Origin of the sequence: Tardiphaga sp. 839_C3_N1_4, assembly GCF_051811045.1 — a bacterium.
Lineage (GTDB): Bacteria > Pseudomonadota > Alphaproteobacteria > Rhizobiales > Xanthobacteraceae > Tardiphaga.
On sequence record NZ_JBPWQD010000001.1, the window covers coordinates 52,916 to 163,281 of the forward strand.

The 110,366-nt window shown below is 61.2% G+C and carries 113 protein-coding genes and 4 tRNA genes (2 of these 117 running past the window's edge); 83 read left to right on the forward strand and 34 right to left on the reverse strand.

The genetic code is table 11. The features are described 5' to 3' along the window. Positions 1 to 149: the end of an outer membrane protein gene (locus tag AB8A38_RS00325; RefSeq protein ID WP_089264886.1), read on the forward strand. Its footprint begins 571 nt before the window's first position; only the last 149 of its 720 coding nucleotides appear in the window; its start codon lies beyond the left edge, outside the window; its stop codon occupies positions 147 to 149. Positions 150 to 1,431: 1,282 nt separating this feature from the next. Continuing rightward, positions 1,432 to 1,506, forward strand: a tRNA-Thr gene (locus tag AB8A38_RS00330). Positions 1,507 to 1,567: 61 nt separating this feature from the next. Here AB8A38_RS00330 and AB8A38_RS00335 read toward each other — a convergent pair. Further along, positions 1,568 to 1,879, reverse strand: a complete 312-nt coding sequence (locus tag AB8A38_RS00335) for a hypothetical protein (protein WP_184518050.1) — start codon at positions 1,877 to 1,879, stop codon at positions 1,568 to 1,570. Between the two features lie 469 nt (positions 1,880 to 2,348). Between AB8A38_RS00335 and AB8A38_RS00340 the strand changes: the two genes are divergently transcribed. Continuing rightward, the gene (locus tag AB8A38_RS00340; protein WP_184518048.1) at positions 2,349 to 2,570 is read left to right on the forward strand and encodes a hypothetical protein; all 222 of its coding nucleotides are present in this window, start codon (positions 2,349 to 2,351) and stop codon (positions 2,568 to 2,570) included. 9 nt (positions 2,571 to 2,579) lie between these two features. Here AB8A38_RS00340 and AB8A38_RS00345 read toward each other — a convergent pair whose 3' ends face one another. Together AB8A38_RS00345 and AB8A38_RS00350 are read right to left on the reverse strand one after the other, a co-directional pair. After that, positions 2,580 to 2,783 (reverse strand): hypothetical protein, encoded by a 204-nt coding sequence (locus AB8A38_RS00345; protein WP_439084550.1) that lies wholly within the window; start codon positions 2,781 to 2,783, stop codon positions 2,580 to 2,582. Between the two features lie 93 nt (positions 2,784 to 2,876). Beyond that, the gene (locus tag AB8A38_RS00350; RefSeq protein WP_093762074.1) at positions 2,877 to 3,140 is read right to left on the reverse strand and encodes a hypothetical protein; all 264 of its coding nucleotides are present in this window, start codon (positions 3,138 to 3,140) and stop codon (positions 2,877 to 2,879) included. A 284-nt stretch (positions 3,141 to 3,424) separates the two neighbouring features. Between AB8A38_RS00350 and AB8A38_RS00355 the strand changes: the two genes are divergently transcribed. Next, positions 3,425 to 3,850 (forward strand): hypothetical protein, encoded by a 426-nt coding sequence (locus tag AB8A38_RS00355; RefSeq protein WP_439084551.1) that lies wholly within the window; start codon positions 3,425 to 3,427, stop codon positions 3,848 to 3,850. Between the two features lie 50 nt (positions 3,851 to 3,900). After that, positions 3,901 to 4,521, forward strand: coding sequence for a hypothetical protein (locus AB8A38_RS00360; protein WP_439084552.1), 621 nt, complete (start codon positions 3,901 to 3,903; stop codon positions 4,519 to 4,521). A gap of 90 nt (positions 4,522 to 4,611) precedes the next feature. Here AB8A38_RS00360 and rlmB read toward each other — a convergent pair whose 3' ends face one another. Next, entirely contained in the window at positions 4,612 to 5,478 is an 867-nt protein-coding gene (gene rlmB, locus AB8A38_RS00365) for a 23S rRNA (guanosine(2251)-2'-O)-methyltransferase RlmB (protein WP_315842791.1), read from the reverse strand. Between the two features lie 244 nt (positions 5,479 to 5,722). On the opposite strand from rlmB, the gene AB8A38_RS00370 reads away from it, so the two are divergent. Next, positions 5,723 to 5,808, forward strand: a tRNA-Tyr gene (locus AB8A38_RS00370). A gap of 11 nt (positions 5,809 to 5,819) precedes the next feature. Here AB8A38_RS00370 and AB8A38_RS00375 read toward each other — a convergent pair. The 4 genes from AB8A38_RS00375 to AB8A38_RS00390 all read right to left on the reverse strand — a co-directional run bounded on the left by AB8A38_RS00375 (position 5,820) and on the right by AB8A38_RS00390 (position 9,089). Further along, positions 5,820 to 6,314: a hypothetical protein gene (locus AB8A38_RS00375; protein ID WP_439084553.1), complete on the reverse strand. Its 495-nt coding sequence runs from the start codon at positions 6,312 to 6,314 to the stop codon at positions 5,820 to 5,822. Positions 6,315 to 6,353: 39 nt separating this feature from the next. After that, the gene (locus tag AB8A38_RS00380) at positions 6,354 to 6,731 is read right to left on the reverse strand and encodes a hypothetical protein (protein ID WP_439084554.1); all 378 of its coding nucleotides are present in this window, start codon (positions 6,729 to 6,731) and stop codon (positions 6,354 to 6,356) included. Between the two features lie 1,492 nt (positions 6,732 to 8,223). Further along, complete coding sequence (locus AB8A38_RS00385) at positions 8,224 to 8,793, reverse strand: TMEM175 family protein (protein WP_315844177.1); 570 nt, start codon at positions 8,791 to 8,793, stop codon at positions 8,224 to 8,226. 101 nt (positions 8,794 to 8,894) lie between these two features. Continuing rightward, positions 8,895 to 9,089 carry a hypothetical protein gene (locus tag AB8A38_RS00390; protein WP_315842788.1) on the reverse strand — a complete coding sequence of 65 codons (195 nt, stop codon included), beginning with the start codon at positions 9,087 to 9,089 and terminating at the stop codon, positions 8,895 to 8,897. A 4-nt stretch (positions 9,090 to 9,093) separates the two neighbouring features. On the opposite strand from AB8A38_RS00390, the gene AB8A38_RS00395 reads away from it, so the two are divergent. Continuing rightward, complete coding sequence (locus AB8A38_RS00395; protein WP_439084555.1) at positions 9,094 to 9,531, forward strand: hypothetical protein; 438 nt, start codon at positions 9,094 to 9,096, stop codon at positions 9,529 to 9,531. Between the two features lie 573 nt (positions 9,532 to 10,104). Here AB8A38_RS00395 and AB8A38_RS00400 read toward each other — a convergent pair. Continuing rightward, the gene (locus AB8A38_RS00400; protein WP_439084556.1) at positions 10,105 to 10,470 is read right to left on the reverse strand and encodes a hypothetical protein; all 366 of its coding nucleotides are present in this window, start codon (positions 10,468 to 10,470) and stop codon (positions 10,105 to 10,107) included. A gap of 1,093 nt (positions 10,471 to 11,563) precedes the next feature. Between AB8A38_RS00400 and AB8A38_RS00405 the strand changes: the two genes are divergently transcribed. The 3 genes from AB8A38_RS00405 (at position 11,564) to AB8A38_RS00415 (ending at position 13,657) form a co-directional block, all read left to right on the forward strand. Further along, positions 11,564 to 12,613: a YeeE/YedE family protein gene (locus AB8A38_RS00405; RefSeq protein ID WP_439084557.1), complete on the forward strand. Its 1,050-nt coding sequence runs from the start codon at positions 11,564 to 11,566 to the stop codon at positions 12,611 to 12,613. An 87-nt stretch (positions 12,614 to 12,700) separates the two neighbouring features. Beyond that, positions 12,701 to 13,174, forward strand: a complete 474-nt coding sequence (locus AB8A38_RS00410) for a DsrE family protein (protein WP_315842784.1) — start codon at positions 12,701 to 12,703, stop codon at positions 13,172 to 13,174. 30 nt (positions 13,175 to 13,204) lie between these two features. Next, on the forward strand, positions 13,205 to 13,657 hold the full coding sequence (locus tag AB8A38_RS00415) for a DsrE family protein (protein ID WP_439084558.1): 453 nt from the start codon (positions 13,205 to 13,207) through the stop codon (positions 13,655 to 13,657). Between the two features lie 6 nt (positions 13,658 to 13,663). Here AB8A38_RS00415 and AB8A38_RS00420 read toward each other — a convergent pair whose 3' ends face one another. The 3 genes from AB8A38_RS00420 to AB8A38_RS00430 form a co-directional block, all read right to left on the reverse strand. After that, complete coding sequence (locus AB8A38_RS00420; RefSeq protein WP_439084559.1) at positions 13,664 to 14,773, reverse strand: YeeE/YedE family protein; 1,110 nt, start codon at positions 14,771 to 14,773, stop codon at positions 13,664 to 13,666. Positions 14,774 to 14,842: 69 nt separating this feature from the next. Continuing rightward, positions 14,843 to 15,220: an ArsR/SmtB family transcription factor gene (locus tag AB8A38_RS00425; RefSeq protein WP_068731992.1), complete on the reverse strand. Its 378-nt coding sequence runs from the start codon at positions 15,218 to 15,220 to the stop codon at positions 14,843 to 14,845. A gap of 35 nt (positions 15,221 to 15,255) precedes the next feature. Further along, positions 15,256 to 15,654: a thioredoxin fold domain-containing protein gene (locus tag AB8A38_RS00430; RefSeq protein ID WP_439084560.1), complete on the reverse strand. Its 399-nt coding sequence runs from the start codon at positions 15,652 to 15,654 to the stop codon at positions 15,256 to 15,258. A 49-nt stretch (positions 15,655 to 15,703) separates the two neighbouring features. On the opposite strand from AB8A38_RS00430, the gene AB8A38_RS00435 reads away from it, so the two are divergent. Next, the gene (locus AB8A38_RS00435; RefSeq protein ID WP_439084561.1) at positions 15,704 to 16,447 is read left to right on the forward strand and encodes a cytochrome c biogenesis CcdA family protein; all 744 of its coding nucleotides are present in this window, start codon (positions 15,704 to 15,706) and stop codon (positions 16,445 to 16,447) included. 20 nt (positions 16,448 to 16,467) lie between these two features. Then, complete coding sequence (locus AB8A38_RS00440) at positions 16,468 to 17,055, forward strand: SoxW family protein (RefSeq protein ID WP_439084562.1); 588 nt, start codon at positions 16,468 to 16,470, stop codon at positions 17,053 to 17,055. Between the two features lie 8 nt (positions 17,056 to 17,063). Here AB8A38_RS00440 and AB8A38_RS00445 read toward each other — a convergent pair whose 3' ends face one another. From AB8A38_RS00445 to soxA, 3 genes are read right to left on the reverse strand one after another with little or no spacing between them, the layout of a single operon-like run. Further along, positions 17,064 to 17,564: a GlcG/HbpS family heme-binding protein gene (locus tag AB8A38_RS00445; protein WP_439084563.1), complete on the reverse strand. Its 501-nt coding sequence runs from the start codon at positions 17,562 to 17,564 to the stop codon at positions 17,064 to 17,066. Between the two features lie 22 nt (positions 17,565 to 17,586). Beyond that, positions 17,587 to 18,210: a sulfur oxidation c-type cytochrome SoxX gene (soxX, locus tag AB8A38_RS00450; protein WP_315842778.1), complete on the reverse strand. Its 624-nt coding sequence runs from the start codon at positions 18,208 to 18,210 to the stop codon at positions 17,587 to 17,589. 11 nt (positions 18,211 to 18,221) lie between these two features. Beyond that, on the reverse strand, positions 18,222 to 19,046 hold the full coding sequence (gene soxA, locus AB8A38_RS00455; RefSeq protein WP_315842777.1) for a sulfur oxidation c-type cytochrome SoxA: 825 nt from the start codon (positions 19,044 to 19,046) through the stop codon (positions 18,222 to 18,224). Between the two features lie 165 nt (positions 19,047 to 19,211). Between soxA and soxY the strand changes: the two genes are divergently transcribed. From soxY to AB8A38_RS00495, 8 genes are all read left to right on the forward strand, one after another. Continuing rightward, a complete protein-coding gene (gene soxY, locus AB8A38_RS00460; protein WP_231080235.1) occupies positions 19,212 to 19,676 on the forward strand; it encodes a thiosulfate oxidation carrier protein SoxY in 465 nt (154 codons plus the stop codon). Between the two features lie 48 nt (positions 19,677 to 19,724). Continuing rightward, positions 19,725 to 20,054, forward strand: coding sequence for a thiosulfate oxidation carrier complex protein SoxZ (soxZ, locus tag AB8A38_RS00465; RefSeq protein WP_089264796.1), 330 nt, complete (start codon positions 19,725 to 19,727; stop codon positions 20,052 to 20,054). Between the two features lie 51 nt (positions 20,055 to 20,105). After that, positions 20,106 to 21,803, forward strand: coding sequence for a thiosulfohydrolase SoxB (gene soxB / locus AB8A38_RS00470; protein WP_439084564.1), 1,698 nt, complete (start codon positions 20,106 to 20,108; stop codon positions 21,801 to 21,803). Positions 21,804 to 21,841: 38 nt separating this feature from the next. Beyond that, on the forward strand, positions 21,842 to 23,122 hold the full coding sequence (gene soxC / locus AB8A38_RS00475) for a sulfite dehydrogenase (RefSeq protein WP_439084565.1): 1,281 nt from the start codon (positions 21,842 to 21,844) through the stop codon (positions 23,120 to 23,122). Next, a complete protein-coding gene (locus AB8A38_RS00480) occupies positions 23,106 to 23,807 on the forward strand; it encodes a c-type cytochrome (protein ID WP_315842774.1) in 702 nt (233 codons plus the stop codon). The genes soxC and AB8A38_RS00480 overlap by 17 nt, the downstream gene beginning before the upstream one ends. A 73-nt stretch (positions 23,808 to 23,880) precedes the next feature. After that, entirely contained in the window at positions 23,881 to 24,270 is a 390-nt protein-coding gene (locus tag AB8A38_RS00485; protein WP_439084566.1) for a c-type cytochrome, read from the forward strand. 729 nt (positions 24,271 to 24,999) lie between these two features. Continuing rightward, positions 25,000 to 25,455, forward strand: coding sequence for a type II 3-dehydroquinate dehydratase (locus AB8A38_RS00490; protein ID WP_439084567.1), 456 nt, complete (start codon positions 25,000 to 25,002; stop codon positions 25,453 to 25,455). Continuing rightward, a complete protein-coding gene (locus AB8A38_RS00495) occupies positions 25,452 to 26,381 on the forward strand; it encodes a 2-hydroxyacid dehydrogenase (RefSeq protein ID WP_439084568.1) in 930 nt (309 codons plus the stop codon). Before AB8A38_RS00490 ends, AB8A38_RS00495 begins: the two co-directional genes overlap by 4 nt. On the opposite strand, the gene AB8A38_RS00500 is transcribed toward AB8A38_RS00495, so the two are convergent. Continuing rightward, complete coding sequence (locus AB8A38_RS00500; RefSeq protein ID WP_439084569.1) at positions 26,349 to 27,296, reverse strand: LysR family transcriptional regulator; 948 nt, start codon at positions 27,294 to 27,296, stop codon at positions 26,349 to 26,351. The genes AB8A38_RS00495 and AB8A38_RS00500 overlap by 33 nt on opposite strands. Before the next feature lie 91 nt (positions 27,297 to 27,387). Between AB8A38_RS00500 and AB8A38_RS00505 the strand changes: the two genes are divergently transcribed. The 7 genes from AB8A38_RS00505 to AB8A38_RS00535 all read left to right on the forward strand — a co-directional run bounded on the left by AB8A38_RS00505 (position 27,388) and on the right by AB8A38_RS00535 (position 33,859). Continuing rightward, positions 27,388 to 28,848, forward strand: a complete 1,461-nt coding sequence (locus AB8A38_RS00505) for a 4-hydroxyphenylacetate 3-hydroxylase family protein (RefSeq protein ID WP_092151747.1) — start codon at positions 27,388 to 27,390, stop codon at positions 28,846 to 28,848. Continuing rightward, the gene (locus AB8A38_RS00510) at positions 28,845 to 29,348 is read left to right on the forward strand and encodes a flavin reductase family protein (protein ID WP_439084570.1); all 504 of its coding nucleotides are present in this window, start codon (positions 28,845 to 28,847) and stop codon (positions 29,346 to 29,348) included. The genes AB8A38_RS00505 and AB8A38_RS00510 overlap by 4 nt, the downstream gene beginning before the upstream one ends. Positions 29,349 to 29,359: 11 nt before the next feature. Further along, positions 29,360 to 29,770 carry a RidA family protein gene (locus AB8A38_RS00515; RefSeq protein ID WP_089264770.1) on the forward strand — a complete coding sequence of 137 codons (411 nt, stop codon included), beginning with the start codon at positions 29,360 to 29,362 and terminating at the stop codon, positions 29,768 to 29,770. A gap of 175 nt (positions 29,771 to 29,945) precedes the next feature. Further along, positions 29,946 to 30,983: an ABC transporter substrate-binding protein gene (locus tag AB8A38_RS00520; RefSeq protein ID WP_089264769.1), complete on the forward strand. Its 1,038-nt coding sequence runs from the start codon at positions 29,946 to 29,948 to the stop codon at positions 30,981 to 30,983. Between the two features lie 77 nt (positions 30,984 to 31,060). After that, complete coding sequence (locus tag AB8A38_RS00525) at positions 31,061 to 31,915, forward strand: ABC transporter permease (protein WP_093762116.1); 855 nt, start codon at positions 31,061 to 31,063, stop codon at positions 31,913 to 31,915. Then, the gene (locus tag AB8A38_RS00530; protein WP_439084571.1) at positions 31,912 to 32,727 is read left to right on the forward strand and encodes an ABC transporter permease; all 816 of its coding nucleotides are present in this window, start codon (positions 31,912 to 31,914) and stop codon (positions 32,725 to 32,727) included. Before AB8A38_RS00525 ends, AB8A38_RS00530 begins: the two co-directional genes overlap by 4 nt. Continuing rightward, positions 32,711 to 33,859, forward strand: coding sequence for an ABC transporter ATP-binding protein (locus AB8A38_RS00535; RefSeq protein WP_315842766.1), 1,149 nt, complete (start codon positions 32,711 to 32,713; stop codon positions 33,857 to 33,859). Before AB8A38_RS00530 ends, AB8A38_RS00535 begins: the two co-directional genes overlap by 17 nt. Before the next feature lie 11 nt (positions 33,860 to 33,870). Here AB8A38_RS00535 and AB8A38_RS00540 read toward each other — a convergent pair whose 3' ends face one another. Next, complete coding sequence (locus AB8A38_RS00540) at positions 33,871 to 34,524, reverse strand: DUF1028 domain-containing protein (protein WP_315842765.1); 654 nt, start codon at positions 34,522 to 34,524, stop codon at positions 33,871 to 33,873. A gap of 39 nt (positions 34,525 to 34,563) precedes the next feature. On the opposite strand from AB8A38_RS00540, the gene argE reads away from it, so the two are divergent. Genes argE through AB8A38_RS00560 form a run of 4 tightly spaced genes read left to right on the forward strand, consistent with a single transcriptional unit; the run spans position 34,564 to position 37,840 of the window. After that, positions 34,564 to 35,742 (forward strand): acetylornithine deacetylase, encoded by a 1,179-nt coding sequence (gene argE / locus AB8A38_RS00545; RefSeq protein ID WP_439084572.1) that lies wholly within the window; start codon positions 34,564 to 34,566, stop codon positions 35,740 to 35,742. After that, positions 35,739 to 36,749, forward strand: a complete 1,011-nt coding sequence (locus AB8A38_RS00550) for an NAD(P)H-quinone oxidoreductase (RefSeq protein WP_439084573.1) — start codon at positions 35,739 to 35,741, stop codon at positions 36,747 to 36,749. The genes argE and AB8A38_RS00550 overlap by 4 nt, the downstream gene beginning before the upstream one ends. Positions 36,750 to 36,797: 48 nt before the next feature. Continuing rightward, the gene (locus tag AB8A38_RS00555; protein WP_439084574.1) at positions 36,798 to 37,223 is read left to right on the forward strand and encodes a GlcG/HbpS family heme-binding protein; all 426 of its coding nucleotides are present in this window, start codon (positions 36,798 to 36,800) and stop codon (positions 37,221 to 37,223) included. 8 nt (positions 37,224 to 37,231) lie between these two features. Beyond that, positions 37,232 to 37,840, forward strand: coding sequence for a glutathione S-transferase (locus tag AB8A38_RS00560; protein WP_439088440.1), 609 nt, complete (start codon positions 37,232 to 37,234; stop codon positions 37,838 to 37,840). A gap of 8 nt (positions 37,841 to 37,848) precedes the next feature. On the opposite strand, the gene AB8A38_RS00565 is transcribed toward AB8A38_RS00560, so the two are convergent. Beyond that, positions 37,849 to 38,121, reverse strand: coding sequence for a hypothetical protein (locus AB8A38_RS00565; protein WP_439084575.1), 273 nt, complete (start codon positions 38,119 to 38,121; stop codon positions 37,849 to 37,851). Positions 38,122 to 38,194: 73 nt separating this feature from the next. After that, the gene (locus tag AB8A38_RS00570) at positions 38,195 to 39,340 is read right to left on the reverse strand and encodes a diguanylate cyclase (protein ID WP_439084576.1); all 1,146 of its coding nucleotides are present in this window, start codon (positions 39,338 to 39,340) and stop codon (positions 38,195 to 38,197) included. 219 nt (positions 39,341 to 39,559) lie between these two features. Here AB8A38_RS00570 and AB8A38_RS00575 point away from each other — a divergent pair, with 219 nt between their 5' ends. Both AB8A38_RS00575 and AB8A38_RS00580 read left to right on the forward strand, forming a co-directional pair. Further along, positions 39,560 to 39,808 (forward strand): hypothetical protein, encoded by a 249-nt coding sequence (locus AB8A38_RS00575; RefSeq protein WP_439084577.1) that lies wholly within the window; start codon positions 39,560 to 39,562, stop codon positions 39,806 to 39,808. A 171-nt stretch (positions 39,809 to 39,979) separates the two neighbouring features. After that, a complete protein-coding gene (locus tag AB8A38_RS00580) occupies positions 39,980 to 40,249 on the forward strand; it encodes a hypothetical protein (protein ID WP_231080251.1) in 270 nt (89 codons plus the stop codon). Between the two features lie 9 nt (positions 40,250 to 40,258). Here AB8A38_RS00580 and AB8A38_RS00585 read toward each other — a convergent pair whose 3' ends face one another. Next, positions 40,259 to 40,672 carry a hypothetical protein gene (locus tag AB8A38_RS00585; protein WP_120293092.1) on the reverse strand — a complete coding sequence of 138 codons (414 nt, stop codon included), beginning with the start codon at positions 40,670 to 40,672 and terminating at the stop codon, positions 40,259 to 40,261. A 211-nt stretch (positions 40,673 to 40,883) separates the two neighbouring features. Here AB8A38_RS00585 and AB8A38_RS00590 point away from each other — a divergent pair, with 211 nt between their 5' ends. The 5 genes from AB8A38_RS00590 to AB8A38_RS00610 all read left to right on the forward strand — a co-directional run bounded on the left by AB8A38_RS00590 (position 40,884) and on the right by AB8A38_RS00610 (position 45,536). Then, positions 40,884 to 41,891, forward strand: coding sequence for an ABC transporter substrate-binding protein (locus tag AB8A38_RS00590; protein WP_068732120.1), 1,008 nt, complete (start codon positions 40,884 to 40,886; stop codon positions 41,889 to 41,891). Between the two features lie 136 nt (positions 41,892 to 42,027). Beyond that, positions 42,028 to 42,843 carry an ABC transporter permease gene (locus AB8A38_RS00595; protein ID WP_439084578.1) on the forward strand — a complete coding sequence of 272 codons (816 nt, stop codon included), beginning with the start codon at positions 42,028 to 42,030 and terminating at the stop codon, positions 42,841 to 42,843. 4 nt (positions 42,844 to 42,847) lie between these two features. Further along, the gene (locus AB8A38_RS00600; protein ID WP_439084579.1) at positions 42,848 to 43,633 is read left to right on the forward strand and encodes an ABC transporter permease; all 786 of its coding nucleotides are present in this window, start codon (positions 42,848 to 42,850) and stop codon (positions 43,631 to 43,633) included. Next, a complete protein-coding gene (locus tag AB8A38_RS00605; RefSeq protein ID WP_439084580.1) occupies positions 43,630 to 44,691 on the forward strand; it encodes an ABC transporter ATP-binding protein in 1,062 nt (353 codons plus the stop codon). The genes AB8A38_RS00600 and AB8A38_RS00605 overlap by 4 nt, the downstream gene beginning before the upstream one ends. Continuing rightward, positions 44,691 to 45,536: a phosphodiesterase gene (locus AB8A38_RS00610; protein WP_439084581.1), complete on the forward strand. Its 846-nt coding sequence runs from the start codon at positions 44,691 to 44,693 to the stop codon at positions 45,534 to 45,536. The genes AB8A38_RS00605 and AB8A38_RS00610 overlap by 1 nt, the downstream gene beginning before the upstream one ends. A gap of 135 nt (positions 45,537 to 45,671) precedes the next feature. Here AB8A38_RS00610 and AB8A38_RS00615 read toward each other — a convergent pair whose 3' ends face one another. Further along, a complete protein-coding gene (locus tag AB8A38_RS00615; protein WP_439084582.1) occupies positions 45,672 to 47,150 on the reverse strand; it encodes a GH1 family beta-glucosidase in 1,479 nt (492 codons plus the stop codon). 30 nt (positions 47,151 to 47,180) lie between these two features. Then, the gene (locus AB8A38_RS00620) at positions 47,181 to 48,017 is read right to left on the reverse strand and encodes a siderophore-interacting protein (protein ID WP_439084583.1); all 837 of its coding nucleotides are present in this window, start codon (positions 48,015 to 48,017) and stop codon (positions 47,181 to 47,183) included. Between the two features lie 314 nt (positions 48,018 to 48,331). On the opposite strand from AB8A38_RS00620, the gene AB8A38_RS00625 reads away from it, so the two are divergent. After that, positions 48,332 to 49,153 (forward strand): aspartate dehydrogenase, encoded by an 822-nt coding sequence (locus AB8A38_RS00625; RefSeq protein ID WP_439084584.1) that lies wholly within the window; start codon positions 48,332 to 48,334, stop codon positions 49,151 to 49,153. Between the two features lie 3 nt (positions 49,154 to 49,156). Here the strand turns inward: AB8A38_RS00625 and AB8A38_RS00630 are convergent, their stop codons facing one another. The 3 genes from AB8A38_RS00630 to AB8A38_RS00640 form a co-directional block, all read right to left on the reverse strand. Continuing rightward, positions 49,157 to 49,831, reverse strand: a complete 675-nt coding sequence (locus tag AB8A38_RS00630) for a peptidoglycan recognition protein family protein (protein WP_315842750.1) — start codon at positions 49,829 to 49,831, stop codon at positions 49,157 to 49,159. A gap of 122 nt (positions 49,832 to 49,953) precedes the next feature. After that, positions 49,954 to 50,766 carry a MetQ/NlpA family ABC transporter substrate-binding protein gene (locus tag AB8A38_RS00635; RefSeq protein WP_439084585.1) on the reverse strand — a complete coding sequence of 271 codons (813 nt, stop codon included), beginning with the start codon at positions 50,764 to 50,766 and terminating at the stop codon, positions 49,954 to 49,956. A gap of 28 nt (positions 50,767 to 50,794) precedes the next feature. Continuing rightward, positions 50,795 to 51,787 carry an aliphatic sulfonate ABC transporter substrate-binding protein gene (locus AB8A38_RS00640; protein WP_439084586.1) on the reverse strand — a complete coding sequence of 331 codons (993 nt, stop codon included), beginning with the start codon at positions 51,785 to 51,787 and terminating at the stop codon, positions 50,795 to 50,797. Positions 51,788 to 52,126: 339 nt separating this feature from the next. On the opposite strand from AB8A38_RS00640, the gene AB8A38_RS00645 reads away from it, so the two are divergent. The 7 genes from AB8A38_RS00645 to AB8A38_RS00675 all read left to right on the forward strand — a co-directional run bounded on the left by AB8A38_RS00645 (position 52,127) and on the right by AB8A38_RS00675 (position 60,173). After that, positions 52,127 to 53,089 carry an aliphatic sulfonate ABC transporter substrate-binding protein gene (locus AB8A38_RS00645; RefSeq protein WP_439084587.1) on the forward strand — a complete coding sequence of 321 codons (963 nt, stop codon included), beginning with the start codon at positions 52,127 to 52,129 and terminating at the stop codon, positions 53,087 to 53,089. Between the two features lie 207 nt (positions 53,090 to 53,296). After that, entirely contained in the window at positions 53,297 to 54,418 is a 1,122-nt protein-coding gene (locus AB8A38_RS00650; protein WP_439084588.1) for a methionine ABC transporter ATP-binding protein, read from the forward strand. After that, positions 54,408 to 55,073 carry a methionine ABC transporter permease gene (locus AB8A38_RS00655; protein ID WP_068732062.1) on the forward strand — a complete coding sequence of 222 codons (666 nt, stop codon included), beginning with the start codon at positions 54,408 to 54,410 and terminating at the stop codon, positions 55,071 to 55,073. Before AB8A38_RS00650 ends, AB8A38_RS00655 begins: the two co-directional genes overlap by 11 nt. Positions 55,074 to 55,118: 45 nt before the next feature. Then, positions 55,119 to 55,913, forward strand: a complete 795-nt coding sequence (locus AB8A38_RS00660) for a MetQ/NlpA family ABC transporter substrate-binding protein (RefSeq protein ID WP_439084589.1) — start codon at positions 55,119 to 55,121, stop codon at positions 55,911 to 55,913. A gap of 1,119 nt (positions 55,914 to 57,032) precedes the next feature. Then, a tRNA-Gly gene (locus AB8A38_RS00665) sits at positions 57,033 to 57,106 on the forward strand. A 399-nt stretch (positions 57,107 to 57,505) separates the two neighbouring features. Then, entirely contained in the window at positions 57,506 to 58,840 is a 1,335-nt protein-coding gene (locus tag AB8A38_RS00670; protein ID WP_439084590.1) for a hypothetical protein, read from the forward strand. Between the two features lie 205 nt (positions 58,841 to 59,045). Beyond that, positions 59,046 to 60,173 (forward strand): serine hydrolase domain-containing protein, encoded by a 1,128-nt coding sequence (locus tag AB8A38_RS00675; RefSeq protein ID WP_439084591.1) that lies wholly within the window; start codon positions 59,046 to 59,048, stop codon positions 60,171 to 60,173. 6 nt (positions 60,174 to 60,179) lie between these two features. Here the strand turns inward: AB8A38_RS00675 and AB8A38_RS00680 are convergent, their stop codons facing one another. Then, positions 60,180 to 60,548, reverse strand: a complete 369-nt coding sequence (locus AB8A38_RS00680) for a hypothetical protein (RefSeq protein WP_439084592.1) — start codon at positions 60,546 to 60,548, stop codon at positions 60,180 to 60,182. A 156-nt stretch (positions 60,549 to 60,704) separates the two neighbouring features. Here AB8A38_RS00680 and AB8A38_RS00685 point away from each other — a divergent pair, with 156 nt between their 5' ends. Beyond that, positions 60,705 to 60,872: a hypothetical protein gene (locus AB8A38_RS00685; RefSeq protein WP_439084593.1), complete on the forward strand. Its 168-nt coding sequence runs from the start codon at positions 60,705 to 60,707 to the stop codon at positions 60,870 to 60,872. Between the two features lie 30 nt (positions 60,873 to 60,902). On the opposite strand, the gene AB8A38_RS00690 is transcribed toward AB8A38_RS00685, so the two are convergent. The 3 genes from AB8A38_RS00690 to AB8A38_RS00700 form a co-directional block, all read right to left on the reverse strand. Further along, positions 60,903 to 61,517 carry a hypothetical protein gene (locus AB8A38_RS00690; RefSeq protein ID WP_439088441.1) on the reverse strand — a complete coding sequence of 205 codons (615 nt, stop codon included), beginning with the start codon at positions 61,515 to 61,517 and terminating at the stop codon, positions 60,903 to 60,905. Positions 61,518 to 62,021: 504 nt separating this feature from the next. After that, positions 62,022 to 62,750 (reverse strand): YkgJ family cysteine cluster protein, encoded by a 729-nt coding sequence (locus AB8A38_RS00695; protein WP_439084594.1) that lies wholly within the window; start codon positions 62,748 to 62,750, stop codon positions 62,022 to 62,024. Between the two features lie 84 nt (positions 62,751 to 62,834). Further along, entirely contained in the window at positions 62,835 to 63,506 is a 672-nt protein-coding gene (locus AB8A38_RS00700; RefSeq protein WP_439084595.1) for a TetR/AcrR family transcriptional regulator, read from the reverse strand. A 270-nt stretch (positions 63,507 to 63,776) separates the two neighbouring features. On the opposite strand from AB8A38_RS00700, the gene AB8A38_RS00705 reads away from it, so the two are divergent. The 4 genes from AB8A38_RS00705 (at position 63,777) to AB8A38_RS00720 (ending at position 68,199) form a co-directional block, all read left to right on the forward strand. Next, positions 63,777 to 65,012: an acyl-CoA dehydrogenase family protein gene (locus tag AB8A38_RS00705; protein ID WP_068731553.1), complete on the forward strand. Its 1,236-nt coding sequence runs from the start codon at positions 63,777 to 63,779 to the stop codon at positions 65,010 to 65,012. Between the two features lie 22 nt (positions 65,013 to 65,034). Beyond that, a complete protein-coding gene (locus tag AB8A38_RS00710) occupies positions 65,035 to 66,096 on the forward strand; it encodes a phosphotransferase family protein (protein WP_315842731.1) in 1,062 nt (353 codons plus the stop codon). A gap of 117 nt (positions 66,097 to 66,213) precedes the next feature. Beyond that, on the forward strand, positions 66,214 to 67,125 hold the full coding sequence (locus AB8A38_RS00715; protein WP_439084596.1) for a DMT family transporter: 912 nt from the start codon (positions 66,214 to 66,216) through the stop codon (positions 67,123 to 67,125). 162 nt (positions 67,126 to 67,287) lie between these two features. After that, complete coding sequence (locus tag AB8A38_RS00720; RefSeq protein ID WP_439084597.1) at positions 67,288 to 68,199, forward strand: DMT family transporter; 912 nt, start codon at positions 67,288 to 67,290, stop codon at positions 68,197 to 68,199. A gap of 33 nt (positions 68,200 to 68,232) precedes the next feature. Here the strand turns inward: AB8A38_RS00720 and AB8A38_RS00725 are convergent, their stop codons facing one another. Beyond that, positions 68,233 to 69,018, reverse strand: coding sequence for an SDR family NAD(P)-dependent oxidoreductase (locus AB8A38_RS00725; RefSeq protein WP_089264739.1), 786 nt, complete (start codon positions 69,016 to 69,018; stop codon positions 68,233 to 68,235). A 135-nt stretch (positions 69,019 to 69,153) separates the two neighbouring features. On the opposite strand from AB8A38_RS00725, the gene AB8A38_RS00730 reads away from it, so the two are divergent. Together AB8A38_RS00730 and AB8A38_RS00735 are read left to right on the forward strand one after the other, a co-directional pair. Then, entirely contained in the window at positions 69,154 to 69,891 is a 738-nt protein-coding gene (locus AB8A38_RS00730; RefSeq protein ID WP_120293136.1) for a histidine phosphatase family protein, read from the forward strand. Positions 69,892 to 69,934: 43 nt separating this feature from the next. Then, on the forward strand, positions 69,935 to 70,702 hold the full coding sequence (locus AB8A38_RS00735; RefSeq protein WP_315842726.1) for an SDR family NAD(P)-dependent oxidoreductase: 768 nt from the start codon (positions 69,935 to 69,937) through the stop codon (positions 70,700 to 70,702). 189 nt (positions 70,703 to 70,891) lie between these two features. On the opposite strand, the gene AB8A38_RS00740 is transcribed toward AB8A38_RS00735, so the two are convergent. After that, positions 70,892 to 72,115, reverse strand: a complete 1,224-nt coding sequence (locus AB8A38_RS00740) for a serine hydrolase domain-containing protein (protein WP_439084598.1) — start codon at positions 72,113 to 72,115, stop codon at positions 70,892 to 70,894. 174 nt (positions 72,116 to 72,289) lie between these two features. Between AB8A38_RS00740 and tuf (AB8A38_RS00745) the strand changes: the two genes are divergently transcribed. Together tuf (AB8A38_RS00745) and AB8A38_RS00750 are read left to right on the forward strand one after the other, a co-directional pair. Further along, positions 72,290 to 73,480, forward strand: a complete 1,191-nt coding sequence (gene tuf / locus AB8A38_RS00745) for an elongation factor Tu (RefSeq protein ID WP_315842708.1) — start codon at positions 72,290 to 72,292, stop codon at positions 73,478 to 73,480. Between the two features lie 150 nt (positions 73,481 to 73,630). After that, positions 73,631 to 73,706: transfer RNA gene (locus tag AB8A38_RS00750), tRNA-Trp, on the forward strand. A 70-nt stretch (positions 73,707 to 73,776) separates the two neighbouring features. Here AB8A38_RS00750 and AB8A38_RS00755 read toward each other — a convergent pair. Next, positions 73,777 to 74,928 (reverse strand): GGDEF domain-containing protein, encoded by a 1,152-nt coding sequence (locus AB8A38_RS00755; protein ID WP_439084599.1) that lies wholly within the window; start codon positions 74,926 to 74,928, stop codon positions 73,777 to 73,779. A gap of 324 nt (positions 74,929 to 75,252) precedes the next feature. Between AB8A38_RS00755 and AB8A38_RS00760 the strand changes: the two genes are divergently transcribed. From AB8A38_RS00760 to AB8A38_RS00785, 6 genes are all read left to right on the forward strand, one after another. Beyond that, positions 75,253 to 77,394 carry a hypothetical protein gene (locus tag AB8A38_RS00760; protein ID WP_439084600.1) on the forward strand — a complete coding sequence of 714 codons (2,142 nt, stop codon included), beginning with the start codon at positions 75,253 to 75,255 and terminating at the stop codon, positions 77,392 to 77,394. A gap of 247 nt (positions 77,395 to 77,641) precedes the next feature. Then, positions 77,642 to 77,833, forward strand: coding sequence for a preprotein translocase subunit SecE (gene secE / locus AB8A38_RS00765; RefSeq protein WP_092151982.1), 192 nt, complete (start codon positions 77,642 to 77,644; stop codon positions 77,831 to 77,833). A gap of 12 nt (positions 77,834 to 77,845) precedes the next feature. Further along, on the forward strand, positions 77,846 to 78,376 hold the full coding sequence (gene nusG, locus AB8A38_RS00770) for a transcription termination/antitermination protein NusG (protein WP_231080282.1): 531 nt from the start codon (positions 77,846 to 77,848) through the stop codon (positions 78,374 to 78,376). Positions 78,377 to 78,505: 129 nt separating this feature from the next. Beyond that, on the forward strand, positions 78,506 to 78,934 hold the full coding sequence (gene rplK / locus AB8A38_RS00775) for a 50S ribosomal protein L11 (RefSeq protein WP_068731528.1): 429 nt from the start codon (positions 78,506 to 78,508) through the stop codon (positions 78,932 to 78,934). Positions 78,935 to 78,940: 6 nt separating this feature from the next. Then, on the forward strand, positions 78,941 to 79,633 hold the full coding sequence (rplA, locus tag AB8A38_RS00780; protein WP_068731526.1) for a 50S ribosomal protein L1: 693 nt from the start codon (positions 78,941 to 78,943) through the stop codon (positions 79,631 to 79,633). Positions 79,634 to 79,729: 96 nt separating this feature from the next. Further along, on the forward strand, positions 79,730 to 80,680 hold the full coding sequence (locus AB8A38_RS00785; RefSeq protein ID WP_439084601.1) for a 2-hydroxyacid dehydrogenase: 951 nt from the start codon (positions 79,730 to 79,732) through the stop codon (positions 80,678 to 80,680). 5 nt (positions 80,681 to 80,685) lie between these two features. On the opposite strand, the gene AB8A38_RS00790 is transcribed toward AB8A38_RS00785, so the two are convergent. Further along, complete coding sequence (locus AB8A38_RS00790) at positions 80,686 to 81,822, reverse strand: FAD-dependent oxidoreductase (protein ID WP_439084602.1); 1,137 nt, start codon at positions 81,820 to 81,822, stop codon at positions 80,686 to 80,688. A 107-nt stretch (positions 81,823 to 81,929) separates the two neighbouring features. Here AB8A38_RS00790 and AB8A38_RS00795 point away from each other — a divergent pair, with 107 nt between their 5' ends. The 10 genes from AB8A38_RS00795 to AB8A38_RS00840 all read left to right on the forward strand — a co-directional run bounded on the left by AB8A38_RS00795 (position 81,930) and on the right by AB8A38_RS00840 (position 100,996). After that, entirely contained in the window at positions 81,930 to 82,610 is a 681-nt protein-coding gene (locus AB8A38_RS00795) for a TetR/AcrR family transcriptional regulator (protein ID WP_439084603.1), read from the forward strand. A gap of 161 nt (positions 82,611 to 82,771) precedes the next feature. Then, positions 82,772 to 83,236, forward strand: coding sequence for a (2Fe-2S)-binding protein (locus AB8A38_RS00800; RefSeq protein WP_439084604.1), 465 nt, complete (start codon positions 82,772 to 82,774; stop codon positions 83,234 to 83,236). 3 nt (positions 83,237 to 83,239) lie between these two features. Then, positions 83,240 to 85,405 carry a molybdopterin cofactor-binding domain-containing protein gene (locus AB8A38_RS00805; RefSeq protein WP_439084605.1) on the forward strand — a complete coding sequence of 722 codons (2,166 nt, stop codon included), beginning with the start codon at positions 83,240 to 83,242 and terminating at the stop codon, positions 85,403 to 85,405. Further along, the gene (locus AB8A38_RS00810; protein WP_439084606.1) at positions 85,402 to 86,043 is read left to right on the forward strand and encodes an Isoquinoline 1-oxidoreductase subunit; all 642 of its coding nucleotides are present in this window, start codon (positions 85,402 to 85,404) and stop codon (positions 86,041 to 86,043) included. Before AB8A38_RS00805 ends, AB8A38_RS00810 begins: the two co-directional genes overlap by 4 nt. A 659-nt stretch (positions 86,044 to 86,702) precedes the next feature. Beyond that, positions 86,703 to 87,221, forward strand: a complete 519-nt coding sequence (rplJ, locus tag AB8A38_RS00815; protein WP_315842716.1) for a 50S ribosomal protein L10 — start codon at positions 86,703 to 86,705, stop codon at positions 87,219 to 87,221. 54 nt (positions 87,222 to 87,275) lie between these two features. Continuing rightward, positions 87,276 to 87,650 (forward strand): 50S ribosomal protein L7/L12, encoded by a 375-nt coding sequence (gene rplL, locus AB8A38_RS00820; RefSeq protein WP_315842715.1) that lies wholly within the window; start codon positions 87,276 to 87,278, stop codon positions 87,648 to 87,650. A gap of 427 nt (positions 87,651 to 88,077) precedes the next feature. Further along, entirely contained in the window at positions 88,078 to 92,193 is a 4,116-nt protein-coding gene (rpoB, locus tag AB8A38_RS00825) for a DNA-directed RNA polymerase subunit beta (protein ID WP_439084607.1), read from the forward strand. Positions 92,194 to 92,318: 125 nt separating this feature from the next. Further along, entirely contained in the window at positions 92,319 to 96,518 is a 4,200-nt protein-coding gene (gene rpoC / locus AB8A38_RS00830; RefSeq protein WP_315842713.1) for a DNA-directed RNA polymerase subunit beta', read from the forward strand. 267 nt (positions 96,519 to 96,785) lie between these two features. Further along, entirely contained in the window at positions 96,786 to 98,840 is a 2,055-nt protein-coding gene (locus AB8A38_RS00835) for an FAD-dependent oxidoreductase (protein WP_439084608.1), read from the forward strand. A gap of 125 nt (positions 98,841 to 98,965) precedes the next feature. Further along, positions 98,966 to 100,996: an ABC transporter ATP-binding protein gene (locus tag AB8A38_RS00840; RefSeq protein WP_439084609.1), complete on the forward strand. Its 2,031-nt coding sequence runs from the start codon at positions 98,966 to 98,968 to the stop codon at positions 100,994 to 100,996. 25 nt (positions 100,997 to 101,021) lie between these two features. Here the strand turns inward: AB8A38_RS00840 and AB8A38_RS00845 are convergent, their stop codons facing one another. Then, on the reverse strand, positions 101,022 to 101,594 hold the full coding sequence (locus tag AB8A38_RS00845; RefSeq protein WP_439088442.1) for a TetR/AcrR family transcriptional regulator: 573 nt from the start codon (positions 101,592 to 101,594) through the stop codon (positions 101,022 to 101,024). Positions 101,595 to 101,729: 135 nt separating this feature from the next. Here AB8A38_RS00845 and AB8A38_RS00850 point away from each other — a divergent pair, with 135 nt between their 5' ends. From AB8A38_RS00850 to rplV, 12 genes are all read left to right on the forward strand, one after another. Further along, positions 101,730 to 102,128: a RidA family protein gene (locus AB8A38_RS00850; RefSeq protein ID WP_175365590.1), complete on the forward strand. Its 399-nt coding sequence runs from the start codon at positions 101,730 to 101,732 to the stop codon at positions 102,126 to 102,128. A gap of 735 nt (positions 102,129 to 102,863) precedes the next feature. Beyond that, positions 102,864 to 103,235 carry a 30S ribosomal protein S12 gene (rpsL, locus tag AB8A38_RS00855; RefSeq protein WP_068731626.1) on the forward strand — a complete coding sequence of 124 codons (372 nt, stop codon included), beginning with the start codon at positions 102,864 to 102,866 and terminating at the stop codon, positions 103,233 to 103,235. A gap of 15 nt (positions 103,236 to 103,250) precedes the next feature. Continuing rightward, on the forward strand, positions 103,251 to 103,721 hold the full coding sequence (gene rpsG / locus AB8A38_RS00860; RefSeq protein ID WP_068731502.1) for a 30S ribosomal protein S7: 471 nt from the start codon (positions 103,251 to 103,253) through the stop codon (positions 103,719 to 103,721). Positions 103,722 to 103,752: 31 nt separating this feature from the next. Continuing rightward, positions 103,753 to 105,825, forward strand: a complete 2,073-nt coding sequence (gene fusA, locus AB8A38_RS00865; protein WP_315842709.1) for an elongation factor G — start codon at positions 103,753 to 103,755, stop codon at positions 105,823 to 105,825. A gap of 39 nt (positions 105,826 to 105,864) precedes the next feature. Continuing rightward, positions 105,865 to 107,055 carry an elongation factor Tu gene (gene tuf, locus AB8A38_RS00870; protein ID WP_315842708.1) on the forward strand — a complete coding sequence of 397 codons (1,191 nt, stop codon included), beginning with the start codon at positions 105,865 to 105,867 and terminating at the stop codon, positions 107,053 to 107,055. Positions 107,056 to 107,138: 83 nt separating this feature from the next. After that, positions 107,139 to 107,447 carry a 30S ribosomal protein S10 gene (gene rpsJ / locus AB8A38_RS00875; protein ID WP_013166261.1) on the forward strand — a complete coding sequence of 103 codons (309 nt, stop codon included), beginning with the start codon at positions 107,139 to 107,141 and terminating at the stop codon, positions 107,445 to 107,447. Positions 107,448 to 107,498: 51 nt separating this feature from the next. Then, a complete protein-coding gene (rplC, locus tag AB8A38_RS00880) occupies positions 107,499 to 108,224 on the forward strand; it encodes a 50S ribosomal protein L3 (protein WP_315842707.1) in 726 nt (241 codons plus the stop codon). A 1-nt stretch (position 108,225) separates the two neighbouring features. Continuing rightward, positions 108,226 to 108,846, forward strand: a complete 621-nt coding sequence (gene rplD / locus AB8A38_RS00885) for a 50S ribosomal protein L4 (RefSeq protein ID WP_120291944.1) — start codon at positions 108,226 to 108,228, stop codon at positions 108,844 to 108,846. Further along, a complete protein-coding gene (locus tag AB8A38_RS00890; RefSeq protein WP_068731492.1) occupies positions 108,843 to 109,142 on the forward strand; it encodes a 50S ribosomal protein L23 in 300 nt (99 codons plus the stop codon). The genes rplD and AB8A38_RS00890 overlap by 4 nt, the downstream gene beginning before the upstream one ends. Before the next feature lie 12 nt (positions 109,143 to 109,154). After that, positions 109,155 to 109,988, forward strand: coding sequence for a 50S ribosomal protein L2 (gene rplB, locus AB8A38_RS00895; protein WP_068731490.1), 834 nt, complete (start codon positions 109,155 to 109,157; stop codon positions 109,986 to 109,988). Positions 109,989 to 110,000: 12 nt separating this feature from the next. Further along, entirely contained in the window at positions 110,001 to 110,279 is a 279-nt protein-coding gene (rpsS, locus tag AB8A38_RS00900) for a 30S ribosomal protein S19 (protein WP_089268170.1), read from the forward strand. 10 nt (positions 110,280 to 110,289) lie between these two features. Next, positions 110,290 to 110,366, forward strand: the 5' end (the start) of a protein-coding gene (gene rplV, locus AB8A38_RS00905) for a 50S ribosomal protein L22 (protein ID WP_068731486.1). It continues 310 nt past the right edge of the window; the window shows 77 of its 387 coding nt (coding positions 1–77); it begins with the start codon at positions 110,290 to 110,292; the stop codon falls past the right edge of the window.

Here is a 110,366-nt window from a genome sequence, read left to right on the forward strand (position 1 = left end):
AATATCAGTACTATAACTTCGGCAACACCACGATCACCTCGACGGCCATTCCTGGCGGCTCGACGAGCTTCAACAACGACGAGCACACCATCAAGGCCGGCCTGAACTATCGCTTCGGCTGGGGTGGCCCGGTAGTCGCCAAGTACTGAGCAACCGATTCAATCTTCGACGGAAAGGCCGGCATCACGCCGGCCTTTTTGTTTGTGGCGTCGTCGTTGTGCCGCTGCGTGTGTGGCGCCGATAGCGCGTAACGTCTTCGCGGATTCAAATGTCAAACATCCACTGCTCTTCAGACATGCGTCATCGCCCCCATTGTTTGCGGCGCGGGGGCGCCGTCGTGGTTTGCATTCCCGCCCCCTGGTGAGAGGGCGTGCGGAACGCCGGGTGCCCGTTGCACCCTTGGGCCTGATGCGATGCGGTCTTCCGCAAGGATAATGCATCAGGACTTTCGGAGGCGCCGAGCAAGTGCCCGACGTTCCGCCTGCGGTGTTTTTTCGGTTGCTTGCACTTTGCCTCAGCGAACGATCCGATCACCGAATCAAAGTCCCAAGGCGATGGGAAGGGAGCCTCAAGCGAATAGGCCGGACACGTTTTGACTTTGGTCGTCCGTCACACTGTCCAGGCTTCTTTCCATCCCAAACTCGGCCGTCTCCTTGCCAGTGGCAGTGCTGGCGCAGATCCGTCCTGCCCGAAGACAGACGTCACCCATGAACCGCGTGACGCCGCATCTCCGGCGTCCACCGCATCCTGCCCCGCGAACGTGACGATCGCGATCGCCCCTCTCGGTGGGGCAGGACGGAAGAGAATATAAACCTGATGGGGATGTTGTCAACGGGATAGGAAAAAATGTTTAAGTGCTGTCTTGCCGCCCCACACCGTCATTCCCAGGCAAACCAATTGGTTTGCCTGGGGCGCGGCCGGCGCCGCAGGCGACGGGACCGAGCCCGGAATCCTGACCTGTTCAGCGCAAAACATACCGGGATTCCCCGCCACTCCAAGTGGAGTGGCTGAGGCTCGCTCTCTCGGCTACGCCGAGACCGCGCCCAGGAATGACGAGCGCGGGGCAGTAGACAGTCGAGCTCTCCGCTGCCCTCGGACCCAGGAATCGAAAGTAAACGAGTCCTGAATCCGGGGAAAAATAAGGTTCGAGACTCCCTTGCCAGAATCGCTTGATGGTTGTCGGGCGATGAGAATGATCGACAATATCCGCAGCGACGGGGTGCAGGTGGCGCTCACGGTCGCCCTGATGGCCGCCTGTGCGGTCAATCTGCTGCTGCTTTACGCGTGGCTGTGAGCGCGTGCGCCGGTTTGGCGCGCGCGGGAGTAGCCCTTGCCGGGCAACTCTGATATCTGACTGCGCGACGCGGGCAGGCGACTGATCCGGACGTCTCATCTCGATCTTGGGTAATCAATTAACCCATTGATCCTGTTGCCGGTTTAGCTCAGCGGTAGAGCAGCGGTTTTGTAAACCGAAGGTCGGGAGTTCAATCCTCTCAACCGGCACCACCATTTCAATAACTTGGCCAAAACGGTCTTTTCGCACCGGCTCGCCATCGGTGGGTTAGACCTATGAACGTTGTTCCAGGGTAGCCCGGACTTTTGCGATGACCTCCTGATAATCGGCCTCCCGCTTGTCCTGCATTTCCTGCTGCCGTGCCTTGAATGATGCCACGCGATTTCGGATGTCTTCCCGGAGATCAGTCAGCTTCATCGGCTGCGCGGGTTCCGGGACGATCTGCTTCGGATTTTCAGCAGCTTTCATCTCGGCATCTACCGCAACGGTCAGTTTCGCGGCCAGCTCGGGTTGGTTGCCCGAGACCTCTTTTACAAATGCCAATGTCTCCGCGATTAAACGATCGCGCTCTTCGACCCAACTCATGTCGTCATCATTTAGATCGAGCGACGTTAGTGCAAGCGTGTCAGCGGGTTAAGCCTAACGGAGACAGTGCAGAATCTGGCTCCGTTGTCGTATCAGCGCCAATGCGTCTCCAAGCGACCTGCTGACGCCTTTGGGCGGCTGGCTGTGGGAGGTTCGCCGAAGGCGAACGGGCGTCAAATAAACAGACAGGCTGCGACCGAGGCCGTCAGGCCGAAGAGTAGGGCGCCTGCGCAGAGGGCGCGCTCCAAAACCTCGCGTGCGTGATGTCGCTCGAAGCACTGCCGGCTGAAATACTGGTGAGTGAAGTGGTCTTCCATCTCCGCCTCCCTGAACGGGGATAGAGAATCCTTCATGTGATTCGCCGTCAAGCGGAGTGTGTGTTAAACTGTTGAATAAGCCCCGCGGCGAATTGAACCATTTTGCCGTTCGCGCGACCTAAGCGCGCTTCTCAATGAGTAAGGGGAATCGCATGACTTTTCGCGAATCCATCAACCGGCTTTTCGGCAGCACCTCAACGCCCGAATCTGAAGAGCGCGCCAGGCGACTGAACGCGTCCATGGATGAGTTTGTGCGGCTACTGCATACCAATGGCTACGACAGCAAAAGCCCCACCACCCTTAGAGAGGTGGCAGGACTTTCGGAACGTCCATCCTGCGCTCAGGACGCTCAGTCTTCCAACCAAAACCTGTGAGAGTCGTTCCTAGGTCACTGCTGGCGGTACCGCGATCGGCTTGCCCGTGTCCTCTTCGGTGCTGCACGGCTGAATAGTGTAGCCGTCCTCCAGCACCGTCTTGCCGTCCACAACATCAACGAGTCCGGCTTCGTCGGCATATTGCCAGACGTCCTCCTGGGTCGGGAATTCCTCGCTGAGCTTCTGGTCGTCTTCGAATAGCGCGTAGGGCATGTGCCACCTCCGACGCTGCAACGCGGCGGAGGTTGAATAGTTCGATCGCAGTGGCCAATCTGCCCACCCGTCAACCGGCCCATGGAACCTCGGTCAGAAGCAGGGATACGCCCGGCCGTCCTGGCCGCGATAGGCCGCGGCCGATTGCTTGCAGCGGGCGGCGAGGGGACCGTCGTAATAGGCGAAGGTGCCCGGCTGCAGACCCGGACCGTAATTGTGCCCGAACTGGATCCGGTAGGGCTGGCCGGGTGCGGCAAAGACGAAGGTCTCGGCGCTGTGATGATGTTTCCAGTGCCGCGCGAAAGCAGGGGTCGCGACCAGCGTCGACAGGATGATGGCTGCACTGAGAAACTTCATCGGGGCTCTCCGGACATGACGATTGCAGATGTCTGCGACGGCTGAAGGGATCAGATCACGTTGCGACGGCGATGCGCAAGATGCGCGCGGCGCGCGCTTGACGCCTTTCTACTGGGATCAGATCGCAAGGCGAGCCCGTTGTGTTAACGAATCCACGCTGCGATCCCGCGCATTTGAACTTCGCCTGATGCTTGCGCGTTAGGCTTACCGGCAGTTTAGACCGCGCCCTTAACCCATCCTGCCAGGCGTTCGAATATCGTACCGCCGAGATGCAGGACATGGCCATGCGAACCCTTTCAGCACTGCTTTTCGTGATCGCGACCACGCTTCCGGCCGCAGCCGCCGATGGTTTCAACATCGTCGTGCCCGGTCGTCCCGGCGTGCCGATCATCATCAACGGCGTCGACGCGTCGTATCGCGTGATCGAAGGCGACTGGGGCCTTGATCGCGGCATTCATATTCAGCCGACCGTTTATGGCGGTCGTTACGTCGATCCGGTGCCGAATGTCGGCCACTACTATCCAAGCCTCGGTCACAAGCCCGGCTACGGGCGTCTCGAGATCGAGCCGCCGGCCAATCGCAAATTGCCACAGCCGGCCGAGAGCTTCCACGAGCACTGGTCGGCGAAATCCGCACCGATGGGGCGGCAAAATGAAGTGCCGTTCAATCCACCTGACGTCATCGTCGCACCGCCGGGATTCCGGCGCTGACCGATCAATCACCAACACCAAAAAAAGACACCCGACAGGAGAGAGTATTCATGCGTAACGTGATTTCGAAATGGGTTGCGGCGTTTGCCGTTGTCACCGCCACTGCCGGCGCTGCGCCTGCCATGGCTTGCGGAGGCGGCCTGTTCACCTCAGGCGGCTGCTCGCCTTGCGGCCAGGCCTATGTCAGCCCTTGCGGCTATGGCGCCGGTTATGAGCGGCTGCCCGATCCGACGCCGGTGACGCGTCAGTATTATTACGCGAACCAGGGCCCGACCTTCAGCGGCCCGGGCATGTTCGCGCCGGTCCCGACCTATCAGGAGACTGCGATCGGCTGGCGCGGCTATGGCCAGGGTTACGGTTACGGCTATCGTCGCGGTTATTACGGCGGTCCCTATGCCAATCCGGTGAATTACTCGTACGGTCCGGCGTATCGCGCGCCGGCGATCTACAGCTATCCGCCGCGCAGCCAGTATCGTGCGCGCCCGAGCTATCGTTACGGCTACAGCATGCAGCCGCGCACGCGTTACGGCACTACGCAGCGCAGCTACGTGTCGCGCACCGGTTATCATCAGGCGCATCGCTATGGCGCGCCGAAGGTGATGTATGCGCCGCGCGCCGCAGGGCCGCAGCGTGGTTATCATCAGCCGCAGCAGCATCGCCGCTCGTACTGATCTGATCGGCACTGATCTGAACGCAAAGAAAAAGCCCGCTCGCAGCGATGCGAGCGGGCTTTTTTGTTGCCTGCTGTGTTGCCTGCAGATCTAGCCCATCAAGCCGAGCTTGCTGGCGCCGACATAGAGCGCAAGCACGGCGGCGTTCGACACGTTGAGGCTCTTGATCTCGCCGGGCATGTCGAGCCGCGCGACGACGCTGCAGGTCTCTCGCGTCAGCCGTCGCAATCCGCTGCCTTCGGCGCCGAGCACCAGCGCCAGCGGCTGTTGCAGCGGGATCGCGCTGATGTTCTCGGTTCCCTCGCTGTCGAGACCGACGGTCATGAAACCGAGGTCGTTCAATTCATTCAGCGCCCGCGCCAGATTGGGCACCGTGATCATCGGCACCAGTTCCAGTGCGCCCGAGGCGGATTTCGCGAGGACACCGGTGGCTTCCGGGCTGTGCCGGGCCGTGGTGATGATCGCCTTGACCGCAAAGGCCGCGGCCGAGCGCAGGATGGCGCCGACATTATGCGGATCGGTGATCTGGTCGAGCACCAGCACGATGCCGTCCTGGGACAGGCTGTCGAGATCCGGCGATTCCAGCGGCTCGACCTCGGCCAGCAGGCCCTGATGCACGGCGTCGGGTCCCAGCCGGCGGTCGATCTCGTCCGGACGGACCAGGATCGGCGCCACGCGGGTGTCGATTTTCTCCTCCCCGAGGCGCCGGGCGGCGTTTTCGGTCAGAATCAGCCTGCGGATGACCCGCTGCGGATTGGCCAGCGCCATGGTGACGGTATGCCAGCCATAAAGGATGGCCGGACCATCGCCACCGCCGGATTCCCGGCCCCGGCGGGGTGGGCGCCTTCCATGATCCCGGCCCTGATCACGGGTTTTGTCGCGGCTTTGGCCGCCGTGGTCGTCGCGCCCCTTGTCAGGGCCGCGCTGGAATCGCTGTTTTCGCTCTCGATCGCTCATGGCACGGCTTGTCTCACGCGGACCGAATAATGGCAATTTGGGGCCCCGGAAAGAGGTTCGGAGAGGGCGGATATTCCTGCCCGGATCGGTTGACTTTGCCCCATGGCTTCCGTCATAAACGCGCCAACCGGGAGCCCGTTTACGGGCGCGCGTTTTAACGTCATCCATGGCCGTCCAGCCACTGATTTGGTGGGACTGCCGTGTTGGGCCAAGGTCTTGTTGGCTTGGTCCGATGGCGTCAGGCGGGGGAGTGTCCCGAGTGGCAAAGGGAGCTGACTGTAAATCAGCCGTCTTATGACTTCGAAGGTTCGAGTCCTTCTTCCCCCACCATTTTCAAATCGCTAGCGAATTTCCCCTGACGGGGTCGAGCTTGTAAGCAATCCTGTAAGCAATTCCATTTTCAGTGTTTGTTCTCGTCGCGCGGCGGGCTTGAAGTCGCGTCCGACCGCTTCCCCCGCCCTAGCGCATTTCTGGCAACGCAAGCGGCTTGAAAGGTCGTGGACGAAGGTGGTCGGCGGACATCGTAGCGCAGCGAGGTCGATATTGTTTGGCGTCTTGCACCGCGAGCATTCAATCTCCAGCCAGGGGAATCCGCCGTTGACGGCCTGATCGACTGTAGGAGAAGGGTCAATCGGTTCGCCATCCGCCCACATCCGTTCGTTCCAGCTTTCGCAGAGAAGTCGGTCGGCTTGCTTGATCAGCGCGTCACCTTTGGACCGCATCTCGTCGGACTGAGTAGCCAGGATGGAAGTCATCCCACGCGCTTTTCGGAGCTCTTTGCTCAGAGCTTTTCGGTCGCCTCCCGATAGGGGCGTAGGGTGATATTTCGGAGCCATATGGGCATCCAGGCGCAGTCAAAATGGAAAATCAAAATGCTAGTTCGTCTCAAATGATGGCCAGCAGGCGTCCTCCTTGAGACGTCCCGTGCGTTCCTGGCAGCCGTTGTCGAGGAGCTTCATGCCGACGTCTTTCCAGACAGCATGTTGGCCATAGATACGCACAGCATCCACGGTCCGAATTTCCACGATGCGGTCGCAGCGGCGGCAGGAGACGCGCAGTACATGCCGCGGAATCTCAGATAGGCGCCGCTGCTGGATAGGGACGCCGGTGCGGATTTGTCCACGCGGATCTCTGATGATGGAATCCCAATAGGCCTCCGGCAGGTCGTCTGCCGGACTAGGCGTGGGGGTCGCAGGCTCGGGCGGGCGGCTCGGCTTGGAGGCCAGCTTTTCCATCTGTTTTGGCGTCGGCATACGCCAGCTCGCGGGTCTGTCACTCATGTCTTCGACTAGAACATATAGAGAACAAATGTCGAGCCCGTTGAGGTTGAATTTTGCGGGGTCTGTTTCCGGGCGGCAGTGGTCCAACGGTGACCCATAGGCTTAAAGGCAGGCGACCTTATTGAGGGTTAACCCTCTAGCCCGTCATGGCGACGTAACGAAGCGTCACAGCGTTACGCACAATAGGGGGAACCTTCATTTCCGGCCAGCCCACCATCGGCGGCCCAAATACGCTGCTACACTCAGCCACATGACGGACGACACTGCCACCATGGCTGACTCGATTTGCGATTTGACCGGCTCGCCGAAAAAGAGCGCGATCAACCACGCCACGGCCATCAGGCCTATGATGTAGGGGATAAGGATCACCGGTCTTCATTCCTGGCAGATTCGTGCCCACACGGCAGGAGTTTGTCGCAAACGCGTATTCACTGGTTCATTGGAAGGCGTTGCGCGGTAATCTTTCGCGACTTCGGCCTAATACGTCATGGTGAGCTCCAACTGTGGTTGCTCACGAGTGGGGAGGGGATGCCCCCTTTCGAATCCAATAAACACGGAGGAGCGTGGCCGCGAAAGTTGGCGGCCCGAACAAGCCGATGTTGAGGCCGTGCACTATGGTAGTCGCTTGCGATGTCGAGACGATAGCTAACGACAGGAGGTAGCTTCCCAGTGCCGCCAGATATGCGGCCAGAAAAACAAGCCAGCCAACGCCCACGAGCAATCTGACGAGCGCATAACCGATTGCGCTGCCCGGTATCCGGCCCGCAACAAACAACATCAACCAGACGATCCAAAGGTCCATTATCGGGTACTAGCCTGTTTCCGGCGTCAGTGGCCTTGTTTGATTTTGGCAGTGGCCTGATTTGGTTTTTGGCACAAAGTGCACAGGACTTTCCCGGGCAAGTTTGCAAAATATTCCCTCATCTGAGAGGCGGGCCATAGCGTCTCCAAGAGACTGGGAACATGACGTGACAGACTACCAAGCACGCTGCCGAAAGGTTCTTGAACTACATCGATCAGGGGTTCTTTCGTCGCTGATCGCAGAACGATTTGGGGTTAAGAGCCCTGCCGTAAACCGGATGATCAGAGACGCGGTTGCCAGTGAGGAGAACGCGCCCCGCGAAGGTGACAGTTTACCCGCGGTGCACGGCCAGACGAGGTGAGCTAACTTTTGATCTGGCTCAAGGAAACGTCCCACGCCGGATCGACTTTGGCTTGATGGCTAAGCGCGACCAATCGAACGAGACTGAGGCGAAGGAGCCCAAGCCGTCCCGGCTGGAGGAGGCGCGACAGATCGTTGAGTAATACGCGAACGACCTTCGTGCGATCATTCGGAGGCTCCGCAAGATGAACTAAGGCCGCCTCAGTGGGCGGCCTGTTTCATTTCAAATAACCCCGTCGGTCGGTCTGGTTGGCATCTGCGATATCGTCGTCATCTTGACACGAGGAGCAGAGATCAAGCTGGCTAATTCGTTCTCGGCGGCCAGCGCCGGGCCGCCAGCCAGCCCACCAGAGGCGCGCCAAAGGCTAGGCACCACATGAATTGTGCAACGAATGGAGCGACGGCGGCCATCACCGTTGCGAGCGCGAGTGCGAAGACCGGAAAGACCGCGATTGCCAGCAACTCAGAATTGCGGCGACCTCGCAGCGCCAGAACCCATAGCAGCGCGTTCAAACCAGCAATAACTGTCAGATGGAAGCCGTAGCTTACTGCGACGACACTATCGAGCCGATACGCGCCGTAAAGTCCATTCGTCACTGGAAGCATGACAATCGATAGCAGGAAGATCAGATTGAGGAAGACTTCGCCGCGGCTACCTTCCGGCGCGAAAGTGAGTCGCCGATGATGGCTGAGCCAAAAGACGCCGGCCACGATAAAACTGATCATCAGCGCGATGACAGGTTGTGCATAGGCACCGACAAGCTCCATCCAGGCCGGCGCGTGTGCGAACCTGCTGGCCTTCGGCAGATCGTAGGCGAGCAACGTCATCGCAACGCCGAAGATGGTGTTGCTCAACGCCTCCAATCGGCGCATTTCGAAAAGGCCGATCTGTTTCAACCTCGCTCCCCCTCAGGAGTCGCCGGACTCGGCGGTCTGATTCCGATGATGCCGCCTGCTGCGTGGAGACCCGCAGCCTAAATCATACGGATAGCCTTCTCGGCATCCGTGTAAGCTTCATCTTCTGATGGGAAATCCTCGGACGTGACAACGCTTTTTAATGCAATGCCATTCATAGTCAGGATGGCCCCATCTTTGCGGGAAATAGCTGCGCGCCAGAATCCTGGGCGCCGCTGGTAAGCGAGAATGGAGAACTGAGCTTTATTTGCCATTGCAATGTTCGGCGCCTCAAAGGCTGCCGAGTCAAGGCCGGTAAGATGGCATGCAACCTATCTCGTTCGAATAATCGACACCCACGATCTCGTCGGGATCTTCTCTGCCGACAATATCGTTCAGCTCATCGACATCGTTGACGAATGCACTGAGCCCGATGAGTGCGAGTATACGCGCATGGGCCCTGGCGGCATCATGTGGGAGAGCCCGGCAATACCGATCCCGATTGCGCTCCCGAAGGATGACGACGGCGGAGAGCCGGATCCTATGCCGTGGGGTGACGCCAGCGTTACTGAAACTTGGTGGGACTATTTCTACGGATACGCTGCCTATCGCTGGAAGCGGTTCTTTCCCGACGATCCGCCGAAGCCCAAACAGCCGGTGCTGCCACAACGGCCGGGACCGGGGCATGTGGTGCCCTTTCGGAAAAAGCGGGAATGAGGAAAATTCGTTACAAAGCTCAACGATTTCAAGAGGTCGGACGAGACTGTAAATCAGCCGTCTTATGACTTCGAAGGTTCGAATCCTTCTCCCCCACCATTTTCAAATCGCTGACGAATTGGCTCTGCGGGGCGGCGGCCTGTAAGCAATCCGATTTTCGGTGTTTGTTCGCTTCAAGCAGCGCGTATTTGCTTGGCTCCGAACGCGCCAGCCTAATTCGATTTGGGGTCCGACGGCGGCTTCCGCAGGTTGGCGGTCTCGGGATCGAAGCCAATAGCGTAGACGTCTAAGACGCCAGCTTCACGCAGCTTCCGTAGCTCGCTCGCCGCCTGATCGAGGGTCTGTACGGTTCCGTAGCAGACCTTCTCCGGCTGCCTGTGAGGGGTCCCGTAGATACTGTAGGCCACGACTGAAGCACACCCCGTGATCGCTGCGAAAGGTTTGCAAACGCTACCGCAGTCATTGGCGTGTTGTCTATAAAAATAGACAACTTGGCGATGGACGGCTGCGTCATCACTTGTGGCCGCCAAGACTTGCGCAGATTGGTCATGACTGTGGTGGTGCTAAGCTTGCTCACGCATGCACGCTTCTCATTGGTTTATCTGACAGCCACGAACACACCGCGGCTGGAACAGCTCCCGCTATCGCAACGGACACATCGAAATATGGCTGGCCCATGTAGCGTGCGACAAGCTCGGCCAGGATAGCCGCCACCGGCATCGTCGCGATGAGGCGCACGTAAAGCGGCTGGCCAGAAAGTGCCCAGTCCACTCCTGCCGTCAACCAAGCAGGAATGACGGCGAGCACATACGCAATTCCCACCAGCCACGCCAGGAACCCGATGTCGGGAAAACCATCGCGCAACAACTGATCGGCTGCGATGTAGACGAACAGCACGAGTGGCGGAAACAGCATCGTGAAAACGAGCAGTCGCTTCATAAAATCATCTCCAAGATCCGTTGGTCAGATTTGGAGGTGTTTCTGTTCAAACTACCAAGTCGCCAAAATTGGTTTCCGTTTCCCGAAACATTGCGGAATGCGCGGTGATCATGCCTCTCATTGGCGGTCGCATTCCTGGTCAGGAACGCGGAGGCGGCTGGGCCACTTTCCGATTCCAGTAGATGCTCACTAGTGTGGCCAGAAGAATTGGTGGCGCAAACAACGTAATGTTGCGAGTGTGAACATCTGTCGTCGCGGCCTCCGCTGGACGACGACCAACGATATTACGTACCCCGAGAGCGCTGCCAAACATGCGGATAGGAGCACTTGCCATCCAAATCCTAAAGGCAGTTTCACGAGCAAGTACCCGAAGATGCTGCCGGGGACGAGCCCGACAATGAAGAATATGACCCAAATGCCTAGAAGCATGTCCATGTTAGAAGCGTTCCTTATTCGTCAGCGGGGGACCGCATTGCGAATATTGTGGCAATGCCTATCTTGGCTGCACGCACGCCGCGACAGGACCCCGACGGCCGAATGGATCAAATCGTAGGAATTTTAATCCACATTGTTCTCGACGTCATCGTTAGGGCAACAGGACGAAATATACTTAGGTTCGTTGGTCTGCATGATCGTTCGGAACGAGCTGAGCGGATTGTCGGGAGCATATTCTGGGCAGCAGCAGCGGTCGCAGCCTTCATTGGCATTAGGCAGTTGACGTAATCTCTCCTATTCTAGGACTGCTGGATTCCGCACGTCCTTACTGCGCGCCAGCCACCACCCAAGAAATGGTTGGCAACAGGAGCGCAAAGCTCACCCCAGTGATCCAGATCGCTTGCTGGTCGAATAGTCCCGGAGCCGGGCAAGATCGAAAATGCCGTTTCGAAAATTGGGTGCGAAACGCCAGTGTGGCGATCTTTATCGCTCATGAGCGATAGTCATTCTGCATCGCATTCCGGGATCTGATGGAATTATGTTCCCTGTTTTTCAGCGTCTGTAGAACTTCTTCCTTAAATCACGGGTCAACTGGACCGCTTCTGAAACTGCCAGTAGTAATCCGTGTTATCACCTCAAATTACGTTCGGATCATGCGATGTTTGCGCTCCCGGTTGTCGCGGGTTTTGCGATTGGCGCCGTTTTCGGCGCGGTCGGTTTGCTGAGCGGTTTTTGCCTCATGAGCGGCCTGCGCGACCGGTGGGCGCATGACGACGGACGAAAGATCCGGAGTTATGCGCTGGCGCTTGCCGTTGCCGTGTTCGGTACGCAGTTCATTGCCGGCATCGGCGTGGTCGAGATCGCGAAGTCGCTTTATCTGCAGCCGTCATTCTCGGCGCCGTTGATCTTCATCGGCGGACTGTTGTTCGGCCTCGGCATGGTGCTGTCGAATGGCTGTGCGTCGCGCGCGCTGGTGTTGCTCGGCAAGGGAAATCTGAGGTCGTTGGTCGTGATTGCAATCATCGGCGTCACGGCGCAGATGACGTTGAAGGGCTTGCTCGCGCCGATGCGGCTGTCGATCCTGCAATGGACGCAGATGACGCCGGGCGCGAATTCGGTGCCGTCGCTGCTCGGGACACTCGGTCTACATGAAGCGACTGCGCGTATCGCGGCAACGCTGATCGTCGGCGGCGCGCTGCTGGTCTTCGCATTGTCGCATCGCGAGCTTCGTCGTTCACCGGGCCAGCTCGTGGCGGGATTGGTGATGGGCCTGCTGGTGGTCGCGGGCTGGCTGGCGACCGGCTGGCTTGGCGCCGATGAGTTCGACCCGATTCCGGTGGCGTCGCTCACCTTCGTGTCGCCGGCTGCCGATACGTTGCAATTCATCATGCTGTCGACCGGCATGACGCTGAATTTCGGAATTGCGCTTGTTGCTGGTGTGTTCGTCGGCAGTCTTTTGACGGCGTTGCTGACAGGCCGGTTTGAATTTGAGGGCTACACCTCCGCGCGTCATACCGGCCGCTCGATGGCCGGCGCGGCACTGATGGGGATCGGCGGCGCAATGGCCTATGGCTGCTCGATCGGGCAGGGGCTGACTGGCCTTTCCACGCTCGCGCTGCCGTCCTTTGTGGCCGTCGCCGGCATCTTTGCGGGCGCTGCAGTTGCGATCCGCGGCCTGGCGCTGCGTCCAGCGTTTGCGGCGCAATAAGAGCTTCCACATAGCTTTGTGAGTTTGATTGCGCCGGCGCAGGGTGATTGCTAATCAATCCTCTGATCGTCAGAGGTTTTGCGCGCGATGACTAAGCGAAGACTGTTTTTCTGTCTGTCGGTTCTTGCGCTGGTCCTATGTGCGACGCCGCCGCTCGCTGCACAGACACGGCCCGCCAAACAAGATGCGGCGCCGGACAAGCCCTTCGCCGAGCATTTCATCGCATTGCAGCTGTCGGATTCCGATCCGAAGAAAGAACGCCTCGTTCTCAGCGTCGCCAGCAATCTCCTGAAGGCCTATGGACCGGACAAGGTCGCGGTCGAGGTGGTCGCTTTCGGCCCCGGCATCGATCTGTTGCGCGACACCAACGAACATCGTGCGCTGGTCAATAGTCTGGTGACCCAGGGCGTGCGCTTCAGCGTCTGCGGCAACACGCTGGATTCGATCGAGCGCGACACCGGCAAACGACCGGCGCTCAATCCGCATGCGGTGGAAGTGCAGGTCGGCGTCGGCCATTTGCTGGATCTGACAGAGCGCGGTTTCACGATCGTGCGTCCCTGAAATTGTACATCCCAGAAAAGGAGTTTTGAGATGCGATCATTGTTGAGATCGATTGCCGGTGCTCTCCTGTTTGCGCTGATCGCCTCGTCCGCTTATGCAGCGGGCGCGAAGCAGCACCGTGTCGCCATTCAGGTCAATCAGAACGATCCCGCCCTGATGAATCTGGCGTTGAACAACGCGACCAACGTCATGGAGTTTTACAAGGCCAAGGGCGAGGACGTTCAAATCGAGATCGTCACTTATGGGCCAGGTTTGCACATGCTGCGCGACGACACCTCGCCGGTCAAGGACCGTATCAAGCAGATCGTCGATGCGAGCTTCCCGTCCAGCGTCAAATTCATCGCCTGCGGAAATACCAAAGAGGGCATGGAGAAGCGTGAGGGCAAGGCGATCAGCGTCGTATCCGAGGCGACGGTGGTGCCATCGGGCGCCGTCAGGCTGATCGAATTGCAGGAAGCCGGCTGGAGCTACCTCAAGCCTTGATGCGACTTATTTGGATGGCGGCGCTTTCCGCGCCAGCAGCATCCAGTTGCGCTGAATGAGGTCGCGCGGCGAGCCATCGACCAGGATCGCAATGCCAATGCGCGCGCCAAGTATCATGCCGCCGACGGCAATCGGCCAGGACAGCGCCAGCATCGATCCCGCGGTGATGCCCTGACCAATGGTGCAGCCGCCGGCCAGGATGCCGCCGATACCCATCAGGCAGGCACCGACGAGATGGCGCCGCATTTCGTGATCGTCGTCGAAGGCTTCCCATCGGAGTTCGGCGGCGAACCACGCTGCAGCCCATGCACCGGCAATGACGCCGAATACGCTGCCGACGCCGAAATCGGCGAAGTTCGCGACATTGAGAACCCCGGCATACAGTGCTTTTCCGATAGTCGATACGAATGTCAGGCTTTGTGGACGCGGCGGGCCAGCGAAGTCGTCGTTCAATCCTACCGTGACGATCCAGCCGGCAATCGTGAGCAATCCGAGTGCGACACCGGCAGTGAGCAGGCGCGGCGCACGGCGCAGGCGTTTGTCGCTGAGTGCCAGCCAACAAAGGCCGCTGCCGACAATGATGGCGAGCGGCACGCGCAGATCGCGGCCGGTTGCTTGCGTCAGTAGCGATGCAAAGTCGGAGCGTATGCCGTCCGGCATCCGGATCGATAGCTGCTCAAGCACGCCAATGCGAAGATCGGCGAACAGTCCGCGCAGAGTGGCATAGGCCGTCGCACCCAGCACGAGGATCACGATCAGGCTCCTGAGATCGCCGGTGCCGAGCCGCACCAGCGAGCCGAATCCGCAAGTGCCGACCATCGCCATGCCGGTACCGAACATGGTGCTGCCGATCACGATCGCAATGAGGGGCAATGCGGTGGGAACGTAAGTGGTGTGTTCGGGCGCGAGAAAGCCGGACAGGATCAGCGCCTGCGTGCCGAGCATGGCGACGCCAAGCGCCAGACCGAAAATCTTGAGGCGACGGTTGTCACCGCCCATCAACGCATCTTCAATAGCGCCAAATGTGCAAAGGCGCGCGCGTCGCACGGCAAATCCCGCAGCAGCGCCGATGGCAAAGCCTGCCAGCGCCGATAACCAGGCAGACATGTTCTGCATGGGTTTCCTCCTGATGTGAGGTGCGCTGGCCTTACGGGCCGCGCGCCTCCGCTTGCCGGTTCGGCGGCGTTATTTTTTCTTGGTCGGCGCCGGTGTAGCGCAGAAAATATCGTAGATGACCGAGATGACGCTTCGCACGTCGTCATTGGCCAGGCTGTAATAGATCGTCTTGCCGTCGCGGCGGGTCTCCACCATGCCGTCGTAGCGCAGACGCGCGAGTTGCTGGGACACCGCGGACTGCCGCAGCGACAGGATGTTCTCAAGCTCGGATACTGATCGCTCCCGCTCCGCCAGCAGACACAACAGCAGCAGGCGGTTTTCGTGCGAGATCGCCTTCAGGAAGTTGCTGGCCTTGCGGGCCTTGCGCATCAGCTGGTCGAGTTCGGGCGAATACTCCGCGCCGTCGCGCAGTTCGTCTTCGAGTTCGGATGGAATGATGGAGGCCATGGCAGCGCGCGTATCCCGCGAATGTTTGAAGAGGATCAGGAACGATTGGCGTTGGGCTGTGAGGTGGTCAGTCTGGCAGCATACTTCCCGAGCAGGCTCCAGAAAGATTCGTCGTTCATGTAGCCGGTGATGCGGCCAATCTCGCGGCCGTTGTCGACGATCAGAAAGGTCGGAGTGAAACGCACCGGCGAGGCCAATGCCACGCCGGGCGATTTGTCGCGATCCATGTCGATGCGGCGCAGCGGAAGAAGCCTGGCTTCATCGGTCTTGTCGTAGACCGGAGCGATTTCGCGATTCCAGCGCGCGCACCAGACGCAGCCATCGCGCTCGAACATCAGTAGTTCAGACGCATCAGCGATGCGCGGCGACAGCGCTGCAGTCATCACCAACAAAGTCGCGATCAACGAGGTTTTCAGAGGCAATTTCCACGTCATGTGTTACACATACACGAATTCGAATATTTATGCCAGAACCGGATCCGCCGTGGTGTCCTCAATCTCGTTCCTTGGTGCGCTGGGCGCAGGGCTGTTGTCGTTCCTGTCGCCATGCGTTCTACCGCTGGTGCCGCCCTATCTCTGCTTTCTGGCAGGTGTCAGCCTGGACGAACTCGACGATCGCGGTAGTCAGGCCGGCTGGCGCCCGAACGGACGCGTGGTCGCATTGTCCTTTGCTTTCGTGCTGGGTTTCGCCACGGTCTTCGTCGCGCTCGGTGCATCGGCATCGCTGATCGGCAAGGCAATCACGGCGCATTTCGAGACACTGGGCATCGTCGCCGGTCTGCTCATCGTCATTCTCGGGCTGCACTTTCTCGGCATCTTCAGGATCGGGCTATTGTTTCGCGAAGCGCGCTTTCAGGCCGTGCGCAAGCCTGCGGGCTTTCTCGGCGCCTATCTGGTCGGGCTCGCTTTTGCTTTCGGATGGACGCCCTGCGTCGGGCCGGTGCTGGCTGCCATTCTGATGGTCGCAGGCGCCGAAGGCGCGCCGGCGCAGGGTGCGCTTCTGCTTGCTGCCTATGCGATGGGGATTGGAATTCCCTTCATGCTGGCTTCGCTGTTTTCGGGACCTTTCATGCGGCTGATGGCGCGGCTGCATCAGCATATGCTGGCTATCGAGAAGGTGATCGGTGCCGGCCTTGTCCTGACTGGCGTTCTGTTTTTGACTGGCGCGATGCCGCGCATTTCAGGTTGGTTGCTGGAGACCTTTCCGGCCTTTGGCACCATCGGATGATGCGGAATCGGGAGGATCGAATGTCTGAGATAACTGGTGTGATCACCAGACGGCATGCGCTTGCCGCGCTCGGTATCGGCATGCTCGGATTGCGAACGGCGCCGGCCTCCGCGAAAGCAACGCTCGGCGACGACGGGCTCTACCAGATGGACTGGTATCTGGAGAGCTTTCTCGATCTCTCCGAGGATCTGGCGGGCGCGACCGCCAAGGGCAAGCGCTTTGCCATCATGTGGGGGCTCAAGGGCTGTCCCGCCTGCAAGCGCATGCATGAAAGCTACATGACCGATCCGAAGATCGAGACCTATATCCGCGACAATTTCGAAATCCTGCATCTCAATCACATCGGCGCACGCGAAGTGACGGATTTCGACGGTCGCAAGCGCGGCGAGAAAGCTTTTGGCGAAGCCTATGGCATTCGCTTCACGCCGACGATCCAGTTCTTTCCGGAGACCGTCGCGGGACTGGCTGCGAAAAGCGGGCAGGCGCGGGAAGTCGCGCGTATGCCCGGGCTGCTGGAGCCCGCGGAATTCCTTGCGATGTTCCGTTACGTGCGCCAGAAGGGCTACGAGACGGCAACGTTTCCGGAGTGGCTGAAAAAGCAGGCGTAGGCGGCCGCTTAGAAATCGAGCTTGTCCTGGATCGCCGCGATGCCGGCCTTGGCGCAGGCCTCATCGGCATCCCCGCCGGGGGCGCCCGAGACGCCGATGGCGCCCAGCATCGCACCGCCGCCTTCAATCATCATACCGCCGCCGATGATCACCACATTCGGGAGGTTGCGCAGCCCGGCCTGCATCATGCCGGGCTGGCTGATCGCATTGAGTTCGGTGGTGCTGCTGCGGAAACTCGCGGAGGTCCATGCCTTGCCAGTCGCCGTCGGCGGCGTGTGCGGGCCGGCATAGCGATCGCGCAGCAGGACTTGCGGCGTGCCGAAACGATCGACCACGGCAACGGCGACTTGATAGCCGCGCTTCTGGCACTCCTTTAGCGCCGCACGCGCGGCGTCGAGCGCCAGTTCAAGCCCGAGGGACTTGTAGCTGACAACAGGTTCCTCGGCTCTCGCTGCAGATGATGCGAGCATCGACAGGACGACGGCAAACCACACGTTTCTCTTCGTCATGTCGATTCACTCCCGGTTCGCGTTATTTGTTCACCGGCGATTCCGGATCGAACAGGAAAGCCACGATATCCTTGATCTGCTGCTCGCTCAGCACCTTGTTGACGCCGAAGCGCGGCATGTTGGAGCAAGCGAACACGGCTTGCGAGTCATAGACCTTGGTGAAGGCGTTCTTGATTTCCTGCGGATCGTATTTGCGATCCTTGCCGTAATTGGTCAGGCTCGGCCCGAGCGTGCCGTAGCTGACTTCCTTCTGCTCCATCTGATGGCAGGCATAGCAGTTGCCGCCGCTGACAGTGTCAGGTGGATCCGAGAACTGGCCGCCGCGACCGTTATTGGCGATCTTGGCGCCTTCCTTCCAGTTGCCGAGGAATTTGCCGTCGGCGGGATACACCACCCGCGCCATTTCGCGCGCGGTGATCTTCTCGGCCTCGGCGCTGGGAACTTCATTGTGATAGGCGTTGCAGGTCTTCAGCGTTTCGTCCGGCTCGATGCGCGCCTGCCATTCTGGCGGCGCTTTACCGAAGGTGGATTTCATATAGGCATCGACGAGAGCTGGATCCGGCGCCTTGGCGGTTTGCGCTGATGCGGCTGACGTGAACGAGCCTGCTGCGAGAACGAGCGCGGCGAGTGTCAAAACGCGTTTCATCTCAAGGCTCCTTATCGCTTGATCGACGGAACGTTGAGTTCGCCGGCCACCGCTTGTTTCTGCAGGAAAGAGGTGAGGGCGGTTATGACGTCCGAGCCGTATTCCGGAACGGGCCAGCGCTGCTGGCGGAAGCAGTCCCACAGGCGATGCTGCATGGTGCGCAGCGCGCCCTGCGAGACGCGGTAGGTCGGCCAGCCGCCCATGGTTTCCTGCGCCGGCTTGCCAGGCTTGGAGAAGTTCGGCAGTCCCTGCAGCCGGATGCGCTTGCCTTCGTCGGCATGGCAGGTGGCGCAGGAGAAATCGTTGACGCCGCCGCGGCGATAGAACAGCGCTTCGCCGACCGCCACCATCTCCTGCTCCTTGGGATTGCTCAGCGGAATGTCGATCTTCATGCCGTTCGATTTGTTGGCGATGTAGGCGACGAGGTCTTCCATGTCGGACGCACGGCCCGGGCCGGAAAAGCGCCGCGCGATGACATCCTTGGTATCAAGTCCCTGAATGTTCTGCATGCACCACAACAGGCGCTGTTCGAGATCCATGACCTTGTCGGCATCGGCGAAGTAGCGCGGCAATTGCGCGAAGGCGCCTTCGAGTTTGCCGGCGCCGAGACCGAGATTGCAGGTTTCGAGCGAGACGTTCTTGGTGCCGCGGGCTTCGCCCCACAGCGCTTCGCCGCGATCGACGGCGAGATAGCCGGGATTGGACATCGGGTCCGAGATCATCTCGCGATAGCGTTCGATCTCTTTTTCGCTGGCGTCCTGCGCATGACTGCCGAAGCTCCCCGCGCAGAGTACCAGAATGGCCGCTGCCGCTGACCGAATGACGGTCTTCCTCATCTGTCCCCTCCCACATCGCCGTCTCTGCGGCACCTGTGCATTTCAGATCTTTACATTCAAGAAAAAGAATATAATGATATGTCCCAGATAAGATAGATCAGACTTGGAATCGTCAAGCGATACTATTGTAAAGGGATTGCTCAAATCCCGCAGGAGGAAGCACTCATGATTTTGAAGTCGGTCGAGAAGACCCGTCGCGAAACGCTGGCCATGGCCGCGATCGCTGGTCTCGCAGCAATCCTTGCTCCCAGACTGTCGCTGGCCGATGAGCAGGCCGTCGCCGCCGAAATCAAGAAGCTGTATGGCGACAAGAAATTCGAAAGCGGCAAGATCAAGCTCGACGTGCCCGAGATCGCCGAGAATGGCCTTGTGGTCCCGGTCAATGTCGATGTCGAAAGCCCGATGACCGACGCCGACTACGTCAAGTCGGTGCATGTGTTCGCCGAAGGCAATCCGCTGCCGGCCGTCGTCAGCTACCGGTTCACGCCAGCTTGCGGCAAGGCCTCGGCCTCGACCCGCATGCGTCTTGCGGAAACCCAGAACATCGTCTGCATCGCCGAAATGTCCAACGGCAAGCTGCACATGGCGAAAGCCAATGTGAAAGTCACGATCGGCGGCTGCGGCGGCTAGTCGCGCGGCTTCGTTCACAGAACAGATTTATCAGGCGAGGACTTTCTCATGGCAACCAAACCAACCCCGCGCGTTCGCGTTCCGACCCAGGCCAAGCCGGGCGAACTGATCGAGATCAAGACGCTGATCTCTCACGAAATGGAATCCGGCCAGCGCAAGGATGCAGCCGGCAAGGTCGTGCCGCGCAAGATCATCAACAAGTTCACCGCCGCCTTCAACGGCAAGACGGTGTTCGAGGCCGACTGGAATCCCGCCATCTCGGCCAATCCCTATCAGTCGTTTTTCTACAAGGCTGCCGAGTCCGGCGAATTCACCTTCACCTGGAAGGATGACGACGGCTCCGACTATGTCGCGACCAACAAGCTGACCGTGGCCTGACGTTCTTCTGAACATTCACCCTTCCATACCGGAAGGGATCATAGGTGGATCATGATATCGAGGCGGGATTTCCTGCAAGCGACCGCGGCTGCGTCTGCGCTGACGATCGGTGGCGGCCTTGGCCCGCTGGGTCGGGCTGCTGCCCAGCAGCGCCTGACACAGGCCGATATCCTGCGGTTCGATCCGCTGGGTACGGTGACGATCCTCTATGTCGCCGATACCCACGCGCAACTGATGCCGCTGCACTTCCGCGAGCCGTCGGTGAATCTCGGCGTCGGCGAAGTGAAGGGCATGCCGCCACATTTCACGGATGCCGAGTTTCGCAACTACTTCAAGATCGCAGCCGGCTCCGCCGATGCCTTCGCGCTGACGGCCGATGACTTCGTCGCGCTTGCAAAGAACTATGGCCGCATGGGCGGCATGGACCGCATTGCCACGCTGATCGGCGCCGTGCGCGCCGAGCGCGGCGATGACAAGGTGCTGCTGCTGGATGGCGGTGATAGCTGGCAGGGCAGCTGGACGTCACTGCAGACCAAGGCGCAGGACATGGTCGATGTGATGTCGGCCCTGAAGCTCGATGCCATGGTTGGCCATTGGGAATTCACCTATGGCGCCGAGCGCGTCAAGCAGATCGCTGACTCCGCGCCCTTCGCATTCCTGGCCCAGAACATTCGCGACAACGAATGGCAGGAGCCGGTGTTCGAAGCGCGCAAGATGTTCGAGCGCGGCGGCGCCACCATCGCCGTGATCGGTCAGGCATTGCCGCGCACGGCCGTCGCCAATCCGCGCTGGATGTTCCCCAACTGGGAATTCGGCATTCGCGAGGAGGACATCCAGAAGCAGGTCGATGAAGCGCGTGCTGCCGGTGCGTCCATCGTCGTCTTGCTGTCGCATAACGGCTTCGATGTCGACCGCAAGCTGGCTGGCCGCGTGAAGGGGCTCGACGTCATTCTGACGGCGCATACTCATGACGCGATGCCCGGCCTGATCAAGGTCGGCAATACCGTGCTCGTCGCCACCGGCTCGCACGGCAAGTTCGTGTCGCGCCTCGATATCGAGGTGAAGGACAAGAAGGTCTCGGATATCCGCTTCAAGCTGATGCCGGTGTTCTCCGATGCCATCAAGCCCGATCCGGCGATGACCGCGCTGGTGGAGAAGGTGAGGGCGCCCTTCGCCAAGGATTTGGCACGCGAGATCGGCAAGACGGATTCGCTGTTGTATCGCCGCGGCAATTTCAACGGCACCTTCGACGATCTGATCTGCAACGCGATGATGGCGGAGCGCGATGCGGAGATCGTGCTGTCGCCCGGCTTCCGCTGGGGCGGCACACTGATCCCCGGCGATGCGATCACCTGGGAACAGATCACCAACGCCACCGCGATCACCTATCCGAACTGCTATCGCAACCAGATGACCGGCACCCAGATCAAGGAAGTGCTGGAGGACGTCGCCGACAACATCTTCCATCCCGATCCGTACTTCCAGGGCGGCGGCGACATGGTCCGCATGGGCGGCATGGGCTACGCGATCGATATTTCCAAGCCGATGGGATCGCGCATTTCCGCGATGACCCATCTGAAGTCCGGCAAGCCGATCGAAGCCAGCAAGACCTACACGGTCTCGGGCTGGGCCAGCGTCAACGAGAATACGCGGGGTCCGCCGATCTGGGACGTGGTCGCGGCGCATGTAGCGAAGGTCTCAACCGTCAGGATCGAACCCAACACCGCGGTCAAGGTGACCGGGGCCTGATCCAGGCGTCGTAGTGCAGAGACAGGAAAGCTTGTCGGATGACTGATCGAACATCAGCGGAAACGCTCAATCGCCGTCGTTTTCTCGGCGCGGCAGGTCTGGCCGGCGCAGGCGCGGCATTGTCGGCAATCCCGGCACTTGCAGGCGAGACGGCGAAATCCGAAGCACTCATCACCGACGTGCAGGACTGGCAGCGCTATCTCGGCGATGGCGTCGACAAACATCCCTACGGCGTTCCCTCGAAATTCGAGAAAAATGTGATCCGCCGCGATGTTCCATGGCTCACCGCGTCGGCGGAGTCCTCGGTCAATTTCACGCCGCTGCACGACCTCGACGGCATCATCACGCCGTCCGGCCTGTGCTTCGAGCGTCATCACGGCGGCGTCGCCGAGATCAATCCGGCGGATCATCGGCTGATGATCAACGGGCTGGTCGACAAGCCGCTGGTCTTCACCATGGACGACATCAAGCGGATGCCGCGCGTCAACAAGGTGTACTTCCTCGAATGCGCCGCCAATTCCGGCATGGAATGGCGCGGCAGCCAGCTCAATGGCTGCCAGTTCACGCACGGCATGATCCACAACGTGATGTATACCGGCGTGCCTTTGAAGGTGTTGCTGGATGAGGCCGGGCTGAAGCCGAATGCCAAATGGCTGATGCTGGAAGGCGCCGATTCCGCCGGCATGAACCGCTCGCTGCCGATCGAGAAGGCGCTGAACGATGTCATGATCGCGTTCGCCATGAATGGTGAGGCACTGCGTCCTGAGCAGGGCTATCCGCTGCGCGCGGTCATTCCCGGCTGGGAAGGCAATCTGTGGGTCAAGTGGCTGCGCCGCATCGAGGCTGGCGACCAGCCGTGGCAGACCCGGGAGGAGACGTCGAAATATACGGATCTGCTGGCCGACGGAAATTCCCGCAAGCATACATTCGTGATGGATGCGAAATCGGTGGTGACCAATCCGTCGCCGCAGGCGCCATTGAAGCACAAGGGCCGCAACGTGCTGAGCGGGCTGGCGTGGTCCGGGCGCGGCACGGTGAAGCGCGTCGATGTATCCCTGGATGGCGGGCGCAACTGGCAGACCGCGCGCATCGATGGCCCGGTCTTCGACAAGTCGGTGGTGCGCTTCTATGTGGATTTCGACTGGAACGGACAGGAGCTGATGATCCAGTCCCGCGCCATCGACTCCACCGGCTATGTGCAGCCGTCGAAGGACGATCTGCGCAAGGTGCGCGGCGTCAATTCGATCTACCACAATAACGGCATTCAGACCTGGCTGGTGCGTTCGGGCGGGGAGACTGAAAATGTCGAAATCGGCTAATGCCCTGACACTGGTGCTGGCGGCATGTCTGCTCGGCAGCATAATTGCGCCAAGCGCTGCCCAGCAGATGGCGGGCCGCGAGGTGGCAAAGCCTGCGGGTAAGCTTGGGCTCGGCCGGGCGGCCACCGCTGAGGAAATCGCGGCCTGGGACACCGATGTCCGGCCGGACGGGCGCGGTCTTCCGGTCGGCAAGGGCACCGTGAAGCAGGGCGACGATCTGTTTCAAGAGAAGTGCGCGTCCTGTCACGGCGAATTCGGACAGGGCGTCGGTCGATGGCCGGTGCTTGCCGGCGGCGCCGGGACATTAAAGGCCGATCGGCCCGACAAGACCGTCGGCTCGTTCTGGCCCGATTTGTCCACCGTGTTCGACTACATCAAGCGCGCGATGCCCTATGGCAATGCGCAGTCGCTGACCAATGACGAGGTCTATGCGCTGACGGCCTACATTCTCAGCATGAACGATATCGTCAAGGACGAGACATTCGAACTCAACGAGAAGAACTTCACGTCGATCAAGATGCCGAATGCTGCAGCATTTTTCGAGGACGACCGCGAGACGTCCGAGAAGCATTTCTGGAACAAGAATCCGTGCATGAAGGATTGCCGGCCGGCGCCGAAGGTGACCGGGCGCGCCATGTCCATCGACGTCACGCCTGACGGCAAGTCCGGCCCCAAGGTCGAGTAGCAGGCGAGGGCATTCGTCTTTGTCGCGATGGCTCGCACGCCATAACAATCACTACATTTGAGGTTTGACCAGGATGACGCTCCGCTTTTCGCTGCTCGCTTTGTCGCTCGCACTGACGACAACCGATGCCATGGCGCAGGATGTTGCAGGCGGGGAGAAGTCCTTCAACAAGTGCCGCGCCTGCCATCAGGTCGGCGAAACCGCGAAGAACACCGTAGGGCCGATCCTGAACGGTCTGTTCGGGCGCAAGTCCGGCACTGTTGCGGGCTATAATTATTCCGACGCCAACAAGAATTCCGGCCTGACCTGGGACGATCAGGTGTTCACCGACTATATCAAGGATCCGAAGGGCAAGATCCCCGGCACCAAGATGAGCTTTGCCGGTATCAAGAACGAGCAGGAGATCAAGGATCTCACCGCGTTCCTGAAGCAGTTCACCGCCGACGGCAAGAAGGGCAGCTAAAGCGCTGTCGTTTTTCAGGTGAGCAGCTCGCTTGATATGATCCGGACGAAATCGTTGTAGTTTTCGCCAGATGCCGCTGATCGGCAGACTGGAGATTGCATCGAAGGTGGCGTCCTGGTCACCCGATAACCATGCTCGGAATGTTGGATGATTGCCCCGCGCACGCAGTGCATCCGATGAGTGGATGATCCAGTATTTCAGTTGTTGGCACGACTCTTGCTAATCGTAAAAGGATATAGGCGATAGCGAGAGTGAATCTTGAGAAACGTGTTGACCCATAGAGCGAGAAACTGGTGTGTGAACATCTGGCGCGAAATCAGGGATTCCTTGAAACACGCGCCAATGCATTAGCCGGATGCCGACCGTGCACCGCATCTGATCCGGACCGATTTTTCGGCCGGTTTCCTTCGATTGGCCGTCTCGCTCATTTTTTACCGGGCGGCAGACGGTGCCGCCTCCGGGCTTTCCACCTACTGCGAGAGCAACCTCTGAACCATACTGAAATCCGTCGAACCGCATAGGTTCTTTTGATTTCTGCGATGAGGCAGGTCTCTCTAAGGTTCAATTTGCGGATGCGCTGCGTCGATGCGTCGGTGCATGCGCCCTGTTGGCCAAGGGTTGAGCACATTCGGGGTCATCCGACGTCACTCGTTCGTTGGTATTTTCTCCCGGCTCGGTCTTGCCTCTCGAGACTACCCGATTGCCCTCCAGACACATGAAAGCGCGGCCATGACGTCTCCAGTTGTCTATTTCCTCAATGGTCCCAATGCCAATCTTTATGGGCTGGACAAAAGCGGCACCTATGGCCGCGAAAGTTTCGTCTCGATCAAGAAGCGCTGCGAAGACCATGCAGCTTCGCTCGGCTTGACGGTCGACTTTCGCCAATCCAACCACGAAGGCGTTCTGGTTGACTGGATTCAGGAGGCGAGGGAGAAGGCCGAGGGGATCGTCATCAATGCCGCCGGTCTCACTTACTCGTCGGTACCGATTCTCGATGCGTTGCTCGCTTTCGAGGGACCGATCATCGAGGCGCATATGAGCAATATCTGGAAGCGCGAGCCGTTTCGCCATCACTCCTATGTATCGCGCGCGGCGACCGGCGTGATCGCCGGGCTCGGCGCACTCGGCTATGAACTGGCGCTGACTGCAGTGTCGCGTCTGATCGCCGAAAAGGCCGCGCAATGACGTCGGAGGTGATGGCGTTCTACAGCGCCTTCGATGACTTCGAGACGTGGCGTGCGGCGCTCGCCGTGGAGGGGATCGATCTGCGTCAGGCGGACGATATCGTCGATCCCGCGCGCGTACGGCAGGCACTTGTCTGGAAGCCGCCGCATGGCTTCTTTGCGCGCTATCCCAATCTCGGGCTCGTCGTCAATCTGGGCGCCGGCGTCGACGCGCTGGTCGGGCGTGACGATCTGCCGGAGGTTCCGATCACGCGCCTGTCCGATCCGAAGATGGCGCGGATGATGGCTGGCTATGTGTTGTTCGCGGTGATGCGTCATGCGCGCGATATTCCAGCCTTCGAGCGCGCTCAGCGCGAGCGCCGCTGGCACTATATTCATCCGCGCGATCCCGAGACCATCACCGTCGGCATTCTGGGTCTTGGCGAACTCGGACTGACGGCGGCGCTCGAATGTGCCCGGCAGGGCTACCGGGTGCGTGGCTGGTCCAACACGCTGAAGTCGGTGGAGGGCATCGAGACATCTGCCGGTCTGTCTGCGTTGCCGGATATCCTGGGCGATAGCGACATTCTCGTCTGCATGTTGCCCCAGACGCCGCAGACGCGCGGGCTGCTGAACGCCGAGCGCTTGGCGCAGATGAAGCCGGGGGCAGTCTTCATCAATGTCTCGCGCGGCAGTATCGTCGATGAGCCGGCGCTGATCGAAGCGCTGCGTTCGGGCCATATCGCAGAAGCGACGCTGGATGTGTTTGCCTCCGAGCCGTTGTCGCCGGAGAGTCCGCTCTGGGCGATGGGCAATGTGCTGATCACGCCGCATCTCGCATCGGTGGCGCTGCCGGGTTCTGCGTCACAGCAGATCGGCGAGAATGTACGGCGGCTGCGTGCGGGGCAGGAGCTGCTAAGCCGCGTCGATCCTCGCCGGGGCTATTGAACCCGGCGCGAACTGGCCGCCAACTGCAAAGGCGTCGCGCGCGTAGTCGGCGAATGTCTGCACCGCCGGTCGCAGCGCGTGGCGCTTCAGACGCAGCGCCGTGACATGCGTTGCCGGCAGTTTTTCGGTGATCGGCACCACGGCGACGCGGCTACCGTCATAGCCGATGGTGGTGCGCGGCACGGCATTGTGGATCGAATATCCCTGGCCATTCCCGATCAGTCCGCGGATCAGCTCGAATGATCGGGTCCGGAAGGAAATACGCGGCTCGATACCGGATGCCGTGAACAGGCTGGCGAAGTAATCGCGCGAATGCGGCAGGTCCAGCAGGATGAACGGCTCGTCGCGCATTTCGGTGAGGCTGATCGACGACCGGTTTGCCAGAGGGTGATCCGCCGACAGCACGATGAAGGGCGGCAGCTCGCAGAATTTCTCACCGACGATCTCGTCCGGCACGGCAAAGGAATAGGACAGCGCGAGTTCAGTCCGTCCGGAGACCAAGCCGTCGATGATTTCCTGCTGGTCGCCTTCCTCCAGCTTCACCGAGATGCCCGGCTGGCGCTCGCGAAAGCCGGACAGCAGCCCTGGCATGAAACGTGTGGCGAGGGTCGAAAAGCTGCCGACCACGATCTCGCCGTGCAGCGTGCTGCCAAGTGACTGGGCGCTCTGGGCAAAATCGCGCGCATGCGCGAGCAGCAGTCTCGCGTCGTTTACCAGCCGCTGGCCGGCGGGGGAGAGGGTCACGCCCTTGGCGAGATGGCGAATGAAGATCTGGACGCCGAGTTCGGCCTCCAGCTGGCTGAGTGCGGCCGAAATCGAGGGCTGCGACACGTTCAGGCGCTTGGCGGCTTCTGTCACGCTGCCCGCATCGGCCGTCTCAACCACATAACGCAGGGCCCGGAGCGAGAACCTCATCGTGTTTTCCTATGCATCTCCAAACATAAAAATATTTTCCTTATGATAGGCCCTTCGGCACCCTGTCGTCCAGTCGAACAGGAGCCGATCAATGATCCGCACGGGTGAAGAATACAAACAGGGCATTCGCGATGGCCGCGAGGTCTGGATCGATGGCGAGCGGGTCAAGGACGTGACCACGCACCCGGCGTTGAAGCCGATCATCGACGTCAAGGCCCGCATGTATGACATGGCGCGTGAAGAGCGTTACGCCGCCGACCTGACTTACGTTGAAGACAACGAGACACATTCGGTCTTCTACAAGCCACCGACGGAACAGAAGGACTGGCACGACAAGATCAAGGCCGTCGATCACGTGATGAAGGACATCGGCGGCGTGGTCACCCGTGTGGGTGACGAGACCATCGGCGAAATGTGGTCGCTGACCGACGGCCGCGATGTGCTGGCCGAGATTGATCCGCGTTTCGCCGCCAATATCGATCATCACATCCGTGCCGTGATCGAGAAGGACATCTTCCACGTCTCGGCCAATACCGATCCGAAGGGCGACCGTTCCCTGCCGCCGCAGCAGCAGGATCCGGATCTCATGGTTCACGTCACGCGTGAGACCGATGCCGGCATCATCATTCGCGGCGCGAAATACGAGACCGCCGCGGCCTATGCCGATCAAGCCTATCTGAAGCCGACCGTCGGCGCCTGGGCCAATGAGAAGCTGTCCGACTATGCGGTGGGCTGCATCGTCAAGATGGGTGCGCCGGGCGTCAAGCATATCTGCCGCGGCGGCTTCGCCAATCGCAGCAGCGCCAACGCCAAGGACTATCCGCTCGCCAATCGCTTCGATGAAGTCGAGGCGCTGGTGGTGTTCGACGACGTGTTGATCCCGTGGGAAGACGTGTTCTTCTATCGCCATACCCGCGCCGCGCAGTTCGTGCGTTCGACGCTGCATCGCTATTCGGCATTCCCCTATGTGCTGCGTCTGCTCTACACCGCCGACATGATGATCGGCGCGGCCATGTGGAACGCCAAGCAGACCGGTCTCGACAAGCTGCAGTCGGTGCGCGAGAAGCTCGCCGATCTCGTCTGCTATCGCGAAGGCATCAACGCACATCTCACGGCGTCGATCGCCATGGCGGAGAAGAGCCCGGGCGGCCTTCTGATGCCGCAGCAGTCGATGCTCTATGCAGGCCGCGTGTTCGCCTGTTCGCAGCTTCCGGCGATGATGCATATCGCCCGCGAACTGTGCGGCGGCCAGATCTGCATCACCCCGAATGCCGATGCCTTCGAGGCCGAGGGATCAGGCAAGTGGCTGAACAAGTTCTATTCGCTGAACGATCAGTGGCAGGCCGACGATCGCCGCAAGCTGCTCGCCTTTGCGCGCGACCTGCTCAATTCGGACTACGCCGGTCATCGCCTGACCTTCGTGCAGTTCGCGCAAGCGCCGCACTTCAATCATTTGGCGGCGGTATATAACAGCTTCGACTTCGCCGGGCCGCTGGATTTCGTCAAGAAGTCGGCCGGATTGTCGGACCGTATCGACGGAGCGAAGTCGTGAGCGCGGCGACGCATCCGCCGGTCGAGGTCGATATCTTCCGCGACGCCATGCGGATGACGGCCTCGGGCGTGGCGGTGGTGACAACGGATGGCGAGGCGGGCCGCGCGGGCGTTACGGTGTCGTCGCTGTGTTCGCTCTCGATGGAGCCGCCATCGGTTGTGTTCAGCGTTCACCGCGACAATCGCCATCTCGAAAAGCTGCTGGCCAATGGCGTGTTCGTCGCCAACATTCTGTCTGATACGCAAGAGCGTGTTGCCAATAGCTTTGCCGGGCTGATCCCTGAACTGCGCGACAATCGCTTTCTCGCCGGCGACTGGTCAGAACTGCTGACCGGCGCGCCGGCGCTCGATGGCGCGCTCTGCAATTTCGATTGCCGCGTCGCCAGCGTGTTCGATTTCGGCTCGCATCGCATCGTCGCGGGCGAGGTGCTGAACGTTCGCAACCAAGCTGCGCTGCCCCTGATCTTCTCCGATCGCACATTCCGTCGTCTCGCCGCCTGAGGATCTGCTTCATGACCACCCATCAGCGTTTTCGTAAGTTCAACACCAAGGAAGCGTATCCCGAGCAGTCGCTCGACAACGATGTCTGCATGGTCGTTCGCGCCAACAACACCGTTTATGTGCGCGGCCAGACGGCCATGGATCTCGATGGCAAGATCGTCGGTATCGGCGATGCCGCTGCGCAAACGGAGAATGCCATGACATGCGCCAAGGTGCTGCTTGAAGAGGCAGGCTCCAAGCTCGAGGACGTGGTGAAGATCGTCATTTACATCACCGATCGCGCCTATCGCGAGCCGGTCTATCGCGTCGTCGGCAAATGGCTGAAGGGCGTCTATCCGGTTTCGACAGGAATTATCGTTCAGGGCCTCGCCAAGCCTGAATACCTGATGGAAATCGACATCATCGCGGAAATTCCGGCGTAACGACGCGTTTTTCGCCGGCACTACAGAGATCAATCGGACGTTTGCGGCTTCATCTTTCGCATGATCGATGAGTGCGATTGCACGCGCCTGTCCGGCGGAAATTCTTGAGGTAAATCAATCGTCTGGCATGATGCTTGCTTTTCTTTCTGGGTCATAATCCTTGTGAGGTTTCGAGATGAAGCGCGCCTTGAAGTTTACTGCATTGATGTTGCTGTCGACGCTCGCGATTGGCGGGCAGGCATCCGCCCAGGAGAAGCTGGTGGTCAGCACCTGGGGTGGAAGTTTCCGCGATCTGATCGATGAAGCGATCGCCAAGAAATTCACTGCCGAGACCGGCGTGAAGGTTGAATACATCACCGGCGGCACGATTGATCGCCTCAATCAGGCCAAGCTCGCTGCTGCGAAGCCGGAGAGCGACGTCACCTTCACGACGGCCCATGTCGGCTGGCTCTATGCCAACGACAATCTGTTCGAGAAGCTCGACATGGCGAAGATCCCGAATGCCAGCCATCTGGTCGAGCAGGCCAAGATCAGCCCGTATCACATCGGCTCCTGGGCCTATGTCTACACGATCGGCTATCTGCCCGATCAACTGCCGAAGGGCGTGAGCTTCGAGAGCTGGGAAGGTCTGTGGAATCCGGCGCTCAAGGGCATGATCTCGTCGCCCGATTTCGATCCGAGCCATGTGATGGTGGTCGCAGCCAAGCTGTCCGGCGGCGACGCATCGAATTGGGAAGTCGGCGAAGCCAAGATGAAAGCGCTGAAGCCGAACTACAAGGCGTTCTACACCAACGATGCCAACAGCCAACAGCTGTTCGCGACGGGTGAGACGCCGGTGCAGGTCGTGCTGTCGATGAACGCCTATTACATGCAGGCCCAGGGCGTGCCGATCAAGCTGGCGATTCCGAAGGAAGGCGCAGTTCTCGGCGTCGATACCATGGGCATCACCAAGGGCTCGACCAAGGCGGAGCTGGCCTACAAGTTCATCAACACCGCGCTCGATCCGGACGTGCAGGCGAAGATCGCCGAACTGAAGAAGGGCAGCCCGGTGGTGGACAACGCCAAGGTCAAGCCCGAGATCGCAGCACTGCCGGGCGTGTTCACGACCGCGGATCAGTGGGCGAAGCAGACGCTGGTGATCGACGCCAAGCTGCGTGCCGAGAAGACCGGCACCTGGCGGAAGTGGTTCACCGAAAACATCATGGCTCCGTAAGAAGTCCGGATAGCGATCCGGCTGATACCGCCGGATCGCTATCCATAACGTCACGTTCGCCCACTTCGAGTTTGTCCATGAACACACGTCCATTTCTGGGATGGTTTGTCTCGCCGGCCGGCCTCGTTGCTGTGGGCCTGATCGCGGCGATGCTGGCTGTGTTCCAGTACAGCGTGCGGGCCTATATTCCCGGAACGCTCGAAGTCGGCGGGTTCACCTGGGCCAATTTCGAAGCCATGCTGCGGCCGCTTTACGCCCTAGCATTCTGGAATACGGTGCTGATCTGTTTTGAAACGGCGGTATTCACGCTGCTGCTTGCCTATCCGCTAGCCTATGCGTTGACGCGCACCAACAGCTCTGCGTTGCGCTCCTTCATCCTGATCGTGTCGGTGACGCCGCTGTTTCTCGGCGAGGTGGTGCGGACCTATTCCTGGATGATCGTGCTCGGCAATAACGGCTTCCTGAACACGCTGCTGCTCAAGCTCGGCCTGGTGGATCGCCCGTTGCGGATGATGTTTACCTCGGGCGGTGTGATAGCGGCCTTGGTGCATGTGACCATGCCGATCATGGTCATCATGCTGGCCGCGGCGCTGTCGCATATCGACCGCAATTACGAGAAGGCGGCCGAAAGTCTCGGCGCGGGTCCGATCCGCATCTTCATGACCATCACGCTGCCTCTGTCGATGCCCGGCATCGTTGCCGGCTTCTCCACCGCCTTCGCGTGGACCTTCAGCGCCTTTGCAACGCCACAGCTGATCGGCGGCGGCCGTGTCGCCACCGTGTCGACGCTGATCTATCAGCTCGGCTTCTCGTCGTTCAATTTCCCCTTCGCCGCCAGTCTCTCCATCATCGGTCTCGCATTGTCGCTGGCCGTGATCGCGCTGCTGAAGAAAGCCGCGAGCCCGCTCGAACGCATGGCGGGCACGACATGAAACGCTCACCTGCAACCCTTGCGCTGCGCTGGTCGGGCCGCGTCCTCGTTGCCGCCATTCTCCTGTTCGTGCTGTTGCCCGGCGTCGTCGTGGCGATCTCGGCTTTCAACGATCGCGCGATCCTGCAGTTTCCGCCGCAGTCATGGTCACTGCGCTGGTTCAATCGCGCCTTCTCCTATGCCGATTTCGCCAAAGGTTTCTGGAATGGCCTGACCGTGACGGTCTGGGCATCCAGCATCGCGGTCGTCGTCGGATCTGCCTTTGCCTTTGCCATTCATCGCTACAAATTCGCGCTCAGGGATTTCCTTGAAGGCATTCTGCTGTCGCCGCTGATCATCCCGCATTACACCGTCGGCCTTGGCATTCTCATTCTCGCCTCGCAGACGGGTGTTGGTCGCGGTTTTCCGCTCGTCATCTTCGCCCACGTGGTGATGGTGCTGCCTTTCGTGATGCGCAGCACTTACATCTCGCTGGAAAATCTCGACACGCGCCTGGAGCTGGCCGCGTCCAGTCTCGGCGCCACGCCGCTGCGGATCCTGTTCACGGTGACGATCCCGCTGCTGATTCCGGGTTTGCTCAGCGGCTGGCTGTTCGCGGCGATCCTGTCCTTCAACGAATTCACGGCGACGTTGTTTGTTAGCAGTCAGGCGACGCAGACGCTGCCGGTCGCCATGTATAATTACGTCCGCGAATTCGCGGATCCCACATTGGCCGCACTCTCGGTCATCTACATCGTCGTGACCGCAACCTTGCTCACGATCGCCAATTCCTTCCTGGGCCTCGGGAAAATCCTGAATGTTGATGCGCACTGATCCAATGACGGCACACACGCCGGAAGCGACCAGCGAAAAAGTTCGTCCGGCGGTGCAGCTCGACGGCGTCACCAAGCGCTTTGGCGAATCCATGGCGCTACATGAAGCCTGGCTGAAGATCCGGCCGAGCGAGTTCATGACCCTGCTGGGCCCATCCGGCTGCGGAAAGACGACGCTGCTCAATCTGGTCGCCGGCTTCCTCGAAGCCGACAATGGCGAGATCTTCATCGACGGCGATCTGGTCACCGAAACGCCCGCGCATATGCGTGAGATTGGCATCGTGTTCCAGAACTACGCGCTGTTCCCGCATATGAGCGTCGCCAAGAACGTCGCTTACGGATTGAAGACCCGCGGCGTCGACAAGAAGGAGATCGCGCGCCGCGTCGACGAAGCGCTGGCGCTGGTCAAGCTCACAGGCTTTGCCGACCGCAAGCCGCGGCAGTTGTCGGGCGGCCAGCAGCAGCGGGTGGCGCTTGCGCGGGCCTTGGTGATCAGGCCGAAGGTGCTGCTGCTCGACGAACCATTCTCGGCGCTCGACAAGAATCTGCGCGGTTCGATGCAGGTCGAGCTCAAGCAGATCCAGCGTGAGCTCGGCGTCACCACGATCTTCGTGACGCATGATCAGGGTGAGGCGCTGTCGATGTCGGACCGCATCGCCGTGATGTCGGCCGGGCGCATCCGCCAGATCGCGGCACCCGACGATATCTATCGCCGTCCGGCGGATCGCTTCGTCGCGTCCTTCGTGGGCGACGCCAATATCCTCAACGGGCGTCTTGTCGAGAAGCGCGGCGATGTCGCGGTGGTTTCGGTCGGCGACATCAGCGCCGAAGTTCCTGCGGCGCCGATTGCCGCGCTTTCGGTTGGCGATGCCTTGGATGTCTTCGTGCGGCCGGAGCATCTCGCCGTCACGTCGCGTGGCGCTTCGGGATCACTGCCCGGCACTGTGATGACACAGGTGTTTCAAGGCGGCCATGTCGATCTATATATCGACGCGCCCGGCAGCGCGCGCGAGCGCATCCTGCTGCGTTCGCCGGGCATTGCGGCGCTGTCGTCCTGTCCGGTCGGAGCCGAGATCGGATTGACCATCGGCTCCGACGATATCGTGGCGTTTCCGCCGGGTGAGGCGGCGTGAGGCGCTCTGCCTTAGAACGACGGCGCAGCGCCCGGATTCATCGCGCGCGCAATGTAGTCCTTCTGCTGCGGCCGATAGCGCTCCCACAGCGCGCGGAGTTCACCGATCGGAGCGTCGTGCCAGTCGACACGCAGATCGACCACCGGCCAATCGAACATGTGGGCAACATGCAGGCCCGCGGCATGTTCGTCGTCGGTCTCGCCGCCCGCATCGAGGCCGGCTTCCAGCGCCGACATCAGCCGCTCCGCCAGCGGTTGCCCGGCCGTCGCCTCGAACCGCGCGACCATCACGCTCGGGACTTTCTCATCGACCAGCAGATTGCCCATAGCGAGACAACCATTGCCCTGCGCAATGCCGATGATCGGCAAGGCCTGTGCGCCGGAATGCCAGGCCACTTGGCCATAGCGATCGATCACACCGACCTGCCGCCACGCCGGCTGCGGCGTGCCTTGCGTCAGATTGTTCAGCACCGCACCAGCGCCAAGGCCCTGACGCAGCAGTGCGAGGCCGGTCGGGCCGAGCGACGGATCAGTGACATTCTGCGACACCACCAGACCCAGAGGTCCCACCCAGGCGCAGCGCGCCGGCACGGCAATGCTGGACGATGTAATGGCAATGCCAAACGCGCCGGTCTCCGGACAGCGTGCCGAGATGGAATAGGTCATCGTGATGCTCCCGCAATCGTAAAAGTATTGAGAGTATAGATGATCGAGAGAATAGCTCAAATACTTTGCGAGCTGATCAGTATTGAAAGTATAAGTTCGAATTCGAACCTCGATATCATCGCATATATCGAGCGGATACTTGCGTCGTCGGGCGTGTCTTCGCGCCGCGTGTCGTCGCCTGATGGCTGCAAGGCCTCGCTGCTCGCGACTATCGGTCCTGTGGATCGTCCCGGTGTGGTCCTGTCAGCGCATACGGATGTCGTGCCGGTGGACGGGCAGGCGTGGACCGTGCCGCCCTTCGCAGGCGTCGTCCGTGATCGGCGTGTCTATGGCCGCGGCGCTACCGACATGAAGGGCTTTCTGGCCGTCGTTCTCGCTGCCGTGCCGCGCCTGAATGAAGCCGCGACAGCTGCGCCCGTGCATCTGGCGTTTTCCTATGATGAGGAAGTCGGATGCCGCGGTGCGCCTGATCTTGTGGACGCGCTCGTGCAGTCCGTTGCAATGCCTGCACTCGCCATTGTTGGTGAGCCCACGACTATGCGCGTCGTTCGCGCGCACAAGGGCAAGGTCGCGCATCGCCTGACAGTAACAGGCCGCACCGGTCATTCGGCGATGCCGCATCGTGCGGCCAATGCGGTCGATGTGGGCGTTGCGATCGCGCATGCGTTGCGCGGTCTGGCCGATGAGGAAATCGCGCGCGGCGGCGATGCGGCGTTCGATCCGCCATACACGACCATTCACGTCGGCTCGCTGCATGGCGGCACCGTGGTCAATCTGGTGCCGGAACGGGCTGTCCTGGAATACGAGATCCGCACCATGCCAGGCCGTGACGCCGGCGAGATTCTCGCGCGGGTCGATGAGGTGGTTGCGCGTGAGCGCGATCGGTTGCGCGCCAATGCACCGGAGGCTGACATCGTTTCCGAGGAATTATCGGCCTATCCGGGGCTCGACACTGCCGCCGACGCAGGCGTGACGCGTCTGGTCGCAGGAATGGCGGGCGATACGCAACCCGCAACCACAGTCGCCTTCGGCACCGAGGCTGGCCTCTATGCAGGGGCGGGGATCCCGACGCTGGTCTGCGGACCCGGCGACATGGCCCGCGGCCACAAGGCTGATGAATGGATTGGTTTCGACGAACTCGCGGCTGCGAACGCGATGATGGACAGGCTGGCGGATTTGCTGCGTCGGCCGAGTGAAGAGTGGATACGCGTATCATGAAGAACGGAGTGTCGACGATCATGGCGACCATGCAGGCGATCATCGCGACGCAAGCAGGCGGTCCTGACGTTCTGACCCAAGTCGAACGACCAGTGCCGGTGCCCGGTCCCGGCGAAGTGCTGATCCAGGTCGCCGCAGCCGGCGTCAATCGCCCGGACCTGATGCAGCGAAGTGGTGCCGTGCCGCTGCCGCCGGGTGTCACTGACGTGCTCGGTCTCGAAGTCGCCGGCCGCGTGGTCGGCGGCGACGCTGCGTTGCAGAGGCAGGCGGCGGTGATGGCCCTCGTGAAGGGCGGCGGTTATGCGCGCTATTGCATCGCTAAGGCCTCGCATTGTCTTCCGGTCCCGGCGGGATTGACGATCGAAGAGGCAGCGGCGCTCCCCGAGGCGCTCTTCACCGTCTGGCACAATCTGTTCGAGCGCGGCCGGCTGTCGAAGGGCGAGACCGTGCTGGTGCATGGCGGTGCCAGTGGTATCGGCACTATTGCGATCCGCATGGCCATCGCCCGCGGCGCGACGGCGATCGCGACCGTGGGCAGCGATGCCAAGAAGAAGGCGGTGGAAGCGCTCGGCGCCATCGCAATCAACTATCGTACCGAGGACTTCGTTGTCGCTGCGCGCGACGCCACAAGCGGGCGGGGCGTCGATGTCGTACTCGACATCGTCGGCGGTTCCTATGTGGCGCGCAATCTCGATGCGCTGGCGCCCGGCGGACGGCATGTCAGCCTGTCCTTCATGGAAGGCGGCGTGGTGCCGATCGATCTCGGTCTGGTGATGCGGAAGGGATTGTATCTGACGTCGTCGACGCTGCGGCCGAAGTCCGACGAGGAGAAGACCGCCATCGCTGCCGCGCTCCGCGCCGAGGTGCTGCCGCTCGTCGCGTCCGGCGCGGTGAGGCCGCTGATCTGGCGCCAGTTGCCTCTCGGAGACGCAGCGCAAGCTCACCGCATTCTGGAAGCCAATGAAAACATCGGCAAAGTGCTGTTGCTGCCCGCAGACGCCGCATGAGCGGCCATGTCGAGCGCAAAGGCCGGATATCGATACAGGAGCAGTCCCATGGCGACGACTAAGCCCTCTCTCAAGCTGACACATGAAGGCGCACTCAAAGCGCTGGCGGGTGCCGTCGCCAAGGCGGAAGAGTTGGGCGTGCCGCAGAACATCACCATCGTCGACGACGGCGGCAATCTTCTGGCGTTTGTCCGGATGGACGGCGCCAAATTGCTGTCGCGGGAAACATCGATGTCCAAGGCCATTACGGCCGCGTCGCACCGGCAGCCGACCTCTCGACTCAATCCCGCCGACGAGATCAAGCTGGCCATCGCAGGCGGCGGCCGCCTGACCAATCTCGAAGGCGGACTGCCCATTGTGATTGCAGGCCAGTGCGTCGGCGCGGTCGGCGTCGGATCGGGCACCGGCGCGCAGGATGTCGAAGTCGCGCGCGCCGCACTGGCGGCCATCGATGCGGAGGACCAGAAGCCATGACTGACAAGATCGAACTGTTCTACGCGCCAACATCGCCCTACGTCCGCAAGGTGATGGCCTGTGCGATCGAGCTCGGGATCGCCGATCGTATCGTGAAGCTGCCCAGCGCCGCGCATCCGCTCAAGCGCGACGCGCGGATCGCAAGTTTTAACCCGCTCGCCAAGGTGCCGGCGGCGAAGCTGGCGGATGGCACGCTGCTGTTCGACAGCCGGGTGATTTGCGAATATCTCGACGACCTCGGACACGGTTCGCTGTTTCCGCGCGGCGCCGAGCGCTGGCAGGTGCTCACCGAACAGGCGCTCGGTGACGGCTTGCTCGATGCTGCGCTGCTGACACGTTACGAGAACACGTGCCGGAGCGACGAGATCAGATCGGCGGAGTGGATCGATGGTCAGATGACCAAGATCGCTGCGGCCCTGGACCAGATGGAAAACGACGTCGCAGTGTTCGGCGCCCGCATCACCGTCGGCAGCCTCACCATTGCCTGCGCGCTCGGCTATCTGGATTTTCGTTTTGCATCATTCGACTGGCGCAGCTCGCGGCCGGCCCTGACCGACTGGTTCGCAACCGTGTCGGAGCGGCCGTCACTGCGAGATACAGTTCCGGCCGAGGGATAATTCTGTCGTCAGCTTTCTGCCTCGACCCAGTTCAGCGTCATTCGCATGGCATGGTTGTGCCGCGCGTCGATCAGCCATTGTTCTTCGCGATAGCAGATCGAGCGTAGCAGGCTTTCGATGGCAAAGGAGGCGAAGAACCGTGGCGTGATTTGCTCGACCTCGATGGGGCCGAGCGGAAATGCGATAATCGACGCCGCCTTGAGGTGGCTGTCGTTCGGGAGAGGTTCTGAGGCGCGCAGCAGATTGAGCGTCTCTATGGCGATGGTTTTCTGACCGGGCATCGGGGCATTCTGCCGAAAAACCTTACGCTGCCAGCCAGTGCTTAATTTTTCGTGGAACCGGGCGTCGCGCGGCTCAGGCGGCCAGATGAAAATCAGAAATCTGCACGCGATTTCGGCCCGCCGCCTTGGCTTGGTAGAGCGCCGCGTCGGCCCGGCTAAGCAAGGCCTGCAGCGTTTCAGGCTCGGTTGACCGGATCGCGATTCCCACGCTGACCGTGGCGTGGATAACACCGGCGGAAGTCGGGAACGTCTTTGTCTCCAGCGTTGATCGGATGCGCTCGGCGACAGCGGCCGCCGCTTTTGGGCTCGACGCGGCTAGGACAATGCAGAATTCCTCGCCGCCCAGACGCGCGGCAACGTCTTCGGCGCGAATGTTCGAGAAGATGACTTCGGCAAAGGCGCGCAGCACGCGGTCGCCGGCGGCGTGGCCGAACTGATCGTTAATCGTTTTGAAGTGATCGAGATCCATCACCAGAATTGCGGTGTTGGATGCTGTCTCCGTTACCTTTTCGCCAAACAGCGCGCGCCGATTGAGCAGGCCGGTCAGAGGATCGGTCATGGCATCGGATTTATGCCGGTTCGACGTCCGGATCTGGTTGATCGTCAGTGACAGCGCACCGATCCCGGTCAGACCGACGATCACCATCAGTGAATTGAACTGTTCCGCCCAATTCATCGGTCGATCGGTCAGCACGAATTGCCCGGTACGCAAGAGTTCGGCACCGCAGGCCACGAACGATGCGGCCGTGATGAGATAAAGCAACGCGTTTGCGACCATCAGCAGCGGTGCTTCGGCGCGCGCGTGCCAATATTGTGCAGCCGAGAGCGCAACGAGAAGGCCCGTGCCAAAATTCGCGGCCATCGTGCCGGTGCCGGTGTAACCAAGCGCAAAGCCGATGATCATCGGAACGAGCCCTGCGGTGGTGACGAGGGCGGCGCGGATCCAATGGGCCTGGTTCGAGCAGAATTGCGTGGTGCCCGCATAGATCACCCCGAAGCCGACAAGCAGCAATATGAATGCAGCGAGCTGTAGCCTCGAATCATACTGCTCGAAGCCTGCATAGATGATGACGGCAACGACCGTGGTCGCGAGACCGATCGACCAAGTCAGCAGATAGGTCTCGGATCGCGCGACGAGCCAGGTTGCGAGCAATGTGAGCGCGAGCGCGGCGCTCGAGAGTCCGATCGCTGCGAAGATGGAGGACTGATCTAGCAACATGATGTCCGAACGCGGTGTAATTTATTTGATGCGCAATAAGCAGCACCCACTTACCACCGATCGCGGTCGGGGCCACCCATTTTGTATGGTGAGCAAAGCGTTACCAGGCTGTGGAGGGGATGTCCGGAGATCGTCGTAAGGCCGTTTTTTGCGACGATTTGTGCCGGAACGAGACGCAGCCACCAGCGTTTTCCTGCAGGGCGTCACAGAGGGTTGAACATGAAAAAGATTCTGGCAACGGCGGCAGCTGCACTGATGATCGCGAGTTTCACGGCGACGGCGGCTTCTGCGAAGAAAGTCCATCGTGGCTACAAGGCGCACCACGGATATTACGGGAGTTATGGCCAGATGCGAGGTCCCGCAATCTTTCGTGGCAATGCCGCGATGAGCGGCAATCACGGCAATTCTGCCTATGGCAGCAACTCGCTCGGCCATATCAAAGGCGGCAATATCGGGGGCGGCAAATAGCGCGGCATTACATTGGGGAAGACGAGATCGATCGTTTCAATGCGACCGATCTGGTTAACGTCTTTCTGATGGGTTGGTGGTAATTGGCTGTACCGCAACTCACAGTTCAGGTTTGTCATGCTCCCGGATGGCCGTTATTCGGCGTGGTTTCGTATTCCCGAGAAGGAAGGCATGGGGATTATCACGCTCGCTGATGGTCGATTGTCGGGCGGCGATACAGTGATCGCCTATAGCGGTTCCTATATCCAGAACGGCGATGCTTTCACGGCGACGATTGCGACCCGCCGGCATGCGGACGGCCAGCCAACGATCTTCGGCATCGACGAGGTCGAGATTGATCTGGTCGGGACATCCAAGACCACGACGGCGTCCTGCAGAGGTGTCGTCAAGCAACGGCCCGGCGTGCCGTTCGAGGTCGTGCTGGTGCGCATGGAAGGCTAGGCCTCCGGTCTATTCGCGCAACTCGTATTGATGTCGCAACAGCTGAACCATGTCCTGGACCCGCTGCCGCCAGGCACGCGCGTCAGGCACCGCTCCGGCGGCTGGCGTGATGCGCAACATGGCGTTCCACGGGCGCGTGCCATAGACGACCACCTCGAAGCCGGCCGTCGGACAGCCATCGATACCCCTTAGCGCGCGCAGGATCACATCCGCGATTTCCGACCGGCCAAGCGTGCGGGTGCTTTCGACCGCAAGTTGCGGCTCCAGCGATGCCGCCGGATTCTCCTCTGCGACGACAGGATCGAAACCGTCTCTGGTATCGGCGTCTGGCTCAGGCCTGATCGGTTCGGGATCGCCTGGCCTCCTCATGAGTCGTTCGACCAGACCGAGCAGGCCTCGATCGCGTTCGGGCGTCTCTTTCACATCAACAGTCCAATATCAGCGGCGACGGGCGATTTCACATCCTCCGCGGGGTGTTGTCGATGGGCTTCACGGTCATTGCGGTGCACAAATGCGCTGCGGGTTGGCTTTGTCGCAAAAGTTTCATCCGCGGCCTATAGTGGGGCGTCACGCATTCCCCCTCAGACTTCTATGCGCCGGCCCTAAAGCCTGCGTCAGGATGGAGACGATCGCCGTGAAACCGTTCCGCTTGGTATTTGCTCTGTCCGCACTGGCGCTCGCCGCCGTATCGCAGCCCGCCCGTGCTGCGGACGTCATCTGCTACAACTGTCCGCCGGAATGGGCCGACTGGGCGTCGATGATCAAGGCGGTGAAGACCGACCTCTCGATCGAGATGCCGCATGACAACAAGAATTCCGGTCAGGCGCTGGCTCAGATCCTCGCCGAGAAGGCCAATCCGGTCGGCGACATCGGCTATTTCGGCGTCACCTTCGGTATGAAGGCCAAGGCGCAGGATGCACTCGAACCCTACAAGCCCGCCGGCTGGGATCAGGTCGATGCCGGCCTGAAGGATTCCGAAGGTTATTGGACCACGATCCATTCCGGCACCCTCGGCTTCTTCGTCAACAAGGATGCCCTCGCTGGCAAGCCGGTGCCGAAGTGCTGGAAGGATCTCGCCAAGCCCGACTACAAGGGCATGGTCGGCTATCTCGATCCGACGTCGGCCGCCGTCGGCTATGTCGGCGCTGTTGCGGTCAATCTCGCGCTCGGCGGCACCGACCAGAATTTCGATCCGGCCATCGCCTTCTTCAAGGAGTTGAAGAAGAACGACGCGATCGTGCCCAAGCAGACGTCCTACGCTCGCGTCGTCTCCGGCGAAATGCCGATCCTGTTGGATTATGATTTCAATGCCTATCGCGCCAAGTATTCCGAGAAGGGCAGTTTCGAATTCGTCATTCCCTGCGAAGGCTCGGTCGTGTTTCCCTATGTGGTCGGTCTGGTGAAGAACGCGCCGCATAAGGACAAGGCCAAGAAGGTCATGGATTATCTCCTGTCCGACAAGGGCCAGGCGATCTGGACCAACGCCTACCTCCGTCCGGCCCGCAAGATCGAACTGCCGGAAGCCGTGAAGGCCAAATTCCTGCCGGATAGCGAATATGCCCGCGCCAAGAGCGTGGACTGGGGCAAGATGGAGCTGGCGCAGAAAGGCTTCAGCGACCGCTATCTCGCCGAAGTCCGTTGATGCACAATGGTGCCTCTGAAGTCTGATCCATCTTCGATGATCAGACTTCAGTTTTTCTTGGTTGAAGCATGATCTTGTCCGAAAACCGGTATCCACTTTTCGGGATCATGCTCTGACGCAGGGGCACCATAATTTCATGTCGCATCGTAATTTCATCTGGATCTGCCTGCTGCCGCTCGTGGTGGTGACAGCAGCCTTCTTCCTCTTGCCGATGGCGCAATTGCTCGCCGTCGGTGCCGGTGGATCGCGCGGCGTGTCCGCCTATCTCGCGATCATTGCAGAACCGCGCTATCGCGCCACGCTGATCAATACGGTCGTACTCGCTGCCGCGACGACCATCGCCACGCTGGTGATTGCCACCATCGCCGGCCTGTTCCTGCAGCGTCATCGCTTCCCCGGCCGCGCCGTGCTGATCGCGATGCTGACGTTTCCGCTGGCATTTCCCGGGGTCGTGGTCGGCTTCCTGATCATTCTGCTGGCCGGACGTCAGGGCCTGATCGGCGCCATCACCGCCGCGGTGACGGGCGAGAAAGTCGTGTTCGCCTATTCGATCTTCGGTCTGTTTCTCGGCTATCTCTATTTCTCGATCCCGCGCGTGATCCTCACGGTGATGGCCGCGGTGCAGAAGCTCGATATCGGGCTGGAGGAGGCGGCGCGTTCGCTCGGTGCGAGCCCGTGGGCTGTCCAGCGCGATGTGGTGCTGCCGGCGCTCGGGCCGGCTTTCGTGGCCTCGGGCGCAATTGCCTTCGCGACGGCGATGGGCGCGTTCGGCACAGCCTTCACGCTTGCGACAAACATCGATGTGCTGCCGATGCTGATCTATACCGAGTTCACATTGGCGGCGAATTTTGCGATCTCGGCGGCGCTGTCGATCGGACTCGGCGTGATCGCCTGGGCAATCCTCGCGCTGGCCCGCTCAATGAGCGGCGGCGCTGTCGCGGCAGCGGGGTGAGCCGATGCGCGACCGCCTGATTTTCGCTGGCCAGCTCGGCTTCACACTGCTCGTTGCGGCGTTTCTCGTCGTGCCGGTGGTGCTGTCGATTTCCGCCGGCGTCACCGTCAATTACTTTCGCGGCATCCAGTCGGGCGTCACGCTGCAATGGGTGGTGCAGGTCTGGAACCTCTATGCCGGTGAAATCGGGCTGTCGTTTCTGATCGCCTTCGCGACCCTGGCGGTGACGCTGGTTGTCGGCGTGCCCGCGGCTTATGGGTTACACGTGAAGGGCGGGAGGTTGTCGCGCGTGATCGAGGAGATCATCACGCTGCCGCTGGCGATCCCCGGCCTCGCCATCGCGCTGGCGCTGCTGCTGACCTATGGCGGCTTCGGTGGCTTCCGGCAGTCGTGGCTGTTCATCCTGACGGGCCATGTGATCTTCACCATGCCCTTCATGGTGCGCTCCGTGATGGCGGTGTTCGCTTCGGTGGACATCAAGACGCTGGACGAGGGGGCTGCCTCGCTCGGTGCGTCGCCATGGACGCGGTTTTGCAATGTCATCGTGCCGAACGCCATGCCCGGCATTCTCGCCGGATCGCTGATGGTGGTGACGCTGTCGCTCGGCGAATTCAACCTGACCTGGATGCTGCACACGCCGCTCACCAAGACGCTGCCGGTCGGTCTCGCCGACAGCTATGCGTCGATGCGGCTGGAAGTGGCGTCAGCGTATACGTTGATCTTTTTCATCATGATTGTGCCCCTTCTGGTGGCGATGCAGATGTTTGCCGAGAAGGGCGAAAAGAAATGAGCGCTATCTCAGGCCACGGTGCGGCCGTTCACATCCAGAATTGCGGCAAGACCTTTCCGGACGGCACGCAGGCGCTGGCGCCGGCTTCACTGGATATCGTGTCAGGCGAGACGCTGGTGCTGCTCGGCCCTTCCGGTTGCGGCAAGACCACCATGCTGCGGATTATCGCCGGTCTGGAGACGCCCGATGCGGGCGGCCGTGTGCTGTTCGACAAGACCGACATGACCGCGGTGCCGATCGAGCAGCGCCATGTCGGCATGGTGTTCCAGTCCTATGCGCTGTTTCCCAACATGACCGTGGCCGAGAACATTGGCTACGGGCTGAAGATTCGCGGTGTCGACAAGGCCGCACGCGCGGCGCGTGTCGCCGAGATGGTGGCGCTGACCAATATAGGCGGGCTCGAAAACCGCCGGATCGATCAATTGTCTGGCGGCCAGCGTCAGCGCGTAGCTTTGGCGCGCGCGGTGGCCGTGCGTCCACGCGTGCTGCTGCTGGATGAGCCGTTGACGGCGCTCGACGCGTCGCTGCGCGACCGGCTGCGCAGTGAACTTAACAGCCTGCTGCGCTCGCTCGGGATCACCGCGATCTATGTGACTCACGATCAGGCCGAAGCGATGGAACTGGGCGATCGTATCGTTGTCATGCGCAAGGGCGCCATCGCCCAGATCGGCACGCCGCGGGAGATCTACTTTGCTCCCCAGAACCGTTTCGTCGCCGAATTCGTCGGTGCGGCCAATATCGTAGAGGGGCCGGTGAGCGGCGGTCGGCTGACGCTGCCCGGCGGCTGGCTGGCGCTCAGTGATGCCGCCGACAACGCTGCGGCAGTGGCGATGATCCGGCCGGAGACCATCGGAATTGTCGCCGAGGCGGACGCCTTCCTGCGCGGCACGGTCGAAAGCGTCGCCTTTATCGGTGATCGCCAGCGCCTCGTGGTGACGGGTGCGGCGAACAAGCCGTTGACGGTGGACGCGCCGAACACCATCAATGTGCGTGCAGGGGAGCGCGTCGGCCTGTCAGTCATGCCCCAAGCGGTTCGCGTGTTGCCGAAAGAAGACTGATGTCGAAGCCAAAGCCCACCATCATCGCGCAGATCTCCGATCTGCATATCAAGGCGCCGGGCGAGCTGGCCTATGGCAAGGTCGATACGGCCGAGGCGCTGGAGCGCTGTGTGGCCGAGTTGAACGCGCTCGATCCGCGGCCCGATCTCGTTGTCATCTCCGGCGACCTCGTTGATACGCCGACGCCCGGCGAATACGAGCATCTGTGGCGACTGCTGGCGCCGCTCAAGATCCCGTTCATCGGTGTTCCCGGCAATCACGATGCCCGCGACATGATGCGCGCGGCATTTCCCGATTGGGCTTACGCCAAGTCGTCGGGCCCGCTCGATCAGGCGCGGACAGTTGGCCCGCTCGATATCATCCTGCTGGACTCGCATGTTCAGGGGAAGCCGCACGGTACGCTGGAAGCGGCAACGCTGGAGTGGCTGGATGCCACGCTGGCATCGTCGCGCGAGCGGCCGGCATTGTTATTCCTGCATCATCCGCCGTTCCGCACCGGCATCACACATATGGACGTGCAGGACTTGTTCAACGCGGATGCGCTCGCTGCCATCATCCGCAAACATCCGCGCGTCCAGATCGTCGCCGCCGGCCACGTCCATCGTGCGACGCTCGCGACATTCGCCGGGACGGTTGCGACCATTTGCCCGGCGCCGAACCATGCGGTCGATCTCGATATCGCCGAATTGCGCCCGCCGTCGTTTCGTGTCGAGCCGCCCGCTTTCCACCTGCATGTCTGGTTTCCAGATGGCGAGGAGGGCGGCCATCTGGTGACCCATCAGGTGCCGATCGGTGACTTCGACGGCCCGCATCCGTTCTTCGGCGCGGATGGGAAGTTGCTGTAAAACTCTGTCATTCCGGGGCGCGCGCATCTTCGCGCGCGAACCCGGAATCTCGAAATGTGAGCTAACCAGCGTTTCAACTATCTCCAGGTTCCGGGTTCGCTCGCTGACACTCGCGCCCCGGAACGACGGTGCAGACTAAACCAGTGCGTTCGCCGCGATCAGGCTGCGATAGAACTCCGCACTGAGCTTCGGCGTACGCTTCTGTGTTTCGAAGTCGACGTGATAAAGGCCGAAGCGCTTTTCATAACCATCCGACCATTCGAAATTATCCATCAGGCTCCAGTGGAAATACCCCCTTACGGGGATGCCTTCCGACGTCGCGCGCTGCAGATGCGTGAGATAGTTCCTGAGATACATGACGCGGTCGAGATCGTGGATCTTGCCGTCACCGGCCGGCCGGTCGGCGGCCGATGTGCCGTTCTCGCTGATATAGATCTGCTTGACGTTCCAGACCTTGGCGACATTGCGCGGCGCCCAATACAGCGCTTCCGGCCCGATCCGCAACCAGTCTGAATCCATGCGCGGAAACGAAGTCGGGAACGGCACCAATGCGAAGCCATGCTGATCACCACTCGCCACCACGTAATGTTGCGGCATGTAGACGTTGAGGCCGAGGAAATCGACGGGCGAAGAGATGGTCTTCAACTCTTCTGCCGTGAAGCTCGGCGCATTCTTGCCCGCATAAGCCAGGAATGCATCGGTATATTTGCCTTCGAGGATGACGGTCATGTAGCCGCCATTCATCTCGCGCGTTGCGATTTCGGATGCGCGGATATTGGCCGGTGTTTCGACGGCCGGGACGCAGGACGCGACATTCTCGGCGAGGCCAACCCTGGTGCCCGTACGCCCATTGGCGCGGATCGCCTGGACGGCCATGCCGTGGCCCAGCGCGACGTGATGGCGGATCTGATTGAGCTGCGCTTGCGACAGCTTCAGGCCGGGCGCGAGCTCGACCGGGCCGCTGCCATAGCCGAAATCGACGAATGTTGCACATTCGTTGATCGTGAAAATGTTCTTCACACGGTCGGTAATACGTTGCGCCACATGGGCGGCATAATCACCGAACGCCTTCGATGTATCCTGCGACGCCCAGCCGCCGACGCGGTCCTGCAGCGGCTGCGGCAGATCCCAGTGATACAGCGTGGCGTATGGTTCGATGCCATTGGCCAATAACTCGTCGATGAGGCGGTTGTAGAAATCGAGCCCTTGCGGATTGGGCGTGCCCATACCGGTCGGAAACACGCGCGACCATGACATGGAGAAGCGATAGGCCTTCGCGCCCAACGCCTTCATCAGCTGGACGTCTTCCTTGTAGCGATGGAAATGATCCACCGCGCGGTCGCCATTGCCGCCGCCGCGGATCTTTTTCGGCGTGTGCGAATAGCTGTCCCATATCGAGGGGCCGCGGCCTTCGGCTGTGACGGCGCCCTCGATCTGATAGGCCGACGTGGCAGTGCCCCAGACGAAGTCGGCAGGAAAACGCCGATCGTTGGCGAGCGCTGCCGGTGTGGCCGAGGCGGTTTGAGCCTCGGCCCTCGCAGTCGGGACGGCGAGGCCGGCGGCGAGCGCGCCGGCCGCCCCAGTGAAATCGCGGCGCGTGAAACGATGGGACACCAGATCTCCTGCTAGTCCGGGACGCGACGGTCAGTCGTCATGCGGCTCATGATAGTTCTCTGCGCCGCCTTTCCAATAGCCCGATGCCTTGACCCATGCTTTGGGATGCTGGCGCTCGTCGACGAGAATCCTGCGGAGGCGCTTGGCCACTTCGGATTCCGCGGCGATGAAGGCATAGCCGTCTCCAACGGGAAGTTTGAGGTTGCGCAAGGCATCCTCCATCAGGGTGGTCGAGCCGGCGCTTTGCAGGCCACGATGCAGCCAGTTGATTGTGACGGATGCCCTGGATGCGAAGGTCTGCTCCTCGGCAGCATCGGCGACTTCTGCGATCACGATGGCCCGTGTGGCAGGACGCAGTTCTTCAAGTCGGCGGCCGATGGCGGGCAGGGCAGTTTCGTCGCCGATCAGCAGGTACCAGTCGAAGTCGTCCGGCACGACGAACGAGCCGCGCGGGCCGCCGATACCGATTTTATCGCCTGGCTTCGCTTGGGTGGCCCAGGTCGTGGCAGGCCCCGCATCGTGAATGGCGAAATCGAGGTCGAGCTCTTTCGCGGCTTCGTCATAGCGCCGCGGCGTGTAGTCGCGCGCGATTGGCCGCGCGCTTTCATCGACCAGCACACGGCCTTCGCTGAAGACCGGCATCAAAGGTTCGACTTCGCCGGGGCGTGGGAAGAACACCTTGACGTGGTTGTCGTAGGACGCGCTGACGAAGCCTTCGAGGTCGTCGCCCGTGAGGGTGACGCGCTTCATGTGCGGCGTGATTGAGGTCACGCGCTTGACGGTGAGCAGACGGCGTTTCAACTCGTGGCGAACGCGCGTGATGCGATGAAGATCGTTGGAAATGGTGTCTGAAGATGTGTCGGTCATGTGGATTCCCGGGGAATCCAGATCGGCCTGTTTGACGCGGAGTCGCGCAGGTCGAGCCTGGATCAGGTTCGATCGGCGCGTTGGTTCACGTTAACGCTTACGTGCAGCCTCGCCGAGACAGCAATCACGGCAGAGGTAGCGAAACGTCCTTTTACGTGCAAGTCCGGGATTGTCGCACGTGCCGCACGATGGCGTGAGGCCGGAAGCCTTCTAAACTGGCCGATGTCACCGCATGGACATTGCGGCCTTTCCGGGGGAGAACCGTTTCCGGATGTGGCGGCGTGCCCCCGAAATCGTTGGACGAGATAGACCTGATGAGCACTGAAGCAAAGTCTGCCACGCGCGTGGCCATTGTTGGCCTCGGCCCGATCGGCCGCAAGGTGGCCGAAGCACTGGACCGCGGCATCGACGGCCTGGTTCTGGCGGCGGTTGCCGTGCAGAATCCGGAGAAGCATCAGGCGTTCCTGTCCGGTCTCGGCAAGGCGCCGCCGGTGCTGCCGATCGCGGATCTCGTGGATGTCGCCGATATCGTGATCGAATGTGCGCCCGCGGCGTTGTTGCCCGAGATCGTCAAGCCGTTCGTCAGCAAGGGCAAGACCGCGATTGTGCTGAGCGCTGGAGCGCTGTTGTTCAACGACGATCTCGTCGCACTTGCTAAGCAGAACGGTGGTCAGATCGTGGTGCCGACCGGCGCGTTGATCGGGCTCGATGCCGTGACTGCTGCCGCCGAGGGCAAGATCTCGTCGGTGAAGATGGTAACGCGCAAGCCGGTGAAGGGCCTCGCCGGCGCGCCCTATATCGTCGAGAACAAGATCGACATCGAGAGCATCACCGAACCGATGAAGATTTTCGAGGGCACGGCGCGCGAGGCCGCCAAGGGCTTCCCCGCCAATCTCAATGTCGCCGTTGCGCTGTCGCTCGCAGGCGCAGGCCCCGACGCCACAACACTGGAAATCTGGGCCGATCCGGCGCTCACCCGCAACGTCCATCGCGTGGAAGTGGATTCGGATTCTGCACGGTTCTCGATGCAGATCGAAAACATCCCGTCGGAGAATCCGAAGACCGGCCGCATCACGGCGCTGTCGGTGATCGCCTATCTGCGCAAACAGCGCGCGGCATTGCGGGTGGGGACGTAAGGCCTATTTGCCGCTTTCGACTTGATGCGCAGGGGCCATCTGCTGCGCAGTCTCGATTCCCTGGGTCCGGGCGATCCTGGCAAGCTCGCAGCCCTCGCAGTAGCGGCGATCCTTGTAGTCGATCCAGTTATGGGCGAAGACGCGCTCATTCGGGATGTCGTAGCGGGCCTGCAACACGCGGACAAGCACGCGCCAGGCTGCGATCTGCGCGTCGGTCGGCGGCTTGCGGACATTGGGGTAGTTGCCGACGAACTCGACCCCGATCGATGAGTCATCGTCGATCTGCTGATAGGTCCCGCTGTTGTCGATATATTTGTTGTCGTTGCGATTGCCGCGGTTGAGATGTTTCGGTACCGCCCATTCGGGCGTCGACCAGTAAGCCGTGCCGTCGGTCTCGATCCAGATGGCGACGCCGCGGCGATCGGGTTTCTGCATCTGCGCGACCGCGTTACGCCAGGCGGATCCGACCGCGCCTTCCGATTGATGCACGACGATGTTGCGCCATTCCCGGGCGTGGCGGAGATCGGTCCATGGTCTCAGCCAGACCATGTTGAGACCGGGAATGTCGGGGGTGCCGCGGGAGCGGGCGGCGATCTCGAAGCTCGAAGGCGTCTGGGCGGTCGCCGGTGTGGCGATCGCACACAAGACCAGCAATAGCCCGGCGACCTGACCTCTCATATCCCTCGTTTCCGAAGGCGTCTCATAACGCCTCCGGAAAGCGTAACCGAGCCGCGCTGGGAGTCAAATCCGCGGCTGGGTATGATCGTCGCGCTAGGGCTGCCTGCGCGCGCAGGTTGTGCTCAGTTGAAGTATTCGGGCAGGGTGAAGCCGGCGTAGAACTTGTCGCTCCGGATAGCGGTCTTGAACGTGTCCGATTGATAGGCGGCAACGATGTCCTTCGCCCACGGCGTCTCGGCATTGCCGCGGCGGACGGCCACGACATTGGTATAGGGCTTGGTCATCTTTTCCAGCGCGAAGGCCTCGGTCAGTTTGAGCCCGCTATAGATCGCGAAATTGCCCTGCACGGCGGCGAAGTCGGCATCGCCGAGGGCGCGCGGCGCCTGCGCGTTCTCCAGCGGGACGATCTTGATGCCCTTTGGATTCTTGATCACGTCGAGCTCGGTGACATCGACGGGGTTGTTGTCCTTGATCTCGATCCAGCCGAGGTCGCGCAGAATCCACAGTGCGCGCTGCAGGTTCACGGGATCATTGGGCACCACCACGGTGGCGCCGGCCTTCACGGCGTCGGATGTCTTGTGCTTGGTCGAATAGAGACCCATCGGCGGCGTCGGCACTGTGATGATGCCGGTGAGGTCGGTCTTCTGGCGCTGGTTATAGCTGTCGAGGAACACCGTGTGCTGCATCACATTGGCGTCGATATCGTTCTTGAACACCGCGGTGTTGGCTTCCAGGCCCGTCGAGAACTCATAGTATTTGACGGTGTAGCCCTTCTTTTTCAGTTCGGGCTCGACGCCCTTCTTGAAGCCGTCGATATAGGGGCCGGGCACGAAGCCGACTTTGAGTTCGGTCTTGGGAGCGGACTGTGCGTTTGCGGTTGCCAGGGGCGCGAGTGTGAGGGCGGCCGCGGTGAGCGCCGAGAGAAGACGTTTCATGAGATGAGCTTTCGGTACGGAGAGGGCGTTACTTCGGCGACCAGATCGTCACGTCGGCGGCGTTGACCTTCACGGGGATGAGCTTTTCGGCGAAGAAGGCGTCGGCGATGATCTGCTGCTCGGACAGGCCGGCTTTGGTCACGGCGCCGACCTTGTAGGAGCGGTGGCTATTGGCTTCCTCGACGGTGGCGGCGTCGATGCCCCACAGGCCGGAGAGAAGTTTTGCGGCATCCTTCGGCTGCGCCTTCACCCATTTGCCGGTTTCGTCGAGCTTCTTGAAGATCACGTTCAGCACGTCGCCGCGCTTGTCCGCATAGGCGGCCGAGGACAGGTAATAGCGCTTGTAGCTGGCAAGACCGTTGCTGCCATCGGCAAGCACGCGCGCATTGGACTGACGCTGCGCGCTGGTGAGGAACGGGTCCCAAGCCACCCAGGCATCGACATTGCCACCGACGAAGGCAATGCGGCCGTCGGCCGGCGGCAGATAGGCCGGCTGGATGTCCTTGAAGGTGAGGCCGGCTTTGCTCAATGCGGCGAGCAGCAGGAAGTGGCTGCCGGCACCCTTGGTCACCGCAACCTTCTTGCCCTTGAGATCGGCGACGGTCTTGAGCGGCGACTCTGCGGGGACCACGATGGCCTGCGCGGCAGGCGAGGCGGCTTCCTCGGCGATGTATGCGAGCTTGGCGCCGGCGGCCTGCGCGAACAGCGGCACGGTGTCGGCGACATCGGCGCCGAAATCGACATTGTTGGTGTTGATGGCCTCCAGCAGCGGCAGGCCGCTGGTGAATTCATGCCAGCTGATCTTCACGCCGAGCGGCGCGAGCGCCTTCTCCAATTCGCCATTGGTCTTCAGCACGGCGATCAGCGTCGACGATTTCTGATAGCCGATGCGCACCGTGTCCGGCGTCTGCGCGCAAGCGAATGAGACCGACAGCATGGAGGCTACGGCAGCCAGTTGCAGCGCCCGGGTGCGCCGGAACACGAAGCGTTCGATGAAGGGGGCGATGTGGATCGGAAGCATGTTGGCACTGCTTTGCTGATGATGTTTCGTGAGCAGCAAAGGTGCGAGAGCGGCGCGTTTCCGTCAATGAAATGGCCAACTGTAGTTCCGGGCGCGGCGATGCAGGCATGCTGCGATGGCCTTGTTGTGCAGCGGAAACGTTCTCCACATGCCTTCCGGGTGGCTCCGGAAGAGCAGGTTATTTCCCTGCGGCGGAGATGAAGCTGCTCCCGGAGCTGACCTGCGGATTGCAAAACTTGCAGACTGCCCGCGACCTTTGAAAGCACAATCTTCGCAATCGCGCGTAGCGTTTCGCCATCACGCCCTTGCATCGCCCGGGCGCAAATGGAGCAACAGCGCATGTCCTATTCCCGACGATCTGTGGTCGCAGGTCTCTCCGCAGCACTGTTGCTGTCCGCCGGGCTCGCCGCATCGCCAGCCACGGCGCAGGAGCTGAAGGAAATCCGCATCGGCTTCCAGAAGGCCGGCATCTTCCCGGCGGTGAAGCAGCGCGCGACGCTGGAGAAGGTGTTCAAGGAAAAGGGCGTCAGCGTCCGATGGGTCGAATTCCAGTTCGGGCCGCCGATCCTCGAAGCCATCAACACCGGCAATGTCGACTTCGGCTATGCCGGCGACGCGCCGCCGATCTTCGCGCAGGCCGCGCGTGCCAATCTCGTCTATATCGCGGCCATCCCGTCGCGGGGCTACAATCAGGGCATCATCGTTCCCGAGAATTCGCCGATCAAGACGCTCGCCGATCTCAAGGGCAAGAAGGTCGGCTTCGGCAAGGGATCGAGCGCGCATAACACCATCATCGCCGCGCTGGAGAAGGCCGGACTGACCTATGCGGATATCACGCCGGTCTATCTCGGCCCCGCCGACGCCGTGGCGGCCTTTGCCAGTGGCAATATCGACGCGTGGTCGATCTGGGATCCGTATCTGGCGCTCGCCGAGGGCAAGCAGGCGCGGGTGGTGTCCTTTTCCAAGGACGTGCAGGATTCCATTTCGTTCTTCCTCGCCAACAAGGATTTCACTACCAGGCATCCGGACATCGTCGCGCTATTCAACAAGACCTTTGCCGATGAAGGAAAGTGGGCCGAAGCCAATCGCGCCGAGGTGGCGACGCGGCTGCAGGAGGCGACCGGTGTCGACAAGACCGCCACCACGCGCGCCGTCGAACGGTCGAACTACACGGTGGTCCCGATCAATGACCGGATCATTGCCACCCAGCAGGAAACGGCGGATCGCTTCCACAAGCTCGGCCTGATCCCCAAGGCGATCAATGTGAAGGACATCGTCTGGACCTGGACCCCGGGCTCCTGATCTCCCGAAAACTCGCCGGGAGACGATTAGCGCTGTCACCAGCCGTCTCCCGGCACTCTTTTCCTCCCGCAGGCCGTTGAAACCGCTCGATTTTCCTCATTTGTGCAGTGCGGTTGAAATGTTGCCCGAAATCAGTAGGTTGCAGCCACGGCGCCCGCGACACGCAGGCCGGCCCCGTGCTTCACAACTGCGCAGAAACGTCATTCAATGAACGCTCCCCTGTCCAAGCCGACCGGAGCGCCCGTGCCAGTTCTCGATCCGCAAGATCCTGGCCAACAAGGGCGTGCCATCATCTCCTTCGATGGCGTCAGCAAGATCTTCCCGTCGCGGAAGGATTCCGCCGAGGTGAAGGCGGTCGACAATATCGATCTCGTCGTGCCCGAAGGCGCCATTGTCGGCGTGATCGGCAAGAGCGGCGCCGGCAAGTCGACGCTCATCCGCCTGATCAACGGGCTCGAGCAGCCGACCCATGGCAAGGTCACCGTCGACGGCCTCGACATCGGATCGCTGGACGAGAAGGCGTTGCGTCAGGCGCGCCGCTCGATCGGCATGATCTTCCAGCATTTCAACCTGCTGTCGTCGCGCACTGCGTTTGACAATATCGCGTTGCCGCTGGAGATCGCCGGTACGCCGCGCAAGGACATCAAGGGAATCGTCGAACCGCTACTCGACATGGTCGGTCTTGCCGACAAGCGTGACCGCTATCCGGCCGAACTCTCCGGCGGCCAGAAGCAGCGCGTCGGCATCGCGCGTGCGCTCGCTACCAAACCCAAGGTGCTGCTGTCGGACGAGGCGACCTCGGCGCTCGATCCCGAGACCACGGCGCAGATCATTGCGCTGCTCAAGCAGATCAATGCCGATCTCAACCTGACGATTCTCTTCATCACCCACGAAATGTCGGTGGTGAAGAAGCTGGCGCAGCGCGTTGCTGTCATGGAAGGCGGCCAGATTATCGAGCAGGGCACGACCTACGAGATTTTCTCGAAGCCGACCCATGCCACCACCAAGCGTTTCGTCGGCGAAGTGACCGGCGGCAATGTGCCGGAATGGCTGCAGGCCAAGCTGCTGGCGGACTACGCGCCGGGCCGTCAGGCCGTCATCCGTATCGCCTTCACCGGCGCCGATGCCGACGAGCCGGTGCTGTCTCGGCTGACCCGCGCCTATAATGTCGATTTCAACATCATGCATGGCCAGATCGAATATGTCGCCGATCATCCGTTCGGCACGCTGATCGCCTCCGTCGCAGCCGAGCCGGAATTGCAGGCCAAGCTGATCGCCGATCTCACCGCGACCCGCAACACCGTGGAGCATCTCGGCTATGTCGCCTGAACTGATCAACATGATCCTGTGGTCGACGCTGGACACGCTCACCATGGTGGCGCTGGCCGGCATTTTCGGCACGCTGGCGGGATTGCCGCTCGGCATCTTCCTGGCGACCAGCCGGGCAGGTGAGCTGTTCCCGGCGCCGAACGTCAATCGGCTGCTTGGCCTCGTCGTCAATGCCACGCGCTCGACGCCCTTCATCATTCTCGTGGTCGCCATCGTGCCGCTGACGCGGCTGATCGCCGGCACCTCCATCGGCACCAGCGCTGCCGTGGTGCCGCTGACCATCGCGGCGACGCCGTTCATCGCCCGGGTCATCGAAGGCGCCATCCGCGAAGTCGATCAGGGTCTCGTCGAGGCCGCGCGTGCCTTTGGCGCCAGCCCGCTGCAGATCGTCTGGAAGGTCTTGTTGCCCGAAGCGATGCCGGCGGTGACGCTGGCGCTCACGCTCGCAACCGTCAGCCTGATCGGCTATTCCGCCATGGTCGGTGCCGTCGGCGGCGGCGGGCTTGGCGATCTCGGCATCCGCTACGGCTATCAGCGCTTCATGCCGGAAGTCATGGCGACGGTCGTCGCCGTGCTGATCTGTCTCGTGCAGGGCGTGCAGAGCCTTGGCGATTTCATCTCGCGCCGCCTCGACAAGCGCACGCGACATTCCTGAGTGGTCACCCGCATCAGCGGGCCCGCTCACACTCGTTTACTCACAATGGAAAACACCATGTCTCTTCGTCGTTACTTTCTCTCTATCCTCGCCTTCGCCGCACTCACCGGCGCTGCTTCCGCCGAGACCATCAAGGTCGGCGTGACCCCGGGTCCGCATGCGCAGGTGCTGGAAGCCGCCAAGGCCGTCGCCGCCAAGAAGGGCCTCGACATCCAGATCGTCGAATTCTCCGATTACGTGGTGCCGAATGCGGCGCTGGAAGCCGGCGACCTGCAGGCCAATTCGTTCCAGCATCAGCCCTATCTCGACAATCAGGTGGCCGATCGCAAATACAAGATCGTCGCTGTCGGCAACACCATCAACTTCCCGATGGGCATCTATTCGAAGAAGGTGAAGACCTGGGACGAGGTGAAGTCAGGCGCCACGCTGGCGATCCCGAACGATCCGACCAATGGCGGCCGCGTGCTGATCCTGCTGCGGGACAAGGGCATCATCAAGCTGAAGGACGGCGTCGGCTTCAAGCCGACCTTGCTCGACATATCAGACAATCCGAAGAAGCTGAAGATCACCGAGGTCGATGCCGCGCAGCTGCCGCGCACGCTGCCTGACGTCGACGTCGCCGGCATCAACACCAATTACGCCACCCAGGCCGGCCTCGATCCCGTCAAGGACGCGATCCTGCGCGAAGATCCGAAGGGCCCGTATGCGAATCTCATCGCCGTGCGTGCGGTGGACAAGGACAAGCCCTGGGTGAAGACACTGGTGGAAAGCTATCAGTCGCCCGAGGTGAAGGACTTCATCGAGAAGACCTTCAAGGGCTCGGTGCTCGCGACCTGGTAAAGGCACGGGGAGCGCTTCGCGCAATAGGCGAGGCGCTTCTAGCGGGAAGAGGCGGTCCCGCTCTCTCTCTACGTCATGGCCGGACTTGTTCCGGCCATCCACGTCTTTCTCCTTCGTGGCCAAGACGTGGATACCCGGCATGCGCCGGGCATGACGATTGTGTGTGGGGCGGCCGCCGTCGCGCCATCGCAAATGTGAATTTCAAACAGCCCCATCATCCCTGAAAACACACGTTCGCAGTCTCGCGGCGCTTGCGCGTCCGAGCTATGAGCATTCCCATCCACCCTCTCCGAAAAGAGGGCGTGCGGAACGCCGGGTGCCCGTTGCACCCTTGGGCCTGATGCCGAATGCGGTCTTCCGCAATTGTGAGTGCATCAGGACTTTCGGAGGCGCAGGGCAAGTGCCCGGCGTTCCGCCTGCGGTGTTTTTTCGGTTGCCTGCACATCTGCCATGGCGAACGGTCCCATCACCAAAATTAATGTCCCAGGGCGGAGGGACAGGGTAGCCGCAAAGCACTTGGCCGGACGCGTTTCGATTTGGTCGTCCGTCACACTGTCCAGAGATCTTTCCATCCGAAGGCCAAACGTCTCCTTGCCAGTGGCAGTGCTGGCGCAGATCCGCCCTGCCCGAAGACAGACGTCACCCGTGAACCGCGTAACGCCGCATCTCCGGCGTCCACCGCATCCAGCCCCGCGAACATGACGATCGCGCTCGCCCCTCTCATCGAGGCCGGACGAGAAGGAACATAATCCATTTAGGTATATTGTCAATTAGGAGTAGGAAAAAATGTTTGGTCGCTGTCTCGCCGCCCCAAACTGTCATTCCGGGGCGCGAGCGCGCCTTCGCGCACGCGAACCCGGAATCCCAGCATGGGAGTCTCTGGTCAGCGCCAAACACACCGGGATTCCGGGTTCGTGCTCTGCCGGCTTCGCCGGCGACGCACGCCCCGGAATGACGAGCGAGGTGGCCCGGCATCCACGGTCGGCCTCAAGCCAAAAATCGCATGTCCACACGCCATCCCCTTGAAATCCAACCGTAATCCGCCGGTCGCAGCGGGCAGGGGATGCGACCTCACATGAGGTTGAGACCCGCCGCGCAACGTGTTACCTGACGCGGCACGCGGGTATAGCTCAATGGTAGAGCAGCAGCCTTCCAAGCTGAATACGAGGGTTCGATTCCCTCTACCCGCTCCATGCACGCCAGTTATGCCCGTGGCAGTGCAAGTTGTTGATGGATAGCGTAACTGATGGCTGCTTGACGCTGGGGCCGCGAGTTTCGTTTGCCGCTCTCCACCTCAACGTACTTCCCCACCAGCTTCCATTAGTCGCCATTGAGAAACCGGGTAACCGCCTCACGTTGTACCGCTAGGCCTAGGCCGCTCTTACCCCGCTCGTCTCAAGTAAGATACGAACTTGCTAATCGTCGCGTCGAGGTCCTGCTTCAAATCGTCGTAACGAGCGCTAGGCCTATTCGTCGCAGCAGCACAGGCGATTCAGAAACCCTGTGATTCCGAGTTGCGGACGCTCTTTGGCGCGATCCTTGTCCTTGCTGTCATCCCCAAGTTGCGGGAAGGTGAGACGGGGAGAGCGAGCATGGCATTTGACGTCCACGGAAACTTCCATGTCAAAAATTTCCTTGAAGCGATTAGTCCTTGGGAGTCGGGATATCGTGAGAATTCGTTTGCGTATCTCGCCACTCGCTCGGGTGCGGATTTCGTGCTGGTTCAAGGCATGCTGTGGCTCAGCTCCTTTCCATCGAAAATGCCCTTCACTCATTTTCAGTCTGAAAACCTGAGGGCCGGTCACTTTCGTCTCTCAGACGTAGGTAAAACGTTTCAAGAAGTAATCAGCAGGCTTAGTGAAGGTGCGTTGGACACGCCACACGGGCCGCTGATATTTCCACAAACGCCCCCCTCCCACCGAACAGCTTTCACGCCGCTTCATCCCGCGGCACTACAGGCCCAATCACGGCTGAATGTCTTGAAGATCACGGGGGCTGCGCAGCTACTATCTGCGGGACCGAGCGTCTTGGATTGGGAACTGCGAAGCTCGCCTATCCCGTTCGACTCTATCCAAGAGCTTCTCTCTGAATATCGCCTAGGCGGCTTATTTACGGACTTCATAACAGTCGAAGTCATTGCTACCGACGTCATGGGTTTCGATGGCGATTCATGTCGAATTGTTGAAGACAAGGCGCAGATCACAATTCGACTAGCCGACACCCTAGACACTAGTAAAGCCTCGGTTGGCTATCGGGAGATCGCGCCCGGCGAAGTCAAGCGCGGATCACTTGTCGGCGCACAATTTGCGTGGACGCAGGAGGCGGGAAGACAAGTTGGGAAGTTCGAGCTTGACGTAAAGAAGGCGGCAATCTTGCATTGCTATGCAATATACAATGGCGTTGCACAGACTCACTGGTTCATCACTGATCCCACAACATCGCAAAACTCAAGGCGCGTTGTAGTCGAGACATTTGATCCGGGTCTTGCCATTCTTACCGAATTTATGGCGCGGTCCCGTGGCAAAAGTTACGACGCTCGGGATTTGGAGGTCGCCATTGCTTGGATGTTTTGGATGCTAGGCTTTGGAACTATTCAGTTAGGGACAACGGCGCGCACACAAGATTTCTCCGACATCGTTCTTGTTACGCCGCAGGGACACCTAGCGATTGTAGAGTGCACCACTGGCTTGCTCAAGACTGAGAACAAACTAGCGAAGTTGGTGTCGCGCCACGCCGCCCTGCGGTCCCGTCTCGATCAATCTAATAGTGGTCATCTCAAGCTACTCCCGATCATGGTCTCGACGCTGGCTCGTGCGGAACTGCAAGCAGACCTTGAAAATGCTGAGCGTTTGGGCGTGCTCGTTCTGGCGCGTGAGCAGCTCGATCAAATCGGTCCCTCGGTCGGTGGTGGCGAGCAACGCGGATGACTTGTTTCAAGAGGCAGAAAAACGCGTTCAGAGCGCACAACAGGCGTTCAATGCGAAGGCGGTTGCGGACACTGAGCCTGAGCTGCCCTTCAAGCCGGACGAGGTGACTCAGCGGCCGGTCAATGCGGATGGCGGCTAGGGTTGCCCCCGCATCCCATCCGGTCAATAACCGTGGCGCGTCATCCAAAGCGAGCCTGATATCTCCATGACTGATTCACGTTATTTTCCCACAAGCGCAAACGCCTGGGACAAAATCGATCCGCGCGCGGCCGGCTATGCGCCGGACAGACTCGCTGCTGCCGTTGCGTTTGCGCAGGCCAATGAAACGCCGTGGCCGCGCGGCTTCTATTACGACGACGGCCGCTACGCGCCGAATGTGGACTGGAATGAGACCGGGCCATGGAGCGCGGTGCTCGGGCCGGTGCGCGAGCGCGGCGGGTCGGCGGGCATGGTGCTGCAAAATGGTCGCGTGCTGGCGGCGTGGGGTGAGATCGCGCGGGCGGATATGACCTTCTCCATCGCCAAGAGCTATCTCGCCGTGCTGACGGGCCTCGCGCTGGATGACGGGCTGATCGGGGATATCGACGAGCCCGTGGCCACGCGCGTGCCTGGGCCGCTGTTTGCGGATGCGCATAATGCTGACATCACCTGGCGGCATCTGCTGCAACAGACCAGCGAATGGCGCGGCGAGCTGTTCGGCAAGCCGGACCAGATCGATCACAACCGTCTGGTCGCGCCGAATGCCGACAACAGCCGCAAGGGCGAGCTGCGGGAGTGGCAAACGCCGGGCAGCTTCTACGAATATAACGATGTCCGCGTGAACCTGCTGTCGCTCTGCCTGCTGAATCTGTTCAAGCGGCCGCTGCCGGATGTGCTGCGTGCGCGCATCATGGATCCGATCGGCGCGTCCAAGGACTGGGAGTGGGTTGGCTACGAGAATTCCTTTGTCGAGATCGACGGCCAGCGGATGCAGTCGGTGCCGGGCGGCGGACATTGGGGCGGCGGGATGTTCATCGGCGCGGAGGACCATGCGCGCTTCGGCCTCTTGATGGCGCGCGGCGGCGACTGGAATGGCCAGCGGCTGCTCTCGCAAAGCTGGGTCGATGCCATGTGGGCGCAGTCGTCGCAGCAGCCGAATTACGGTTTCCTGTGGTGGCTGAACCGCGGGCCGCATGCCAACAAGGCCGCGCCGGAGACGGCGGTCTATGCGCTCGGCGCCGGCGGCAACATGATCTGGATCGATTGCGACGCCGACATGATCGCGGTGACGCGGTGGCTCCCCAGCGCGAAGGCGCCGGAATTCATCCGGCAGTTGATCGCGGCGCGGATCTAGGACGCATCATGCCGGCGACGACGCCTGCGCCGCGTCGTCGCTACGGCCCGACAGCCACGAACACAAGCCGGCCGGAATGGCACCAATGAGGCCGAGCGCCAGGGTCTGTTTGCTCCATCCGAGCAGCAAGCCCATCACCAGCACCGTTGCCCCGTAGGTCAGAAGCGTCGTGATGATGACGGCAGGAATGGATGATCTGGCGGCCAGCCAGTCGAGCAGGGCGACGAGCAGCCCGGGCACGATGAAGACGAGATAGATGAGAACCGGCCCTGTGCCGCTGTCCTGCGCCGCGCCCGTCAAGATGTAGGTCACGACGTAGAACGCCGCCGTGGCAATGGCGGGAAACAGCACAAGGAAGATCAGAAACCGCTTCATGACATCGTCTCCAGGACCGTTCGGTCGGTACTGGGTCAGTCCTGAACAGGTTTTCGTTCAACGGACCGAGCGATATCGGTCATCGTCCCCATCGGGACATGCGCCCATGCAACGGATTGCGCGTGGTGGCGTTGGCCCGCAAAGGGAGACATCAAGATGAATGGACGCAAGCCGGCAGAGCAGGGGTCCAAAGATCCGGGCGAAAAGCCGGATCCGCTCACGATCCCTGGCGACCATCCGCCTCCGGAGGATCAGTTCGGCGGCGGCGACATCTGCTCGCCGGAAGCGGAGCCTCCGACCGAAGACGACAAGCCGCTCGACTGATCCTCCTGGCGCAATGCGCGCTTCGCGGGGCTACATCGGCGGCACGACGCCATTGGTGCCGGCGACCACGTTGCCGGTGGAGAGCGTTCCGTCATCCGCCTTCTGTGACGGCACGAACACGGCCGTGCCCGGCTTGAGGTCACCCTGCGCGGCAGCGGCAAAGGTGACGACCGTGGTGTCATCCGCGACCGAGATGGTCTTTTCCTTGCCGTGGAAGGTCACCGTGATGTTGCGGCCGTCGACGTCCTTGACGGCGTTGGTGACGGTGGCGTTGGTCATGGTGCTGTTCGGCTTCAGATCCCAGGGATAGCTGCCTTCGCCGGTGCCCTTCATGCCCGCCGGGAAGATCAGGACTTCGAGGGCGCCGTCGCCGCCGCGCGATTTCGGAAGCGAGGCGATGCCGACAAAGTCGCCGGGCTTGATGTCGTTGAGCGAGGCCTTGGCGACGCCGGTGACTTTCCAGTTGTCGTTCAGCTTGATCGCGGTCGAATTGCCCTCGCGGGTTTTGACCGTCAGCTTCGCGCCGTCGACGCTCTCGACGGTGCCGCGCACGCGAACCGTCTCGGCTGCGCTTGCGGCGGAAATGGTGGCTGCACTCAGCAGGGCAATGCCCAGCCCGGCGATTACAGCAGAAAACGCTCTCATATTTCGTCCTTTCACGTGACGCTCTGGCTTGGTGCCGACAGAGTTACGTTCGGGGATCGCGATGATTACGTGGGTGAGGATCACGACGCAGTGATCGGGAACGCGGCTGCGCGGTTGCAGCCTCATTTCAGCTGCCAGGTGATTATCGGAACGATTTTGCCTTGCGCTGCTTGCTCAGGTCGGAGAGGTTCGAACTATGACCATCATGTCAAAGAGAGCTGCGCTACTCATCCTGGCTGCCGTTGCTGAACTCGCGCTCGCTGATGCTGCATCTGCCCGAGGCGGTGCCAGTAACATTATGAACTCGCCGGGCTACCAGCGCCGACTGCAGGAATCCCGCGGCTACGTCACAAACCAATCGGGCTCGATCTTTCCAAAGCCAACTGCCTCTGCGCCAGTCCACCACGCACGGAAATGGCGGCGCCGATAGCCGGTGGCAGAGCGGGCGTCAGCCCCTGGACGATGTCGGGTGAACTGGTCGTGAGCGAGGTCGCGCATTCGCCATCACGAGCCGGTATGGCGCTTCGCTTCCAGTGCAGGCCCAGCGATGGCGCCCATTTCATCCAGCAGCGCCTGCGCCAATCCCTTCTGCGCATCCGGCAGGCCGCGATTTCGCGCTGCTTGCTCCAGCGCGAAGGTCGCTTCCATGTGAATGCGGAAATGCGCGGCGTTCTGTTCGACACCGGTGCCTTCAGGCACGTCGCCGAACACCACGTCGTGGCAGCGCGCCACCGAGCGCGACGTAAAGGCACGGCAGGTCAGCGGGCGGACCTCGTAGACCGTGCAGCGGTTGTCGGCGCCGAGCAGCGCGCAGCGCATGCGGAGTTTCATGACGTCGGCGGCGTCGCGTGCGGCAGCCGCGGCGACTTCGAGGCGGGCGCGCAGTGCCGCCTGTTCGTCCGGCGCGAAATGCGCGGCGATATGCTGCGCCATCACCGTCGCAGTGCCGGGCGGCACCTGGACATAGAGATGACAGCAGGCGGCGCAGCCGCCGGTGCAGGCATTGCCGGGCTGGTTCGGGATGTTGTCGCGAATGGCTGCGGTGGCGGCGTCCGCGATGGCGGTCGCGTCGCGCGCGGCATCCGCGATGCTGTCCGCCTGTTCGAAGGCGACGCCATAGGCAGCGCGCAGATTGCCGAAAATGCCCTCATAGCGGCCGGACAGCGAGCGCATCAGCGTGCCCACTTCCGCGATATTGTCCGACACGAAGTCGATGGCGTCCTGTGCGCTCATGCTGGGGTCCCGATCCGCTCCCGGAATACGCTGCGAATCGGCGGGACGTCACCAGCAATCTGAAGCGGGAACCGGGCTTATGGTTCAGGCGCGCGCTTTCGCCTTGGCCGGTTCCTTCAGCGGGGCTTTGGCCGGTTTCCCCATCAGCGCCATGACTGCGACCGCAACCACGCGGTCGGTGATCGCCTGCACATCGTTGAGGTCGCACAGCCCGTCCGACATGCGCGTCAGGCGTTCGCTGTCGCGGATGGTCTGGTGCGCCATGGCCAGCGCGAAATGCAGCGCCCAGAAGATATCGGCGGGATCCTGATCGGGCAGGGACCGGCGCATCGCCGCGGCGAAGCGCTTGAGGTGATCGACCTCGCGGTTCTTGATCTTGCGGATCGGCGGCACGGATTCGATCGAGGCGCGGATCATGAAGCGCGCGGCATCCGAGCGCTGCTTCTCGGGGCCGAGGCAGCCGCGCAGCGTCGGACCGACGAGGGCGGCAAAGATCGCATGGATGTCAGCACGGCCGTCGCCGGCTTCTTCCGCCGCCTTCAATTCGCGTAGGCGCTCGCGATTGGTGGCGAGGCTGCGCGTCACGAACAGTTCGGCGATCAGTTCGTCCTTGCTGCCGAAATGATAATTCACCGCCGCGAGATTGACGTCCGCTGCGGCCACGATGTCGCGCATGGTCACATCCGCAAAACCGCGTTCGGCATAGAGCCGTTCGGCTGCGGTGATGATCGCCGTCCGTGTGTGGTCTGCTGCCATGCGATCGTCCTGATCAAAACCGGTCCTTTTGCAACATGGCCCCATGCAAGCGGCGCGGATCGGGGTCATTGCATTTCAAACGCGTGTATGAAACTATCGTTTGAGCGTCGGGAAATGTCAATGTGCGCCTGATGGCATATTGCATCTGCTCAACGCCATCGCCCCCGCGCGGATCTGTGCCGCATCAGCAGAGACAAATTTGCTCTTGCGGTGATCCAGCGACGGGACAACAGTGCCGCCAACAATTCTAAAAAACGCGAGGATCGCCCCATGGATTTCAATATGTCGGACCGCCAGCGCGAATGGCTCGAGCGCGTGTCCTCCTTCATGACCAAGCATGTCCGCCCCGCCGTGCCGATCTATCGTCAGCAGGACGAAGCGGGCGAGCGCTGGAAGGTGATCCCGATTGTCGAGGAATTGAAGAAGAAGGCGAAGGCCGAAGGCCTGTGGAACATGTTCATGCCGCCGTCGTCGCATGAAGACGACGAATTCCACGGTGCGGGACTGAGCAATCTGGAATATGCGCTGCTCGCCGAACAGATGGGCCATATCGGTTGGGCGTCGGAAGTGTTCAACTGCTCCGCGCCGGACACCGGCAATATGGAAGTGTTCATGCGCTATGGCTCGAAAGAGCATAAGCAGAAGTGGCTGAAGCCGCTGATGAACGGCGAGATCCGCTCCGCCTTCCTGATGACCGAGCCGGATGTCGCGTCGTCGGACGCAACCAATATCGAGACCTCGATCAAGCGCGATGGCGACGAATACGTCATCAACGGCACCAAGTGGTGGTCGTCGGGCATGGGCGATCCGCGCTGCGCCGTGATGATCGTGATGGGCAAGACCGATCCGAGCGCGGCGAAGCATCAGCAGCAGTCGCAGATCCTGGTGCCGCGCGATGCCAAGGGTGTGACAATCGAGAAGATGCTGCCGGTGTTCGGCTTCGACGATGCACCGCACGGCCATGCGCGGGTGAAGCTGGACAATGTCCGCGTGCCTGCCAGCAACATCCTGCTCGGCGAAGGCCGCGGCTTCGAGATCGCGCAGGGCCGTCTCGGTCCGGGCCGTATCCATCACTGCATGCGCACCATCGGCAAGGCCGAGGAAGCGCTGGAGAAAATGGTGCGCCGGCTGTCGTCGCGCACCGCCTTCGGCAAGAAGATCATCGAATATTCGATCTGGGAGCAGCGCATCGCTGAAGCCCGCACCGATATCGAGATGAACCGTCTGCTCTGCCTCAAGGCCGCCGACATGATGGACAAGGTCGGCAACAAGACCGCCCAGCTCGAAATCGCGATGATCAAGGTCTCCGGCCCGAATATGGCGCTGAAGATCATCGACAATGCGATCCAGGCTTACGGCGCCGCCGGCGTGTCCGACGATGCGGGTCTCGCCCGTGACTATGCGTCGATGCGCACCATGCGTCTCGCCGACGGTCCGGACGAGGTGCACAACCGTGCCATTGCGCGGCTCGAACTGCGCAAGTATGCCAATGAGTCGAAGCACTAAGAAACGCTAAGCGGAGACTGACGTGACCGATGGTGTGAAGCGCGACGACGAGTATAACGGCACGAGGCCAGTCGAGGAGCGGCATCGCTTCGACGAGATGAGCCTCGAGGCCTGGATGCGCGAGCATGTGGAAGGCTATGAGGGACCGCTGACTGTCCTGCAGTTCAAGGGCGGACAAAGCAACCCGACCTATCGGCTGAATACGCCGAAGCAGTCCTACGTGATGCGGCGCAAGCCGTTCGGCAAGCTTCTGCCATCGGCGCACGCCGTCGATCGCGAATACAAGGTGATCGCGGCATTGGGCAAGCAGGGCTTCCCGGTCGCCAAGGCCTACGCACTCTGCACCGATGACAATGTCATCGGTTCGGCGTTCTACATCATGTCGATGGAAGACGGCCGGATCTTCTGGGACCCGGCGCTGCCAACGGTGCCGAAGGAAGATCGCCGCGCGATCTTCACCGCGAAGATCGAGACGCTGGCGCAACTGCACAGCTACGATCCCGAGAAAATCGGGCTCGGCGATTTCGGTCGTCCCGGCAATTACTTTTCCCGTCAGGTCGATCGCTGGACCAAGCAGTATCGCGCCTCCGAGACGCAGCTCATTCCGGAAATGGAGCGGCTGATCGAATGGCTGCCGACCTCCGTTCCGGAGCAGGAGCGGGTGTCGGTGGTGCATGGCGACTACCGCATCGACAACATGGTGTTCCATACGACGCAGCCGAAGGTGCAGGCGGTGCTCGACTGGGAGCTGTCGACATTGGGCGATCCGATGGCCGACTTCACTTATCTTTTGATGCAGTGGATCATGCCGGGCCTCGACGGGCTCGACTTCAAGGCGCTCAACATCCCGACCATGGATGAGGCCGCCAGGATCTATTGCGACAAGGCCGGCCGCAAGAGCGTGCCGGATCTGAACTGGTACTATTGCTACAACCTGTTCCGGCTCACCGGCATTCTGCAGGGTATTGCCGGCCGTGTTCGCGATGGCACCGCGTCGTCCGCTAAGGCGATGGAGTCTGCCAAGCGCACCGTGCCGCTGGCGCAGGCGTCGTGGAAATATGCGCAGCTCGCCGGCGCGAAATAGACCATAGGAGGCGCGACCGACTGGGGATCGCGCCTCTTTCATGATCGCTTCAGAGATGCCCCGCTAAGAGGGCCGGCCGCAGCAAGTGCTGCTGCGTCGATCGACCTGGAAACGCACTTGCCTCTCTCTCCCAATCTTCGCGGCAGCGTGCTGATGGCCACGGCCATGGCCGGCTTCAGCCTCAACGACGCCCTCACGAAATTCCTGACGCTGCACATGAACTTCGGCCAGGTGATGCTGGTGCGCGGTTTGTTCGCTGTCGTGCTGATCGGCGCGCTCGCCACCCAGCAGAAGGCACTGCGTCCGCTGCGCATCCTGTTCGTACCGTCTGTGGCGCTGCGCGTATTCGGCGAGATCGGCGGCACCGTGACTTTTCTGGCGTCGCTCGCACATCTACCCCTTGCGAACGTATCGTCGATCTTTCAATCGCTGCCACTCGCGATCACGCTCGGTGCGGCACTTATCTTCGGTGAGCAGGTGGGCTGGCGACGCTGGCTGGCGATCGCCGCGGGCTTCGTCGGCGTTCTCATTGTGGTCCGGCCCGGCGTGGAGGGATTCAACCAGTTTTCGCTGCTGGCGCTGTTGTCGGTCGCGTTCTGTACCGTGCGCGATCTCGCGACCAAGCGCATTCCGACCGAAATCCCTTCACTGTTCGTCACGTTGTTGACGACCATCGTTGTGACGATCGTTGGCGCCATCCTGCTCGTTCCGCTGGGCGGCTGGACGCCACCCTCGAACCGGTCGCTCGGCCTGCTGGCGCTCGCTGCTGTGCTGGTGCTGATTGGATATCAGTGCGTGATCCTGGCGCTGCGCGCCGGCGATATCTCCGCTGTTGCGCCGTTCCGGTACTCGCAACTGCTGTGGGCCATGTTGCTTGGCTACCTCGTGTTCGGTGATGTGCCCGACGGCCCGATGGTTCTCGGCGCGTCGGTGATCGTGCTGTCCGGTCTTTATGCGTTCCATCGCGAGCGTGTTCGCAACCGGTTGCCGGCGGCCAGTGCGCCGAGCATGCCGCCGGATGGGTTGTAGGCTTGGCGCCGGGCCATCAGGCCAGCGCGCAGTGAATGGCAGGGACGCGTGAGCCATCTGGCTCGCTTGTCCGTTTTGGTGCAGATGACGCGCAATCATTTGGCCTGAGTCTTGCTCTGTTCAGAGTCTGTCTGCTCTGACCGTAACTCACCCAGGATTGTCTTGCCTCTCTCTCCCAATCTGCGCGGCAGCCTGCTGATGGCTGTCTCCATGGCTACTTTCAGCATCAACGACGCCATTGCCAAATTCCTCACCGTGCAGATGCATTTCAGCCAGGTCATGATGCTGCGCGGGCTGTTTGCCAGCGTCATGATCGGTGCGCTGGCGGCGCATCAGGGCGCGCTGCGGCCGCTGCGGCTGCTGTTCGTGCCGTCAGTGGCGCTGCGCATCTCCGGGGAGATCGGCGGCTCGGCGCTGTTCCTGGTCGCGGTCAGCGCGCTACCGCTCGCCAATGTGACCGCCATCGTTCAATCGCTGCCGCTGGTGATGACCTGCGGCGCCGTGCTGATCCTGGGCGAACCGGTGGGGTGGCGGCGATGGCTGGCGATTGCCGCGGGCTTCATTGGCGTGCTGATCATCGTGCGGCCGGGTGCCGAGGGGTTCAGCCAGTTCACTTTGGTGGCGCTGCTATCGGTGTTGTTCTACGCCACGCGCGATCTCGTCACCAAACGCATCCCGGCCGAGATTCCCACGCTGTTCGTGACCTTTCTCACCGCCGTTGCGGTGACCCTGGCAGGCGCAGTGTTCACCCTGCTGCACGGGGACTGGAGCGTGCCATCCGTTCATCTGCTCGCCCTCCTTGCGCTGGCGGCCGTGATGACGCTGATCGGATTCCAGTGCGTCATCCTCGCGCTGCGCGTCGGCGACGTCTCGTCGGTCGCGCCGATGCGCTATTCGCAGATGCTCTACGCGATGCTGCTGGGCTATCTGGTCTTCGGTGACGTGCCCGACGCCATGATGGTGCTCGGCGCGAGCGTGATCGTACTGTCCGGCATCTACACGTTCCACCGCGAGCGCGTGCGCGACCGTTTGCTGGCGACGAATTCATCGAACGCTCCGCCGGATGGCGTATAGCGCGGCGATCACGCCGCGCTATAGCGTCCTGTCTTAGATCGGCTTGCCCGCATAGGGCATCGACGCTGTGAGGCCGCCGTCCACCGGGATCGCCTGGCCGTTCACATAGGACGCTTCGTCGCTCGCCAGAAACAATCCCATCGCCGCGAGTTCATGCGGCTGGCCGGCGCGCTTCAGCGGATTGAGCTGGCCGATCTTGCCCTGTGTGCCGCGTTCCTTGGCATTGTCGAAGATCGGCTTGGTCATGCCGGTCTCGATCAGGCCGGGGCATACGGCATTGATGCGCACGCCGGTGCCGGAGAGTGAATAGGCCGTGGTCTGCACCAGGCTGATGACGCCGGCCTTGCTCGACGCATAGGGATGGCCGGAGGCGCCGGACTTCAGGCCTGCGACAGAGGCGGTGAGAACGATGGAGCCATGGCCCTGTTTCACCATATGCGGCATGGAATGTTTGATCGCGAGAAACGGCCCGATCAGATTGATGCGCAGGATCTCCTGCCATTGCTCGACGGTCTGTTCGAGCAGCGGCACGAGGCCGCCCGATACGCCGGCATTGGCCCAGATCGCATCGAGCTTGCCGTATTTTGACAGTGCCTTTTCGACATAGGCTTTCACATCGCTCTCGGAACCGGCATCCGCCGTGATCGCTTCAATGGTGCCGCCGGCATCGCTCACAAGTTTGGCGGTCTCATGCACGCTCTCGCTGCGGTCGACGATGATGAGCTTCGCGCCTTCCAGCGAGAACAGTTGCGCTGCGGCGCGGCCGATGCCGCTGCCTGCGCCGGTGATGATGACGGATTTGCCTGCGAGGCGGCCCATAACTCTCTCCCTGTATGTTTTTTGTGCGGCGTGCCGCCATATGGAATTCAATGATGCGTGCCAAGCTGCGAAGATGCTTGAGGCGCTTCGCGCTCTGACGTAGGACGGATGAAACAGTATTGAAGGGTGGTCACGATGTCCAACGCCGAGAAACCGTTCGTGGCGCAGCATACAGTCCCTCAAGGTGTGACGGCGACGCGGTGGTGGTGGGTGCGACACGCGCCGGTGCGGAGTGACGGCGGCAATATCTACGGCCAGAAGGACATGGACTGCGACTGCAGCGACCGCGTGGTGTTCGATGCGGTCGGCAAGATCCTTCCACGTAATGCCGTCTGGGTCGCCAGCAATCTGAAACGTACGCATCAGACGGCGAGTGCGATCTGGGCCGCAGGATTTCCGAAGCCCGACGCGATGCCGCATGAAGCGGATTTCGCCGAACAGCATCTCGGCGACTGGCAGGGCATGAACCGCGCCGCGTTCTTCGCCAGCCGTCCGATCAATGTCGGCAGTTACTGGTTTGCGCCGATCGACGAGCCATCGCCGAATGGCGAAAGTTTCATGGACCTCTACAACCGTGTGCGCCGTGGCATCGAACGCATCAATGTCGAGCACGCTGGCAAGGATATCATTGCAGTGGCGCATGGCGGCACGATCAAGGCGGCGATCGGCCTCGCGCTCAACGATCAGCCGGATCGTGGCCTCGCTTTCACCATCGACAATTGCTCGGTCACGCGGCTCGATCATCTCGCCAGCGACGGCCACAGCGGCTGGCGCATTCCGATGGTCAACCAGCAGCCCTGGATCGCCGATCCGTCGCATGCAGCGATGCATCAGCCGGCGGGGCCGGAAGTGACGCCGACGAAACTCGCATAAATCAAAAACAAACCGGCATATGCCGGATCAAGGGGAGAGAAACATGAACCTGTTCGACATGACCGGAAAAGTCGCCGTCATCACCGGCTCGACGCGTGGCATCGGCCGCGCCATTGCCGAGCGCATGGCGGAGCACGGCGCCAAGGTGGTGATCTCGTCGCGCAAGCAGGATGTCTGCGACGAGGTGGCGAAGGAGATCAACGCGCAGTTCGGCAAGGGGACTGCGGTGGCGATTGCTGCGAATATCTCCAGCAAGGAAAACCTGCAGAACCTGGTCGATGAAAGCAAGAAGGCTTTCGGCAAGATCGACGTGCTGGTGTGTAACGCTGCGTCGAATCCGTATTACGGGCCGCTGGCGGGCATTTCCGACGATCAGTTCCGCAAGATTCTCGACAACAACATCGTCGCCAACAACTGGCTGACCAGCATGGTCGTGCCCGACATGATTGAACGCAAGGACGGCTCGGTGATCATCGTGTCGTCGATCGGCGGGTTGAAAGGCTCGACGATCCTGGGTGCCTATGCGATCTCGAAAGCGGCTGACATGCAGCTCGCGCGCAATCTCGCCTGCGAATACGGCAAGTTCAATGTTCGTGTGAACTGCATCGCGCCGGGCCTCATCAAGACCGACTTTGCCAAGGCGCTGTGGGACAATCCGGAGAACCTCAAGGCCTCCACCGCACGCTCGCCGCTGCTGCGCATTGGCATCCCCGATGAGATCGCGGGCGCCGCGGTGTTCCTGGGATCGGCAGCCGGGAATTTCATGACCGGGCAGACGATGGTGATCGACGGCGGCGCGACGATTAGCTGAGATCAATCTCGTCGTTCCGGGGCGAGGACGTCGCCGAAGGCGGCGGCCACGAACCTCAGCCACTCCACTTGGAGTGGCGGGGAACCTCGACATGGGAGTCTCCGACAGCGCCAGGCCATGTCGGGATTCCGGGTCTGAGCTTCAGTCGGCTATGCCGACTTACGCTCATCCCGGAATGACGAGTTCTGGTTACTCCACCGCGGCGTAAACCAGGCTCCGGATCAGCGTCCTGAAATATTCCCGCTGGCCGGGTCCTTGCGACATGAACACCGCGAACAGTTCTTCCTGCGGATCAATCCAGAAGAACGTGCCGGCGACGCCGCTCCAGAAGAACTGGCCTTTCGATCCCGCATAGGGCGCGTGACCCTCGTCCGTGCGCACGGCGAAGCCGAGGCCGAAGCTGTGGCCGGGCGGCACGAGATGTGTCTCGAGCTTCACGTTGGGGCTGAGGTGATTGGACGCCATCAGGTGCAGCGTGCGTCTGCCGATCACGCGGTTGCCGTCCAGCGTGCCACCATTGAGCAACATCTGGCAGAAGCGGGCATAGTCCATGGTCTTTGATACGAGGCCGCCGCCGCCGGATTCCATCTTCGGGATTTCCAGGGGATCGAACAACGCGACTTTCTCGCCGGTCCAGGGATCGGTGGGGAAGGGGTGCGCGATGCGATCCTTGTTGGATGCCGCGGTGTGGAAGCCGGTCTCGGCCATCTGCAGCGGTGCCAGAATGTTGTCGGTGAGATAGGAGCCGAGCGACTTGCCGGACACGACCTCGATGACGCGGCCGAGAATGTCGGTGGAGCGGCTGTAATTCCATTCAGAGCCGGGCTGGCAGATCAGCGGCAGGCCCGCGACGATCTTCGCATGTTCTTCATTGGTGATGTCGCGATTGCGCAGATTCGACTTCTGGTACATCCGCTGCACCATGCCGTTGCCGGTGATCTCATAAGAGATGCCCGACGTGTGGCGCAGCAGGTCCTGGATCGTGATCGGGCGCAGCGGCAGCGCCAGTTCAAGCGCGCCGTTGCGCTCGACGCCGACCTTGGTGTCGGCGAATTCGGGGATGTATTTCGCCAGCGGGTCGTTCAGCAGGATATGGCCGTTCTCGACCAGCTGCATGATGCTCAGCGAGACGATCGGCTTGGTCATGGAGAAAATGCGGAACAGGCTATCGCGCGACATCGCGGTCGCGCCGTCCGGCGTCTGCTTGCCGAAGGCCTCGAAATAGCCGATCTGGCCGCGGCGGGAGACCAGCATGGTGACGCCCGGCGTGGTGCCCTTGTCGATCTCGCGCTTGAACGCGTCCGACATGATTTGAAGACGGTTTGATGACAATCCCAGCGTTTCCGGCCGGGCCTGCGGCAGCTCGGGGGTCTCGAGGGAAATGGCGTGTTTTGCGGCAGTTTGGGCGTTCATGGGGGCTCCCGATAGTGCTTTGATTGATCTTGTCATTTGCCGGCTTACATAGGGGGCTCGCCGGCATGGTTGGACGAGCTTGGCCCAGAAGTTCGGGCTTGAACAGGGCCGTTTTCCCTTGTAACCAGCCGCCGGTTTGGTGCTGCGCACGGGCGTGGCTTAACAGGTGGATCTATGGCCAAAGCAAAATTTGAACGTAACAAGCCGCACTGCAATATTGGTACGATCGGTCACGTTGACCACGGCAAGACGTCGCTGACGGCGGCGATCACGAAGGTGCTGGCAGAGTCGGGTGGTGCGACGTTCACCGCTTACGACCAGATCGACAAGGCGCCCGAGGAAAAGGCCCGCGGCATCACCATTTCGACCGCGCACGTCGAATACGAGACCGCCAACCGCCACTACGCCCACGTCGATTGCCCCGGCCACGCCGACTATGTGAAGAACATGATCACGGGTGCCGCGCAGATGGACGGCGCGATCCTGGTCGTGTCGGCTGCCGACGGCCCGATGCCGCAGACCCGCGAGCACATCCTGCTCGCGCGCCAGGTCGGCGTTCCGGCGCTGGTCGTGTTCCTGAACAAGTGCGACATGGTCGACGATCCGGAGCTGCTCGAGCTCGTGGAAATGGAAGTCCGCGAACTGCTCTCGAAGTACGACTTCCCGGGCGACGACATTCCGATCGTCAAGGGTTCGGCACTAGCCGCTCTCGAAAACTCGGACGTTAAGCTCGGCCACGACGCCATTCTCGAACTGATGAAGAACGTCGACAGCTACATCCCGCAGCCGGAGCGTCCGGTTGATCAGCCGTTCCTGATGCCGGTGGAAGACGTGTTCTCGATCTCGGGCCGTGGTACGGTCGTGACCGGCCGCGTCGAGCGCGGCATCGTCAAGGTCGGCGAGGAAATCGAAATCGTCGGCATCCGCGCCACGCAGAAGACGATCTGCACCGGCGTTGAAATGTTCCGCAAGCTGCTCGATCAGGGCCAGGCCGGCGACAACATCGGCGCGCTGCTGCGCGGCACCAAGCGTGAAGACGTCGAGCGCGGCCAGGTGCTGTGCAAGCCGGGTTCGGTGAAGCCGCACACCAAGTTCAAGGCCGAGGCCTACATTCTGACCAAGGAAGAGGGTGGCCGTCACACGCCGTTCTTCACCAACTACCGTCCGCAGTTCTACTTCCGCACCACCGACGTGACCGGTGTGGTGCATCTGCCGGAAGGCACCGAAATGGTGATGCCGGGCGACAACATCGCCATGGAAGTGCACCTGATCGTGCCGATCGCGATGGAAGAGAAGCTGCGCTTCGCCATCCGTGAAGGCGGCCGCACCGTCGGTGCAGGCGTGGTGGCCTCGATCATCGAGTAATCGATACAGGCGGCGGGCAGGGGCTTGTTCCCTTGCCCGCCGTTTTGATTCCGGCGGGATTTGATTTCGGAGGGGGCGCTTCGCCTCTTGCAAATCAGGCGTCGCATATGCTTCAAACGGCGCGGAAATGACGGCGCGCCGTTTTCCTGTAGGGGTGTAGCTCAGTTGGTAGAGTACCGGTCTCCAAAACCGGTTGTCGTAGGTTCGAGCCCTACCGCCCCTGCCATTTTAAGTATTTGAAATATCAATAAATTATGGCCTCGAGGCGCTTTTTCAGGCGAGCCTCCTGTTGCCGGTCAGCTGAACTGCCGCTTTTGCGGCGCTGCCACCACGCGGTCGCGGCCGGTATCCTTGGCTCTGTAGAGCGCAAGGTCGGCGCGCGCCAAAATGTCTTCCGGCGTATCATTGGGCCTGATGGCACTGATCCCGGCGGATATCGTCAGAGTCAGATTCTGCGCAATCGCTGACCAGTTCAGTTCCGTGATCAGGCCGCGCAATCGATCCAGCGTCTGGATCGCAAGATCAATGTCGGTGTCCGGCAGGATCAGCAGAAACTCCTCGCCGCCCTGACGGCCGAACCTGTCGATGGTGCGGATATTCGCGAAGACCGAGATGGCAAAGGCGCGCAGCACTTCGTCGCCGACGGGATGACCGAAGCAGTCGTTGATCTTCTTGAAGTGATCGAGGTCGATGATCGCGATGCAGCAGGTTGTGGCGTTGCGCTGGGCCTTGGCGATCTCGTCGTTCAGGCACTTCATGATGTAGCGCCGGTTCAATGCGCCGGTGAGTTCGTCCAGCTGGGCGAGTTCCTCGATCCGCGCATTGGCGGCCGCGAGGTCGTTGCTGCGACGATACAGCAGTTCGCGCATCGAGCTGCCGTAGAGGCCGGCGCTGGCACAGCGGCCAAGTGCGCTGACGAAACAGGCCAGCGCCAGAGCGCGCTCGGTCGCGGTTGCCATGGGAATGCTGATCGGCTTGTCGGTCATCAGGAAAAGCAGTGCGAGGCCCAGCGTTGCAGTGGACCAGACGATGCCGGTCTGGCGCGCACTCATGCGGAGTGCGGCGAAGCCGAGCACGACGAAAATGATGGAGATGAAGTAGAAGCCGATCTGCGGCACGAGATAGATCGCGCCGATCTGGACGATGATGCTGACGATGGAGAGAGGGACCGTGAGGTACGGGTCCTTGAAACGGTCGTTGACCTGGATCTCCGAGAGATAGGCAGCAATGCCGACCACGGCGAGCCTGATGGCCAGATACACGACCCCCGTCGCCACGGTGGTCACGCCGATCACGGCGTAAAGCAGCAGGATCGTCGCATCGATCAGATAGCTCGACGCCTGCGCGATATAGGCGGTTCGCCGCCGCGCGATCCGCAATACCGAATCCTTGCGGAGGTCCCTCGTGGAGGCGTCGGTTCCCTCGGACAGGGTGGTGATGCTGGTCATTCGCTGATGCCCGTCGCATTGCCGATCAAACAAGCAATCTGCCGATCAAAACATTTAGGTCTGCTAATACATCCACTTACTGGAGTACCTGGGTAGCTTCTCGCGTTTTAGTCTGGCCGCGGGGTTAATGGAATCTGACGATCCGCGGGGCAATTGGCTTAATGGGCTGATGGCCATGTCCGACATCGGCTTTGCCAATCATGCGCGATCGTGCTGCTCCCCGCGTTTCCGTTGCGCTGCGTCCCTGCGGCGTGCGGTCGCGGCGATGAACCTGGCTTGCCGCGCGCGCGACACACCCGTTGGGAATTCAGCCGGAAGTCGAGAATGAAATTACTTGTGACGTTCGTCGTGGGGGCCACGACGTTGCTGTTGTCGTCCTTTGGACATGGTGCTCACGCCGCCGATCTGCTCTGGCAGGTGGAAAGTCCATTTCGCTTCTTCAAGAATGCCGCATCCTTCGCGATGTATGAGCGCGGCTATCCCGCTGCGCGCAACGAGATGGTGCTGCCGCCCGCCGATGTGGTGTGGCGCACCGAGCGGCGGCTGAACGATCCCGATTGCCGCGACATGACCAGCCCGACCAGTTGCGCAGACACCGCGCGGGCGCGCTACGATCGCTCGCGTCTCGGCTGGGCGTCGCAGACCATCGACGCCGTCTGCTACGACAGTCGGCAGGGCCGCTATCTCGCGAGTTGCGACCGGCGTTATTCGTGGGGCACGGCCAAGGAAGATTACGTGCTGCCGGATGCGCATACGGTGTTGATCCGGCTGTCGCCCGAGCGCATTGCCGAAGCTGGCGCGTATGATTGCGTCTGGAGCTGGACGCCGCGGCGGCCGGGCAGCAGGACCGAGACCACGACGCAATCCTGCGCGACGCCGCTCAAGATCACGCGCCTGCCTTATGCCGTCGATCGCAGCCTGTCCGGTGCATCGGTCCAGGTCAAATTGCCCGACGGTCGTACATTGAACGACCCGCAGGTAGTCGTCGAAGATCTGTTCATTGTTGCGCTCGGCGATTCCTTTGCCTCGGGCGAGAGCAATCCTGACGTTCCGGTGACATTCAGCGCCGTCCGCGAGATGGTCTACGATCCGACCCTGATGCGCGAGGAGATGGCGACACGCAGCACCGCCAAGTCGCTGCAGAAATTGACCCCCGCTGCACCGGTGGGAAGTTTCGACTACAAAAACCTGCCGCGGCGCAAGCTCGCCGACGAGGAGCAGGAGCTTTATTTCCCGCTCGCGTCCGCGCAGTTCGACAAGGCTTTCAACGCCGCCAATCCACGCTGGCTCAGCCCCGATTGCCACCGCTCGCAATACGGCTATCCGTTTCGCGTCGGGCTGCAACTCAGTTTGGAAAATCCGCACCGGTCGGTCACGCTGGTCAGCCTGGCCTGTACCGGCTCCGAGGTGACCGAAGGTCTGTTCCTCGAGAAGAAGGCGCGCGAGGGCGCCGGCAACGCGATGGTGCGTTCCCAGCTCGATCAACTCGCCGATCTGATCTGCAAAAGCCCCGCGGGCCGGACGCAGCGAGCGACCTATAACTTGCCGACCTATGCCAGCGGCAGCGTGCAGGTCGCCAATATGCCAGTGACAAAATCCTGGTGTGCGCCGAATGAGCGCAAGCGTCCGATCGACACACTGCTGCTGTCGATCGGCGGCAACGATGTCGGCTTCTCGCCGCTGATGGTCTATGCGATGACCGAATCCGCCGGCGATCTCGCGCCCATCGCGAACCTGCTCGGCAAGCAGATCCGGTTCTCGCCTGCTGTGTCGCGCGCCTACATGGAGCAGCTAGACGAGCGCATGGTGGCGCTGCGCGATGCCTTGCGCGACGGCTTTGGCGTGGCGCCCGCGAAGGTGCTGCAGACGGCTTACGAGCCGATTCAGTTCGACGAGACGGGCGCCTTGTGTGGCACGCAGCCGACGCTCGGCCTCGACGTCCACAAAAAACTGGTGCTTTCGCGTGAGCGGCTGGCAGAGACGGTGAGCTTTCTCAACGATTTCTTCACCCGGACCGCCTGCATCACCAACGGTCGATCAGGCGGCTGCCCGGCGCTAGCCACCGGCGCCGGAACCGGCTTCCAGCTCATCACCGATCACCAGAGCGAATTCACCAAGCGCGGGCTCTGTGCGCGCGATCCGAAGCGGCCGCAGGCGGACGGCGAGGCGATGGCGATGCCGCGGCGCTGGATCGGCAAGGAGGAGTTCACGCCGTATTCGCCGGCCGCCTATCTGCCCTATGCGTCGCGCTGGCGCCTGTTCCGCACCCCGAATGACGCGTTTCTGACCGCAAACGTGCATGCAGTGGGCTTTACCCAGTTCGACATCCTGCAGCCGGTCTATGCGGCCATGTATAGCGGCGCCGTGCACCCGACCGCGGAGGGCCACGCCATCGTGGCCGATCACGTGGTCCGGCACGTCCGGGCGGCGGTTGGCAAGCCGTCGCTGGGGGTGGGCGGGCGCTGATCGGGGTGGTATCAGGGGCGGGCGGGGACCCCGTCTGTCCGGCCCGGATACCTTGACCTTTGGCCCGGTCCGAAGTAGGAAGCTGCACTCGCTGTCGGCCCGGTGACCGGATATCCGACGCGGCAAATTCCCGAACGAACGAGCCCGCTTGGCGGCTCATCCTTGAAAAAGGGTTGGGCGCAAAGAGGGCTGTTCGGATTCCTGAAATCAATTCAATCGTCTCACGACGGATGCGGATCATATAACGATGGCGTTCAGCCCGTTCAAATTCCTGCAGGAAGTGCGCACCGAGACCAACAAGGTCACGTGGCCCTCGCGTCGCGAGACGACCATCACGACCATCATGGTGTTCGTCATGGTGGCGTTGTCGTCGATCTTCTTTTTTGCGGCGGATCAGATCATTCGCTACCTCGTCGCCTTTTTGCTCACGATGCACTGACGGAACAGAATTATGAGCATGCGCTGGTACATCGTTCACGCCTATTCGAATTTCGAAAAGAAGGTGATGGAGTCGATCAAGGAACAGGCCAAGCAGCGTGGCCTGGAAGACCTGTTCGAACAGATTCTGGTTCCGGTCGAGAAGGTCACGGAAGTGCGCCGCGGCCGCAAGATGGACGCCGAGCGCAAGTTCTTCCCCGGCTATGTGCTGGTGAAGATGCAGCTCACCGACGAAGCGTTTCATCTGATCAAGAACACCCCGAAGGTCACGGGCTTCCTCGGCGCGGAAAACAAGCCGATGCCGATTTCGGAAGCCGAAGCCATGCGCATTCTGCACCAGGTGCAGGAAGGCGTGGAGCGCCCGAAGGCGTCGGTGTCGTTCGAGATCGGCGAGAACGTGAAGGTGGCCGATGGCCCGTTCGCGTCGTTCTCCGGCGTCGTCGAGGAAATCGACGAGGCACGCTCGCGCGTGAAGGTCGCAGTGTCGATCTTCGGCCGTGCCACGCCGGTCGAACTGGAATTCGGTCAGGTCGAAAAGGTCTGATTGCAATAGCGCGAGGTTCGCCTCGCGTTTCCAAGGCCGTGGGAGGAAGAGGGCGGTTGCCAACCGCTTGTCGACCGAACCACGAAACCTGAAACAGCCGGTCGATGACCGGCACAACAGGAGTGACACATGGCAAAGAAAGTGACCGGATACCTGAAGCTTCAGGTGCCGGCCGGTGCGGCGAACCCTTCGCCCCCGATCGGTCCCGCGCTTGGTCAGCGCGGTTTGAACATCATGGAATTCTGCAAAGCGTTCAACGCGCAGACGCAGAAGGAAGAAAAGAACACCCCAATCCCGGTGGTGATCACGATCTACGCCGATCGTTCGTTCACCTTCGCCCTCAAGACCCCCCCGATGTCCTTCTTCATCAAGAAGGCCGCCAAGCTCACCTCCGGCTCCAAGCTGCCGGGTCGTGACAAGGCCGGCGCGGTGACCAAAGCGCAGGTGCGCGAGATCGCCGAAGCGAAGATGAAGGATCTGAATTGCGACACCATTGAATCGGCCATGAAGATGGTTGAGGGCTCTGCCCGTTCGATGGGTGTCGAGGTCGCGGGGTAAACGGTCATGGCAATTGGAAAACGTTTGAAGAACGCCCGTGAGGGCATCGACCGCGAGAAGCTCTATCCGGTCGCCGAGGCCATCAAGATGGTCAAGGAACGCGCCAAGTCGAAGTTCGATGAGACCATCGAAATTTCGCTGAATCTCGGCGTCGATCCGCGTCACGCCGACCAGATGGTCCGTGGCGTCGTCACCCTGCCGAACGGCACCGGCCGCACCCTGCGCGTCGGCGTGTTCGCCCGTGGCCCGAAGGCTGAAGAAGCCAAGGCTGCCGGTGCAGACGTCGTCGGTGCAGAAGACCTGTTCGAGAAGGTCCAGGCCGGTCAGATCGATTTCGATCGCTGTATCGCAACCCCCGACATGATGCCGCTGGTCGGTCGCCTTGGTAAGGTGCTCGGTCCGCGCGGCATGATGCCGAACCCGAAGATCGGCACCGTGACTATGGACGTCACCGGCGCAGTCAAGGGTGCCAAGGGCGGTTCGGTCGAGTTCCGCGTCGAGAAGGCCGGCATCGTGCAGGCTGGTATCGGCAAGGCATCTTTCTCGGAAGAGAAGCTCGTCGAAAACATCAAGGCTCTGGTCGATGCCGTCTCCAAGGCGAAGCCGGCTGGCGCGAAGGGCACCTATCTGCAGCGCGTTGCCGTATCTTCGACCATGGGCCCCGGCGTCAAGGTTGAGACGGGCACCGTGCTCGGCTAAGCCGGAATAAGGCTTGCAAGAAACCAGGGCGGAATCGGGCAACCGGTTCCGCCCTTTCTTTTGTCTTCCGCTCTTTCACCCAGCAGGAATGTCCCGATGGCCGAGAAGGTTCTGATCTATTCGCGTTTCCCGAAGTCCCAGATGGTGCGCATCGGCGAGCACTTCGACCTTCTAGACGCCGCAGGCAAGCCACCGCTGCAGACCTTTTCTGCTGACCAACTGAAAGACGTGCGCGCGCTGATCACCGCGGGCGGTCAGGTGCTCAAGGCAGACGTGATGGACATGATGCCGGCGCTCGGCGCCATCATCTGCTACGGCACCGGCTATGACGGCGTCGACTTCAAGGCCGCCGCCGAGCGCAAGATCGTAGTCGGCAACAGCCCGGGCGCGAACGCGGCCTCGGTCGCCGATCTGGCACTAACGCTGATGCTCGCGGTGACGCGGCGTCTGCTGCCCGCGGATCAGTATCTGCGCGAAGGCGGCTGGTCGTCGGCCAAGCCGTCGCCGCTGATGTCGCCGCAGCCCGGCAATCCCGGCCGCAGAGTGGGCGTCTATGGCATGGGCGAGATCGGCCGCAAGATCGCGTCGCGGGTCGCGGCCTTCGAATGTGACGTCGCCTATCACAGCCGCAGCAAGCATGATGTGCCGTATCGCTATGAGCCCAGCCTCGAAGCGCTGGTTGAATGGTGCGACGTTCTGATGATCGCCGTGCGGGCAGGCACCGATACCAACCACATCATCGATGCCGCGATGCTGAAGAAGCTCGGCGCCAATGGCGTGGTCGTGAACATCTCGCGCGGCTCGGTGATCGATCAGGCCGCGCTGACCGCGGCGCTGGCCGACAAGACCATCGCCGGCGCCGGCCTCGACGTGTTCGAGAAGGAGCCGCACGCACCCGATGCGCTGACCGTGCTGCCGAATGTCGTGCTGACGCCGCATATCGGCGGCCACACGCTCGACTCGCACACGGCGATGCAGGACTGCGTCATTGCCAATCTCGACGCGTTTTACGCGGGCAAGGGGCTGCCATACGCGGTGGCGGTTTAGGGCAGCTATTCGGTGATCTGGAAACTGGTGAACAGGTCAACCACGCTCTGAGGCGCGTTGTCGTTGAAGAACAGCTTCAGATTCCGGTCGGTCTCCGCGGCAACAGACGCGCTGCGGGGAAAGAGCTCCGTTTCATAAGCGACAAGCGCGGCTTCGACGTCTTCCGGATTGGCGGCAAGTGCCCGTCCGAGTTCGGCGCCATCATACATTGCGAGATTGGCGCCTTCGCCGGCGAATGGTGACATCAGGTGCGCGGCATCGCCGAGCAGCGTCACGCCGGCTACGCGATCCCATCGGTGTTCGATCGGCAGCGCATAGATCGGGCGAAGCAAAGGGGCGCCCTCGCTGTTGGTGATGAGCGCTGTCAGCTCCGGAGCCCAGTCGTCGAATTCCGCGGCGATGCGGGCGAGGGCATTCGTCCGGTCCGAGAAGTCGATGCGGGCGATCCAGTCCTCCGGCCTGTTCAGGGCCACGTAGCCTTGCAGTGTTCCATCGGCGTGTCGGTGCGCAAAGATTCCCTGGCCCGGCGCAATCGCCATCAACGTGCCGCCGCCAACCGCTTCCGCGCTGGCCTCGTGACAGGTGTCGGCGTCGAAAAGAAACGTCTCGATGAATGACGTGCCGACATAGGCCGGCTTTGCTGTTGAAAGAAGCGGACGAACGCGTGACCACGCTCCGTCGGCACCGATGAGGAGATCGGTCGTTACCGTTGAGCCATGGGAGAAAGTCAATGCGTGCCGCCCGTCGCCGAGCGGAGACGCCGCTGCAAGTTTGTGTCCCCAACGGATCGTGTCGGCGGGCAGAGAATCGAGCAGAAGCCGACGCAATTCTCCTCGATCCACCTCAGGTCGACTGCCGTTACCCATGTCGGGTCTGTCAAACAGCAGCTTGCCGTCCTTGTCGCGTATCCGCTTGGCATCAGCACCGACGATGACGATGTCGCGGAAAGCTTCGAACAATCCTGCAGCCTTGAGTGCGAGCTGCCCGTTGTATTCGTGAATATCGAGCAGGCCTCCTTGTGCCCGCGAGTCGGCCGAGGCTTCAGCTTCATAGATCGTCGCTGCGATACCGTGAACATGGAGCACGCGGGCAAGCGTCAGGCCGCCGAGCCCCGCGCCGACAATCGCCACATGAGTATTCATCTCGCCACCTTTGCAGTCACAGGCGGGCCCGGGACATTCCCCAAGGCCTCAATGGAACGGCATTCCATTCTATTGGAACGGTGTTCCATTTATGTCAAGGTGGGGACATGGCCAAGAAAACTCGCAGTAACCCACGACGCGAAGACTCGCTCACGCGGGATCGCATCATCGAAGCGTCGATCGCGATTCTGGACGGCAGCGGGGAAGATGGTCTGACATTCCGCGCCCTGTCGGAACGGCTGGCCACGGGCCCCGGCGCGATCTATTGGCACGTTTCCAACAAGGGCGAGCTGCTGACCGCCGCCTGCGACGCCATCATCGCGCGCACGATGAAGGCGCCTCTGATTGGCGCGACGGCTCAGGCCATCATTCGCACCCTCGCGCTGGACATGTTCGACGCGATCGACGCGCATCCGTGGGTTGGCTCGGCGCTCACACGTGCTCCCGGGCAGTTGCCCATGGTGCGCATTCTCGAGTGCATCGGGCGGCAGGTGAGCGCCCTTGGTGTGCCCGACGAGGAACAGTGGGCGACGGTGGGTGCGTTGCTGAACTACATCCTTGGCGTCGGTGCGCAGAACGCGGCCAACGGGCAGCTCGGCCGGATGCGAGGAATCGACAGGTCTGACTTTCTGGACGCGGTCGCTACCTCCTGGTTTCAGCTCGATCCGGACGCCTATGCATTCACCCGCAGTATGGCGGCACATTTGCGGGGGCACGACGACCGCAAGGACTTTATCGCCGGAATCGATCTCATCCTGAGCGGCATCGAGGCGTCGCGGCGCCTCTGACAAGCCGTCGACTGGTCTGCAGGACCGTTTCGCAAGAGCGAATTTCGTTCCCGGCCGGTACAAAAATAATTGAATGGGTTATTCCGCAATGCGGATGTAGACGTCGGTTGTTTAGAACAACTCGAATGTAGGCGTACATTCGACGACATAGGACATCAGCGATGGCTGCGTTCACTCTCAAGATCAACGGTCAGGCCCGTCAGGTCGACGTCGATCCCAACACTCCTCTGCTCTGGGCAATTCGAGACGGGGCCGGTCTCACCGGCACCAAATATGGCTGCGGGGTCGCGCAGTGCGGCGCCTGCACGGTCTATGTGGACGGCCAGACCGTCCGCTCCTGTTCGATGCCCGTCTCGGCCATCGGCACCAGCGAAATCACCACCATCGAAGGGCTCGACTCCAAGGAAGCCAAGGCGGTGCAGGCGGCCTGGGTCGCGCTCGACGTGCCACAATGTGGCTACTGTCAATCCGGCCAGGTGATGAGCGCCACGGCGCTGCTCAGCATCAATCCGACCCCCACCGACAACGATATCGACCTGGCGATGAACGGCAACATCTGCCGCTGCGCCACCTATGTCCGCATCCGCGCCGCCATTCATGGCGCCGCCAAATCGCTGGAGGGTTGAGCCATGACCGTTCATGACACCAAACTCTCCCGTCGCACGCTGCTCAAGGGCAGCGCTGGTCTCGTGCTTGGCGCCTATGTTGCGCGCGCAGACAAGTTGTTTGCGCAGGCGGCGGCAAAGCTACAGGTCAATATCGCGCCGAATACGTTCCTGATCATCAAGCCCGACAACACCGTCACGGTGCTGTGCAAGGGCATCGAGTTCGGGCAGGGGCCGTTCACCGGCATGGCGACTTTGGTCGCCGAAGAACTCGACGCGGACTGGGCTCAGATGCGTGCCGATCACGCGCCGTCGAATCCGCAGCTCTACAAGAATCTGGCGTTCGGCATGCAGGGCACCGGTGGCTCGACGGCCATCGCCAATTCCTACATCCAGATGCGCCAGGTCGGCGCCGCCGCGCGCCAGATGCTGGTCGCGGCTGCTGCCGATGCGTGGCAGGTGCCGGCAGGCGAGATCACTGTCGATAATGGTGTAATCAAGCATGCGTCAGGCCATGAAGGTCGCTTCGGCGAATTCGCCGACAAGGCGATGGCCATGCCGGTGCCGACTGATCCGAAGCTGAAGGATCCGTCGCAGTTCAAGTTGATCGGCAAGGAAGGCGTCGTGAAGCGCCTCGACAGCGCCGACAAGACCAATGGCAAGGCATTCTACACGCTCGATATCAACGAGCCGGACATGCTCACGGTGGTCGTGGCGCGCTCGCCGAAATTCGGCGGCAAGGTCGCGTCCTTCGATGCGACGGCTGCGAAGGCCGTGGCGGGTGTCGTCGACGTCAAGCAGGTGTCGAACGGTGTCGCTGTCTACGCCAAGGGCTTCTGGCCCGCGAAGATGGGCCGCGATGCGCTGAAGATCACCTGGGATGACAGCAAGGCGGAGAAGCGTGGCAGCGCCGAACTGCTGCAGCAATTCCGCGGACTGTCGAAGACGGCCGGCAAACTCGTAAAGGCCGAGGGCAAGTTCGAAGAGTCGATGGCCAAAGGTGGCCGCGTCATCGAGGTTGAATATGTCTTCCCGTATCTGGCCCATGCCGCGATGGAGCCGCTCAACGCCTATCTGAAATGGGACGGCGACACCGCCTATGCGCGCTACGGCTGCCAGTTTCCGACGCCTGACCATATGGCGATCTCCAAGGTGCTCGGGCTGCCGATCGAGAAGGTGAAGATCGACGTTCTTCTTGCCGGCGGCAGCTTCGGCCGCCGCGCCCAGCAGAGCACGCATCAGGCCATCGAGCTCGCCGAAGTCGCCAAAGCGATCGGACCGGGCAAACCGGTCAAGCTGGTGTGGACGCGCGAGGACGATATGCGCGGCGGCTATTATCGGCCTTACTGCATCCACCGCATGCGCGGTGCGGTGCGCGACGGCAAGATCGAGGCCTGGAGCGATACCATCGTCTCGCAGTCGATCATGAAGGGCTCCTTCTTCGAGTCCATGATGTTCAAGGACGGCCTCGATCCGACGTCCTATGAAGGCTCGAACGAAATCCCATACGACGTCGAGAACTTCCGCTGCGACATGCATCAGGTCGATGTCGGCGTGCCCGTGTTGTGGTGGCGCTCGGTGGGGCACACCCACACCGGTTATGTCGTCGAAGCCTTTGTCGATGAACTGCTGGAAGCCGCCGGCAAGGATCCGATCGAGGGCCGGCTCGAACTCCTGAGCAAGAAACCGCGCCATGCGGGCGCGCTGAAGGCCGTCGCCGAACTCGCCGACTGGAAGAACTACAAGGTGCCGGCAGGCCGTGCGCGCGGCGTTGCGGTGGTCGAGAGCTTCAACACCTTCGTCGCGCAGGTCGTGGAACTGTCCATGACCGACGACGGTCCGAAGGTGCACAAGGTGTGGTGCGCGGTGGATTGCGGCGTCGCTGTGAACCCCGACATCATCCGCGCGCAGATGGAAGGTGGTATCGGCTTCGGCCTCGGTCACATCCTCTATGCGGAACAGACGCTGGATGCCGGCGCGCCGGTGTCCGGCAATTTCGACACCTATCGTTCGCTGCGCATCAACGAGATGCCGGAGATCGAAGTGGTCATCGTGAAGTCGACCGAGAAGCCGACAGGCGTTGGCGAACCCGGCGTGCCCCCGCTGGGGCCTGCCGTTGCCAATGCGATGGCCAAACTTGGTGTGGGAAGGCCGCGGCAATTGCCGATCGTGCCGGGAGCGTCGGCATGAAGCTGTTCAAGACCTCGATGCTGGCGCTGGTCGCCGGCGGCCTTGCGGCTGGCCTCCTCGCATTCGCGGAACCGGGCTTCCAGGAGGCCGATGCGGCGGTCAGCAATCCGACCAAGCTGCAGTCGGTCTCGGCCTTCGCCAAGATCAAGAACAAGAACGAGCGTGCGGCGGCGCTGTTCACGGAGGCCGGCAAGGTCATCCAGTCGCCGCGCTGCATGAACTGCCATCCGGCCGCCGAGCGTCCGACCCAGACCGACCGCATGCGGCCGCATATTCCGCTGGTCGTGCGCGGCGAGGGCGGTGTGGGCGCGACCGGTGGTCTTGCTTGCGCCACCTGCCACCACGAGAACAACTTCGATGCCGCCAACGTCCCCGGCAATCCGAAGTGGGCTCTGGCTCCGGCCGAGATGGCCTGGCAGGGCAAGACGCTTGGTCAGATCTGCACCCAGATCAAGGACAAGGAGCGCAATGGCGGCAAGGACATGGCCGCGCTTGTGAAGCACATGGCCGAAGACGAACTGGTTGGCTGGGGCTGGCATCCCGGTGGCAACCGGACCCCGGCGCCGGGTACCCAGAAGCAGTTCGGTGAGCTGATCAAGGCCTGGGCCGATGCCGGAGCGGCCTGCCCGAAGGGGTGATATAGAGACGGGAAGTGGAGCCGGCTCGGCCGGTTCCACTTTTGCGCTCCGGGCGCCCAAAAGGTTCCCCTGCAGAAAAGATGCCACATCGGCATTTCGCGCTTGGCAACACGAAAAAGACTCGTTAAACAACCGTTTCCGGGCGGGCTGGCTGGTAGCTGGCGCGTCTGTGTTCGCACTCCGACAACCCACATCGCAGGAGACTTTTCCTTTTAGGCTATCCGTACGGATTGCTCGAAGGGGATGGGACGCGCGACGCGGATTTGAGGAGAGCGGGCAGGGGTCACCAATAGGTCAGATGATGGCTTATCGATGATCTTGAATCCTGTCCGAGACTGCTGGCGCCTGCGATGAACGCGAGTTCGATCAACGGCTTAATCGTAAAACTTGATGCAGCCAGCATAGACGGGTGAAGACTGGATTTCGCCAATGTCGTTTTGTGCGACATGACGCGTATTTGGTTCGAACCTCGACACCCCGCGCCAATGCTGGTTCGCCAGGAAGGTTCGGGAGGGCAGGCTATCATATCGTCTCGCCCGACGTGTCTTTGGACCACGTGTTTTAATGAGCACGTGTGTTGAGGTCAGGTTCAGGTGGGGCGGTGGGTGTAACCCGGCGGTCCTATCTCGATAGAGGCCGCCAACCGGAGAGAGCTTGCTGTGGAAAGAGCGGCTAAAAAGGACGCGGTCGACGCGCTGAACGGGGTCTTCAAGACCACCAGCGTTGCGGTCGTCGCCCATTATTCCGGCCTCACCGTTGCCCAGATGCAGAATCTGCGTTCGCAGATGAAGCTGGCTGGCGCCTCGGTGAAGGTCTCGAAGAACCGTCTCGCCAAAATTGCTCTTGAAGGCACGGATGTTGCTGCCATCGGTTCCCTGTTGAAGGGTCCGACTGTGATCGCCACTTCGGACGATCCGGTAGCTGCACCGAAGGTTGCCGTCGAATTTGCCAAGGCGAACGAGAAGTTCATCATCCTTGGCGGCTCGATGGGTAAAACCGTCCTGAACGTCGACAGCGTCAAGGCCTTGGCCGCGCTGCCCTCGCTCGACGAACTGCGCGCGAAGATCCTCGGCCTCCTTGTGGCGCCGGCGACCAAGATCGCTCAGCTCTCGACAGCTCCCGCGGCGAAGCTCGCGCGTGTTGTTCAGGCTTATGCCTCAAAGAGCGAAGCGGCCTGACGCCCTTCGCATTCAAACCCTGGTTCGAACCAAATACGCTTAAGGAAATAGACAATGGCTGACCTACAGAAAATCGTTGACGATCTCTCGAGCCTGACCGTGCTCGAAGCTGCCGACCTCGCCAAGATGCTCGAAGAAAAGTGGGGCGTTTCGGCTGCTGCTGCTGTTGCAGTTGCTGGTCCGGCTGCTGGTGCCGGTGCCGCCGCAGTTGAAGAAAAGACCGACTTCACCGTCGTTCTCGCCGCCGCAGGCGACAAGAAGATCGAAGTCATCAAGGAAGTCCGTGCGATCACGGGTCTTGGCCTCAAGGAAGCCAAGGACCTGGTCGAAGGCGCGCCGAAGCCCCTCAAGGAAGGCGTTGCCAAGGACGAAGCCGAAAAGATCAAGGCTCAGCTCGAGAAGGCTGGCGCCAAGGTCGAGCTCAAGTAAGACCCTTTGGGTTCCATCGAAGAGCGGCTTTCTTAGCCGCTCTTCGAACGGAAACCCGATGTACTACACAGGAATGTGTGGGGATGCGCTGGGAACCACCCTCGAATCTCCATGATTGCCATCCCATATCGGGACGGCAGCACGAAAACGCGGTCTGACAGCAGGAGCGGCGACGCCTCTGGTTAAGCCGTTGGGAGACAGGCAATTTCGGGCTTTTCGGTCCGTAGCTAGACGGTTTGGACGGGCGAGATGCAGTCGGGCATCGCGCACGTCGTTTTGCGTTCTGCGATTCAAATGCTCAGGAGGGGGATTTTGTTCCTCATATTGAGCGCCGAATTCGGGGCGTTCTTGGAAATTCAACCCGGAGGCGATGGCAGTCGCGCTCTGGAAGGTTCGCCCCTTTCGGGCGACGCAATGAGAGGCCACGATGGGTCAGCAGACGTTCACAGGTCGCAAGCGCGTTCGCAAGTTCTTCGGTCATATTAAAGAAGTCGCAGAGATGCCGAACCTCATCGAGGTTCAGAAGGCGTCCTACGACCAGTTCCTGATGGTCGATGAGCCGACCGGCGGTCGCCTCGACGAAGGTCTGCAGGCTGTTTTCCGTTCGGTGTTTCCGATCTCGGATTTCTCGGGCACCTCGATGCTGGAATTCGTGCGCTACGAATTCGAGCCGCCGAAATATGACGTTGATGAGTGCCGCCAGCGCGGCATGACCTATGCTGCGCCGCTGAAGGTGACGCTGCGCCTGATCGTGTTCGATATCGACGAAGAAACCGGCGCCAAGTCCGTCAAGGACATCAAGGAGCAGGACGTCTACATGGGCGATATCCCGCTCATGACCATGAACGGCACCTTCGTCGTCAACGGCACCGAGCGCGTCATCGTTTCGCAGATGCATCGTTCGCCGGGCGTGTTCTTCGACCACGACAAGGGCAAGACCCATTCGTCGGGCAAGCTGCTGTTCGCCGCCCGCGTGATCCCGTATCGCGGCTCCTGGCTCGACATCGAATTCGACGCCAAGGACATCGTGTTCGCGCGTATCGACCGTCGCCGCAAGATTCCGGTGACGTCGCTGATGTTTGCGCTGGGTCTGGACGGCGAGGAAATCCTCTCGACGTTCTACAAGAAGATCCAGTTCAAGAAGATCAAGGAAGGCTGGCGCGTTCCGTTCGATGCCACCCGTTTCCGTGGCTACTCCACCGTCAACGACCTGATCGATGCCGACACCGGCAAGGTCGTGCTCGAAGCCGGCAAGAAGCTCACCGTGCGCGCTGCCCGTCAGCTCGCCGAGAAGGGCCTCAAGGCGCTGCGTCTGACCGATGAAGAGTTGGTCGGCAACTATCTCGCCGAGGACCTCGTCAACGTGAAGACCGGTGAAATCTACGCCGAAGCCGGCGAGGAGATCACCGAGAAGTCGCTGAAGGCGCTGAACGAGGAGGGCTACAAGGAACTCCCGCTGCTCGACATCGACCACGTCAACATCGGTGCCTATATCCGCAACACGCTCTCGGCAGACAAGAACTTGACGCGTGAAGACGCGCTGTTCGACATCTATCGCGTGATGCGTCCGGGCGAGCCGCCGACGCTCGAATCCGCGCAGAACATGTTCCAGTCGCTGTTCTTCGACAGTGAGCGCTACGACCTCTCGGCCGTGGGCCGCGTGAAGATGAACATGCGCCTCGAACTCGACGCGCCGGACACTCATCGCACGCTGCGCAAGGAAGACATCCTGGCCGTCATCAAGACGCTGGTGGATCTGCGCGACGGCAAGGGCGAAATCGACGACATCGACCATCTCGGCAACCGCCGTGTGCGTTCGGTGGGCGAGCTGATGGAAAATCAGTATCGCGTCGGCCTGCTGCGCATGGAACGCGCCATCAAGGAACGTATGTCGTCCGTCGACATCGACACCGTGATGCCGCAGGACCTGATCAACGCGAAGCCCGCGGCTGCCGCGGTGCGCGAGTTCTTCGGTTCGTCGCAGCTGTCGCAGTTCATGGACCAGACCAACCCGCTCTCGGAAATCACCCACAAGCGTCGTCTCTCGGCGCTTGGACCGGGCGGTCTGACCCGCGAGCGCGCCGGCTTCGAAGTCCGCGACGTCCATCCGACCCATTACGGCCGTATCTGCCCGATCGAGACGCCGGAAGGCCCGAACATCGGTCTGATCAACTCGCTCGCCACCTTCGCGCGCGTCAACAAGTACGGCTTCGTCGAGACCCCTTACCGCAAGGTCAAGGACGGTCGCGTCACCGATGAGGTCGTGTACCTCAGCGCGATGGAAGAGGGCCGCTATTCGGTCGCGCAGGCGAACGTGTCGCTCGACGCCAAGGGCAAGTTCACCGAAGACATGGTGATCTGCCGTCACGCCGGTGACGTGTTGCCGCTGCCGGCCGACAAGGTCGACTACATGGACGTGTCGCCGAAGCAGCTCGTTTCGGTCGCTGCGGCGCTGATCCCGTTCCTCGAGAACGACGACGCCAACCGCGCGCTGATGGGCTCGAACATGCAGCGTCAGGCTGTGCCTCTGGTGCGCGCTGAAGCGCCGTTCGTCGGTACCGGCATGGAAGCCGTCGTGGCCCGCGACTCCGGTGCTGCGATCGCTGCCCGCCGTTCGGGTGTCATCGACCAGATCGACGCAACTCGCGTGGTTATCCGTGCGACCGAAGATCTCGATCCGACCAAGTCGGGCGTCGATATCTATCGCCTGATGAAGTACCAGCGTTCGAACCAGTCGACCTGTATCAACCAGCGTCCGCTGGTGAAGGTTGGCGACATCATTCGCAAGGGCGACATCATTGCCGACGGTCCGTCGACCGATCTCGGTGAACTCGCACTCGGCCGTAACGTGCTCGTCGCGTTCATGCCGTGGAATGGCTACAACTTCGAAGACTCGATCCTCCTCTCGGAGCGGATCGTGAAGGAAGACGTCTTCACCTCGATCCACATCGAGGAATTCGAAGTGATGGCCCGCGACACCAAGCTCGGCCCTGAGGAAATCACCCGCGACATTCCGAACGTGTCGGAAGAAGCGCTGAAGAACCTCGACGAAGCCGGCATCGTCTATATCGGCGCCGAAGTCCGCGCCGGTGACATCCTGGTCGGCAAGATCACGCCGAAGGGCGAAAGCCCGATGACGCCGGAAGAAAAGCTTCTGCGCGCCATCTTCGGTGAAAAGGCGTCGGACGTTCGCGACACCTCGCTCCGCGTGCCTCCGGGCGTGCAGGGCACGATCGTCGAAGTCCGCGTGTTCAACCGGCACGGCGTCGACAAGGACGAGCGCGCTCTGGCGATCGAGCGGGAAGAAATCGAACGTCTCGCCAAGGACCGTGACGACGAACAGGCCATCCTGGATCGTAACGTCTACGGCCGTCTGGCTGATCTTCTGGAGAACAAGGTCGGCATCGCCGGTCCGAAGGGCTTCAAGAAGGACGGCAAGATCACGCGCGCCGTGCTCGACGAGAATCCGCGGTCGCAGTGGTGGATGTTCGCCACCGCAAACGACAAGCTGATGACCGAAATCGAAGCGATGCGGAAGCAGTACGACGAGTCGAAGAAGGGCCTTGAACAGCGCTTCCTCGACAAGGTCGAGAAGTTGCAGCGTGGCGACGAACTGCCGCCAGGCGTGATGAAGATGGTCAAGGTCTTCGTCGCGGTGAAGCGCAAGATTCAGCCCGGCGACAAGATGGCCGGACGTCACGGCAACAAGGGCGTGGTGTCGAAGATCGTTCCGATCGAAGACATGCCGTTCCTTGAAGACGGTACGCATGCGGACATCGTGCTGAACCCGCTCGGCGTGCCATCGCGCATGAACGTCGGTCAGATCTTGGAGACGCATCTTGGCTGGGCCTGCGCAGGCATGGGCAAGAAGATCGGTCAGACCATCGACGCCTACTACCAGAAGCAGGATCTGAAGCCGCTGCGCGACACCCTGAAGAAGGTTTACGGCGAAGACGAAGTCATCAAGTCGCTGAACGACACCGAGCTGCTTGAACTGGCGCGTAACCTGAAGCCCGGCGTGCCGATTGCGACGCCGGTGTTCGACGGTGCGAAGGAAGCCGACATCGAAGAGATGTTGAAGATGGCTGGCTTCGACGCATCCGGTCAGTCCACCGTCTATGACGGCCGGACCGGCGACCAGTTCGATCGCAAGGTGACCGTGGGCTACATCTACATGCTCAAGCTTCACCATCTCGTGGACGACAAGATCCACGCGCGTTCGATCGGTCCGTACTCGCTCGTCACGCAGCAGCCGCTGGGTGGTAAGGCGCAGTTCGGCGGTCAGCGCTTCGGTGAAATGGAAGTGTGGGCGCTCGAGGCTTACGGCGCGGCGTACACGCTCCAGGAAATGCTGACGGTGAAGTCGGACGACGTCGCAGGCCGTACCAAGGTCTACGAGGCGATCGTGCGCGGCGACGACACGTTCGAGGCCGGTATCCCGGAATCGTTCAACGTGCTGGTCAAGGAAATGCGCTCGCTCGGCCTCAACGTCGACCTGCACAATTCCAAGCTGCCGGGGCCGACCTCCGAAGCTGCCGAGTAAGAACAAGCGTTACGCCCGGCCTGATGGCCGGGCGTCCGCACCCAGCCGGGACGTGAGGCAGGGTGTGTGGCTCTAAAGAATTTCGAATTTGCTGCTGATGGCGATCGGCACGCGAGGAGAAGACGATGAACCAAGAAATTATGAATCTCTTCAATCCGACGACTCCGGCTCAGGTCTTCGACCAGATCCGGATCTCGATTGCGTCCCCGGAGAAGATTCTGTCGTGGTCCTACGGCGAGATCAAGAAGCCGGAAACCATCAATTACCGTACCTTCAAGCCCGAGCGCGACGGCCTGTTCTGCGCCCGCATCTTCGGGCCCATCAAGGATTACGAGTGCTTGTGCGGCAAGTACAAGCGCATGAAGTACAAGGGCATCATCTGCGAGAAGTGCTCGGTCGAAGTGACCTTGTCGCGCGTCAGACGCGAGCGCATGGGTCATATCGAACTGGCCGCTCCGGTTGCGCATATCTGGTTCCTGAAGTCGCTGCCGTCGCGCATCGGCCAGTTGCTGGACATGACGCTCAAGGATCTCGAGCGCATCCTGTACTTTGAATACTACGTCGTTCTCGAGCCGGGTCTCACCGCGCTCAAGGACCGTCAGCTGCTGTCTGAAGAAGAGTATCTGAAGGCGCAGGACGAATACGGCCAGGACTCGTTCACCGCGATGATCGGTGCCGAGGCGATCCGTGAACTGTTGAAGGGTCTGGAGCTCGAGAAGCTCGACGAGCAGCTGCGCGTCGAGATGAAGGAGACCGAATCCGACATCAAGCACAAGAAGCTCGCCAAGCGCCTGAAGATCGTCGAGGCCTTCCGCTATTCCGGCAACAAGCCGGAATGGATGATCCTCACGGTGGTGCCGGTGATCCCGCCGGATCTGCGTCCGCTGGTGCCGCTCGATGGCGGCCGCTTCGCGACGTCGGATCTGAACGATCTGTATCGCCGCGTCATCAACCGTAACAACCGCTTGAAGCGTCTGATGGAGCTCCGCGCGCCGGACATCATCATCCGCAACGAAAAGCGCATGCTGCAGGAGGCCGTCGACGCACTGTTCGACAACGGCCGCCGTGGCCGTGTCATCACCGGCGCCAACAAGCGTCCGCTGAAGTCGCTGGCCGACATGCTGAAGGGCAAGCAGGGTCGTTTCCGTCAGAACCTGCTCGGCAAGCGCGTCGACTATTCGGGCCGTTCGGTCATCGTCGTCGGTCCGGAACTGCGTTTGCATCAGTGCGGCCTGCCGAAGAAGATGGCGCTCGAACTGTTCAAGCCGTTCATCTATTCGCGTCTCGACGCCAAGGGTCTGTCCACCACGGTGAAGCAGGCGAAGAAGCTCGTTGAAAAAGAACGTCCCGAGGTCTGGGACATTCTCGACGAGGTCATTCGCGAGCATCCCGTGCTGCTAAACCGCGCGCCGACGCTGCATCGTCTGGGCATCCAGGCGTTCGAGCCGGTGCTGATCGAAGGCAAGGCGATCCAGCTGCATCCGCTGGTCTGCTCGGCCTTCAACGCCGACTTCGACGGCGACCAGATGGCCGTGCACGTTCCGCTGTCGCTTGAAGCGCAGCTGGAAGCGCGCGTCCTGATGATGTCGACCAACAACATCCTGCATCCTGCGAACGGTCAGCCGATCATCGTGCCGTCGCAGGACATCGTGCTGGGTCTGTACTACCTGTCGACCATGCGTGCGGGTCTCCCGGGCGAAAACAAGCTGTATCGTGAGATGGCGGAGATCGAGCATGCGCTGCATGCGAAGGTCATCCACCTCCACACCAAGATCAAATACAGCTGGTCCGGTCTCGATGCGGACGGCAAGCCGGTCACGCGCATGGTGGAAACCACTGCCGGTCGTGCGATGCTCGGTCAGGTTCTGCCGAAGTCGCCGAAGATGCCTTTCGACGTCATCAACAAGCTGATGACCAAGAAGGAAATCTCGGGCGTCATCGATCAGGTCTACCGTCACTGCGGTCAGAAAGAGACCGTGATCTTCTGCGATCGCATCATGGCGCTCGGCTTCTACAACGCGTTCAAGGCCGGCATCTCGTTCGGCAAGGACGACATGGTCGTGCCGGGTTCGAAGTGGAAGATCGTCGACGCCACCCGTGCGTTCGCGAAGGACTTCGAACAGCAGTACAATGACGGCCTGATCACCCACGGTGAGAAGTACAACAAGGTCGTCGACGCCTGGTCGAAGGCGGGTGAAGAAGTCGCCAAGGAGATGATGAAAGAAATCTCCTCGGTGAAGAGGAATGCGGCGGGTGAAGAAGCCCAGATCAACTCGATCTACATGATGGCGCATTCCGGTGCCCGTGGTTCGCCGGCCCAGATGCGTCAGCTCGGTGGTATGCGCGGCCTGATGGCCAAGCCGTCGGGCGAGATCATCGAAACGCCGATCATCTCGAACTTCAAGGAAGGTCTGTCGGTTCTCGAATACTTCAACTCGACCCACGGCGCTCGTAAGGGCCTCGCGGACACCGCGTTGAAGACCGCGAACTCGGGCTATCTGACCCGCCGTCTCGTCGACGTGGCGCAGGACTGCATCATCACGCAGACCGATTGCGGCACCAATCTCGGCATCAAGATGCGCGCCATCATCGACTCCGGTTCGGTGGTCGCATCGCTGGCGTCGCGTATCCTGGGTCGTTCGGCCTGCGAAGACATTCGCGATCCCGCGACCAACAAGGTGCTGATCAAGCGCAACACGCTGATGGAAGAGAAGGACGTCGATCTGCTCCAGCAGGCCGGCATCCAGGAAGTGAAGATCCGTTCGGCTCTGACTTGCGAACTGGTCAACGGCATCTGCGGCACCTGCTACGGCCGCGATCTGGCCCGCGGCACGCCCGTCAACCACGGTGAGGCCGTCGGCGTCATCGCGGCGCAGTCGATCGGCGAGCCCGGTACGCAGCTGACGATGCGTACCTTCCACATCGGCGGTGCGGCGCAGCTCAACGAGCAGTCGGTGATCGAGTCGAACTTCGACGGCAAGATCACGATCAAGAACGAGAACATCGCCAAGAACGGCGAAGGCCACATGGTTGCAATGGTGCGCAACATGGTCATCGCCATCTCTGACGCCGATGGCACCGAGCGTGCGACGTACCGTATCCAGTACGGCGCTCGCGTTCACGTGGCCAACGGCGACATGATCAAGCGTGGCCAGCGCATCGCGGAATGGGATCCGTATTCCCGTCCGCTGCTGACCGAAGTCGACGGCACGATCGGGTTCGAGGACCTGGTCGACGGCCAGTCGATTGCGGAAACGCTCGACGAGTCGACCGGTATCGCCAAGCGCGTCGTTACCGATTGGCGTTCGTCGCGTGGCGGTGCGGATCTGCGTCCGGCCATCGTCATCAAGGGCAAGGACGGCAAGGTCCTCAAGCTCGCACGTGGCGGCGATGCCCGTTACATGCTGTCGCCCGACGCCATTCTGTCGGTCGACGTCGATGCCAAGGTGACCTCGGGTGACATTCTTGCCCGTGTCTCGATGGAAAGCGCGAAGACGCGTGACATCACCGGCGGTCTGCCGCGGGTGGCCGAACTGTTCGAGGCGCGCAAGCCGAAGGACGCGGCGATCATCGCGGAAATCGGCGGCACCATCCGCTTTGGACGCGACTACAAGAACAAGCGTCGCATCTCGATCGAGCCGCTCGACAAGAATGAGGAGACCCGCGAGTACCTCATTCCGAAGGGCAAGCAGATCCATCTGCAGGACGGCGACATCGTCGAAAAGGGCGATTACATCGTCGAAGGCAATCCGGCGCCGCACGACATTCTGGCGATCAAGGGCATCGAGGAACTCGCTGCCTATCTGGTCAACGAAATCCAGGAAGTTTACCGGTTGCAGGGCGTGCTCATCAACGACAAGCACATCGAAGTGATTGTCCGTCAGATGCTGCAGAAGGTCGAGATCACCGATCAGGGCGAGACCGACATGATCTCGGGCGAGCAGATCGACAAGATCGAGTTCGACGCGCTGAACCTGAAGGCGAAGGAAGAAGGCAAGAAGATCGCGACCGGAAACCCTGTGCTGCTGGGCATCACCAAGGCCAGCTTGCAGACCCGTTCGTTCTTCTCGGCAGCGTCGTTCCAGGAGACCACGCGCGTGCTCACCGAAGCTGCCGTCAACGGCAAGGTGGACCCGCTCGAAGGCCTCAAGGAAAACGTCATTGTCGGCCGCCTGATCCCGGCCGGTACCGGCGCCTCGATGGCGAAGATCCGCGAAGTCGCGATGAAGCGCGACAAGATGATCCTCGACGAGCGCGAGAAGCAGGCGGCGATCGTGCCGTCGGCTCCGGCAGAAGAACCGCTGATGCTGCCGTCGGCCGAGTAATCGGTCACTGCAGATCACATCAATGCCATGGAAAAGGCCGGCGAAAGCCGGCCTTTTTCGCGTCTGACGTGTGTTGCGGCGCACTACATGCTTTTGTTCATCTTTCCTTCAGCTGAAAAATGTTTTCACTTGGAGGGGGTTAGCGCGAGTCGACGGGGTCGACGGGCCAGCCTTGCAGCGTCAGCGGATTCCGCTTTGGCTGGGAATACGTTACATCGACCGTTGCCGGATATTGCCGCCGGCACACACGACGCGTGAAAGAAACCTATGCTTGATCTTGCAATTGTTGGTGGTGGTCCAGGCGGCCTGATGAGCGCCTGGTATCTCAAGAAGAAGCTGGGCGATCTCTGTCGTGTCACCATCTACGAGGCGTCCGACCGCGTCGGCGGCAAGATTCTCACACGCAAGTTCGATACAGCGCCAGCCATGTACGAAGCTGGCGTTGCGGAAATCTACGATTACTCGATGACAGGGCCGGATCCGCTGCGTGAGCTGATCCAGCATTTCGGCCTGCAGACCATTCCGATGGATGCCGAGCAGGTGCAGCTCGACGGCGAGCTGCTCAACGACGTGCCAGGCATGCGCAAGAAGTACGGCCCGAAGACTGCAGCGGCAATCGAGGCGTTTCGCAAGAAGTGCGCGAGCATGGTGTCGCCGATCGAATATTACGAAGGCGTCGGTTCGCACGACAACGAACACCCCTGGGCATGGATGAATGCCGAGGAGCTGCTTGATAAGGAAGTTAGCGATCCCATTGCCAAGCGCTTCCTGAAGGTGATGGCGCGCTCCGACATCGCGACCGAGACACACAACACCAACGGCCTCAATGCGCTGAAGAACTTCGTGATGGATGTCGATGGCTATATCGGCCTCTATTCGATCCAGAACGGCAACGAGCAGCTGATCTCCTGCCTGCAGTCGGAAGTCGATGCCGACATCCGGCTCAATCACCGTGTGCTCAAGGTCGGCAAGACCGAGCAGGGGCGCTATCAGCTCGACATGATGAACGGCAAGGGCGCGGACACCCGCGATTTCGATCTCGTGGTGATGTGCCTGCCGCATTCATGGCTGGCGACCATGCGCTGGGACGGCGAGCAGCTGCGCAAGTCGATGGTCAAGCATGTCTCTTACTTCGACCGCCCGGCGCATTATCTGCGGATCTCGCTGCTGTTCGATACGCCGTTCTGGGGCGAGCAGATTCCCGGCGCCTGGTTCATGTCCGAAGCCTTCGGCGGCTGCTGTGTCTATAACGAGGGCGCGCGCCACGATGTCGGCAAGCACGGCGTGCTGAACTGGCTGGTGCCAGGCTCCGACGCGCTGGCCTTTGCCAACCTCACAGACGATGAGTTGATCGATGCCGCGCTGAAGTCGTTGCCGGCCTCGTTTGGCGATGCGCGTGCGCATCTGCTGGAAGGCAAGATCCATCGCTGGCTGTCGTCCGTCAATGCGATCCCCGGCGGCATGCCGGTGCGCGATGTCATGACCAATCACCGGCCGGAGCCGAAGGATCATCCAGGGCTCGTCGTGGTCGGCGACTATCTGTTCGACTCGACGCTGAACGGTCTGCTCGACTCCTCCGATGCCGCCACCGACATTATCCTCACCGAGATGATGCGCCTGCGCCGTGCGCAGGGTCAGAATGGCACGACGATCTCCGACAAGATCGATCGCGACTATTTCCAGAACTATCGCGGTGTCGGTCCTTATAGCGAGGTCTGGAGCCAGTTTACCGATCCGGCGTATCTGACAAATCTCATCAAGATCGTCTGGGGCCGCGCCAAGGGCTACAAGCTGCTGGTCGCTGGCTCGGCATCAGGCGAACTGGTCGGCGCGCTGCGTGCCAGGGGGATCGACGCCTGGGGTGTCGAGAATAACAAGGCGATCCACGCCAGGACGCCAAAGGCGCTGCAGAAGTTCAACAAGCTCGGCTCGATCACCGATCTGCCCTTCAAGGCCGGGCAGTTCGATTTCGTGTTCGAGACCAGCCTGTGCCATGTCGGCGACAAGCAGGTGGTGAAGGCGGTGCAGGAGCTCAACCGCGTCGTGAAGACTGGCCTCGTGTTCGGCTCGGTCACGTCCGACATGGCGCCAGCGGTGATCGATCGCTACGACCTGCTGCGCGGCGTCAAGAAACTGGGCACCTGGTGGGAGTGGTCGGAACTGTTCTTCGGCAACGGCTTCGACTTGTCGATGCATCGCCGCGACTGCACCGAGGCGGTGTGGGAAGCCACACTGGCCGCCGGCAAGGGACCGGGCCACTGGTATGCCGACGCGGACAGCCTGCGTTACTCGTTCTTCGACAAGGTCGATGCCGAGGATTGATCTTTGGCATCCGCTCTCGGTTGCTTTGCCGAGGACATTCTGATCGCATAGGATCATTGCCGTGGCTGTCCGGGCCGCTTCATTGATTCTTGCGGTCGAAGGACCGTGCAGCAACGGTTCGTTCCATGGCGTCGAAGCCACCTCCAAAGCCTCCATCTGACGACAAGAACGCGGCCGAGCCGGCCACGCCGCTCGATGACAAGTTTGCGCTCCCGGTTGGCGCTGCCGCCGCTTCGGTTCCCAGCACGAAACCGCCGGCTGTCGAGAAGACGGCAAAAGCCAAGCCTGCCGTCGATGATGACGACGAGGATGAAGACGACGAGCTCGATGACGATGATGACGAGGAACTCGTCGTCTTTACCGCGCGCGAGGCCGCCGGCGCCTTCGGGACGGTCTATCGTTTCACGCGGCCATTGCTCGGCAAGTACCGCAAGCTGCTTGGCTTCGTTGGCTTCGGCGTTCTGGTCGAGACGCTGTTCAACGTCATCATGCCGCTCAGCCTCAAATATCTGATCGACGACGCGCTCGGCGAGGAGGATTTCGACGCGTTGTTCAAGATCCTGTCGGTGCTGGCCGTCGCCGGCATTGTCACGTCGATCGTTGCGATCTGGTATGAGCGCTGGGACGCCAAACTGGCAGCCTCGATCATCACGGACGTCCGCTCACGCCTGTTCGATCACGTACAGGATCTGCCGTCGGCCTATTTCGCCCGCACCAAGCGCGGCGAGATCCTGTCCCGATTTTCGATCGATCTGTCGTCTTTCGAGACGGCCATCAAGAGTTTCGCCAACAGCGCATTGCTGCCGTTCCTCGAACTGATCGCCGGCATCGGGCTGATGCTGTATCTGAACTGGCAGCTGGCCGCCGTCGCGCTACTGATTTTCCCGATCACGCTGATCGGCCCGCGCATCCTGACGCCGAAGGCCGTGCAGGCCAATTACGACCAGAAGCTCAGCGAAGCTTCAGTGCTCGGTATGGTGCAGGAAAACATCGCGGCACAGGCGGTGATCAAGGCCTTCAGCCTGCAGCGGCGTACCATGGGCTGGTTCCGGCTACGCAATAACGAAACGCGCGACAGGATTGCGGCGGCGACCTTCCTGTCGACCATGGTCGAGCGCTCGGTCACCGTCTCGGTATTGTTGCTGCATTTGGTGGTGCTGGCGATCGGCGCCTATCTCGCCACCAAGGGCCAGATCACCGTCGGCACCTTCGTCACCTTCGAAAGCGCGTTCTGGGAGGTGTCCTACAACATCGCCCATGTGATGCACTTTATCCCGGTGTCGATCCAGGCAGCGGCCGCCGTACGGCACATGGAGGAGATGCTCGACGAGCCCACCCGTGGTGCCGACAAGCCCGGCTCACCGGAACTGCCGCGCATCGTCAACGACATCACTTTCGATCGTGTCTCGTTCAAGTATGAGAACAGCCAGCAGCCGGTGCTCGACAATCTCAGCCTCAAGATCAATGTCGGCAAGACCGTCGCCATTGTCGGCCCATCCGGTTCCGGCAAGAGCACGTTGCTGAACCTGATCCTGCGGCTCTATGTGCCGGACGAGGGCAGGGTGACCATTGACGGCGTCGATATCCGCAAGATCACGCGCGAGTCCCTGCGCGGCCACATGGCCGTGGTGTTCCAGGAGAACATGCTGTTCAACATGTCGATCCGCGAGAACATCCGGCTCGGCAAGGAAGGCGCCACCGACGAGGAAGTCGAGCAGGCGGCACGCAAGGCCGAGATCCATCGCTACATCATGAGCCTGCCAGACAAATACGATACGCAGGTCGGCGAGCGCGGCGATACGCTATCGGGCGGCCAACGCCAGCGCATTGCGATCGCGCGCGCCGTCGTCCGCAATCCGTCGGTGCTCCTGCTGGATGAGGCGACATCTGCCCTCGACCAGACAACCGAGGCGGCGCTCAACAAGACGCTGTTCAAACTCGCCAAGGGCCGTACCCTGATTTCGTCGACGCACCGGCTGGCCGCCGTAGTGGATATGGACGAAATCATCGTCATCAATGGCGGCAAGGCGATCGAGCGTGGCTCGCACAAGGAGTTGCTGGCGCTGAACGGTACCTACCGTCAGCTATGGGACGACCAGCGGCACAGGTCATCTGCCGGCGACGATGATGATGACGAGGATGACGACGACGAGTGAGCGCATCTGAAGGTTTGTGAGGCGGTCATCCCGCCGTTCGCAGCAAGCCCGCTGAAAGTTGTCGGAAGGCCTCGACCGCTTTCGTAAGGACCGCGTGGGGATCATCGGCGGCAGCGATCCAGAGGGCAGCGTTGAGCGCCGCGCCATTGATCAGACGGGCCGCTGCTTCGGCATCGACAGGCTTGACCGTTCCATCGTCAATAAGTCGCTGGATCGCCTGTGTTGTCGTGCGCAGGCACGCGGTCTGGTTCGGCCATTGCGAGGGATCGCCGAGTACGGCGGGGCCATCCAGCAGCATGATGCGCTGGATCTCCGGCTCGAGGGACATTTCGATATAGGCGACGCCTTCGTTGAGAAACCCGTCCCATGCGGTGTCAGCCTGACCGCGGGCAGCGCGCATGCGCGCCAACATTTCCGAGTCGATCTGATCGATGACGGCCTGCAGCAAACCCTTCTTGTCGCCGAAGTTGTGATAGAGCGCGCCGCGCGTCAGGCCGGCTTCGGCGGTCAGATCGTCCATCGATGCCGCCGCATAGCCTTTGGCGGCGAAAGCCGTCCGGGCCGCCCGGATGAGTTTGGCCCGGGTTTCCTCCACCATTTCCGCTCGTCGTCTCGCGACCACTGTCATCTCCGCAAAATAACATACGCGCTGTATGCATATTGACATACGTGGCGTATGTCAGATTATGCTGACATACGAGGCGTATATAATCTCTGAACAAGGACTGACACCATGACCAAACGCGACGCGATTTTCCCGGCCGGCCGGCAGGCGCTTTACGAGATCAACCGGTATTCGGCGGCGATACGCTCGGGCGACCTCCTGTTTGTCTCGGGCCAGGTCGGCAGCCGGGAAGACGGCTCGCCGGAGCCGGTCTTCGAAAAGCAGGTCCAGCTGGCATTCGATAACCTCGCGGCCGTGCTGAAGGCTGCAGGTTGCACATTCGACGACGTGGTCGACGTCACCACCTTCCACACCGACCCGGCCACCCAGTTCGCGGCGGTCAATGCCGTCCGATTGGCCGTGATTGGCGAGCCGCCTTACCCGAACTGGACCGCGGTCGGGGTCAACTGGCTCGCGGGCTTCGATTTCGAGATCAAGGTCATCGCACGCCTCCCTGCATCCGCCTGATTGGCTGACCGTGGGCGTCGAATGAGCGGCGGCGTACCGCTCCACTCGACGCTCCGGTAACATTTGCTCCTGATCGGCCGCTGCCCGGTGTGTCGATTCGGGACACGATACGGTTTGCATCGGATGCGAGTCGGCGGGGCAGGGCGCAAAAAATCCGCAACCCAGGCGATTCTCTTTCATCAAACTGCAACGAATCCGAGTCGCGGATTCTTTCGTGGATGACATGGCGGGCGTCGAAATCGCGTATGTTCTGTCATGATCCACATGCTAGAAGATGCAGTGCGAGAAGCGTTTCTTTCATCGCGCTTTGTTGTTGACTTGGGTATCCCCTGCGGATACAACCCGGCCATTCAACGACAGGCGGTGAGCTTCGCCAGTGTCGGAACGGATCACCCAATCGGCTTTTCGGAGCTAATCGGGCACCAACCTCGACCAAGAAGCTCAAACGCTGTCGCTATATCAAGGCAATGCCAAAACGACGTTTGTCTCCTGAGAGACTTCTCTCTTGAGATTAAATTCGAATGCATGACCTCGGTGCAGACCTAAAGACGTAAGTCTGGCGGTCATGATCGCGGTCCTCTGTGGCGTTAAGCGCTTTCCGTTCAGCAATGAATGGTTGGCGTGATTTCGTTTTGCGTGAAGCTTTTCACGTGATGCGAACCGTGGGGCAGGTTGCTCCGAGTGATTTTGAGGAAGCCGTTACGGCTTCGAGCGAACTAAAGGGTGAAGGCTGACATGCCGACGATCAACCAGCTGATCGCTACTCCGCGCGCAATTCAGAAGTCGCGCAAGAAGGTTCCTGCGCTGCAGCAGTCGCCGCAGAAGCGCGGCGTTTGCACGCGCGTCTACACGACGACTCCGAAGAAGCCGAACTCGGCGCTTCGTAAGGTTGCCAAGGTGCGTCTGACCAATGGCTTCGAAGTCATCGGTTACATTCCGGGTGAAGGTCATAACCTTCAGGAGCACTCCGTGGTCATGATCCGCGGCGGTCGCGTCAAGGATTTGCCCGGCGTGCGTTACCACATCCTCCGCGGCGTGCTGGATACCCAGGGCGTCAAGAACCGTAAGCAGCGTCGTTCGAAGTACGGCGCGAAGCGTCCGAAGTAAGCCGGGGTCTGATCGATGTCTCGTCGCCATTCAGCTGAAAAGCGTGAAGTTAACCCGGATCCGAAGTTCGGGAACGTCATCGTCACCAAGTTCATGAATTCGATCATGTATGACGGCAAGAAGTCTGCCGCCGAAACCATCGTTTACGGTGCTTTCGAAATGATCGAAGCGAAGACCAAGCAGGGTCCGCTCGGCGTGTTCGAGCAGGCTTTGGAAAATGTGATGCCGACGATCGAGGTTCGTTCGCGTCGCGTCGGTGGCGCTACCTATCAGGTGCCGGTTGAAGTCCGCAGCATTCGGCGCCAGGCGCTGGGCATTCGCTGGCTGATCACCGCTGCGCGCGCTCGCAACGAGAAGACCATGACCGAGCGTCTCTCGGCTGAGCTGCTCGATGCGTCGAACAACCGTGGTAACGCCGTGAAGAAGCGGGAAGACGTGCACAAGATGGCGGAAGCCAACCGCGCATTCTCGCATTATCGCTGGTAACGGCGAAACTCCGGAATTTAAGGAACATCCCATGCCTCGCGTACATGCCATTGAGGACTACCGTAACTTCGGTATCATGGCGCATATCGATGCCGGTAAGACGACAACGACCGAGCGCATCCTCTATTACACCGGCAAGAGCCACAAAATCGGCGAAGTGCACGAAGGTGCCGCGACGATGGATTGGATGGAGCAGGAGCAGGAGCGTGGCATCACCATCACGTCCGCTGCCACCACTGCATTCTGGAACGGCCACCGCCTGAACATTATCGACACCCCCGGCCACGTCGACTTCACGATTGAAGTCGAGCGTTCGCTGCGTGTGCTCGACGGCGCTGTATGCGTTCTCGACTCCAACCAGGGCGTCGAGCCGCAGACCGAAACCGTCTGGCGTCAGGGCGACAAGTACAAGGTTCCGCGGATCGTTTTCGCGAACAAGATGGATAAGACCGGCGCTGACTTCTACAAGTGCCTTCAGGACATCATCGACCGTCTCGGCGCGAAGCCCGTTGCGATCCAGCTGCCGATCGGCGCGGAGAACGACTTCGTGGGCATGATCGATCTTGTGATCATGAAGGCCTATATCTGGAACAACGAAGCGCTCGGCGCGAAGTACGAAACCGTCGACATTCCGGCTGACCTGCTCGAGAAGGCCAAGGAATATCGCGAGAAGCTGCTCGAAGCCGCCGTTGAACTCGACGACGACGCGATGGCTGCTTACCTCGACGGCACCGAGCCGGACGAGGCGACCCTCAAGCGTTTGATCCGTAAGGCCGTGCTGACTGGCGCGTTCTATCCGGTTCTCTGCGGCTCGGCCTTCAAGAACAAGGGCGTGCAGCCTTTGCTCGACGCGGTTGTCGATTATCTGCCGTCGCCGGTTGACGTTCCTGCCATCAAGGGCACGGACGAAGACGGTAACGAGATCCTCCGCAAGGCAGACGACAAGGAGCCGCTGGCTCTGCTCGCATTCAAGATCATGGACGATCCGTTCGTCGGTACCATCACGTTCTGCCGCATCTATTCGGGTGTTCTGCAGAGCGGCACCGGTGTCGTGAACTCGACCCGTGAGAAGAAAGAACGTATCGGCCGCATGCTGTTGATGCATGCGAACAACCGTGAAGACATCAAGGAAGCCTTTGCCGGCGACATCGTCGCTCTGGCTGGCCTCAAGGAAGCCCGCACCGGTGATACGCTTTGCGATCCGGACAAGCAGGTCATTCTCGAGCGCATGGAATTCCCGGAGCCGGTGATCGAAATCGCGATCGAGCCGAAGTCCAAGGCCGACCAGGAAAAGCTGGGCGTTGCTCTGGCGAAGCTCGCTGCGGAAGATCCGTCGTTCCGCGTGTCGACCGACCACGAGTCCGGCCAGACCATCCTGAAGGGCATGGGCGAACTCCATCTCGACATCAAGGTCGACATTCTGCGCCGTACCTACAAGGTCGATGCGAATATCGGCGCACCGCAGGTGGCGTTCCGTGAGAAGATCACGAAGCGCGCTGAAGTCGACTACACCCACAAGAAGCAGACCGGTGGTACCGGCCAGTTCGCCCGCGTCAAGTTCGTGGTCGAGCCGGGCGAGCCGGGTTCGGGCTTCGTGTTTGAATCCAAGGTCGTCGGTGGTTCGGTTCCGAAGGAATACATCCCCGGCGTCGAAAAGGGTCTCAACAGCGTCATGACCTCGGGCGTGGTCGCGGGCTTCCCCGTGGTCGATGTTCATGTCCAGCTGGTTGACGGCGCCTATCACGACGTCGACTCGTCGGCGCTGGCCTTCGAAATTGCTTCGCGCGCGGCGCTCCGCGACGCGCTGCAGAAGGGCAAGTCCGTTCTGCTCGAGCCGATCATGAAGGTCGAATGCGTGACCCCGGAAGACTATACCGGTTCGGTCATCGGCGACTTGAACTCGCGGCGCGGTCAGATCCAGGGTCAGGACATGCGCGGCAACGCCAACGTCATCAACGCGATGGTGCCGCTCATGAACATGTTCGGTTACGTGAACACGTTGCGCTCGATGAGCCAGGGTCGTGCAACGTTCTCGATGTCATTCGATCACTACGCGGAAGCGCCGGCCAATGTGTCGGCAGAAGTCCAGAAGAAGTTTGCCTGATTGTCGTTAGCGACAGTTGACGACTAAACGGAGAGAGTCATGGCCAAAGCAAAATTTGAACGTAACAAGCCGCACTGCAATATTGGTACGATCGGTCACGTTGACCACGGCAAGACGTCGCTGACGGCGGCGATCACGAAGGTGCTGGCAGAGTCGGGTGGTGCGACGTTCACCGCTTACGACCAGATCGACAAGGCGCCCGAGGAAAAGGCCCGCGGCATCACCATTTCGACCGCGCACGTCGAATACGAGACCGCCAACCGCCACTACGCCCATGTCGACTGCCCCGGCCACGCCGACTATGTGAAGAACATGATCACGGGTGCCGCGCAGATGGACGGCGCGATCCTGGTCGTGTCGGCTGCCGACGGCCCGATGCCGCAGACCCGCGAGCACATCCTGCTCGCGCGCCAGGTCGGCGTTCCGGCGCTGGTCGTGTTCCTGAACAAGTGCGACATGGTCGACGATCCGGAGCTGCTCGAGCTCGTGGAAATGGAAGTCCGCGAACTGCTCTCGAAGTACGACTTCCCGGGCGACGACATTCCGATCGTCAAGGGTTCGGCACTAGCCGCTCTCGAAAACTCGGACGTTAAGCTCGGCCACGACGCCATTCTCGAACTGATGAAGAACGTCGACAGCTACATCCCGCAGCCGGAGCGTCCGGTTGATCAGCCGTTCCTGATGCCGGTGGAAGACGTGTTCTCGATCTCGGGCCGTGGTACGGTCGTGACCGGCCGCGTCGAGCGCGGCATCGTCAAGGTCGGCGAGGAAATCGAAATCGTCGGCATCCGCGCCACGCAGAAGACGATCTGCACCGGCGTTGAAATGTTCCGCAAGCTGCTCGATCAGGGCCAGGCCGGCGACAACATCGGCGCGCTGCTGCGCGGCACCAAGCGTGAAGACGTCGAGCGCGGCCAGGTGCTGTGCAAGCCGGGTTCGGTGAAGCCGCACACCAAGTTCAAGGCCGAGGCCTACATTCTGACCAAGGAAGAGGGTGGCCGTCACACGCCGTTCTTCACCAACTACCGTCCGCAGTTCTACTTCCGCACCACCGACGTGACCGGTGTGGTGCATCTGCCGGAAGGCACCGAAATGGTGATGCCGGGCGACAACATCGCCATGGAAGTGCACCTGATCGTGCCGATCGCGATGGAAGAGAAGCTGCGCTTCGCCATCCGTGAAGGCGGCCGCACCGTCGGTGCTGGCGTCGTCGCGAGCATCATCGAGTAAGGACGCGAACAGGAAGTCGTGAGTAGCGGGTCTCGCTACTCGCTACTCGCAACAACCATTCGCTTTCAAAGAAAGACACGGCAATGAACGGCCAGAATATCCGCATTCGTCTCAAGGCGTTCGATCATCGTATCCTCGATGCATCGACCCGTGAGATCGTAAGCACCGCGAAGCGCACGGGTGCACAGGTCCGTGGACCAATCCCGCTGCCGACGCGCATCGAGAAGTTCACGGTCAACCGTTCGCCGCACGTCGACAAGAAGAGCCGCGAGCAGTTCGAGATGCGCACTCATAAGCGTCTTCTCGATATCGTCGATCCGACCCCGCAGACAGTCGATGCTTTGATGAAGCTCGACCTGGCCGCCGGTGTCGACGTCGAGATCAAGCTCTAAGTATTTAGGTCCCGTCCGGTCAAACGGACAGAAAGAACAGGAAGCACGCCGATGCGCTCCGGAGTGATCGCACAAAAGGTCGGGATGACCCGGGTCTTCACAGACGCCGGTGAACATATCCCTGTGACCGTGCTCAAGCTGGGTAACTGCCAGGTGGTTGGCCACCTCACCAGCGAGAAGAACGGTTACGTCGCGCTGCAGCTCGGATCGGGCTCGCGCAAGACCGTGTATTTGCCAAAGGCTGAACGCGGCCAGTTCGCGGTCGCCAAGGTTGAACCCAAGCGGAAGGTCGCGGAATTCCGCGTGTCGGAAGACGCGCTGATCCCGGTCGGCGCCGAGATCCAGGCAGACCACTTCGTGGTTGGCCAGTTCGTCGATGTCACCGGCACCTCGGTCGGTAAGGGCTTCGCCGGTGGTATGAAGCGCTGGAATTTCGGCGGTCTTCGCGCCACGCACGGTGTGTCGGTTTCGCATCGTTCGATCGGTTCGACCGGTGGTCGTCAGGATCCCGGCAAGACCTTCAAGAACAAGAAGATGCCCGGTCACATGGGTGTCGATCGTATCACCACGCTCAACCTGCGCGTCGTGCAGCTTGATGTCGAGCGCGGCCTGATCCTCGTCGAAGGCGCCGTTCCCGGCTCCAAGGGCGGTTGGATTTCGGTTCGCGATGCGGTGAAGAAGGCTCTGCCGAAGGACGCGCCGAAGCCCGGCAAGTTCAAGCTGGCAGGAGAGGGTGCGGCCGTTGAAGCACCTGCCGCCGAGCAGGAAGGAGCGTGAGATGAAACTGAACGTCACCACGCTTGAGGGCAAGGACGCCGGCTCGATCGAGTTGTCGGATGCCATCTTCGGTCTCGACCCGCGCGCCGACATCATCCAGCGTTGCGTGAACTGGCAGCTCGCAAAGCGCCAGTCGGGCAACCACAAGGCCAAGGGCCGCGCCGAAATCTGGCGCACCGGCAAGAAGATGTACAAGCAGAAGGGCACCGGCGGTGCTCGTCACGGTTCGGCTCGCGTTCCGCAGTTCCGCGGCGGTGGTCGTGCCTTCGGTCCGGTCGTTCGCTCCCATGCGTTCGATCTGCCGAAGAAGGTCCGTGCGCTCGCGCTGAAGCATGCTCTGTCGGCGAAGGCCAAGGACGGCGGCTTGATCGTGATCGAGAACGCCAACCTGGAAGCCGCCAAGACCAAAGCTCTGCTCGGTCACTTCTCGGGTCTCGGCCTGACCAATGCGCTGATCATCGACGGCGCCGAGGTTCATGTCGGTTTCGCTCAGGCGGCCCGTAACATTCCGAACATCGACGTGCTGCCGATCCAGGGCATCAACGTCTATGACATTCTGCGTCGTCAGAAGCTGGTTCTGACCAAGGCGGCGCTTGATGCGTTGGAGGCGCGCTTCAAATGAAGAACATCGACCCGCGCCATTACGACGTGATCGTCGCCCCTGTGGTGACGGAAAAGGCCACTGTCGCTTCTGAATTCAACAAGGTTGTTTTCAAGGTCGACGGCAAGGCCACCAAGCCGCAGATCAAGGAAGCCGTCGAAAAGCTGTTCGACGTCAAGGTAAAGAGCGTGAACACGCTGGTTCGCAAGGGCAAGACGAAGATCTTCCGTGGCAACCTCGGTTCACAGTCGAACGTCAAGCGTGCGATCGTGACCCTCGAAGAGGGCCACCGCATCGACGTTACGACCGGACTGTAAGGGCGATCAACGATGGCACTTAAGACATTCAACCCAACGACACCCGGCCAGCGTCAGCTGGTCATGGTGGATCGTTCCGCGCTGTACAAGGGCAAGCCTGTCAAGGCTCTGACCGAAGGCAAGCACTCGGCTGGCGGTCGTAACAACACCGGTCGCATCACGGTGCGCTTCCGTGGCGGTGGCCACAAGAAGTCCTATCGTATCGTCGACTTCAAGCGTTCCAAGGTCGACGTTCCGGCCGTGGTCGAGCGTCTGGAATACGATCCGAACCGCACCGCGTTCATCGCGCTGATCAAGTACACCGATGGCGAGCAGGCTTATATCCTGGCGCCGCAGCGTCTGGCCGTTGGCGATACCGTCATCGCCGGCAGCTATGTCGACGTGAAGCCGGGCAATGTCATGCCGCTCGGCAACATGCCGATCGGCACGATCATCCACAACGTCGAGATGAAAATCGGGAAGGGCGGCCAGATCGCTCGTTCCGCCGGCACCTATGCCCAGCTCGTCGGTCGTGACCATGATTACGTGATCATCCGTCTGAACTCGGGCGAACAGCGCCTGGTTCACGGTCGTTGCACCGCCACCATCGGTGCTGTGTCGAACCCGGATCACATGAACATCTCGATCGGCAAGGCCGGTCGTACCCGTTGGCTCGGCTGGCGTCCGCATAACCGCGGCGTCGTCATGAACCCGATCGACCATCCGCACGGTGGTGGTGAAGGTCGTACCTCGGGTGGTCGTCACCCGGTTACGCCCTGGGGCAAGCCGACCAAGGGCAAGAAGACCCGGTCGAACAAGTCGACCAACAAGTTCATTCTCATCAGCCGCCACAAGCGGAAGAAGTAAGGATCGCCGGACATGGTTCGTTCAGTCTGGAAAGGCCCGTTCGTCGAGGGTTCGCTGCTCAAGAAGGCAGATGCCGCTCGTTCGTCTGGTCGTCATGATGTGATCAAGATCTGGAGCCGTCGCTCGACGATCTTGCCGCAGTTCGTGGGTCTCACCTTCGGCGTTTACAACGGCCAGAAGCATGTACCTGTCGCTGTGAACGAGGAAATGGTTGGTCACAAGTTCGGCGAGTTCTCGCCGACCCGTACCTTCCATGGCCACGCCGGCGACAAGAAAGCCAAGAAGGGCTGAGGACTAAGTCATGAGCAAGCCAAAGCGCGAACGGAGCCTCCCGGATAACGAGGCCAAGGCGATCGCCCGCATGTTGCGCGTGAGCCC

Bases quoted from the DNA above. Each gene is read 5' to 3' on its own strand.
- AB8A38_RS00340 (WP_184518048.1), top strand. From the start codon at position 2,349: ATGACTTTTCGCGAATCCATCAACCGGCTTTTCGGCAGCACCTCAACG.
- rpsL (WP_068731626.1), top strand. From the start codon at position 102,864: ATGCCGACGATCAACCAGCTGATCGCTACTCCGCGCGCAATTCAGAAG.
- AB8A38_RS00550 (WP_439084573.1), top strand. From the start codon at position 35,739: ATGAAGAACGGAGTGTCGACGATCATGGCGACCATGCAGGCGATCATC.
- AB8A38_RS00375 (WP_439084553.1), bottom strand. From the start codon at position 6,314: ATGGCTCCGAAATATCACCCTACGCCCCTATCGGGAGGCGACCGAAAA.
- AB8A38_RS00395 (WP_439084555.1), top strand. From the start codon at position 9,094: ATGTTCGGCGCCTCAAAGGCTGCCGAGTCAAGGCCGGTAAGATGGCAT.
- AB8A38_RS00530 (WP_439084571.1), top strand. From the start codon at position 31,912: ATGAAACGCTCACCTGCAACCCTTGCGCTGCGCTGGTCGGGCCGCGTC.
- AB8A38_RS00805 (WP_439084605.1), top strand. From the start codon at position 83,240: ATGACCGTTCATGACACCAAACTCTCCCGTCGCACGCTGCTCAAGGGC.
- AB8A38_RS00380 (WP_439084554.1), bottom strand. From the start codon at position 6,731: ATGCCGACGCCAAAACAGATGGAAAAGCTGGCCTCCAAGCCGAGCCGC.
- soxA (WP_315842777.1), bottom strand. From the start codon at position 19,046: ATGAGGAAGACCGTCATTCGGTCAGCGGCAGCGGCCATTCTGGTACTC.
- soxB (WP_439084564.1), top strand. From the start codon at position 20,106: ATGATATCGAGGCGGGATTTCCTGCAAGCGACCGCGGCTGCGTCTGCG.
- AB8A38_RS00705 (WP_068731553.1), top strand. From the start codon at position 63,777: ATGGATTTCAATATGTCGGACCGCCAGCGCGAATGGCTCGAGCGCGTG.
- AB8A38_RS00525 (WP_093762116.1), top strand. From the start codon at position 31,061: ATGAACACACGTCCATTTCTGGGATGGTTTGTCTCGCCGGCCGGCCTC.
- rplK (WP_068731528.1), top strand. From the start codon at position 78,506: ATGGCAAAGAAAGTGACCGGATACCTGAAGCTTCAGGTGCCGGCCGGT.
- soxZ (WP_089264796.1), top strand. From the start codon at position 19,725: ATGGCAACCAAACCAACCCCGCGCGTTCGCGTTCCGACCCAGGCCAAG.
- tuf (WP_315842708.1), top strand. From the start codon at position 72,290: ATGGCCAAAGCAAAATTTGAACGTAACAAGCCGCACTGCAATATTGGT.
- AB8A38_RS00485 (WP_439084566.1), top strand. From the start codon at position 23,881: ATGACGCTCCGCTTTTCGCTGCTCGCTTTGTCGCTCGCACTGACGACA.
- AB8A38_RS00595 (WP_439084578.1), top strand. From the start codon at position 42,028: ATGTCGCATCGTAATTTCATCTGGATCTGCCTGCTGCCGCTCGTGGTG.
- AB8A38_RS00440 (WP_439084562.1), top strand. From the start codon at position 16,468: ATGTCTGAGATAACTGGTGTGATCACCAGACGGCATGCGCTTGCCGCG.
- AB8A38_RS00605 (WP_439084580.1), top strand. From the start codon at position 43,630: ATGAGCGCTATCTCAGGCCACGGTGCGGCCGTTCACATCCAGAATTGC.
- AB8A38_RS00500 (WP_439084569.1), bottom strand. From the start codon at position 27,296: ATGAGGTTCTCGCTCCGGGCCCTGCGTTATGTGGTTGAGACGGCCGAT.
- AB8A38_RS00580 (WP_231080251.1), top strand. From the start codon at position 39,980: ATGGGGATTATCACGCTCGCTGATGGTCGATTGTCGGGCGGCGATACA.
- AB8A38_RS00360 (WP_439084552.1), top strand. From the start codon at position 3,901: ATGCGTAACGTGATTTCGAAATGGGTTGCGGCGTTTGCCGTTGTCACC.
- AB8A38_RS00620 (WP_439084583.1), bottom strand. From the start codon at position 48,017: ATGACCGACACATCTTCAGACACCATTTCCAACGATCTTCATCGCATC.
- AB8A38_RS00625 (WP_439084584.1), top strand. From the start codon at position 48,332: ATGAGCACTGAAGCAAAGTCTGCCACGCGCGTGGCCATTGTTGGCCTC.
- AB8A38_RS00385 (WP_315844177.1), bottom strand. From the start codon at position 8,793: ATGCGCCGATTGGAGGCGTTGAGCAACACCATCTTCGGCGTTGCGATG.
- AB8A38_RS00730 (WP_120293136.1), top strand. From the start codon at position 69,154: ATGTCCAACGCCGAGAAACCGTTCGTGGCGCAGCATACAGTCCCTCAA.
- rpoB (WP_439084607.1), top strand. From the start codon at position 88,078: ATGGGTCAGCAGACGTTCACAGGTCGCAAGCGCGTTCGCAAGTTCTTC.
- AB8A38_RS00760 (WP_439084600.1), top strand. From the start codon at position 75,253: ATGAAATTACTTGTGACGTTCGTCGTGGGGGCCACGACGTTGCTGTTG.
- AB8A38_RS00425 (WP_068731992.1), bottom strand. From the start codon at position 15,220: ATGGCCTCCATCATTCCATCCGAACTCGAAGACGAACTGCGCGACGGC.
- AB8A38_RS00670 (WP_439084590.1), top strand. From the start codon at position 57,506: ATGGCATTTGACGTCCACGGAAACTTCCATGTCAAAAATTTCCTTGAA.
- AB8A38_RS00565 (WP_439084575.1), bottom strand. From the start codon at position 38,121: ATGCCCGGTCAGAAAACCATCGCCATAGAGACGCTCAATCTGCTGCGC.
- AB8A38_RS00390 (WP_315842788.1), bottom strand. From the start codon at position 9,089: ATGGCAAATAAAGCTCAGTTCTCCATTCTCGCTTACCAGCGGCGCCCA.
- soxC (WP_439084565.1), top strand. From the start codon at position 21,842: ATGACTGATCGAACATCAGCGGAAACGCTCAATCGCCGTCGTTTTCTC.
- rpoC (WP_315842713.1), top strand. From the start codon at position 92,319: ATGAACCAAGAAATTATGAATCTCTTCAATCCGACGACTCCGGCTCAG.
- AB8A38_RS00790 (WP_439084602.1), bottom strand. From the start codon at position 81,822: ATGAATACTCATGTGGCGATTGTCGGCGCGGGGCTCGGCGGCCTGACG.
- AB8A38_RS00725 (WP_089264739.1), bottom strand. From the start codon at position 69,018: ATGGGCCGCCTCGCAGGCAAATCCGTCATCATCACCGGCGCAGGCAGC.
- AB8A38_RS00575 (WP_439084577.1), top strand. From the start codon at position 39,560: ATGAAAAAGATTCTGGCAACGGCGGCAGCTGCACTGATGATCGCGAGT.
- AB8A38_RS00890 (WP_068731492.1), top strand. From the start codon at position 108,843: ATGAAGAACATCGACCCGCGCCATTACGACGTGATCGTCGCCCCTGTG.
- rplC (WP_315842707.1), top strand. From the start codon at position 107,499: ATGCGCTCCGGAGTGATCGCACAAAAGGTCGGGATGACCCGGGTCTTC.
- AB8A38_RS00600 (WP_439084579.1), top strand. From the start codon at position 42,848: ATGCGCGACCGCCTGATTTTCGCTGGCCAGCTCGGCTTCACACTGCTC.
- AB8A38_RS00850 (WP_175365590.1), top strand. From the start codon at position 101,730: ATGACCAAACGCGACGCGATTTTCCCGGCCGGCCGGCAGGCGCTTTAC.
- AB8A38_RS00540 (WP_315842765.1), bottom strand. From the start codon at position 34,524: ATGACCTATTCCATCTCGGCACGCTGTCCGGAGACCGGCGCGTTTGGC.
- AB8A38_RS00695 (WP_439084594.1), bottom strand. From the start codon at position 62,750: ATGAGCGCACAGGACGCCATCGACTTCGTGTCGGACAATATCGCGGAA.
- AB8A38_RS00480 (WP_315842774.1), top strand. From the start codon at position 23,106: ATGTCGAAATCGGCTAATGCCCTGACACTGGTGCTGGCGGCATGTCTG.
- AB8A38_RS00845 (WP_439088442.1), bottom strand. From the start codon at position 101,594: ATGGTGGAGGAAACCCGGGCCAAACTCATCCGGGCGGCCCGGACGGCT.
- AB8A38_RS00675 (WP_439084591.1), top strand. From the start codon at position 59,046: ATGACTGATTCACGTTATTTTCCCACAAGCGCAAACGCCTGGGACAAA.
- AB8A38_RS00410 (WP_315842784.1), top strand. From the start codon at position 12,701: ATGACTAAGCGAAGACTGTTTTTCTGTCTGTCGGTTCTTGCGCTGGTC.
- AB8A38_RS00740 (WP_439084598.1), bottom strand. From the start codon at position 72,115: ATGAACGCCCAAACTGCCGCAAAACACGCCATTTCCCTCGAGACCCCC.
- AB8A38_RS00495 (WP_439084568.1), top strand. From the start codon at position 25,452: ATGACGTCGGAGGTGATGGCGTTCTACAGCGCCTTCGATGACTTCGAG.
- AB8A38_RS00350 (WP_093762074.1), bottom strand. From the start codon at position 3,140: ATGAAGTTTCTCAGTGCAGCCATCATCCTGTCGACGCTGGTCGCGACC.
- AB8A38_RS00700 (WP_439084595.1), bottom strand. From the start codon at position 63,506: ATGGCAGCAGACCACACACGGACGGCGATCATCACCGCAGCCGAACGG.
- secE (WP_092151982.1), top strand. From the start codon at position 77,642: ATGGCGTTCAGCCCGTTCAAATTCCTGCAGGAAGTGCGCACCGAGACC.
- soxX (WP_315842778.1), bottom strand. From the start codon at position 18,210: ATGAAACGCGTTTTGACACTCGCCGCGCTCGTTCTCGCAGCAGGCTCG.
- soxY (WP_231080235.1), top strand. From the start codon at position 19,212: ATGATTTTGAAGTCGGTCGAGAAGACCCGTCGCGAAACGCTGGCCATG.
- AB8A38_RS00635 (WP_439084585.1), bottom strand. From the start codon at position 50,766: ATGAAACGTCTTCTCTCGGCGCTCACCGCGGCCGCCCTCACACTCGCG.
- rpsJ (WP_013166261.1), top strand. From the start codon at position 107,139: ATGAACGGCCAGAATATCCGCATTCGTCTCAAGGCGTTCGATCATCGT.
- nusG (WP_231080282.1), top strand. From the start codon at position 77,846: ATGAGCATGCGCTGGTACATCGTTCACGCCTATTCGAATTTCGAAAAG.
- AB8A38_RS00420 (WP_439084559.1), bottom strand. From the start codon at position 14,773: ATGCAGAACATGTCTGCCTGGTTATCGGCGCTGGCAGGCTTTGCCATC.
- AB8A38_RS00840 (WP_439084609.1), top strand. From the start codon at position 98,966: ATGGCGTCGAAGCCACCTCCAAAGCCTCCATCTGACGACAAGAACGCG.
- AB8A38_RS00610 (WP_439084581.1), top strand. From the start codon at position 44,691: ATGTCGAAGCCAAAGCCCACCATCATCGCGCAGATCTCCGATCTGCAT.
- AB8A38_RS00520 (WP_089264769.1), top strand. From the start codon at position 29,946: ATGAAGCGCGCCTTGAAGTTTACTGCATTGATGTTGCTGTCGACGCTC.
- AB8A38_RS00355 (WP_439084551.1), top strand. From the start codon at position 3,425: ATGCGAACCCTTTCAGCACTGCTTTTCGTGATCGCGACCACGCTTCCG.
- AB8A38_RS00810 (WP_439084606.1), top strand. From the start codon at position 85,402: ATGAAGCTGTTCAAGACCTCGATGCTGGCGCTGGTCGCCGGCGGCCTT.
- AB8A38_RS00735 (WP_315842726.1), top strand. From the start codon at position 69,935: ATGAACCTGTTCGACATGACCGGAAAAGTCGCCGTCATCACCGGCTCG.
- AB8A38_RS00785 (WP_439084601.1), top strand. From the start codon at position 79,730: ATGGCCGAGAAGGTTCTGATCTATTCGCGTTTCCCGAAGTCCCAGATG.
- rpsG (WP_068731502.1), top strand. From the start codon at position 103,251: ATGTCTCGTCGCCATTCAGCTGAAAAGCGTGAAGTTAACCCGGATCCG.
- AB8A38_RS00690 (WP_439088441.1), bottom strand. From the start codon at position 61,517: ATGAGAGCGTTTTCTGCTGTAATCGCCGGGCTGGGCATTGCCCTGCTG.
- AB8A38_RS00640 (WP_439084586.1), bottom strand. From the start codon at position 51,787: ATGCTTCCGATCCACATCGCCCCCTTCATCGAACGCTTCGTGTTCCGG.
- rplD (WP_120291944.1), top strand. From the start codon at position 108,226: ATGAAACTGAACGTCACCACGCTTGAGGGCAAGGACGCCGGCTCGATC.
- AB8A38_RS00655 (WP_068732062.1), top strand. From the start codon at position 54,408: ATGTCGCCTGAACTGATCAACATGATCCTGTGGTCGACGCTGGACACG.
- AB8A38_RS00570 (WP_439084576.1), bottom strand. From the start codon at position 39,340: ATGTTGCTAGATCAGTCCTCCATCTTCGCAGCGATCGGACTCTCGAGC.
- AB8A38_RS00685 (WP_439084593.1), top strand. From the start codon at position 60,705: ATGAATGGACGCAAGCCGGCAGAGCAGGGGTCCAAAGATCCGGGCGAA.
- AB8A38_RS00335 (WP_184518050.1), bottom strand. From the start codon at position 1,879: ATGAGTTGGGTCGAAGAGCGCGATCGTTTAATCGCGGAGACATTGGCA.
- AB8A38_RS00755 (WP_439084599.1), bottom strand. From the start codon at position 74,928: ATGACCAGCATCACCACCCTGTCCGAGGGAACCGACGCCTCCACGAGG.
- AB8A38_RS00400 (WP_439084556.1), bottom strand. From the start codon at position 10,470: ATGAAGCGACTGCTCGTTTTCACGATGCTGTTTCCGCCACTCGTGCTG.
- rplB (WP_068731490.1), top strand. From the start codon at position 109,155: ATGGCACTTAAGACATTCAACCCAACGACACCCGGCCAGCGTCAGCTG.
- AB8A38_RS00555 (WP_439084574.1), top strand. From the start codon at position 36,798: ATGGCGACGACTAAGCCCTCTCTCAAGCTGACACATGAAGGCGCACTC.
- AB8A38_RS00515 (WP_089264770.1), top strand. From the start codon at position 29,360: ATGACCACCCATCAGCGTTTTCGTAAGTTCAACACCAAGGAAGCGTAT.
- AB8A38_RS00535 (WP_315842766.1), top strand. From the start codon at position 32,711: ATGTTGATGCGCACTGATCCAATGACGGCACACACGCCGGAAGCGACC.
- AB8A38_RS00345 (WP_439084550.1), bottom strand. From the start codon at position 2,783: ATGCCCTACGCGCTATTCGAAGACGACCAGAAGCTCAGCGAGGAATTC.
- AB8A38_RS00835 (WP_439084608.1), top strand. From the start codon at position 96,786: ATGCTTGATCTTGCAATTGTTGGTGGTGGTCCAGGCGGCCTGATGAGC.
- AB8A38_RS00800 (WP_439084604.1), top strand. From the start codon at position 82,772: ATGGCTGCGTTCACTCTCAAGATCAACGGTCAGGCCCGTCAGGTCGAC.
- AB8A38_RS00630 (WP_315842750.1), bottom strand. From the start codon at position 49,831: ATGAGAGGTCAGGTCGCCGGGCTATTGCTGGTCTTGTGTGCGATCGCC.
- AB8A38_RS00415 (WP_439084558.1), top strand. From the start codon at position 13,205: ATGCGATCATTGTTGAGATCGATTGCCGGTGCTCTCCTGTTTGCGCTG.
- rlmB (WP_315842791.1), bottom strand. From the start codon at position 5,478: ATGAGCGATCGAGAGCGAAAACAGCGATTCCAGCGCGGCCCTGACAAG.
- AB8A38_RS00650 (WP_439084588.1), top strand. From the start codon at position 53,297: ATGAACGCTCCCCTGTCCAAGCCGACCGGAGCGCCCGTGCCAGTTCTC.
- AB8A38_RS00505 (WP_092151747.1), top strand. From the start codon at position 27,388: ATGATCCGCACGGGTGAAGAATACAAACAGGGCATTCGCGATGGCCGC.
- argE (WP_439084572.1), top strand. From the start codon at position 34,564: ATGATCGAGAGAATAGCTCAAATACTTTGCGAGCTGATCAGTATTGAA.
- AB8A38_RS00795 (WP_439084603.1), top strand. From the start codon at position 81,930: ATGGCCAAGAAAACTCGCAGTAACCCACGACGCGAAGACTCGCTCACG.
- rplL (WP_315842715.1), top strand. From the start codon at position 87,276: ATGGCTGACCTACAGAAAATCGTTGACGATCTCTCGAGCCTGACCGTG.
- AB8A38_RS00660 (WP_439084589.1), top strand. From the start codon at position 55,119: ATGGAAAACACCATGTCTCTTCGTCGTTACTTTCTCTCTATCCTCGCC.
- AB8A38_RS00445 (WP_439084563.1), bottom strand. From the start codon at position 17,564: ATGACGAAGAGAAACGTGTGGTTTGCCGTCGTCCTGTCGATGCTCGCA.
- rpsS (WP_089268170.1), top strand. From the start codon at position 110,001: ATGGTTCGTTCAGTCTGGAAAGGCCCGTTCGTCGAGGGTTCGCTGCTC.
- AB8A38_RS00645 (WP_439084587.1), top strand. From the start codon at position 52,127: ATGTCCTATTCCCGACGATCTGTGGTCGCAGGTCTCTCCGCAGCACTG.
- AB8A38_RS00490 (WP_439084567.1), top strand. From the start codon at position 25,000: ATGACGTCTCCAGTTGTCTATTTCCTCAATGGTCCCAATGCCAATCTT.
- AB8A38_RS00405 (WP_439084557.1), top strand. From the start codon at position 11,564: ATGTTTGCGCTCCCGGTTGTCGCGGGTTTTGCGATTGGCGCCGTTTTC.
- AB8A38_RS00430 (WP_439084560.1), bottom strand. From the start codon at position 15,654: ATGACGTGGAAATTGCCTCTGAAAACCTCGTTGATCGCGACTTTGTTG.
- AB8A38_RS00680 (WP_439084592.1), bottom strand. From the start codon at position 60,548: ATGAAGCGGTTTCTGATCTTCCTTGTGCTGTTTCCCGCCATTGCCACG.
- tuf (WP_315842708.1), top strand. From the start codon at position 105,865: ATGGCCAAAGCAAAATTTGAACGTAACAAGCCGCACTGCAATATTGGT.
- fusA (WP_315842709.1), top strand. From the start codon at position 103,753: ATGCCTCGCGTACATGCCATTGAGGACTACCGTAACTTCGGTATCATG.
- rplA (WP_068731526.1), top strand. From the start codon at position 78,941: ATGGCAATTGGAAAACGTTTGAAGAACGCCCGTGAGGGCATCGACCGC.